The sequence below is a fragment of the Arthrobacter koreensis genome (assembly GCF_035792275.1).
GTDB lineage: Bacteria > Actinomycetota > Actinomycetes > Actinomycetales > Micrococcaceae > Arthrobacter_B > Arthrobacter_B koreensis_A.
Genome location: NZ_JAMWKK010000004.1, coordinates 56,408 through 170,266, shown reverse-complemented (window position 1 = coordinate 170,266; position 113,859 = coordinate 56,408). Strand labels below are relative to the sequence as shown.

General features: G+C 66.8%; 100 protein-coding genes, 1 tRNA gene, 1 pseudogene and 2 riboswitches. Of the genes and pseudogenes, 43 read left to right on the top strand and 59 right to left on the bottom strand.

The features are described 5' to 3' along the window. Window positions 1-998: 998 nt before the first annotated feature. Window positions 999-1,349 (top strand): HNH endonuclease signature motif containing protein, encoded by a 351-nt coding sequence (locus NGB94_RS05710; RefSeq protein ID WP_325789767.1) that lies wholly within the window; start codon window positions 999-1,001, stop codon window positions 1,347-1,349. Between the two features lie 56 nt (window positions 1,350-1,405). Here the strand turns inward: NGB94_RS05710 and NGB94_RS05705 are convergent, their stop codons facing one another. From NGB94_RS05705 to NGB94_RS05690, 4 genes are all read right to left on the bottom strand, one after another. Next, window positions 1,406-2,446 (bottom strand): L-idonate 5-dehydrogenase, encoded by a 1,041-nt coding sequence (locus tag NGB94_RS05705; protein ID WP_325789644.1) that lies wholly within the window; start codon window positions 2,444-2,446, stop codon window positions 1,406-1,408. A 6-nt stretch (window positions 2,447-2,452) separates the two neighbouring features. Continuing rightward, the gene (locus NGB94_RS05700; RefSeq protein WP_325789766.1) at window positions 2,453-3,214 is read right to left on the bottom strand and encodes an SDR family oxidoreductase; all 762 of its coding nucleotides are present in this window, start codon (window positions 3,212-3,214) and stop codon (window positions 2,453-2,455) included. A gap of 96 nt (window positions 3,215-3,310) precedes the next feature. Continuing rightward, window positions 3,311-4,714, bottom strand: coding sequence for a GntP family permease (locus tag NGB94_RS05695; protein WP_325789643.1), 1,404 nt, complete (start codon window positions 4,712-4,714; stop codon window positions 3,311-3,313). A 35-nt stretch (window positions 4,715-4,749) separates the two neighbouring features. Beyond that, complete coding sequence (locus NGB94_RS05690; protein WP_325789642.1) at window positions 4,750-5,277, bottom strand: gluconokinase; 528 nt, start codon at window positions 5,275-5,277, stop codon at window positions 4,750-4,752. A gap of 200 nt (window positions 5,278-5,477) precedes the next feature. Between NGB94_RS05690 and NGB94_RS05685 the strand changes: the two genes are divergently transcribed. Beyond that, entirely contained in the window at window positions 5,478-6,869 is a 1,392-nt protein-coding gene (locus NGB94_RS05685) for an MBL fold metallo-hydrolase (RefSeq protein ID WP_325789641.1), read from the top strand. Window positions 6,870-6,924: 55 nt separating this feature from the next. On the opposite strand, the gene NGB94_RS05680 is transcribed toward NGB94_RS05685, so the two are convergent. Genes NGB94_RS05680 through NGB94_RS05670 form a run of 3 tightly spaced genes read right to left on the bottom strand, consistent with a single transcriptional unit; the run spans window position 6,925 to window position 9,616 of the window. Further along, window positions 6,925-8,220 carry an APC family permease gene (locus tag NGB94_RS05680; RefSeq protein WP_325789640.1) on the bottom strand — a complete coding sequence of 432 codons (1,296 nt, stop codon included), beginning with the start codon at window positions 8,218-8,220 and terminating at the stop codon, window positions 6,925-6,927. 29 nt (window positions 8,221-8,249) lie between these two features. Beyond that, window positions 8,250-9,011, bottom strand: a complete 762-nt coding sequence (locus NGB94_RS05675) for a sulfite exporter TauE/SafE family protein (RefSeq protein ID WP_325789639.1) — start codon at window positions 9,009-9,011, stop codon at window positions 8,250-8,252. After that, a complete protein-coding gene (locus NGB94_RS05670; RefSeq protein ID WP_325789638.1) occupies window positions 9,008-9,616 on the bottom strand; it encodes a rhodanese-like domain-containing protein in 609 nt (202 codons plus the stop codon). Before NGB94_RS05670 ends, NGB94_RS05675 begins: the two co-directional genes overlap by 4 nt. Window positions 9,617-9,749: 133 nt before the next feature. Between NGB94_RS05670 and NGB94_RS05665 the strand changes: the two genes are divergently transcribed. From NGB94_RS05665 to NGB94_RS05640, 6 genes are all read left to right on the top strand, one after another. Continuing rightward, complete coding sequence (locus NGB94_RS05665; RefSeq protein WP_325789637.1) at window positions 9,750-11,306, top strand: sulfite exporter TauE/SafE family protein; 1,557 nt, start codon at window positions 9,750-9,752, stop codon at window positions 11,304-11,306. Window positions 11,307-11,486: 180 nt separating this feature from the next. Further along, window positions 11,487-14,765, top strand: a complete 3,279-nt coding sequence (locus NGB94_RS05660) for an SNF2-related protein (RefSeq protein WP_325789636.1) — start codon at window positions 11,487-11,489, stop codon at window positions 14,763-14,765. A gap of 133 nt (window positions 14,766-14,898) precedes the next feature. Next, window positions 14,899-15,150 (top strand): hypothetical protein, encoded by a 252-nt coding sequence (locus tag NGB94_RS05655; protein WP_325789635.1) that lies wholly within the window; start codon window positions 14,899-14,901, stop codon window positions 15,148-15,150. 41 nt (window positions 15,151-15,191) lie between these two features. Next, window positions 15,192-15,650, top strand: a complete 459-nt coding sequence (locus NGB94_RS05650) for a MarR family winged helix-turn-helix transcriptional regulator (RefSeq protein ID WP_325789634.1) — start codon at window positions 15,192-15,194, stop codon at window positions 15,648-15,650. A 24-nt stretch (window positions 15,651-15,674) separates the two neighbouring features. Continuing rightward, window positions 15,675-16,394, top strand: coding sequence for a hypothetical protein (locus NGB94_RS05645; protein ID WP_325789633.1), 720 nt, complete (start codon window positions 15,675-15,677; stop codon window positions 16,392-16,394). After that, window positions 16,391-17,104, top strand: a complete 714-nt coding sequence (locus tag NGB94_RS05640; protein WP_325789632.1) for a DUF4166 domain-containing protein — start codon at window positions 16,391-16,393, stop codon at window positions 17,102-17,104. Before NGB94_RS05645 ends, NGB94_RS05640 begins: the two co-directional genes overlap by 4 nt. A gap of 21 nt (window positions 17,105-17,125) precedes the next feature. Here the strand turns inward: NGB94_RS05640 and NGB94_RS05635 are convergent, their stop codons facing one another. Beyond that, window positions 17,126-18,097 carry a sugar-binding transcriptional regulator gene (locus tag NGB94_RS05635; RefSeq protein WP_325789631.1) on the bottom strand — a complete coding sequence of 324 codons (972 nt, stop codon included), beginning with the start codon at window positions 18,095-18,097 and terminating at the stop codon, window positions 17,126-17,128. 119 nt (window positions 18,098-18,216) lie between these two features. Here NGB94_RS05635 and NGB94_RS05630 point away from each other — a divergent pair, with 119 nt between their 5' ends. Then, entirely contained in the window at window positions 18,217-19,953 is a 1,737-nt protein-coding gene (locus NGB94_RS05630) for a glycerol-3-phosphate dehydrogenase/oxidase (protein WP_325789630.1), read from the top strand. 12 nt (window positions 19,954-19,965) lie between these two features. Here NGB94_RS05630 and NGB94_RS05625 read toward each other — a convergent pair whose 3' ends face one another. Continuing rightward, entirely contained in the window at window positions 19,966-21,636 is a 1,671-nt protein-coding gene (locus tag NGB94_RS05625) for a thiamine pyrophosphate-binding protein (protein WP_325789765.1), read from the bottom strand. A 176-nt stretch (window positions 21,637-21,812) separates the two neighbouring features. Here NGB94_RS05625 and NGB94_RS05620 point away from each other — a divergent pair, with 176 nt between their 5' ends. Next, window positions 21,813-22,607, top strand: a complete 795-nt coding sequence (locus NGB94_RS05620) for a cyclase family protein (RefSeq protein WP_325789629.1) — start codon at window positions 21,813-21,815, stop codon at window positions 22,605-22,607. On the opposite strand, the gene NGB94_RS05615 is transcribed toward NGB94_RS05620, so the two are convergent. Together NGB94_RS05615 and NGB94_RS05610 are read right to left on the bottom strand one after the other, a co-directional pair. Further along, window positions 22,604-23,527, bottom strand: a complete 924-nt coding sequence (locus NGB94_RS05615; RefSeq protein WP_325789628.1) for an NAD(P)-dependent oxidoreductase — start codon at window positions 23,525-23,527, stop codon at window positions 22,604-22,606. The genes NGB94_RS05620 and NGB94_RS05615 overlap by 4 nt on opposite strands. Before the next feature lie 142 nt (window positions 23,528-23,669). Beyond that, window positions 23,670-24,299 carry an FMN reductase gene (locus NGB94_RS05610; protein ID WP_325789627.1) on the bottom strand — a complete coding sequence of 210 codons (630 nt, stop codon included), beginning with the start codon at window positions 24,297-24,299 and terminating at the stop codon, window positions 23,670-23,672. A 101-nt stretch (window positions 24,300-24,400) separates the two neighbouring features. Here NGB94_RS05610 and NGB94_RS05605 point away from each other — a divergent pair, with 101 nt between their 5' ends. Continuing rightward, window positions 24,401-25,000, top strand: a complete 600-nt coding sequence (locus tag NGB94_RS05605) for a GNAT family protein (RefSeq protein WP_325789626.1) — start codon at window positions 24,401-24,403, stop codon at window positions 24,998-25,000. On the opposite strand, the gene NGB94_RS05600 is transcribed toward NGB94_RS05605, so the two are convergent. Continuing rightward, window positions 24,997-25,518, bottom strand: coding sequence for a class F sortase (locus NGB94_RS05600; RefSeq protein WP_325789625.1), 522 nt, complete (start codon window positions 25,516-25,518; stop codon window positions 24,997-24,999). The genes NGB94_RS05605 and NGB94_RS05600 overlap by 4 nt on opposite strands. Before the next feature lie 171 nt (window positions 25,519-25,689). Beyond that, a complete protein-coding gene (locus tag NGB94_RS05595; protein ID WP_325789624.1) occupies window positions 25,690-26,472 on the bottom strand; it encodes a hypothetical protein in 783 nt (260 codons plus the stop codon). 227 nt (window positions 26,473-26,699) lie between these two features. On the opposite strand from NGB94_RS05595, the gene NGB94_RS05590 reads away from it, so the two are divergent. The 3 genes from NGB94_RS05590 to NGB94_RS05580 all read left to right on the top strand — a co-directional run bounded on the left by NGB94_RS05590 (window position 26,700) and on the right by NGB94_RS05580 (window position 28,821). Beyond that, window positions 26,700-27,305 carry a sigma-70 family RNA polymerase sigma factor gene (locus NGB94_RS05590; protein ID WP_325789623.1) on the top strand — a complete coding sequence of 202 codons (606 nt, stop codon included), beginning with the start codon at window positions 26,700-26,702 and terminating at the stop codon, window positions 27,303-27,305. Further along, a complete protein-coding gene (locus tag NGB94_RS05585) occupies window positions 27,302-28,087 on the top strand; it encodes an anti-sigma factor (RefSeq protein ID WP_325789622.1) in 786 nt (261 codons plus the stop codon). Before NGB94_RS05590 ends, NGB94_RS05585 begins: the two co-directional genes overlap by 4 nt. Window positions 28,088-28,263: 176 nt before the next feature. After that, window positions 28,264-28,821, top strand: a complete 558-nt coding sequence (locus NGB94_RS05580) for a hypothetical protein (RefSeq protein WP_325789621.1) — start codon at window positions 28,264-28,266, stop codon at window positions 28,819-28,821. 64 nt (window positions 28,822-28,885) lie between these two features. On the opposite strand, the gene NGB94_RS05575 is transcribed toward NGB94_RS05580, so the two are convergent. Continuing rightward, entirely contained in the window at window positions 28,886-30,553 is a 1,668-nt protein-coding gene (locus NGB94_RS05575) for an FAD-binding dehydrogenase (protein WP_325789620.1), read from the bottom strand. Window positions 30,554-30,682: 129 nt separating this feature from the next. On the opposite strand from NGB94_RS05575, the gene NGB94_RS05570 reads away from it, so the two are divergent. After that, on the top strand, window positions 30,683-30,814 hold the full coding sequence (locus NGB94_RS05570) for a hypothetical protein (protein ID WP_325789619.1): 132 nt from the start codon (window positions 30,683-30,685) through the stop codon (window positions 30,812-30,814). 76 nt (window positions 30,815-30,890) lie between these two features. Here the strand turns inward: NGB94_RS05570 and NGB94_RS05565 are convergent, their stop codons facing one another. Continuing rightward, window positions 30,891-31,127, bottom strand: coding sequence for a YegP family protein (locus tag NGB94_RS05565; protein ID WP_325789618.1), 237 nt, complete (start codon window positions 31,125-31,127; stop codon window positions 30,891-30,893). A 123-nt stretch (window positions 31,128-31,250) separates the two neighbouring features. After that, window positions 31,251-32,228 (bottom strand): asparaginase, encoded by a 978-nt coding sequence (locus NGB94_RS05560; RefSeq protein WP_325789617.1) that lies wholly within the window; start codon window positions 32,226-32,228, stop codon window positions 31,251-31,253. Window positions 32,229-32,352: 124 nt separating this feature from the next. On the opposite strand from NGB94_RS05560, the gene NGB94_RS05555 reads away from it, so the two are divergent. Genes NGB94_RS05555 through NGB94_RS05540 form a run of 4 tightly spaced genes read left to right on the top strand, consistent with a single transcriptional unit; the run spans window position 32,353 to window position 34,613 of the window. Beyond that, a complete protein-coding gene (locus tag NGB94_RS05555; protein WP_325789616.1) occupies window positions 32,353-32,817 on the top strand; it encodes a very short patch repair endonuclease in 465 nt (154 codons plus the stop codon). Window positions 32,818-32,857: 40 nt separating this feature from the next. Further along, the gene (locus tag NGB94_RS05550) at window positions 32,858-33,538 is read left to right on the top strand and encodes an HAD family hydrolase (protein WP_325789615.1); all 681 of its coding nucleotides are present in this window, start codon (window positions 32,858-32,860) and stop codon (window positions 33,536-33,538) included. Window positions 33,539-33,561: 23 nt separating this feature from the next. Beyond that, on the top strand, window positions 33,562-33,822 hold the full coding sequence (locus NGB94_RS05545; RefSeq protein ID WP_325789614.1) for a hypothetical protein: 261 nt from the start codon (window positions 33,562-33,564) through the stop codon (window positions 33,820-33,822). A 5-nt stretch (window positions 33,823-33,827) separates the two neighbouring features. Next, on the top strand, window positions 33,828-34,613 hold the full coding sequence (locus NGB94_RS05540; RefSeq protein ID WP_325789613.1) for an alpha/beta fold hydrolase: 786 nt from the start codon (window positions 33,828-33,830) through the stop codon (window positions 34,611-34,613). 54 nt (window positions 34,614-34,667) lie between these two features. Here the strand turns inward: NGB94_RS05540 and NGB94_RS05535 are convergent, their stop codons facing one another. Next, window positions 34,668-37,061, bottom strand: a complete 2,394-nt coding sequence (locus NGB94_RS05535; protein ID WP_325789764.1) for a Tex family protein — start codon at window positions 37,059-37,061, stop codon at window positions 34,668-34,670. A 236-nt stretch (window positions 37,062-37,297) separates the two neighbouring features. Between NGB94_RS05535 and NGB94_RS05530 the strand changes: the two genes are divergently transcribed. Further along, complete coding sequence (locus tag NGB94_RS05530; protein WP_325789612.1) at window positions 37,298-38,974, top strand: thiamine pyrophosphate-dependent enzyme; 1,677 nt, start codon at window positions 37,298-37,300, stop codon at window positions 38,972-38,974. A 67-nt stretch (window positions 38,975-39,041) separates the two neighbouring features. On the opposite strand, the gene NGB94_RS05525 is transcribed toward NGB94_RS05530, so the two are convergent. The 4 genes from NGB94_RS05525 to NGB94_RS05510 all read right to left on the bottom strand — a co-directional run bounded on the left by NGB94_RS05525 (window position 39,042) and on the right by NGB94_RS05510 (window position 41,140). After that, window positions 39,042-39,512, bottom strand: a complete 471-nt coding sequence (locus NGB94_RS05525; protein ID WP_325789611.1) for a MarR family winged helix-turn-helix transcriptional regulator — start codon at window positions 39,510-39,512, stop codon at window positions 39,042-39,044. A 2-nt stretch (window positions 39,513-39,514) separates the two neighbouring features. Beyond that, entirely contained in the window at window positions 39,515-40,258 is a 744-nt protein-coding gene (locus NGB94_RS05520; protein ID WP_325789610.1) for an SDR family NAD(P)-dependent oxidoreductase, read from the bottom strand. Between the two features lie 144 nt (window positions 40,259-40,402). Continuing rightward, a complete protein-coding gene (locus NGB94_RS05515) occupies window positions 40,403-40,822 on the bottom strand; it encodes a hypothetical protein (protein WP_325789609.1) in 420 nt (139 codons plus the stop codon). Window positions 40,823-40,843: 21 nt separating this feature from the next. Further along, complete coding sequence (locus NGB94_RS05510) at window positions 40,844-41,140, bottom strand: DUF503 domain-containing protein (RefSeq protein ID WP_325789608.1); 297 nt, start codon at window positions 41,138-41,140, stop codon at window positions 40,844-40,846. A 172-nt stretch (window positions 41,141-41,312) separates the two neighbouring features. Here NGB94_RS05510 and NGB94_RS05505 point away from each other — a divergent pair, with 172 nt between their 5' ends. Next, entirely contained in the window at window positions 41,313-42,065 is a 753-nt protein-coding gene (locus NGB94_RS05505) for a cytochrome c oxidase assembly protein (protein WP_325789607.1), read from the top strand. Window positions 42,066-42,071: 6 nt separating this feature from the next. On the opposite strand, the gene NGB94_RS05500 is transcribed toward NGB94_RS05505, so the two are convergent. Further along, entirely contained in the window at window positions 42,072-43,556 is a 1,485-nt protein-coding gene (locus NGB94_RS05500) for a CoA-acylating methylmalonate-semialdehyde dehydrogenase (RefSeq protein ID WP_325789606.1), read from the bottom strand. A gap of 25 nt (window positions 43,557-43,581) precedes the next feature. Then, window positions 43,582-44,589: a 3-hydroxyisobutyrate dehydrogenase gene (mmsB, locus tag NGB94_RS05495; RefSeq protein ID WP_325789763.1), complete on the bottom strand. Its 1,008-nt coding sequence runs from the start codon at window positions 44,587-44,589 to the stop codon at window positions 43,582-43,584. 85 nt (window positions 44,590-44,674) lie between these two features. On the opposite strand from mmsB, the gene NGB94_RS05490 reads away from it, so the two are divergent. Next, window positions 44,675-45,583 carry a LysR family transcriptional regulator gene (locus NGB94_RS05490; RefSeq protein ID WP_325789605.1) on the top strand — a complete coding sequence of 303 codons (909 nt, stop codon included), beginning with the start codon at window positions 44,675-44,677 and terminating at the stop codon, window positions 45,581-45,583. A 38-nt stretch (window positions 45,584-45,621) separates the two neighbouring features. Here the strand turns inward: NGB94_RS05490 and NGB94_RS05485 are convergent, their stop codons facing one another. After that, the gene (locus NGB94_RS05485) at window positions 45,622-47,031 is read right to left on the bottom strand and encodes an MFS transporter (RefSeq protein ID WP_325789604.1); all 1,410 of its coding nucleotides are present in this window, start codon (window positions 47,029-47,031) and stop codon (window positions 45,622-45,624) included. Window positions 47,032-47,280: 249 nt separating this feature from the next. On the opposite strand from NGB94_RS05485, the gene NGB94_RS05480 reads away from it, so the two are divergent. The 3 genes from NGB94_RS05480 to NGB94_RS05470 are packed head-to-tail and all read left to right on the top strand — an operon-like array spanning window position 47,281 to window position 50,367. Further along, window positions 47,281-48,471: a type III polyketide synthase gene (locus NGB94_RS05480; protein WP_325789603.1), complete on the top strand. Its 1,191-nt coding sequence runs from the start codon at window positions 47,281-47,283 to the stop codon at window positions 48,469-48,471. Between the two features lie 4 nt (window positions 48,472-48,475). Then, window positions 48,476-49,225: a methyltransferase domain-containing protein gene (locus NGB94_RS05475; protein WP_325789602.1), complete on the top strand. Its 750-nt coding sequence runs from the start codon at window positions 48,476-48,478 to the stop codon at window positions 49,223-49,225. Then, entirely contained in the window at window positions 49,222-50,367 is a 1,146-nt protein-coding gene (locus NGB94_RS05470) for an NAD(P)/FAD-dependent oxidoreductase (RefSeq protein ID WP_325789601.1), read from the top strand. Before NGB94_RS05475 ends, NGB94_RS05470 begins: the two co-directional genes overlap by 4 nt. Before the next feature lie 5 nt (window positions 50,368-50,372). On the opposite strand, the gene NGB94_RS05465 is transcribed toward NGB94_RS05470, so the two are convergent. The 3 genes from NGB94_RS05465 to speB all read right to left on the bottom strand — a co-directional run bounded on the left by NGB94_RS05465 (window position 50,373) and on the right by speB (window position 54,684). Beyond that, window positions 50,373-51,953 carry a Na+/H+ antiporter gene (locus tag NGB94_RS05465; RefSeq protein ID WP_325789600.1) on the bottom strand — a complete coding sequence of 527 codons (1,581 nt, stop codon included), beginning with the start codon at window positions 51,951-51,953 and terminating at the stop codon, window positions 50,373-50,375. A gap of 110 nt (window positions 51,954-52,063) precedes the next feature. Further along, complete coding sequence (locus NGB94_RS05460; protein WP_325789599.1) at window positions 52,064-53,716, bottom strand: thiamine pyrophosphate-binding protein; 1,653 nt, start codon at window positions 53,714-53,716, stop codon at window positions 52,064-52,066. Beyond that, window positions 53,713-54,684 (bottom strand): agmatinase, encoded by a 972-nt coding sequence (speB, locus tag NGB94_RS05455; protein WP_325789598.1) that lies wholly within the window; start codon window positions 54,682-54,684, stop codon window positions 53,713-53,715. Before speB ends, NGB94_RS05460 begins: the two co-directional genes overlap by 4 nt. Before the next feature lie 187 nt (window positions 54,685-54,871). Here speB and NGB94_RS05450 point away from each other — a divergent pair, with 187 nt between their 5' ends. Then, entirely contained in the window at window positions 54,872-56,536 is a 1,665-nt protein-coding gene (locus tag NGB94_RS05450; RefSeq protein WP_325789597.1) for an FAD-dependent monooxygenase, read from the top strand. Here NGB94_RS05450 and NGB94_RS05445 read toward each other — a convergent pair. From NGB94_RS05445 to NGB94_RS05430, 4 genes are all read right to left on the bottom strand, one after another. Further along, the gene (locus tag NGB94_RS05445) at window positions 56,496-59,498 is read right to left on the bottom strand and encodes an alpha-mannosidase (protein ID WP_325789596.1); all 3,003 of its coding nucleotides are present in this window, start codon (window positions 59,496-59,498) and stop codon (window positions 56,496-56,498) included. The two genes, NGB94_RS05450 and NGB94_RS05445, sit on opposite strands and share 41 nt — an antisense overlap. 41 nt (window positions 59,499-59,539) lie before the next feature. Continuing rightward, window positions 59,540-60,118 (bottom strand): helix-turn-helix domain-containing protein, encoded by a 579-nt coding sequence (locus NGB94_RS05440; RefSeq protein ID WP_325789595.1) that lies wholly within the window; start codon window positions 60,116-60,118, stop codon window positions 59,540-59,542. Window positions 60,119-60,332: 214 nt separating this feature from the next. Beyond that, a complete protein-coding gene (locus NGB94_RS05435; protein ID WP_325789594.1) occupies window positions 60,333-61,517 on the bottom strand; it encodes an AI-2E family transporter in 1,185 nt (394 codons plus the stop codon). A gap of 14 nt (window positions 61,518-61,531) precedes the next feature. Beyond that, window positions 61,532-63,283 carry a long-chain-fatty-acid--CoA ligase gene (locus NGB94_RS05430; RefSeq protein ID WP_325789593.1) on the bottom strand — a complete coding sequence of 584 codons (1,752 nt, stop codon included), beginning with the start codon at window positions 63,281-63,283 and terminating at the stop codon, window positions 61,532-61,534. Between the two features lie 335 nt (window positions 63,284-63,618). Here NGB94_RS05430 and NGB94_RS05425 point away from each other — a divergent pair, with 335 nt between their 5' ends. Next, window positions 63,619-64,749, top strand: a complete 1,131-nt coding sequence (locus tag NGB94_RS05425; RefSeq protein WP_325789592.1) for a VIT1/CCC1 transporter family protein — start codon at window positions 63,619-63,621, stop codon at window positions 64,747-64,749. Window positions 64,750-64,829: 80 nt separating this feature from the next. Here NGB94_RS05425 and NGB94_RS05420 read toward each other — a convergent pair whose 3' ends face one another. The 3 genes from NGB94_RS05420 to NGB94_RS05410 all read right to left on the bottom strand — a co-directional run bounded on the left by NGB94_RS05420 (window position 64,830) and on the right by NGB94_RS05410 (window position 68,241). Beyond that, window positions 64,830-66,467 carry an MDR family MFS transporter gene (locus tag NGB94_RS05420; RefSeq protein WP_325789591.1) on the bottom strand — a complete coding sequence of 546 codons (1,638 nt, stop codon included), beginning with the start codon at window positions 66,465-66,467 and terminating at the stop codon, window positions 64,830-64,832. Continuing rightward, window positions 66,464-67,102: a TetR/AcrR family transcriptional regulator gene (locus NGB94_RS05415; protein WP_325789590.1), complete on the bottom strand. Its 639-nt coding sequence runs from the start codon at window positions 67,100-67,102 to the stop codon at window positions 66,464-66,466. The genes NGB94_RS05420 and NGB94_RS05415 overlap by 4 nt, the downstream gene beginning before the upstream one ends. An 83-nt stretch (window positions 67,103-67,185) precedes the next feature. After that, a complete protein-coding gene (locus tag NGB94_RS05410; protein WP_325789589.1) occupies window positions 67,186-68,241 on the bottom strand; it encodes a zinc-dependent alcohol dehydrogenase family protein in 1,056 nt (351 codons plus the stop codon). Window positions 68,242-68,601: 360 nt separating this feature from the next. Here NGB94_RS05410 and NGB94_RS05405 point away from each other — a divergent pair, with 360 nt between their 5' ends. Next, the gene (locus NGB94_RS05405) at window positions 68,602-69,174 is read left to right on the top strand and encodes a hypothetical protein (protein WP_325789588.1); all 573 of its coding nucleotides are present in this window, start codon (window positions 68,602-68,604) and stop codon (window positions 69,172-69,174) included. 157 nt (window positions 69,175-69,331) lie between these two features. After that, window positions 69,332-70,894: an alpha/beta hydrolase family protein gene (locus NGB94_RS05400; RefSeq protein WP_325789587.1), complete on the top strand. Its 1,563-nt coding sequence runs from the start codon at window positions 69,332-69,334 to the stop codon at window positions 70,892-70,894. A gap of 56 nt (window positions 70,895-70,950) precedes the next feature. Here NGB94_RS05400 and NGB94_RS05395 read toward each other — a convergent pair whose 3' ends face one another. The 5 genes from NGB94_RS05395 to NGB94_RS05375 form a co-directional block, all read right to left on the bottom strand. Next, window positions 70,951-72,333 carry a sugar porter family MFS transporter gene (locus NGB94_RS05395; protein ID WP_325789585.1) on the bottom strand — a complete coding sequence of 461 codons (1,383 nt, stop codon included), beginning with the start codon at window positions 72,331-72,333 and terminating at the stop codon, window positions 70,951-70,953. 83 nt (window positions 72,334-72,416) lie between these two features. Beyond that, window positions 72,417-73,319 carry a succinate--CoA ligase subunit alpha gene (gene sucD / locus NGB94_RS05390; protein WP_325789584.1) on the bottom strand — a complete coding sequence of 301 codons (903 nt, stop codon included), beginning with the start codon at window positions 73,317-73,319 and terminating at the stop codon, window positions 72,417-72,419. A 31-nt stretch (window positions 73,320-73,350) separates the two neighbouring features. After that, window positions 73,351-74,520: an ADP-forming succinate--CoA ligase subunit beta gene (gene sucC, locus NGB94_RS05385; RefSeq protein WP_152229528.1), complete on the bottom strand. Its 1,170-nt coding sequence runs from the start codon at window positions 74,518-74,520 to the stop codon at window positions 73,351-73,353. Window positions 74,521-74,721: 201 nt separating this feature from the next. Continuing rightward, the gene (gene pcrA / locus NGB94_RS05380; protein WP_325789582.1) at window positions 74,722-77,223 is read right to left on the bottom strand and encodes a DNA helicase PcrA; all 2,502 of its coding nucleotides are present in this window, start codon (window positions 77,221-77,223) and stop codon (window positions 74,722-74,724) included. Window positions 77,224-77,295: 72 nt separating this feature from the next. Beyond that, on the bottom strand, window positions 77,296-78,099 hold the full coding sequence (locus NGB94_RS05375) for an inositol monophosphatase family protein (protein WP_325789581.1): 804 nt from the start codon (window positions 78,097-78,099) through the stop codon (window positions 77,296-77,298). Window positions 78,100-78,172: 73 nt separating this feature from the next. Between NGB94_RS05375 and NGB94_RS05370 the strand changes: the two genes are divergently transcribed. Further along, a complete protein-coding gene (locus NGB94_RS05370) occupies window positions 78,173-78,817 on the top strand; it encodes a hypothetical protein (RefSeq protein WP_325789580.1) in 645 nt (214 codons plus the stop codon). Between the two features lie 18 nt (window positions 78,818-78,835). On the opposite strand, the pseudogene NGB94_RS05365 reads toward NGB94_RS05370, so the two are convergent. After that, window positions 78,836-80,803, bottom strand: a pseudogene (locus tag NGB94_RS05365) (MMPL family transporter); the annotation flags it as partial. Window positions 80,804-80,899: 96 nt separating this feature from the next. On the opposite strand from NGB94_RS05365, the gene NGB94_RS05360 reads away from it, so the two are divergent. Then, window positions 80,900-81,409 (top strand): MarR family winged helix-turn-helix transcriptional regulator, encoded by a 510-nt coding sequence (locus NGB94_RS05360; protein ID WP_325789579.1) that lies wholly within the window; start codon window positions 80,900-80,902, stop codon window positions 81,407-81,409. Between the two features lie 80 nt (window positions 81,410-81,489). Beyond that, a tRNA-Arg gene (locus tag NGB94_RS05355) sits at window positions 81,490-81,563 on the top strand. Between the two features lie 21 nt (window positions 81,564-81,584). Here NGB94_RS05355 and NGB94_RS05350 read toward each other — a convergent pair. The 3 genes from NGB94_RS05350 to NGB94_RS05340 all read right to left on the bottom strand — a co-directional run bounded on the left by NGB94_RS05350 (window position 81,585) and on the right by NGB94_RS05340 (window position 84,730). Then, window positions 81,585-82,505: a carbohydrate ABC transporter permease gene (locus tag NGB94_RS05350; protein ID WP_325789577.1), complete on the bottom strand. Its 921-nt coding sequence runs from the start codon at window positions 82,503-82,505 to the stop codon at window positions 81,585-81,587. Window position 82,506: 1 nt separating this feature from the next. Then, window positions 82,507-83,430, bottom strand: coding sequence for a sugar ABC transporter permease (locus NGB94_RS05345; RefSeq protein ID WP_325789576.1), 924 nt, complete (start codon window positions 83,428-83,430; stop codon window positions 82,507-82,509). A gap of 67 nt (window positions 83,431-83,497) precedes the next feature. After that, the gene (locus NGB94_RS05340; protein ID WP_325789574.1) at window positions 83,498-84,730 is read right to left on the bottom strand and encodes an extracellular solute-binding protein; all 1,233 of its coding nucleotides are present in this window, start codon (window positions 84,728-84,730) and stop codon (window positions 83,498-83,500) included. 309 nt (window positions 84,731-85,039) lie between these two features. Between NGB94_RS05340 and NGB94_RS05335 the strand changes: the two genes are divergently transcribed. Genes NGB94_RS05335 through NGB94_RS05315 form a run of 5 tightly spaced genes read left to right on the top strand, consistent with a single transcriptional unit; the run spans window position 85,040 to window position 89,570 of the window. Next, window positions 85,040-85,984: an SIS domain-containing protein gene (locus NGB94_RS05335; protein ID WP_418910611.1), complete on the top strand. Its 945-nt coding sequence runs from the start codon at window positions 85,040-85,042 to the stop codon at window positions 85,982-85,984. A gap of 3 nt (window positions 85,985-85,987) precedes the next feature. Beyond that, entirely contained in the window at window positions 85,988-86,929 is a 942-nt protein-coding gene (locus NGB94_RS05330; protein ID WP_325789572.1) for an ROK family protein, read from the top strand. Beyond that, the gene (locus NGB94_RS05325) at window positions 86,926-87,903 is read left to right on the top strand and encodes a hexose kinase (RefSeq protein ID WP_325789570.1); all 978 of its coding nucleotides are present in this window, start codon (window positions 86,926-86,928) and stop codon (window positions 87,901-87,903) included. The genes NGB94_RS05330 and NGB94_RS05325 overlap by 4 nt, the downstream gene beginning before the upstream one ends. Further along, window positions 87,900-88,751, top strand: a complete 852-nt coding sequence (locus NGB94_RS05320) for a class II fructose-bisphosphate aldolase (RefSeq protein ID WP_325789567.1) — start codon at window positions 87,900-87,902, stop codon at window positions 88,749-88,751. Before NGB94_RS05325 ends, NGB94_RS05320 begins: the two co-directional genes overlap by 4 nt. A 6-nt stretch (window positions 88,752-88,757) precedes the next feature. Next, window positions 88,758-89,570, top strand: coding sequence for a DeoR/GlpR family DNA-binding transcription regulator (locus NGB94_RS05315; RefSeq protein WP_325789566.1), 813 nt, complete (start codon window positions 88,758-88,760; stop codon window positions 89,568-89,570). Window positions 89,571-89,576: 6 nt separating this feature from the next. Here NGB94_RS05315 and NGB94_RS05310 read toward each other — a convergent pair whose 3' ends face one another. The 4 genes from NGB94_RS05310 to NGB94_RS05295 all read right to left on the bottom strand — a co-directional run bounded on the left by NGB94_RS05310 (window position 89,577) and on the right by NGB94_RS05295 (window position 93,606). After that, window positions 89,577-90,431, bottom strand: coding sequence for a hypothetical protein (locus tag NGB94_RS05310; RefSeq protein ID WP_325789564.1), 855 nt, complete (start codon window positions 90,429-90,431; stop codon window positions 89,577-89,579). Continuing rightward, window positions 90,428-91,021 (bottom strand): signal peptidase I, encoded by a 594-nt coding sequence (locus NGB94_RS05305; protein WP_325789562.1) that lies wholly within the window; start codon window positions 91,019-91,021, stop codon window positions 90,428-90,430. Before NGB94_RS05305 ends, NGB94_RS05310 begins: the two co-directional genes overlap by 4 nt. A gap of 55 nt (window positions 91,022-91,076) precedes the next feature. Beyond that, a complete protein-coding gene (locus NGB94_RS05300; RefSeq protein ID WP_325789561.1) occupies window positions 91,077-91,508 on the bottom strand; it encodes a hypothetical protein in 432 nt (143 codons plus the stop codon). A 190-nt stretch (window positions 91,509-91,698) separates the two neighbouring features. Then, window positions 91,699-93,606, bottom strand: a complete 1,908-nt coding sequence (locus NGB94_RS05295; protein ID WP_325789560.1) for an ABC transporter ATP-binding protein — start codon at window positions 93,604-93,606, stop codon at window positions 91,699-91,701. Window positions 93,607-93,850: 244 nt separating this feature from the next. Between NGB94_RS05295 and NGB94_RS05290 the strand changes: the two genes are divergently transcribed. Next, window positions 93,851-95,506 (top strand): sensor histidine kinase, encoded by a 1,656-nt coding sequence (locus NGB94_RS05290; protein WP_325789559.1) that lies wholly within the window; start codon window positions 93,851-93,853, stop codon window positions 95,504-95,506. Here NGB94_RS05290 and fdhD read toward each other — a convergent pair. Continuing rightward, complete coding sequence (gene fdhD / locus NGB94_RS05285; protein ID WP_325789558.1) at window positions 95,503-96,360, bottom strand: formate dehydrogenase accessory sulfurtransferase FdhD; 858 nt, start codon at window positions 96,358-96,360, stop codon at window positions 95,503-95,505. The two genes, NGB94_RS05290 and fdhD, sit on opposite strands and share 4 nt — an antisense overlap. Window positions 96,361-96,435: 75 nt before the next feature. Here fdhD and NGB94_RS05280 point away from each other — a divergent pair, with 75 nt between their 5' ends. After that, complete coding sequence (locus tag NGB94_RS05280) at window positions 96,436-98,787, top strand: FdhF/YdeP family oxidoreductase (RefSeq protein ID WP_325789557.1); 2,352 nt, start codon at window positions 96,436-96,438, stop codon at window positions 98,785-98,787. On the opposite strand, the gene NGB94_RS05275 is transcribed toward NGB94_RS05280, so the two are convergent. The 8 genes from NGB94_RS05275 to NGB94_RS05240 form a co-directional block, all read right to left on the bottom strand. Further along, window positions 98,738-100,027, bottom strand: coding sequence for a molybdopterin molybdotransferase MoeA (locus NGB94_RS05275; protein ID WP_325789556.1), 1,290 nt, complete (start codon window positions 100,025-100,027; stop codon window positions 98,738-98,740). The genes NGB94_RS05280 and NGB94_RS05275 overlap by 50 nt on opposite strands. Next, window positions 100,024-100,308: a DUF6457 domain-containing protein gene (locus NGB94_RS05270; RefSeq protein ID WP_325789555.1), complete on the bottom strand. Its 285-nt coding sequence runs from the start codon at window positions 100,306-100,308 to the stop codon at window positions 100,024-100,026. The genes NGB94_RS05275 and NGB94_RS05270 overlap by 4 nt, the downstream gene beginning before the upstream one ends. Before the next feature lie 9 nt (window positions 100,309-100,317). Next, window positions 100,318-100,998: a molybdenum cofactor guanylyltransferase gene (gene mobA, locus NGB94_RS05265; RefSeq protein WP_325789553.1), complete on the bottom strand. Its 681-nt coding sequence runs from the start codon at window positions 100,996-100,998 to the stop codon at window positions 100,318-100,320. After that, complete coding sequence (locus NGB94_RS05260; protein WP_325789551.1) at window positions 100,995-101,492, bottom strand: HNH endonuclease; 498 nt, start codon at window positions 101,490-101,492, stop codon at window positions 100,995-100,997. Before NGB94_RS05260 ends, mobA begins: the two co-directional genes overlap by 4 nt. Window positions 101,493-101,733: 241 nt before the next feature. Further along, complete coding sequence (locus NGB94_RS05255) at window positions 101,734-102,501, bottom strand: NlpC/P60 family protein (RefSeq protein ID WP_325789549.1); 768 nt, start codon at window positions 102,499-102,501, stop codon at window positions 101,734-101,736. A gap of 36 nt (window positions 102,502-102,537) precedes the next feature. After that, window positions 102,538-103,335, bottom strand: a complete 798-nt coding sequence (locus tag NGB94_RS05250; RefSeq protein WP_325789547.1) for an NlpC/P60 family protein — start codon at window positions 103,333-103,335, stop codon at window positions 102,538-102,540. A 3-nt stretch (window positions 103,336-103,338) separates the two neighbouring features. Beyond that, window positions 103,339-103,526, bottom strand: a riboswitch (cyclic di-AMP (ydaO/yuaA leader). Window positions 103,527-103,620: 94 nt separating this feature from the next. Further along, window positions 103,621-104,385 (bottom strand): M23 family metallopeptidase, encoded by a 765-nt coding sequence (locus NGB94_RS05245; protein ID WP_325789546.1) that lies wholly within the window; start codon window positions 104,383-104,385, stop codon window positions 103,621-103,623. Window positions 104,386-104,388: 3 nt separating this feature from the next. Beyond that, window positions 104,389-104,598, bottom strand: a riboswitch (cyclic di-AMP (ydaO/yuaA leader). Between the two features lie 85 nt (window positions 104,599-104,683). After that, on the bottom strand, window positions 104,684-105,382 hold the full coding sequence (locus tag NGB94_RS05240; RefSeq protein ID WP_325789545.1) for a metal-dependent transcriptional regulator: 699 nt from the start codon (window positions 105,380-105,382) through the stop codon (window positions 104,684-104,686). A 225-nt stretch (window positions 105,383-105,607) separates the two neighbouring features. Between NGB94_RS05240 and serC the strand changes: the two genes are divergently transcribed. Beyond that, on the top strand, window positions 105,608-106,732 hold the full coding sequence (gene serC / locus NGB94_RS05235; RefSeq protein ID WP_325789544.1) for a phosphoserine transaminase: 1,125 nt from the start codon (window positions 105,608-105,610) through the stop codon (window positions 106,730-106,732). 57 nt (window positions 106,733-106,789) lie between these two features. Here serC and NGB94_RS05230 read toward each other — a convergent pair whose 3' ends face one another. The 3 genes from NGB94_RS05230 to NGB94_RS05220 are packed head-to-tail and all read right to left on the bottom strand — an operon-like array spanning window position 106,790 to window position 109,018. Next, window positions 106,790-108,088 carry an MFS transporter gene (locus NGB94_RS05230; RefSeq protein ID WP_325789543.1) on the bottom strand — a complete coding sequence of 433 codons (1,299 nt, stop codon included), beginning with the start codon at window positions 108,086-108,088 and terminating at the stop codon, window positions 106,790-106,792. A gap of 54 nt (window positions 108,089-108,142) precedes the next feature. After that, window positions 108,143-108,619, bottom strand: a complete 477-nt coding sequence (locus NGB94_RS05225) for a DUF3027 domain-containing protein (RefSeq protein ID WP_325789541.1) — start codon at window positions 108,617-108,619, stop codon at window positions 108,143-108,145. A 15-nt stretch (window positions 108,620-108,634) separates the two neighbouring features. Further along, a complete protein-coding gene (locus NGB94_RS05220) occupies window positions 108,635-109,018 on the bottom strand; it encodes a cold-shock protein (RefSeq protein WP_091607783.1) in 384 nt (127 codons plus the stop codon). Between the two features lie 224 nt (window positions 109,019-109,242). On the opposite strand from NGB94_RS05220, the gene NGB94_RS05215 reads away from it, so the two are divergent. From NGB94_RS05215 to NGB94_RS05205, 3 genes are read left to right on the top strand one after another with little or no spacing between them, the layout of a single operon-like run. After that, window positions 109,243-109,566, top strand: coding sequence for a hypothetical protein (locus NGB94_RS05215; protein ID WP_325789539.1), 324 nt, complete (start codon window positions 109,243-109,245; stop codon window positions 109,564-109,566). A gap of 40 nt (window positions 109,567-109,606) precedes the next feature. Continuing rightward, entirely contained in the window at window positions 109,607-112,042 is a 2,436-nt protein-coding gene (locus NGB94_RS05210) for a helicase-associated domain-containing protein (RefSeq protein WP_325789537.1), read from the top strand. Next, a complete protein-coding gene (locus NGB94_RS05205) occupies window positions 112,035-113,681 on the top strand; it encodes a DNA repair helicase XPB (RefSeq protein ID WP_325789536.1) in 1,647 nt (548 codons plus the stop codon). Before NGB94_RS05210 ends, NGB94_RS05205 begins: the two co-directional genes overlap by 8 nt. Window positions 113,682-113,859 lie beyond the last annotated feature (178 nt).

Here is a 113,859-nt window from a genome sequence, read left to right as displayed (position 1 = left end):
CGACCCTCATGGTCCGGGAAACTGCGTGCCTGGATGTGGAGGATCGGCGGCGGGTCGATGAACTGATCTGCTCAGACCCCTCCACTTTGGAAGGAGTCGGGGACCGGAAGCTCATCGCCCGGATCCGGTCGATCACCCAGGCCATCGACCCTGCCTCCCAGGTCCGGCGCAACTCCGAAGCCGTGTCGAACCGGTATGTCTCCTGCCGTCCGGCCCCGGACACCATGTCCTACGTGACCGGACTGCTCCCGGTAGCCCAGGGAGTTGCCGTGTACGCGGCACTGTCCCGGGCCGCGGACTCCCTGCGCGCTACCGGAGATGAACGCGGCCGTGGCCAGATCATGGCCGACACCCTCGTCGAACGCGTCACCGGCCAAGCAACCGCAGACCGGATTCCGGTTGAAGTGCAGCTTGTCATCACGGACCGGACCCTGTTCGCCGGCCTGCCCGCGGAAACGGGGACCGGCTCGGGTGCGTCTTCCGGAACATCGGGAGTGCCGCTAGTACCGGGCGCTTCCGCAGCGCAAGAAAGATACGCGGCTCATGGAAGACCCGGAGCGATGGGAAGACCCGGGGCGACGAGAAGAGCGGCCGAACCCGGAGCGACAGGCTCTGTGAGCAAACGCGGCGCGCCGGGAAAGCACTGGGATGCGCCCGCGTACTTCCCCGGATATGGGATTGTGCCCGGCGCATGGGCACGGGACCTGGTCCGCTCAGCACTGGGTGCTAGTGATGGCCCTGCGGCCGCCCAGCCACATGCAGTCCGGCAACCTCTCCCGCCAGGCGAAGGCTTACCCGGCCCACCCGGCTCACCATCTCCCGTCCCACCCGGCCCACCCAGCCCACCCCGCCCACCGTCCAAGGACACATCGGGGTTGCCAGCGTCAGGGCCCACCGACCGGGCAACTTCTCCAGATCCGGGACCGGAACAGGAGGAACTGTCCTTGGTGAGCCTGCGCCGGCTATACGTGGATCCCGCTTCCAGGGAGCTAACCGCGATGGAGTCCAAAGCCCGGGCGTTCCCGGCCGGACTGGCCCGCATGATCCGCACCCGGGATCAAGCCTGCCGCACACCGTGGTGCGACGCACCGATCCGGAACATCGACCACATCCACCCCCACGCCGACGGAGGACCCACCAGCTACACCAACGGGCAAGGACTCTGCGAAGCCTGCAACCACGCCAAGGAAGCCCCGGGGTGGACCGCAGCAGCAATTCGGTCAGGACCTCCCGCCCCTCCGCCCGGAGACAGAGACAGAGACAGGCACACCGTCCGGATCACCACGCCCACCGGGCACACGTACATCTCGACGGCGCCGCTCCTGCCGGGCAACCATGCGATGAGCTGAATGCGGTCGGCCGATGTAATCCCCGGCAGAGAATTACATCGGCCGCACCGCGTGACTCAGTCGCCGAAACGCAGAAGAACCTTGCTGCTAACCGACGCATCCCTGGCCGTTTCGAACGCCTCCAGCGCGTCCTCCACGGCATACTCATGGGTGATCACCGGGTCGGCCTGCAGGCTCCCGTCGGCGAGGGCGGCTATGACGTCATCAATCTCGTCGTTGAACCGGAATGACCCCACCAGTTCCAGCTCACGAGTGATCGCCACGGAGATCAGCGCAGGCTGCTCGCCCGAGGGCAGAAGGCCCACCATGACAACCCGCCCGCCGCGGGTCGCACCCTGCATGGCAGACATCAGTCCGCGGTAACTGCCCGAAGATTCAAAGCAGATGTCGGCATCCACGGCAGCAATAGCCTCGGCATCCGTTGCCAGCAGGCTGCGGTCAGCTCCAACGGCACGCGCGGTCTCCAGCGGGAACTCATGCATGTCAGTAGTGATGATTTGGCCGGCACCCCGGGCCCGAAGCACCGCGGTGATGAGCGCACCAATCGGACCCGAACCCGTGACCAGCACACGCTTGCCCCGCACATCCCCGGCACGCGAAACTGCGTGCCAGGCAACGGCGGCCGGCTCAACAAGCGCAGCGCGCCGCGGCGGCAGGTTTTCCGGCAGCACCCGGAGCATCCGCACCGGCAGGTTCACGAACCGGGCAAACGCACCCTCCGTGTGCGGGAACCGGGCAGCACTGCCCAGATACGTGCACCCGGGAGACAGGTTCGGCCGGTCCGCAGGATACCGAGACCCGTCGCCGGGGCCGGGAGTCGCCGGATGCACCGCGACGGCGGTCCCCTCGGCAGGTCCCGTTCCATCCGCCGCAGCACGCGCAACCCGGCCCACAACCTCGTGGCCCAGCAGCATCGGCGCCTTCAGGATCGACTCGCCCGCAGCACCGTGCTGCCAGTAATGCAGGTCGGACCCGCAGACACCGCCGTAGACAATCTCCACCACGGCCTCGTCTGCCGCAGGGTCACCAGGCTCGACGGGTTCAACCCGCAGGTCACCGGCTCCGTGCGCTACTACTCCAAGAACAGAATTCATCATTGCCTTTCACACCACCGTGGTCATGCCGCCGTCAATGAAGACGACCTGACCGTTAACGAAGTTCGACGCGTCCGAAGCCAGCCAGATCGCCGGACCCACGATGTCCTCCACGCTCCCCCAGCGATGCGCCGGAGTCCGGCCCAAGATCCAGGAGTTGAACGCCTCGTCATCGACGAGGTTCTGGGTCATTTCGGTATGGATGTATCCCGGAGCAATCGCATTGATCTGCAGGCCTTCGGCAGCCCACTCAGCGGTCATGGCACGGGTCAGGTTCCGGATTCCGCCCTTGGATGCCGTGTACGGCGCGATGGTCGGCCGGGCAAGATCCGTCTGCACCGAGGCAATGTTGATGATCTTGCCCCGGCCGCGCGGAATCATGTGCCGGGCAGCTTCCCGCCCCACCAGGAACGCACTGGTCAGGTTGGTCCGCATCACGCGGTCCCAGTCCTCGACGTCGAGCTCCAGCATCGGCACGCGGTGCTGGACGCCGGCGTTGTTCACCAGAATCGAAAGCGGTCCCACCTCCCGCTCAACCCAGGCAACGCCGTCGGCCGCCTGAGCAGCATCAGTGACGTCGAAGCGGCGCGCAAAGATACGGTCCTCGCCGAACTCCGCGGCCAGCGCAGCCCGCGCGCGTTCCAGCCGGTCGTCATCCAGCCCGTTCAGGACGACGACGGCGCCGGCACCGGCGAGCCCGCGGGCAATCGCGTTGCCGATGCCCCGGCTGGACCCGGTGACCAGGGCAATCCGCCCGGAAATATCAAACATGCTGGCAGTCAAAACAACAGCTCCTCTCCGGCACCCGGGAAAAATCCGGGTACCACAACGGCCGGGAGCAGGGCTGCTCCCGGCCGGATGGATGTACTAGAACCCTGAGGCGACCAGGTAGATGGCCAGGGCCAGGATGAAGCCGACGACGCCGATCAGCGCCTGGCCAACGGTCCAGGTCTTCAGCGTGGTCTTGGTGTCCATCTGGAAGAACCGGCTGACCAGCCAGAAGCCGGAGTCGTTGACGTGGCCGGCGAACACCGAGCCGGCAGCCAGGGCCAGGACAATCGCCACGGTCTGCACCGCGTTGAAGTCCGGGTTGTCCAGGACCACGGGCTGCACCAGGGCGGCAGCGGTCGTGAGGGCAACGGTGGCCGAACCCTGCGCAACACGCACGATCGCGGCGATCACGAAGCCGGCCACGATGACCGGCAGGCCAATGGCGTCGAGTGAATCAGCGATCGCGTTGCCGATGCCGCTGGCGCGCAGGACGCCGCCGAACATGCCGCCGGCGCCGGTGATGAGGATGATGGAGCAGACCGGGCCGAGCGCGGAGTCAACCACGGTCTCGATCAGGGTGCCCTTCTTGCCCTGGCGGCGGCCAAGCAGCCACATGGCCAGGAACACGGTGACCAGCAGCGCAACCGGCGTTTCGCCGAGCATGCGCAGAACCTGCACCCAGGTGTCATCCAGCGAGACCAGCTCAGCGGTGGCAGCCATGTTGAGGCCGGTGTTGAGGAAGATCAGTACGAACGGGAGCAGCAGCAGGGTGATGATCGTGCCCAGGCTCGGAGAAGAGCGGAACTCGGACTCGGCCGAGCCCTTCGGCGCATCGAGGATGGAGGGCACGGGGATGTTGAACTTGCGGCCCAGGAAGTGGCCGAACAGGTAACCGGCGAGGTACCAGGTGGGGATCGCGACGAGCAGGCCAAAGATCAGGACCAGTCCCACGTCGGCCCCGAGCAGGCCGGTGGCAGCCACGGGGCCGGGGTGCGGAGGCACGAAGATGTGCATCGCGGAGAAGGCAGCGGCAGCGGGGAATGCATAGGTCAGCAGTGAGCCGCCCATGCGGCGGGCAACGGTGAAGATGATCGGCAGCATGACCACAAGGCCGGCATCGAAGAAGATCGGGAAGCCGAACAGCAGCGAAGCGACCGAAAGCGCCAGTGAGGCACGCTTCTGGCCGAACTTGTTGATCAGCGCGTTGGTGAGCACTTCGGCTCCGCCGGAAACTTCCAGCATGCGGCCGAGCATGGCGCCCAGGCCGACGAGCAGCGCCACGCTGCCCAGGGTGGAACTGAAGCCGCTCAGCAGGGTGGGCACAATGTCCCCGGCCTGGACACCGGTGGCAACGGCAGTCAGGAGGCTGACCACGATCAGCGCCAGGAACGCGTGGATACGGAATTTCATGATCATCACGAGCAGCAGGGCAATTGCTGCGACGGCGATCAGCAGGAGGCCGGGGGTACCCAGCGTCCAGTTGAGCTCAAGATCGGTCATCGTTGTCCTATCAGGATGGGATTCAGTGCCGGGGGTTAGGACCCGGCAGGGGGGAAGGCAGCTGCGGCGGTGTTCGCCATTTCGTCCAGGGTCAGGGCGATGCTCAGCCGGATTCCGGCCTCATCCTCGCCGAGGGGTTCAAGGGTGGCAAACTGCGAGTCCAGCAGGGTCGGCGGCATGTACTCGTGGTCGCGCCGGCTCAGCCGTTCAGCAATCAGCTCCCGGGATCCTTCCAGGTGGATGAATTGCGTGTCCGGCGCGTAGGAACGGATCAAGTCACGGTACTGGCGCTTCAGCGCTGAGCACGCCACCACAATGGCGGTTCCTTTTTCCAGTCCGGCGGCAAGCTCACGGCCGATCGCGCGCAGCCAGGGCTCACGGTCCTCGTCCGTCAGGGGATGGCCGGATGCCATCTTCGCCTTGTTGCTCGCCGGGTGGAGGTCATCGCCGTCCAGGAATGGAAGTCCCAGCCGTGCAGCCACGGCCTGGCCGGCAGTGGACTTGCCGGAACCCTGGACTCCCATCACCACAAGCGGGGGATATTGCTTGTTCGCCAACGACATGGCAAAACTCCTCAGACGCGCCATTACATCTGATTTGGTCGTGGCGATGCCAGTAATAAATCAGATTTATCAGGACCAAGATAACACCAACGGCGACGGCGGCAAATCCTTCGCACTCCCGGATACCCCCGCAGGTATTTTGATTTATACCCCAGGGGGTATTACCGTAGTGGTACCCCGATCCCCCCAAAGGAGTACCCATGCTTATCGAACGCATCTACGACGAGGACCTGGCACAGGCCAGCTACTTCATCGGCTGCCAGCGCCTGGGCGAGGCGATCGTCGTCGACGCCCGCCGCGACGTCGCCCCCTACCTTGAACTCGCCGCTGCGAACGGCATGAAGATCACCGCGGTGACCGAGACCCACATCCACGCCGATTACCTCTCCGGTACGCGTGAACTCGCCGCCGCCACCGGCGCGCAGATCTACATCTCCGGTGAAGGCGGAGCCGACTGGCAGTACGGCTTTGAGGGCACCCGGATGTACGACGGCGATGCCATCACGATCGGTAACCTCACCATCAAGGCCCTCCACACTCCGGGCCACACCCCCGAGCACCTCTCCTACCTGGTCACGGACGGTGCGTTCACCGACCAGGCCGGCTACCTGCTCTCCGGCGACTTCGTCTTTGCCGGCGACCTCGGCCGACCCGACCTGCTCGACGAAGCAGCCGGCGGCGTCGACACCCGCTTCGAGGGCGCCAAGCAGATGTTCGCCAGCCTGCGGGACAAGTTCCTCACCCTGCCCGACTACGTCCAGGTGCACCCCGGCCACGGCGCCGGCAGCGCCTGCGGCAAGGCCCTGGGCGCCATCCCCTCCTCCACCGTGGGCTACGAACGCCTCTACGCCTGGTGGGGCAAGTACCTGGCCGCCAACGACGAGCAGGGCTTCATCAACGAACTCCTCGACGGCCAGCCCGAAGCCCACGCCTACTTCGCCCGCATGAAGAAGCAGAACAAGCAGGGCCCGACCGTCATGGGTCCGCGCGAGCCGCTCGCGGAACTCCCCGCCGCGGACGTCGTTTCCCGCCTCGAGACCCGCGACGCCACCTTCGTGGACACCCGCAGCGTCCCGGAGCTCCACAAGGGCACCGTCCCGGGCGCACTGCACATCCCGGCCAACGGCAAGACCGCCAGCTTCGGCGCCTGGGCCGTGGACCCCGAATCCGAGCGCACCCGCCCGCTGGTCCTGCTCACCGCAGACCAGGACCAGGCCCACGCAGTACGGGATTCACTGGCCCGCGTTGGCATTGACGACGTCGCCGGCTTCGTCACCAGCCTGGAAGGCCTCCCGCAGGAAGCCCCGGCAACCATCTCCGCCACGGAGCTGGATTCCTTCGACGCCGCCATGGTGCTGGACGTCCGCGCCCGCACCGAGCACGCCGCCGGCAACATCCCCGGTTCGCACCAGCTGCACGGCGGACGCGCCCTCTGGAACCTCGATGAGCTGCCCTCCGAAGGCAAGATCGTGGCGTACTGCGCGTCCGGCATGCGCAGCTCGATCGTCGGCAACGCCCTGCGCAACGCCGGCTACGACGTCGTCGAACTCGAAGGCGCCTACCCCGCCTGGGCTGCCGCGCACGCGTCGTAATCCCAGCGTCCAGACATAGAACTGCCCCCGGCTGCATCAGCGGCCGGGGGCAGTTCTATGTTCGCTGCATCCACACCCGGACCAGCCGCAGCACAATGCCCGCCGCAAAGACCGCCAGCCCGACCAGCACGGACGTCAGCGGAAGGGTCAGGGCCAGCCCGGCACAGGACACCGCGCCGAGCACCTGCAGCGCCCGGGGATAGCGCCGGTCGGGCGCAGGCTGGGTCAGGGCGGCAAGATTGGCCACGAGGTAGTAGACCAGCACGCCGAAGGATGAAAAACCGATGGCTCCGCGCAGGTCGGCGACCAGGAGAACCAGGCAGATGACGACGGCGAGTGCCACCTCGGCGCGGTGCGGCACCGAATACTTCGGATGGATTCCGCCCAGCCAGGCCGGCAGGTCCCCGCCCCGGGCCATGGCCAGCGTGGTCCGGCCCAGTCCCGCGATCAGTGCCAGCAGGGCACCGAGCGAAGCCGCTGCGGCGCCGATCCGCACGACGGGCCCGGCCCAGGCCAGCGGGCCGGCATCAACAGCAGCGGCGAGCGGGGCAGGCGTGGCGGCAACGCCGTCGGGCCCCAGAGCGGCCAGCAGTGTCACGGCGACCACCGCGTAGACCACCAACGCCAGCCCAAGGGCGAGTGTTATGGCGCGGGGAATGGTGCGCTGCGGGTCACGCACCTCCTCCCCCATGGTCGCTATCCGGGCGTAGCCGGCGAACGCAAAAAAGAGCAGTCCGGCAGACTGCAGGATCCCGTACCACCCGCCGGCCAGCAGCCCCTCGGAGAGGAAACTTCCGGCGCCAGGTCCGGTGCCGGTCCAGGCGGCGGTGATCCCCAGGGCGAGGGCTGAAAGCACCACGGCAACGATGATCCGGGTCAGCAGGGCGGTGCGGGTGATGCCGCGGTAGTTGACGGCGGCCAGGAGCACGACGGCGGCAACCGCCACGGGCCGCTCCCAGCCGGCGGGTGCAGCGTAGGCCGCGAAGGTCATGGCCATGGCGGCCGCGCTGGCGGTCTTGCCAATGACAAAGCCCCAGCCGGCAAGGAAACCGGGCCAGGGCCCCAGGCGTTCGCGCCCGTAAACGTAGGTACCGCCCGAGGCGGGATAAACAGCCGCCAGCTGGGCAGAGGAGGTGGCATTGCAGAAAGCCACCAGCCCGGCAACGGCCAGGCCGATGAGCAGTCCGGATCCGGCAGCAGCCGCAGCGGGAGTAAAGGCGGCAAAAACGCCGGCGCCGACCATGGAACCAAGTCCAATAAGGGTGGCGTCGGCGGTGCCGAGCCGTCGGGCAAGGCCCGGCGGAGCAGAAAGTGCAGGACCGGAGGCCGGCGGCCGGGGTTCGTTGCCCATATGGCAAGTATCCCCCGGCCGCCGCCGGGTTACATGCCCAGGATTTCCTGGACCAGCACGAACGCACCCATGGCCAGCACGAACCAGCCGAACGCCTTGCGCAGGGCGGCCTCGGGAATCCGGCCAACCAGCTTGGCACCGATGAGCGAACCAACAATGGCCATGGCCGTCACGGCCAGGGTCATGCTCCAGTCGATCTGCACGGTGGTCAGGTAACCGGCCAGTCCGGCGAAGGACTTCATGGCAATGACCACCAGCGAGGTGCCCACGGCCATGGCCATCGGCATGCCGCCGAGCAGGGCCAGGGCAGGAACCACCAGGAAGCCGCCGCCGGCGCCAACCAGGCCGGTCACCAGGCCTACGACGGCGCCGTCAGCGAGGATGCGCAGGATCGGCAGATCGGAGTACGCCTTGCCCGGGTCCGCCTTTTTACGGCCGCGGAGCATGGCGACCGACGTCGCGATCATCATGAGCGCAAACGCGATCATCAGGATCACCGAGGGAATGCGGCTGCCGAGCAGGCCGCCGCCAAACGCGCCGGCCATGCCGGCGGCACCGAAGATCAGGCCGGTTTTCCAGCGCACACGGCCGTTGCGGGCATGCCCGATCACGCTGACGGCGGAGGTCACGCCCACCACGAACAGCGAGGACGCGATGGCTTCCTTGGCACCGAACCCGGCCACGTAAACCAGGATCGGCACGGTCAGGATCGAACCGCCGCCGCCCAGCAGGCCAAGCGAAAGCCCGATCAGCAGGGAGAGGCTGAGCACCAGCACCAGGGTGGACGTCATGAGGCCGCGGGTCCGCCCTGCTTGGGCAGCGACTGGATCGCGGACTCACGGGTGGGCTCGGAAGCGGTCTTGTTCCACGGCATCTTGGCCAGTGCCGCGCCCATGGCGCAGGAGTTGGTGGCTGCGGAGAAGGTCAGGCCGGCGCCGATACCGCCGGCGAGCATGCGCAGTTTCGGGGAAACAAAGCGTCCGCCGGCCAGGCCGAGGACGACGGCGGAGCCGGCCACCATGCGGACCTGGCGCTCCAGGTCCCAGCGCTTCTGGCCGCGCACGACGTCGCCGCCCGCAGCTGCGAAGGCCGGAACACCACCGGTGAGGACGTGGGCTGAATCGAGGCCGGCACCGCCAAGGCGCGTGCGGGCCTGCTCGGCACGCGTGCCGGACTGGCACACGAGCACGACGCGCTTGCCGAGGCGCTCAGCCAGCTCATCGGTGTGCTCGGAGAGCAGCGGCAGCGGCACGTTGTAGGAACCGCGAATGTGCATGGCTTCGAACTCGGCGGCAAAACGGACGTCGATGATGATCAGGTCGTCAGGGTCCTTCATCCAGGTGCGCAGCGTCTGGGCATCAACGGAGGTTACGGCCGCGGGGGTGTTCGCAGTCATGGAGGTCCTTTCGAAGGAAATGGGGGAACCTCCACGATCCCATATACCCATGGGGGTATGCAAAACACCCCCGGGGGTATCTAGCGAAGCACTCCCCTTCTCCCTGATCCGCCAATCTGCGAACCTTGGCTCCATGGACACGGTGCTGCTCGGCCTGGCGGTAGGACTGGCGGTGGGCGCCGTCGTGGGGCTGGTTGGTGCCGGCGGCGCGATTATCGCCGTGCCCGCGCTGGTCTACGTGGTGGGCCTGGAGCCGGAAGATGCCGTACCCACGTCCCTGATCGTCGTCGGACTGGCATCACTGGCCGGTGCGGTGCCGCGGCTGCGCCGGGACGTGAGCTGGCCGCTTGTTCTCATGGTCGCCGTGCCGGGCATCCCCGCTTCCTGGGCGGGTACGGCAGTTGGGGAACTCCTGGACCCGGACTGGCTCATGCTCTGCTTCGCCCTGATCATGATCGTGGCGGGCATCCGGATGCTGGCCAGCGCACGCAATTCCGCTCCCGCAGTGCGGTCCGCGGAGCATGGCAGCTGGGGCGGACTGGCGCTGCGCGGCATTCCCGTGGGTCTGGTGGTGGGATTCCTGACCGGACTGCTCGGCGTCGGCGGCGGCTTCCTGATCATCCCGGCACTGACACTGCTGCTGGGCGTTCCGATGCCGCGGGCCATTGGCACCTCGCTGGTGATTATTGCCATTAATTCAGCGTCGGGATTCGCGGCGCATCTGGACGGCCTTTTCATCGACTGGACCCTGGCGCTGAGCTTCGCCGCCATGGCAATGGTCGCTTCCCTTGCTGCCGCTCGGCTGGCCCACCGGCTGAATGAAGCCCTGGTGAGCCGGATCTTCGCGGCCGTGATCTTCACGGTCGCCCTGGGTGTCCTGGTGCAGACGGTACCGAAGCTGCTGCCGGCGGAAACTGCTGCGGCACCGGCAGGGCCGCCCGCTGCCAGCGCCAGCCTCGCGGCGAGCAGGCTGAGCTTCGGGGAGCGCAGCCTCAACGTCCTGGTGGAGAACCACACCGCGGAGGACCTGGTGATCAGCGCAGCCCAGCTGGAGAGCCCGGCCTACGCCGGCCCCGCACCGTGGACACCCGCGGACGGCGACGCCGCCACCCTGCGGCCGGGCGGCAGGGTGGCACTGCCGGTGGAGCTGCCGGAGGCGGCCTGCGGGAATCACGGCCCCGGCTTTGAGGCCGCCGTGCGCCTGGAACTTGGTACGGCGGGTGAACTCGTGGTTCCGGCCGCTGATCCGTACCGGACGGTGGCCGAGGCGCACGGGCGGGACTGCCTGCAGCAGGAGGTCGACGCCGTCGCCTCCTTTGCCCTGGCACCGGAACTGGAGGTGGCGGCGGACGGCCGCAGCGCCGTCGTCCGCGTCCTGCTGACCCCGAGCGGCGGTTCCGGCACGGTCAGCGTGCGGATCGGCACGACGACGCTGCTCAGCGAGGCGCCCGGCCACCCCTGGCCGCGGGAGATCGAGGTGGATGCCGCTGACGAACCGTCGATACTGGAGCTGCAGGCAGTGCCGGCACGCTGCGACGCGCATGGACTGGCTGAAGACAAGGCCGGAACGAGGTTTCCGCTGGAGGTGGGAATCGCCGCCACGCGCAACGGGCAGCTGCGGCTGGAACCGCCGGCGGAGTTCACGGCTGCGGTGTACGGTTTTGTCCGCTCCGCCTGTGCGGCGCAGTAACCGGCGGGCCGGGAACAGGTGCACGCAGATCACGCCATTGTGATCTGCGTTACAGGTGATGTTACCAAGCGGGCGGAGCAAAAGGCCAAACGGCACCGGCTCCCCCGCTGCGACCTGCAGCGACGTCCGCGCGCGGGGAGTGTCGGGGGTGCGTGAGACGATAAAACCATGCCTGCAACCATGCCCTTGATTGATGTCACCGACATCATCCGGGTGGTCGGTGGTTCCGCCTTCCAGCGGGGACAGGGCTACGCCAAGGGCGGGGCCGTGGAGTCCCTGGACTGGGACGCCGCAGGCGGTGTGCTGCGCGCCCGCGTCCGCGGGCATTCGAGCACGCCGTACAACACCATGCTGGTCCTGGAAGCCAAGCGGCAGGGCGACTACCGGCTGGTGGACAACCACTGCAGCTGCCCGGTGGGCTACGACTGCAAGCATGTTGCCGCCGCGGCGCTGCACAGCAACACCGAGCACCTGATTAGCCGGCAGGAACTGCGCCCGGCCTCCTCGCAGCCGGCCGTCCCGGCCTGGCAGGCGTCCCTGCAGGGACTGCTGAACGGCACCGCCGGCGCCGAACCCGTGCACGTCACCCCGCTTGGCCTGCAGTTTGAACTGCGCCGGCGCGACGGCGGTTCCTCCGGCGTGTGGGGGCCTCCGGCCTCCCGGCGGAGCGTCCGCGCACCCCTCTGGCGGCTCGGCGTCCGGCCCGTGGTCCGCAACGCCCGCGGCGCATGGGTGAAGAACAACCTCGCCTGGACCAACCTTGCCTACCAGACCTACGGCCTGAAACTGGACCCGGAGCAGCACCGCTGGTTCTCCCAGTTCCCGGCCCTGCACCGCTCCAACGGCGTGAGCTACTTCGGACAGAACGACTCCTGGCTTTACCTCGACGACTTCGCCAACCCCCTGCTCTGGCAGCTGCTCGCCGAAGCCCGGCGGCTGGGCGTCGAATTCGTGGGAACCAAAAAGGACATCAGCGTGCACGTGGGCACCGAAGCGGTCCTGGCCCTGGACGTGCGCGCGGCCCGGACCGAGGAAGCGGCGCCGCTGCAGCTGCTGCCCAGCCTGGAAATCGACGGACAGCCTTACCCGCTGGATACTGCCGGGATCATCGGCAGCCACGGCCTGTACGTGCAGTCGGCCAGCGGCCTGATCCTGCTGGCGCCCAGCCCGCGGACGCTCACCGAGCAGGACCGCACGCTGCTGGCCGGCAATTCCCCGGTCACTATCCCCGAAGCAGACACGGCCCTCTTCCTGGAGAAGTTCTACCCCCGGCTCCGCCAGGTCATTCCGGTCACCAGCAGCGACGAATCCGTGCAGTTCCCCGAAGTTGAACCGCCCGTCCTGGTGCTCACGGCCGGGTTCCAGCCGGAGGATGAGCTGGCGCTGGAATGGGAGTTCGAGTACCGGCAGGGCACTTCGTCCACCCGCATGCCGCTGGACAGCAGGCCCTCCCCCGCAGATCCTGCTGCGCGCGACGTCGGCGCCGAGACAGAGCTGCTGGACACGGCCCGGCAGGTGCTGGGCAGAGCCCCGCACAACACCGTCCTGCATGAGATCGAGACCGCTGAATTCAGCGAATACCTGCTGCCGAAGCTGCAGAAGGCGGACGGCATCCGGGTGGACATCCTCGGTGAGCGTCCGGACTACCGCGAACTGACGTCCGCGCCCCAGCTGAAGATCACCACTGTTGAAACGGAACGCAGGGACTGGTTCGACCTCGCGGTGATGATCACGGTGGAAGGCCGGCAGGTGGCTTTCGCCGACGTCTTCAAAGCGATCGCCAAGGGCAAGACCAAGATCAAGCTGGTGGACAACACCTACCTGTCGCTGGACCGGCCTGAGTTCGAGCGGCTGCATGCCCTCATCGAGGAAGCCCAGGCGCTGCAGGAATGGGACACCGGGGAACTGGGGATCAGCCGCTACCAGGCCGGGCTCTGGGCTGAACTGGAAGAGCTGGCGGAGGAAACCGAGCAGGCAGCGGCCTGGCGCAGCGCCGTCAGCGGACTGCTGGAACTTGAATCCGTGGAGCCGGCCCCGCTGCCGGCCGGGCTGCAGGCGGAGCTCCGTCCGTACCAGGTTCAGGGCTATAACTGGCTGGCGTTCCTCTGGGAGCACGGACTGGGCGGTGTCCTGGCCGACGACATGGGCCTGGGCAAGACCCTGCAGACACTGGCGCTGATCGCCCGCGCCCGCGAAGTGCAGGCCGGCGGCGGAAAACCCCGCCGTCCGTTCCTGGTGGTGGCCCCGACGTCGGTGGTTCCCAACTGGATCTCCGAGGCCGCGCGCTTCACGCCGGGGCTGCGGACAGTCTCGATTCCCGATACCAGTGCCAAGTCCCGCCGCAGGCTCGGCGACCTGATCGCCGGCGCGGACATCGTCGTCACCTCCTACGCGGTGTTCCGCCTGGATTTCGCTGCCTACCGGGTCCAGGACTGGGACGGACTGATCCTGGACGAAGCGCAGTTCGTGAAGAACCGCACCACCCGCGCTAATCAATGCGCCCGGGACCTGCCGGCGCCGTTCAAACTGGCCATCACCGGCACGCCCATGGAAAACAACCTGATGGAACTCTGGTCCATGTTCGCGATTGTGGCGCCGGGACTCTTCCCCTCCGCGCGGAGGTTCGCCGAGGAGTACCAGCGGCGGATTGAAAAGTCCCAGGACATGACCCAGCTGGGCAAACTGCGCCGCCGGATCAAGCCGCTGATGCTGCGCCGCACCAAGGAAGCCGTGGCTTCGGACCTGCCGGCAAAGCAGGAGCAGGTGCTGGAAGTGGACCTCACCCCCAAGCACCGCAAGATCTACGAAACCCATCTGCAGCGCGAGCGGCAGAAGCTGATGGGCCTGATTGAAGACATGGACCGCAACCGGATGATTGTGTTCCGGTCACTGACCCTGCTGCGGATGCTTAGCCTGGACGCGTCCCTCGTTGATCCGGAGACCACCGGCGTTCCGTCTGCCAAGCTCGACGCCCTGCTGGAGCAGTTGGAGGACGTGACGGCCGAAGGACACCGGGCGCTGGTCTTCAGCCAGTTCACTTCGTTCCTGAAGCTGGCGGCGCAGCGGCTTGATGAGGCCGGAATTGCCTACACCTATCTGGACGGTTCCACCCGCAACCGTGCAGAAGTCATCGCCGCGTTCAAGGACGGACAGGCCCCGGTGTTCCTGATCAGCCTGAAGGCCGGCGGCTTTGGCCTGAACCTGACCGAGGCCGACTACGTGTTCCTGCTGGATCCCTGGTGGAACCCGGCGACGGAAGCCCAGGCCGTGGACCGCACGCACCGGATCGGACAGAAACGCTCCGTCATGGTGTACCGGATGGTCGCCCGCGGAACCATCGAGGAAAAGGTCATGGCGCTCAAGGAACAGAAAGCTGCGCTGTTCTCCTCCGTAATGGACGACGACGCCGTGTTCAGTTCTGCGCTCACCGCGGAAGACATCCGCGAGCTGCTGCAGTAGGCGCGGAGCACGTCCGGCGACACACTGCCGCGTGAAATCGGGCACGGCGCCCTGCCCCGGATCCGCGCCGTTCCGCGCCAGTCAGGGAAGCGGGCCAAATTCTACACCCTGTAGAACTCGGTAGCGTGGAACCATGAGCCTCAAGGAAGCCGTCCGCCCCGTCGAAGCACCTCCGGCGGACAGCGATGAACTGGTGCATGTCTTCTGCACGCCCTGCAAGCGGCGGGCCATGCAGCACGCCCGGCGGCCCAAGCCGTACTGTGGAAAGGTGATGCCGAACCGGCCGCTGCGCAGCGACAACTCACACCTGCCGGTGTGCGTGGTGTGCGTTGAACTGGCCCGCTCCGCTCCCTGCCCTTCCTGCGGAATGCAGGCGCGGCTCTAAAGGCCATTCCCAGCACCGGCGTCGGTTTGTACAGTGGGTGGATGGCTACCGAGGAACGCCCCATAGGATTCTGGCTCAAACTGGTGGATCAGCTGGTCGACGAACAGTTCGGCGCCAGCTTCGAGGAACACGGCCTGACCCGACGGCAGTGGCAAATGATGAACCTCCTGACCAACGGACCGGCTACCGGCCCGGAGCTCTCCGACCAGCTCCGGCCTTTTTTCCCTCCGGTTGAAACCGGCTCCTCCGCCGAGCTGATTGACGAGCTTGTGGACAGCGGCTGGGTGGCAGTGCGCGAGGGCGAATACTCCCTGACCGACCTCGGTTCGCGCAGCCTGGAGAATCTCCGCGGCGCCGTCGAACGGATCCGTGAGCAGCTCACGGAAGAGGTGTCCGAAGAGGAATACACCGCCCTGGTCTCCGTGCTGAAGCGCATGGCCGGAAACCTTGGCTGGCGCGAAACGCCGGAACGCCCAGCCCAGGACACACCCGGCATGTAGGCCGTTTGGCGGTAGTCTCCCTCCATGGGGAAACAGGTTTACGTCGAGATACCAGTCCGCGCGCCAATGGACCGGCTCTGGGACCTGACACAGGATCCGTCCAACCATCCCCGCTGGGACCTCCGGTTTTCCGCCATCATCCCCGCCCCGGGCACGCTTCCGCAGGAATTCCGCTACGAGTTCCGGCTGCCGCTGCACACCATCCACGGAACCGGAACCTCCCTTGGCACCCGGACGGGCAAACAGGAACAGGCCACCTCCGTCCTGAAATTCACCACCTGGGACGTGCTCTCCCCGATCGGTCCCGGGGCCGGATACTGGCGGTATATCCCCGGACCGGAGGGCATTCGGTTCATCACCGGCTACGACTACACTCCGGGCTGGGCAGGCATCGGACCGCGGCTGGATCGACTGCTCATCCGGCCCGCACTGGGCTGGGCCACTGCCTGGAGCTTTGACCGGCTGAGGCTCTGGGCTGAAGAGGATGTTGCTCCCGAACGAGCCCGCAGTGCCTGGCTGGCCGATGCCGGACTCCGTGCCGCCGCCGTGGCAGGAGCCGTTTGCCTGCTGCGCCGCCGTCCCGGTGCCGGCACCCCGGTTGTGGCTGCCCTGGTGGCAGCCGCTGCTTTTCTGCTGCCGCCCGCCCGGAACGTACCCCGTGCCGCGCGGTGCCGCAGACAGGCCCCGGACAGGCATGCGAGCAGCCCGCCGGCCTCGCTCGTGACCCTGCCGGAGCCGGTATGAGCGGGAACCCGGCGCCACCAACATCGATGTTTGCCCGCGCACTCGGCTCCGATTTCGCCCGGCTGCACCCCATGCTGCAGCGCCGCTTCGGCGTGGATCCGGAATCCGGTTACGCCTGCGTAGGACGCGGAGTTTTCACCGAAGTCCGCCGGGGCGCGTTGTGGACGGTTCCGTTCCTGAAGTTCGGCGCGTTCCGCAACATCCTCTTTCCGGAGCACGGCCGCAACGTGCCTTTCACGATCGAGAACTATCCGTACGTGGATGGATTTGGGCGTCCCACGGTGACTTTCACACGCACCCTGGAGGTCCGGCCGGGACGGCCTCGTCGCTTTGACGCCACCATGGTCTTCAGCAAACGGCGGGGAACCGTGGTGGATTACCTCGGCACGCACCAGCACCTGGCCACGGACCTGGAGCTGGCCGTCCGCGAAGACGGTTCGCTGCATCTGCGCACCGGAGCGCTGCGGTTCCATGAGGGACCCGTGAGCTTCACGGTTCCGCGTTTGCTCACCGGCACCGCGGACCTCTACGAGGCGTACGACGACGAGCGGCAGGTCTATACGATCCAGCTGCAGGTGCGGAACCCGGTTTTTGGTTTCCTGTTCGGGTACCGCGGCGAGTTCACCTGCACGTTCCCGCCTGTGACGTCCACCGACGGCCCGGAGGTCCCGGCTGGCCTCAGGCCCGTCCGGGAGGAAATCCGGGACTAGTGCCCGGCCGGCCGGCAGCGGTTAGGATCCGGCCGGGGTGAGGCGGGACAGGTGCCGCATCAGTGTGCGGGCCGTGCCGTCGTCGAGCACCAGGTCCGTGATCACACCGGCCCGCAGGGCCGCAATCAGGCCCGGCACCTTGTGATCCCCCGAAACGACGCAGAGCCGGCGGGGAATCCGCTTCAGTTCCTGCGGGGTGGGCCCGGACGCCCGGCGGTTCAGTCCGATGTCCGCGTAGCTGCCGTCCTCGCGCAGGAACACCGTGCACACATCGCCCACCACCCGGTGCGCGGCGAACTCGCGGAACGCGTCCTCGGTGAGGTAGCCGCCGCTGTACACCTCCGACGGTGAAGGCCCTTCAAAGGCACCCACGCTGAATACCGCCAGATCCGCCTCGGCACGCACCGCCAGCACCCGCCGGACCGTGGATTCCTGCCACATCAGTTCCCGAGTCCGCTCGTCGTCGAAGAAGGCGGGCGCAGGAAACTGGATCAGGGCGGCGTCGAAGGTGGCCGCCATCCGCGGCAGCAGTCCGGGAGACGCGTTCAGCTGAGCCGACCTGGCGCTCACCGCGCCGTTCATCTGCACCACGGTCGCGTCCCGGGTCAGCTTCGGCTGGAGCGCAGCCGCGACGGCCGACGTCGTGGTTCCCCAGGCCACCGCCATGGTCATCCCGTCGGCGAACCAGTCGTGGATCAGCACAGCGGCATGGCGGGCGGCGGCGTCAAGCCGTTTGGCAGTGGTCGCCGTGGCAGGCGCGGCCGCCAGGTAAGCAGTCACACCGAAGGATTTCTGCAGGGTCCGTACCAGCTCGCTGCGGGTGTCCACCGGAGCCGAGAGCGTGATCCGGACAATGCCCCGGTCCCGCGCAGCCTGCAGCATCCGCGAAACGGTGGAGCGGGAGACGTTGAACCGCTCCGCGACCGCCTCCATCGTTGCGCCCTGTACGTAGTAGAGCTCTGCCGCCCGGTACAGATCGGCATCTTCGTGCATGGCATCTCCTTCGACGGTGCACGTCCGTGCATCCACTTTGATCGTACTCCCAAAGGGGACCTAATGTTCGACGAAGACTCCGGGCCCATCCGCCCGGCCCGAAAGCGAAAGGCCGCCACATGTCACCTCGCCTGCCCTCCCCCGCGAACCGCGACGCCGTCCTGGACGAGCTCGCCGATGGTCCCGAACTCGACGTCCTCGTCATCGGAGGCGGGGTGACCGGCGCCGGCATAGCCCTGGACGCCGTCTCCCGCGGTCTGCGCACCGCCATCGTCGAAGCCCAGGACTGGGCCGGCGGCACCTCCCAGTGGTCTTCCAAACTGGTCCACGGCGGCCTGCGCTACCTGCAACAGCTGGACTTCAAGCTGGTGTCTGAGGCCCTGCGTGAGCGCGAGCTGCTGCTCGATTCGCTGGCTCCGCACCTGGTCAAGCCCGTGCCCTTCCTCTACCCCATCACCCACCGCGGCTGGGAGCGTCCCTACGTCGCCGCCGGCATCGGCCTCTACGACACCATGGCGCACCTCGGCGCCAAGAACGCCACCATGCCCATCCAGCGCCACCTGGGCATGAAGGGTGTCAAGGAAGCCTTCCCGGACATCAAGGACGGCTCCATGGTCGGCGCCATCAAGTACTGGGACGGAAAGGTGGACGACGCCCGCCTGGTCCTGACCCTGGTGCGCACCGCTGCGCGCCTGGGTGCCAAGGCCGTGACCCGGGCCAAGGCTGTGTCCTTCCCGCAGGATGCTTCCGGCCGGGTGTCCGGCGCCGTGATCCGCGACCTGGAAACCGGCCGCGAACGGACTGTCCGCGCCAAGGCCGTGATCACTGCCACCGGCGTCTGGACCGAGAAGACCCAGGACCTTGCCGGTGCCGACGGAGGCCTGAAGGTCCTTGCGTCCAAGGGCATCCACATCATCGTTCCGCGCGAGCGGATCGCCGGCGAGTCCGGCCTGATCCTGCAGACGGAGAAGTCCGTGCTGTTCGTGATTCCGTGGGAGCGCTACTGGATCATCGGCACCACTGACACTCCGTACCACCAGGAACTCTCGACGCCGGTGGCCACGAGCGCAGACATCGACTACGTCATCGAGCACGCCAACGTGGTGCTGGACAAGCCGCTGACCCGCGACGACGTGATCGGCACCTACGCCGGCCTGCGCCCGCTGCTGCAGCCCGGCACGAAGGGCGACGAGCAGTCCACCAAGATCTCCCGCGAGCACACCGTCACCGAGGTCCTGCCGGGCCTGGTGGCGATCGCGGGCGGCAAGCTCACCACCTACCGGGTCATGGCCGAGGACGCCGTGGACCTTGCCCTGGGAGCACGCGCCAAGGAGCTGCCCTCGGTCACTGCCAAGACGCCGCTGCTCGGCGCCGACGGCTACCTGCCGCTGACCCGCCAGGCCGCCTCACTGGGCGCGAAGTACGGCTGGACCGAGCAGCAGGTCATCCGGATGCTGGACCGCTACGGCTCCGCCATCACCGAGATCACCGAACTCGTGGACGAACAGCCCGGACTGGCTGCCCCGCTGCAGGGCGCCCCGGCCTACCTGCGTGCGGAAATCGTGCACGGCTGCACCCACGAGGGCGCCCTGCACCTGGAAGATCTGTTCGACGTGCGGACCCGGCTCACCTGGGAGGCCCCGAACCATGGCCTTGCCGCAGTCGAGGAAATCGCCGATCTGGCCGCCGAGGCGCTGGGCTGGGACCAGGCCCGCCGCGACGCCGAGGTGCGGGCGTACCGCGACCGCTGCGAGGCCCAGGACGCAGCCGCAGCAATCGAAGACGAGCCGGCCGCTGCAGCGGTGCGCTCCGGGGTGCCGGACGTCGTCGAGGCAGTGGCGCTCGCTGCCCGCTGACGCTTTCGGGGGCTAGTGTCCCTTGAACGCCTCGGCCAGCCACCAGGCGCCGCCGTCGGAAGCAATCTTGGCGTCGATGACCAGTGGTGCCGTGCGCGGGCCGTCCAGCCAGCCGGTCACGGCGGCCAGGTCGGCTACGGTGCGGACGGTAATTCCGTCCGCACCGTAGCCGCGCGCGATCGCGGCAATGTCCGTGTCCGGGAAGGTGACGGTTTCCATGTCCGCCGCACCGCCGTCGTGCTCCGAACCGGCACCAAAGTGGTGGACCTCCGCACCGTAGGCGGCGTCGTTGTAGACGATCACCACCAGCGGCAGAGCTAGCCGCACGGCAGTCTCGAGTTCGGAGATACCCATCAGGAATCCACCGTCCCCGGTCCCCAGGACGGGCAGCCGGTCCGGACGGGCCAGTGCCGCGCCGATGGCGGTGCCGAGGCCCAGCCCGATCGACTGGAACGCCTGGGTGAAGCAGAAGCCGAATTCGTCCGGGACGGAAAGATGAGTGGATGGGTAGCCCATGAAGTTGCCCGAATCCACGGAAACCAGCCGTTCGGCGGGCAGCAGCGCATCCAGTTCCAGGCTGAGCACGCGGGGATCGATCCGGTCCGGCGTGGACAGCTCCTCCACCGGTACGTCCTGCCAGCGTGCACCGGCAGCGATGCGGGCGGCGGTTTCGGGCGTCCGGTAGTTCACGCGCGGTTCCGGAACCGCGGCCTTCAGCTCGGCGAGCACGTCGGCGGCCGTTGCCGCGCAGTCGCCGATCACACCGAGGTGGATGTCCCGGTTGGCGCCGAGCGCTGAGTCTTCCAGGTCCACCTGGACCACCACGGCGTCCTTATTGATGAGGGACCCGTGACGCATTGTCCACATGTTCAGGGTGCAGCCCCATCCGATGATCAGGTCTGCTTCGCGGATCAGCGCGGCCGTCTCAGGAGTGGAGAAGCCGCCGGAGATTCCGAGGTTGAACTCCTCCCCTTCGAACAGCCCGTTCGCCACCGCGGAGGTAGCCAGCAGCGCTCCGGACTGCGCGGCCAGTGCCTTGAGCTCTTCGCCGGCATATCGTGCTCCGCGGCCGGCGACGAACACCGGGCGCTTCACAGTGGAGAGCAGGTCAGCGAGCCCGCGCGCCAGGCCAGGCGCGGGACGGACGAATCCGGTGGGCGCCACCGGGGGCACCCGACCGGGAGTCCCGGCCGGAACGGGCTGGGACTGAACGTCCAGCGGAACGCTAAGGACCACGGTCCGGCGTTCGTTCTGCGCGGTGCGGAACGCGCGGACGGTGTCAGCCACGGCACTCTGCGCTGAGTGCACGCGTTCAGGCACCGCGCCCAGGCTGCGGGCCAGGCCGTCCTGGTCGATCCGGAAGTTCGACCGCACGGCCGATCCGGCGGCGTCGGCGGTCAGCACAATCAGCGGAGTCCGGGACTTGGCGGCTTCGCCGATCCCGGTGGCAGCGTTGGTGAGCCCGCAGCCCTGGTGGGTGGTCAGGACCGTGACCAGCCCTGACATGCGGGAATAGGCATCGGCCATGGTTGCGGCCCCGCCTTCATGCCGTGCGGCAGTAAACGGCACGCCGTTTTCCCGCAGGGCATTCGTGAGATGGAAGTTTCCGCTGCCCACCACACCGAAGGCATGGGCGGCGCCGAGCTGCGCCAGGGTGCGGCCGACGAGCCCGGCAATGTTCATCTGGTTCATCTGGTGACTCCTGTTGTTGCTCGGGTGCGGTCTATTCAGAATCCTAGGACCGTGCGGCTGCCCCGCCCCAAACGGTGCCGCGTCATGTAGCGACCCAAGTGAGCCGCGTAATCGGGTTCCCCGGTATCCTCAGGCAAACGTTTTTCCACTGTGGACAGGAAACGAACATGTCTCTTCCCAGCACTGAACCCGGCTTGCTCCAGAACCTGATCGGGGCGCTCGACGGCGGCGCCCTGGAGGTCGTGGACCTCACCGCGCCGCTCTCGGCCGGCATTCCCACGCTGAAGCTGCCCGACCCGTTCGTGAACCTCATCGATTTCTCGCTGGAGGAAGTCAGCGCGTTCAACGAGCCGGGACCGTTCTGGAAGCACAACAACATCCACACCGGTGAGCACATCGGCACGCACGTTGACGCGCCGTCGCACTGGATTACCGGACGCGACGGCGACGATGTCTCCCAGATCCCGGTCCGCCGGCTGGTGGGTCCCGCCGTCGTGATGGATTTCAGTGCCGAAGCCGCCACGGACCCGGATTTCCTGGTGGAGCCGGAACACATCCGGGCCTGGGAAGCCCAGCACGGCGCCTTGCCCGACGGCGCGTGGCTGCTGCTGCGCACCGGCTGGGACAAGTTCATTGACGACGCCGATGCCTTCCTGAACTTCGACGACACCGGTTCCCACACGCCCGGCATCTCCGCGGCATGCGCGAAGTGGCTGGCAGAAGAAACTCCCATCGCCGGCCTGGGGGTTGAGACCGTGGGGATCGACGCCGGCAACGCGGGCGCGTTCGACCCGCCCTTCCCGGCGCACTATTACCTGCTGGGCAGCAACAAGTACGGTGTGACGCTGCTGCAGAACCTGGCACAGCTCCCGGCCACCGGTGCCGTGGTGGTGGTGTCTCCGCTGAAGATCGTGGGAGGCACGGCCAGCCCGGCCCGGGTCCTGGCGTTCGTGGAGCGCTAGTACCCCTTCGCGGGGTCCACGAGGCCTGCGGGCGGTTCACCGTTGCGGAAGCGGCGGACGTTCTCGCGGACCCGGTTGGCCAGGAGCGGGCGGATCATCGCCTCGGTTTCAGCGGTATGCGGGGTGATCAGGGCGTGCGGCTCAGTCCACAGCGGGTGCCCGTCCGGCAGCGGCTGCGGGTCGGTGACGTCCAGCGCTGCTCCGGCCAGGCGGCCCTCGGCGAGCGCCGCCGTCAGCGCTTCAGTGTCCACCAGCGGACCGCGGGCAATGTTCACCAGGACCGCGTGCGGAGGCAGCTGCGCCAGGCGCCGTTCGTCAATAAGGTGCCGGGTTGAGGTGGTCATCGCCGCGGCAAGGATCACGACGTCGGTGCCGCCCAGGGCGTCCTCGAGCCCTTCGTCGGTAACCGTGCGCTCGGCGCCGGGCACCGGTTCGTCATGGCTGCGCACCACGGTGATGTGCGGCGTGAAGACGCTGACCAGGCGCAGGATTTCCCGGCCCACGCCGCCGGCCCCCACGATGACCACCCGTTTGCCGTGCAGGGACGTACCCTGCTGCGGGCCCCAGGTCCTGGCCCTGGCGAAGGTGGGCACCGCACGGAGCATGGCCAGTGTCAGGGTCAGCGCGTACTCGCCCACCGGCTGCCCGTATGCTCCTTTGGCGCTGCTCCAGCGGATCTGCGGATACTGGTGCATCAGGGGAACCCACTGGTCTGCCCCGGCCAGGTAGACCTGGATCCAGCGGATGCCGGAGTTCTCCCGCAGGACCGTCTCCAGGTGCTCCAGCGGCTCCCCCGCCAGTACCACCAGCCCCGAGGTCGCCTCCGACAGCGGCGCGGTGACGCCTCCGCCGTCGCGCACGGCGTCAGCCAGGTGGGTGGGCGGTTCCGGAAGGATGGTGATGACCGGTGAAGCGTCCATGGCATCCGCCCCTGCTCGTTTCGGTATTGGCCTTCCAGCAGTCTAGGGCTGGGCCCTGCGACGTGTCAGTGATCCGGGACCGTCTGGCTTCCTGGCACAGGAATTGACCGGCGCACCCTCTCCGCGGTGTCTCTCCGGGAGACTAACCGCGGGGCTGGATCTGGGCCAGCAGCTGCTCGAACGGCAGCGACGCACCCGAATCCCGCCGTGGCCGGGAAACAGGCGCATCCCCCAGCAGGGCCACGAGTTCTGCGGCTGCGCGCTGCACCCGGTCATTCAGTGCGGAGACGCCGTCGCCGCCGGCACCCCAGTCATCAGGTGCCGCGTAGACGGCAGTGGGAGCGACCCGTGCCCGCAGATAGGCGAACAGTGGGCGGAGGGCGAAGTTCAGCACCATCGAGTGCCGCGCGCTGCCGCCGGTAGCGCCGGCGAGGACGGGCTTGGCGTCCAGGGCGTCCTTGTCCATGACGTCAAAGAAGGATTTGAACAGGCCGCTCATGGAGGCACTGAACACGGGGGTCACCGCAATCAGCGCATCAGCGTCGGCCACCTCATTGAGCAGGGCCTCAAGCTTGGGGGCGGCGTAACCGGAGACCATCGCGTTGGCGATATCCACTGCGTATTCCCGGAGTTCGTAGGTGGTGAGCACAGCATGGTGCCCCAGTTCCTGCAACCGGGCCTGGGCGGCAGTTCCCAGCTGGTCCGCCAGCATCCGGCTGGAGGACGGAACTCCCAGTCCGGCGGTTACTGCAACAATCCTGCGTTCGGCCACAACGGCACCTTTCCTCGCATCCAATAGATACATGTTATTGCATCTACTTTGGCAACGGGATGCTCCCCGTAATAATTCCCTCCCCTACCTAGGATGAACCCATGACTGCGAATCCGTACTCCACGCCCGTGATGCTCGAGGGCAGCACCGTCCGCCTGGAGCCACTCTCCGCCGCCCACGTTCCGGAACTGGCGGAGGCAGTAAAGGACGGCGAACTCTGGAACCTCTGGTACACCCGCATCCCCACGCCCGAGTCGATGGCGGCGGAGGTCGAATCCCGTCTGGCGCAGCAGGCGGCAGGCAGCATGGCGCCGTGGGCGGTCCGCCGCCTGGATACCGGCGCACTGTGCGGCATGACCACGTACATGAATATCAAGGCCGAACACCGCCGGGTTGAAATAGGGTCAACCTGGCTGGCAGCCAGCGCCCAGCGGACGCTGATCAACGCAGAGGCCAAGTACCTCCTGCTTACCCGTGCCTTTGAGGAGCTGGACTGCATCGCCGTCGAATTCCGCACGCACTGGCACAACCACGCATCCCGGGCCGCGATTGCCCGCCTTGGCGCGAAGCAGGACGGGGTTCTGCGCTCCAACGAACTCTGGGTGGACGGGTCCCGCCGCGACGTAGTCGTGTTCTCCATCCTGGACAGCGAGTGGTCCTCAGTCCGGCTGGGCCTCACACACCGGCTGGCCCGGAACTAATCCACCAGCACCGCGTACACCACGTAGTTGTCGTCAAAGGTTCCGGTGGCCGGATCGAACCCGTCGCAGGTGATCAGCCGCAGCTCAGCGCCGTCGGTGTTCCCGTAGACCTCAAGGGTGGGAAAGCTGTCCTTCCCGTACTGTTCGGCCCGGTCAACGGCGAACTGCACGGTGCTTCCGTCCTCCCGCCCCACCTCGACCAGGTCTCCCGGCTTCAGGGACCGCAGATCGGCGAAGACGCCGGGACCGCCGCCCGTCGCGTTCACATGCCCCAGCAGAACTGCGGGGCCGGGCTGCCCGGGGGCAGGTGAGCCGGAATACCAGCTGGCCGGAGAACCGGGACCCTCCGGCGGAACTTCCAGCGAACCGTCCGGCCGCAGCCCCAGGTGCAGCAGGGAACTCTCGGTTCCCGTGGAGGGGATGGCGAGGCTCAGCGGGAGCGCAGCCTCCGCAGCCGGAGCAGCGGCCGAAGAAGCCGCCGGAGCGGGTGTCGCTTCAGCCGGTGCCGGCGCTGACATGGCGGCAGACGGTAAGCCGGCAGAACCTGTCCCGGGTTCCGCCGCCGGGGAGCATCCGCCCAGGACCAGGAGAAGGAACGCCGCGCAGGGGAGAAATCCTGCGCGGCGTCCAGTGCTGTTCCCCGTCACTGTAGGCCTGCCGGGAAACAGACGGGCTCCGCAGCCGTGTGCTTAGCCACGGGCACGGCGGCGGGCCAGCATGGCACCGGCAAGGGCCAGCACTCCGGCCCCCATACCGGCGGCGGCGAGGGCGGATCCGTCCACTGCGCTGCCGGCGGGTGTTACCTCGGCTCCGGTGTCGGCACCGCCCTCAGGCATGGCGCCCATCTGCGAGACGGCCAGGGTGCCGCAGGCAGCAGGCAGGGTTGCCGCTGCGGGCAGCGAGGGGTCCAGATCCGACATCTTGGCCGCTGCGGCCTCCGGCATCTTGGCCGGGTCCACACCGTGGACCACAACAACTGCGGTGCCGTTCTCCAGCGACTGGGCGGTTTCCGGGTTCACTTCGAAGGTCCGCTCGTAGGTGTAGGCCGAACCGCCCGGGAACCGCTCCACGGCCAGTCCGGAGTCAGCGCTGGTGTCTCCTTCGGTGGTCAGGGAGGTCCCAATGTGGCCGTAGAACGGGTGGCCTTCGGTGGTGTTGACCACGCCGTCGCCGTCGGTGTCCGCATCCGGGCCGGGGCAGACGCCCTGAGCGGCGATGTGGATGTGCTGGGCGTGCGGGAAGGGCCCGTCCATGAAGGTTTCTGCAGCCCCGGTGACGTCGACGGTCACCTTGGCTTCAGTACCGTGCACTTCGACCATGGCCTGGCCGCTGGTACCGGAGTTGTTCAGGGAATTCAGTGTTGCCTGCCCGGACCAGGAATCCTGTCCGTGGGCAAGGGCCGGCGTCGTGGAAAGGGCCAGGGCGCCCAGGGCGAGGGTGGGAACGGCAAGCAGCCGCAGCTTCGTATTCATGATCGGTTTCCTTCGTCGTGATGAGTCTGCAAATCGGTGTGAATGCGTAAGGAGTTCGGAGCCGGCCGCGATCCGGATGGGTCGGCTGCCGGAAAACTTTTCGCGGACGGAATGCGCTGCGGATCCGGCTGGCATACCGCGGCCCGGATATGGCAGAGTTCACGTCCTGAGAGCGTCCGTGGACATCAGCCGGGCGCCGCCGCGAAAGGGATGAGCAGTGCAAGCCGATGACTGAACCTGGTGCAGCCCCGGGTGAGCAGCACGGTGTTCCTACGCTTGGCCGGACGGTGCCGGATCTTGCGGACCTGGTGCGCCGCAGCGCCGGCGGTGATGAAGCAGCCTTCGCGGCGCTCTACGACGCCACCTCCGCCAGGGTCTACGGTTTAGCCATACGGGTGACCCGTTCGCCTGAGCTGGCCGCCGAGGTGGTGCAGGAGGTTTACCTCATGGCCTGGGAGCAGTCGGACCGTTTCGTGCCGTCCCGCGGATCAGTCCTGGGGTGGCTCTGCACCCTGGCCCACCGCCGGGCCGTGGACCGGGTCCGCCAGGTGGTCAGCGAAAGGGACCGGGAACAGATGTACGAGGATCAGCGGCCCGCATTGGCCGCTGACCAAACTTGGGAGGAGGTGGAGCAGTCGATGGCTGTCCAGGAAGTACGCGACGGACTGGGAACGCTCACCCCGCTCCAGCGCGAGGCCGTGGCCCTCGCCTACTACGAGGGCTGCACCCACCAGGAAGTTGCCAGGGCACTGGACATTCCGCTCGGCACGGCCAAAGCCCGTATCCGGGACGGCCTGAACAGCCTTCGGTCGGCATTGGGGGGACGGCGATGAACCATCACCACGGCGGCACCCTGCACGAGCTGGCTCCGCTTTTCGCCATTGATGCCCTGGACCCGGAAGAACGTGCCAAATTCGAAGAGCACCTTGCCGGCTGCGCCCAGTGCCGGGCCGAGGTGGCAGAGTTCGCGGAGGTCTCGGCCCATCTGGCTGCCGGCTCAGCCCAGGAGCCTCCTGCCGCCCTGCGCTCCTCCGTGCTGTCAGCCATCCACGGCACCCGCCAGGGCTCCGGCCCGCGTTCCCTGGATCGACCTGCCACGGATCCTGCCCCGGCCCCCGTCCGGGAGCCGGCCGGCGAACCCATTCCCCTGCACACCCGCCGCCGGAGGCTGCTGCTGGCCGCGGCGGCAGCAGCGGTGCTGCTCCCGGGCGCGGGCCTGGCGGGGTGGGCACTGGGTGCGCAGTCTGAGCAGCGGCAGCAGAACGAGGCCGCTGACCAGCAGCAGCAGCGCCAGGACCGGCTGCTCGCCGCCGCGGATCTGTCCGTCCAGCGCCTGGACGTGAACGGTCAGCCCACAACCCTCCTGTTCTCCGGGGAGCAGGACGCTGCCCTGTTCGTAGCGCAGAACCTGCCCGATCCGGGCGCGGACCGCGAGTACCAGCTCTGGCTGCTGGAGGACGGCACTCCCATCCCGGATGTGCACTTTTCCGGCGGCGAAGTGCAGGTGTGGCTGGACGGAGATGTCTCACGGGCTGGAACCGTCGCGCTGACCGTAGAACCGTCCGGCGGATCCACAACGCCCACCTTCCCGCTTGTCGCGGCAGCGGACATCTGAGTTCCGAACCGGGTTAGTCCTTCCGGCGCAGGCAACGCATCAAACAATTTCGGCGAATTCCGCCTTATTGGGGAGGTCAGGACCGGATTCACTGGTTAGGCTGGCTTCGTCATGCGCCGGTGGACTCTGCAGCCGCCGGCTCTTACACCGCATCGCAGACATCTATGAGGGGAAATATGTCCGAGCAGCAGCCTCCGGCAAACAACTACAGCTACAACGCATACGCCAGCAACCAGGCAGCGGCAGCGCCGCCCGCTCCGGTGCGTCCCAAGCAGGTTGATATGGGCTTCTGGCTGCTGATCGCAGCGGCCGTCGTCTCCATCATCAGCATTCCAGTGTCGTTCGCCTGGATGAACTCCGTCGAGTTCGAAGAATCGATCGTCCAGAACAGCACCGTGGCCATCAGCGCCTCGGAAATGGATGCCATCATCGCGATCACCGTCGCAACAACCGTCTTCATCGCCGCCATCAGCCTCGCGGTCGCTCTGCTGGTGGCCCTCTTCATCCGCAAGGGCCACAACTGGGCACGCATCGTCGCCACCGTCTTCGCCGCTCTGGGCCTGCTCGGCCTGACGAACCTGGCCACCGGAGGTGCCCTGCTTGCTGTCCTGACGGTCCTCAGCGTGCTGCTCCCCGTGGCAGCTGTGATCATGCTGTGGATGAAGCCCTCGACCGAGTACTTCAACAGCGCCAAGGCCTACCGCCAGTTCAAGAAGTACAACCCGGGAGTCTAGTCTTCCCGCATGCAAAAGGCCGGTACCGCAGCTGCGGTACCGGCCTTTGAACTGTCCAGGCCCGTCAGCGGGCGGCAGCGCGCCCAGCCGCCCGGCCGCTGAACAGGCAGCCGCCCAGGAAGGTTCCTTCCAGCGACCGGTAGCCGTGCATTCCGCCGCCGCCGAATCCTGCAGCCTCCCCGGCCGCAAACAGCCCGGGCACCGGGTTCCCGTCCGCTCCCAGCACCCGGGAATCCAGGTCAGTTTCCAACCCGCCGAGCGTCTTGCGGGTCAGCACTGAAAGCCGGACGGCGATCAGCGGCCCGTCCTTCGGATCAAGGATGGGCCGCGGCACCGCGGTACGGATCAGCCGGTCCCCCAGATAGGAACGGGCACCGCGGATGGCCGTGACCTGCGCATCCTTGCTGAACTTGTTGGTGATCTCGCGGTCCCGTGCCTGCAGTTCGGCGAGCACAGCTTCTGCGGACAGCACCGGTGCCGCACCGTCGGTTGAGGTCTTGGCGAGTTCGTTCATGGCTGCGACCAGTTCCGGAACAGTGCCTGCAGTGAGGAAGTCCTCCCCATGGTCGAGGAACTTCTGCACCGGTCCGGGCACGTCTGCGGTAGCCCGGCCCAGCACCCCGCGGACGGATTTACCGGTCAGGTCAGGGTTTTGTTCCGAACCGGAAAGCGCGAACTCCTTGCGGATGATTGCCTTGTTCAGCACGAACCAGCTGTAGTCATAGCCCGTTCCGCGCAGGTGCTCCAGCGTCCCGAGGGTGTCGAACCCGGGAAACAGCGGACCCGGCAGGCGGTTTCCGGCGGCGTCGAGCCACAGCGATGACGGGCCGGGCAGGATCCTGATGCCGTGGTTCGGCCACACGGGGTTCCAGTTCCGGATTCCCTCCACGTAATGCCACATCCGGTCCGGGTTGATCACCCGTCCGCCCGCGCTTTGGGCGGCCATGATGCCGCGACCGTCCACATGTCCCGGCACACCGCTGAGCATCGTCTTCGGGGGCGTGCCGAGCCGCTCCGGCCAGGCGGCCCGCACCAGGTCATGGTCGCCGCCAATACCGCCGGTGGTTACCACGACGGCGCCCGCGGAGTACTCGAATTCCCCCACCGCAGTGCGTTCGGCGTCCCGGCCGCGCGGCGTCGTCGTCCTCTGGAGGACGGTGCCGCGCACCCCCGTGACGGTGCCGTCCGTGCCGACCAGGGAATCCATCCGGTGGTCGCAGGCCAGCCGCACCAGGCCGCGCTCGACGCCGTCGCGCACCTTGGCCAGGAAGGGTGCCGTAATGCCGGGCCCGGTTCCCCATGTGATGTGGAAGCGCGGCACTGAGTTTCCGGGACCGGTGGCTCCATAGCCGCCGCGTTCCGCCCAGCCAACCACCGGGAAAACCCGGTGGCCCAGCTGGTGCAGCCAGGCCCGTTTCTCGCCGGCGGCGAAGTTGACGTAGGCCTCCGCCCAGCGCCGCGGCCAGTAGTCTTCCCGGCGGTCGAATCCCGCGGTCCCCTGCCAGTCCTGCCAGGCGAGCTCCACTGAGTCCTTCACGCCCAGGCGCCGCTGCTCGGGAGAGTCGACAAAAAAGAGACCCCCGAAGGACCACCAGGCCTGGCCGCCCAGGCCCTGTTCGCCTTCCTGCTCCAGCAGGATCACCGACCGGCCGGCATCCACCAGCTCGGCCGCCGCCACCAGGCCGGCAAGCCCGGCACCCACCACAATGACATCCGCGTCTCTTGGCTGCATCCGGCAAACGCTACCGGCAGGTACGCACTCCTGCCTAGGGATCACGCAGAGAGCCCCAGGCCCTGTCGGGACCGCGCAGAGGTTCCTAGACTGGAAAAGCAGAGGCCGTAACCAGCTATGGAGGCACTCATGAGCACCACACCGAATGACGAAGACCGCACGCACAACGAGGACCCGTCGGAAGGCGAGGAATCAACAGCGCCCGACGCCGGACGGGACCATTCCCAGAACGCAGCAGAAGGCGACGAAGGGCAGTCATAGAAAAGACCTTTCGTTCCCGGCGTCCTGTTCGGCGTCGGGAACGAAAGGCCTTGGAGACCCTGGGGGCGGAGCTACGTCAGGATGCCTTGGCCCTGCCCGTGTTGCGTTTGGCATCTGCCACGACATCGGCATCTTTGCTGTGGTCCACGACCGGCCCGGTTCCGGCGATCTCCCGCATCTGCTCAATGCCCGCTGCTGCCGCTTCCTTTGTGGGGAACATTGCGGACACTGCCATGAGCGCTCCGTCGCCGGAAATGAGCTTGATCCGGAATGCGCCGTCGTGGGCGTCAACCAGCTTAAAGTAGCCCGACATCTCTTACCTCCTTGTAAGGGGTACCTTCAGTGCGATTAATAGTAAGCCGACTTAGTGCTTTTGGGGCCCCTTCCGTGGCAACTGTGGACTGACGATGCAGGATCGAGACCTTGGAGCCTGGCGCTAACGGCTCCGCGATGTGCCGCTGGTCAGGGCCTGGAGAAGTTCTTCCTGCGTTGCGGGCAGTGACGTAAGCAGCGCAGCCAGCATCCTCGCCTGGACCGGAGCGAGGTCCCCGCCGGGAATGGCTCCGGCACGGACCAGGTCCAGCCCGCCGCCGGCACCGTACGCCGGAACCACGGGACCGGCCGGTACCCGGCTGCACAGGATCACCGGACAGCCTCCGCGCACGGCGTCCTGCACCGCTTCGGCAAAACCCTCTCCGGCGTTGCCCACGCCGGTGCCGGCCAGGACGACTGCATTGGCACCGGTATGGACGGCGTGGGTAAAGAGTTCCGGGTCCGTTCCCAGCGCGCAGACAATGATCTCAACGCGGGCATTGTCAAAGTCCTCACCCGGAAGGGGCAGCGGTGCCGGGCGGACCGGAATGGCCGTGACGTGCAGGCTGCCGGCAATAAAGTGCCCCACCTCCACTCCACCGGCGAAGGGGCTGGCGGCCACGGTGTGGACTTTCCTGGCTCCGCGGGCGGACTGGACCTGGCCCGCGAAGGAGATCAGCACGCCGGCGCCGCGCAGCCCGCCTGCGGCAGCCGCGGTGACGGCTTCCTCCAGGTTGGCCGGACCGTCAGCGACAGGGCTGTCGGCCGGACGCTGCGCTCCCGTGAACACGACGGGTTTGGGCGAGTCGTGGACCAGGTCCAGCGCGAACGCCGTCTCCTCCATGGTGTCCGTGCCATGGGTAACAACGACGCCGTCAACGCCTTCCTCCGCCACGGCGGCACGGACAGCTTCCGCAATGAGGCGGACGTCCGAAAAGCGCAGCCTGAAACTGTTGGCATTCGTAACGTCCCGGACGGAATAACTGTGCCGTCCGGAGAGCGAGGCCGTGATGTCTTCTGCCCGTCCGGCGGAAGCTGCGCCGTCGCGCCCGGTGCGTGACGCGATGGTCCCGCCGGTCGCCAAGATTCTGATGTGGGCCATGGAACAGCTGTCCTCTCGCCGGCATCCACAGCCAACATATGCCCGCCGCGGACCCGTTGGCTAGGCAGTGCCGCTTTCCTGCACTGCCCGGCAGCAAACCTGTCCAGGGACCTAGACTGGCGGCATGGCAGATACGGTCTCCGCGGAACAGCGCAGCCGCAATATGTCCCGCATCCGGTCCAAGAACACCAAACCTGAATTGAAGGTCCGGCGCCTGCTGCACCGTGCCGGTTACCGTTTCCGCCTGCACGGAGCCACCGCGGGCGGATCCCTTCCGGGCAAGCCGGACCTGGTTTTTGCGGGACGGCGCAAGGTCATTTTCGTCAACGGCTGTTTTTGGCACACACACTCCTGTCCGGCGGGCACCCACGCACCGGCCACCAACCCCGAGTTCTGGGCAGCCAAGCGTGCCCGGACGGTTGCACGGGACGCGGCTGCACTCCAGGCCCTCGAAACCACCGGCTGGGAAGCACTGGTGGTGTGGGAATGCGAGCTGCGCAATCCCAGCACACTGGAGGCGGAGCTCCTTGCCTTCCTCGGCCCGCCCGGAAAACCGGTGTCCGGCCTGGAGGAAGACGCACCTCGTTAGACTCGTCAGACACACTGCACCCAACCTGAGGGAATCTGCGATGACCGAAACCTCCCGGCCGCTGCGCGGCGTACTCTTCGACGTGGACGGCACCCTGGTGGACTCCAACTACCTGCACACCGTCGCCTGGTGGCAGGCCTTCCGCCGGCTGGACTATGACATTCCCATGGCCAACATCCACCGGGCGATCGGCATGGGCGGAGACAAGCTCATCGGCCATTTGCTCGGCGGCGACCCGGACCCTGACGTGGAAGAGAAGCTCGATTCCAGTCACGGGGCGATCTTCTCCACCACCTGGCCTGCCCTGCGGGCCTTCGACGGCGCCGCCGACCTGCTGCGCGAGTGCGCGTCCCGGGATCTCGCCGTTGTGCTGGCCTCCTCGGCCTCCGAGCCGGAGCTCCAGGCCCTGCGCCAGGCGATCAGCGCCGACGACGCCATTACCAGCGTCACCAGCTCCTCCGACGCCGAGGAAAGCAAACCGGCCCCGGACATCCTCCAGGCGGCCCTCGAATCTGCGGAGCTGGAAGCCGGAGATACCGTCTTCGTTGGCGATTCCGTCTGGGACGTGAAGTCCGCCGCAGCCCTGGGGATCCCGACCATCGGCCTGATGTGCGGAGGTACCAGCGAGGCGGAACTGCGCGAGGCAGGGGCCGAACAGGTCTACGCCTCACCCCGCGAGCTGCTGGACAACCTGAAGGACAGCCTGCTCGGCGCGGGCTGACCCCTATCTGAGAGGACCTGATCATGACCACCGAACCAACCGGACCCGCCAACGACGCCGAGGACCCGCTGGGCCCCAGCGCCCCGCAGCCGGAGCCCACCGGCTCGCCAAGGACTCCCGGCAGGACCGATGAATCCGCCGGGAACATCCGTGAAGAAAAGGGCACCCATGCGCCCGGAACCGTGCCCCCGGCATACTCCGGAGCGGACGACGGCGATGCCCGCGGCCAGGCCGGAGCGCGCCCCGAGGACGCACTCAACGAGTCCGGCTCAGCGGACGGCTAGCCGGCGTGCCCGTTCATGCGCCGGGGACGTCTTATGCTGCCGCGGCCGACGGCACGGCGCTGGCCTGGTCCTCGGCCGGGTCCGGGGAACCCCTGCTGCTCATTTCCGGGCAGGGTGTTGATTCCACTGCCTGGACCTCCGTCCTGCCCGCCTTCAGCGCCCGGCACCGCGTGATCACGTTCGACCACCGCGGCACCGGGGACAGTGAAGCGGGCGGGGAAACCAGCTTCACTACGCGCACCTTCGCGCAGGACGCTGCAGCGGTGCTGGACGCCGCCGGGGTGGAACGGGCCCACGTTTACGGGCATTCAATGGGCGGTCGCGTGGCGCAGTGGATGGCCATCGACACGCCCCGGCGCGTAGGTGCCCTGGTCCTTGGAGCCACCACCGGCGGTGACGAGGGCGGCTTTCCCCGCTCTTCCACCGCCACGGCAGACCTGGCCAGCGGGGATGCCCGGAAGCTGGCGCGGCTTTTCTTCGAGGGCGCGGAGCTGCGGGAGGATGCCACGGCCTTCTTCACCCCGGGTACTACCCGCCGGAACCGGCGGCTGCATTACCAGGCAAGCCGTGCACACGACACCTGGGACCTGCTCCACCGGATCAACGCACCAACACTGGTGCTCCACGGTTCCCGGGACGAACTCACTCCGCCAGCCAACGGCGAACGCCTGGCTGAGCTGATTCCCGGAGCCGAGCTGCAGATCCTTCCCGGTGCGCGCCACGGCTACTATCTTGAACGCCCGGATGCGACGGACGCTGTGCTGGAGTTCCTGGCAGCCCACCGGCTCTGACCGGACGCCTCTGGGCGCCGTCCGGATCCTTATGCCCGGCGCCAGCCAGGGCCGCTAGGCCAGCCCAGCTCGCCGCAGCGCCTCTGCCATCGCACTGTCCGGAGCCGCCGCAGGCCGGCGCGGCGCGCTGCCGGCTTTGCCTCCCTGGGGCTTCGCTGCCCCCTGCGGGCCCCGGCCACTGCCCGGGTTCCTGCCCTGCGGCTTCTTGCCATCCGGACGCGGCCCCCGCGGAGCCTTTCCCGAACCGCCGCCCGGTGCGGCAGTTTCGTCGTCCAGCCGCAGGCTCAGCGAAATCCGCTTCCGGTCAGGGTCCGCTTCCATCACCTTGACCTTGACCACCTGGCCCGACTTCACGACGTCGTGCGGGTCGGAAACGAAGGAAGAAGACATCGCGGAGATGTGGACCAGGCCGTCCTGGTGCACTCCGATGTCCACAAACGCACCGAACGCGGCAACGTTGGTGACGACGCCGTCGAGCACCATGCCCGGCCGCAGGTCCGCGATCTTCTCAATCCCGTCAGAGAAGGCTGCGGTCTTGAACGCCGGCCGCGGATCCCGGCCGGGCTTGCGCAGCTCGGCCATGATGTCCAGAACGGTCGGCAGGCCCGTGGACTCGTCGACGAACGCTGCCGCATCAAGGCCGGTGAGCTCCGCCCCGGCCGGGCTCATCTCGGCCTTGGCCGCGGACAGGATCCGGCGCGCGATTCCATAGGATTCAGGGTGCACGCTGGACGCATCCAGCGGCTCGCTGCCCTCGCTGATCCGCAGGAAGCCGGCGCACTGTTCGAAGGCTTTTGCTCCCAGCCTCGGCACCTTCAGGAGGTCCTTGCGGCGGGTGAACGGCCCGTTGGCGTTGCGGTGGGCCACAATGTTTTCGCTCAGCAGGGGCCCGACGCCGGCAACGCGGCTCAGCAGCGCCGGCGACGCGGTGTTCACGTCCACGCCCACGGCGTTGACACAGTCTTCAACGACGGCGTCCAAGGACCGGTCCAGCTTCGCTGCCGTGACATCGTGCTGGTACTGGCCCACGCCAATGGACTTCGGCTCAATCTTCACCAGTTCGGCCAGCGGATCCTGCAGCCTGCGGGCAATCGACACCGCTCCGCGCAGCGACACGTCCATCCCCGGCAGTTCCGCCGCTGCCAGTGCCGAAGCTGAGTAGACCGAGGCGCCGGCTTCGGAAACCACGAGCTTCTGCAGCTTCGCCTCCGGAACCAGGCGCATCAGTTCGGCGGCCAGTTTGTCAGTCTCCCGGGATGCGGTGCCGTTGCCGATCGCCACCAGCTCCACCCGGTGCTTCTTCACCAGGTCCGCCAGGCGCACCAGGGCCTCGTCCCACTTGCGGGCCGGGGCGTGCGGGTAGACGGTGTCCGTGGCGATGACTTTCCCGGTACCGTCCACCACCGCCACCTTGACGCCGGTGCGCAGGCCCGGGTCCAGTCCGAGGGTGGCACGGTTGCCGGCGGGCGCCGCCAGCAGGACGTCGCGGAGGTTGGCCGCAAAGACGCGGACCGCTTCAGTTTCGGCGTCCTGGAACAGGCGGACGCGCAGGTCAACGGAGAGCTTGGCGAGGATCCGGCGCCAGGCCAGCTGGACGGTCTGCTGCAGCCACGCGGCGGCGGCTCCCCCGGCGTAGGCGGCGCCCAGCCGGAAGGCAACGGAGTTCTCAAAGCGCTGCCGGGCGGCTGCCAGGGCCTCGGCGTCCGCCGGGTCGGCTTCGGCCAGGCCCAGTTCAAGGATGCCTTCCTTTTCGGCCCGGAGCAGGGCCAGCACCCGGTGGGAGGGCATGCCGGACGGTGCCTGTGCGAAGTCGAAGTAGTCTGCGTACTTCTGCCCTTCGGCTTCCTTTCCCGGCCGGACCTGCGAGCGCAGCCGGCCCTGCTTCCACAGTTTTTCCCGGGCTTCGGTCAGCAGGTCAGCGTCCTGGCCTGCGCGTTCAACAAGGATGGCGCGGGCACCTGCCAGCGCTTCCGCAGCGTCCGGCACGGCGTCGTTCAGGTAGCGCGCGGCTTCCGCCTCAGGCACCAGCGCGGGGTTGGCCAGCAGGGCATCGGCCAGGGGCTCCAGCCCGGCTTCGCGGGCAACTGCGGCCTTGGTCCGGCGCTTGGTCTTGTACGGAAGGTAGATGTCCTCCAGCCGGGACTTGGTCTCCGCGGATTCCACCGCGGCACGCAGTTCGCCGGTGAGCTTGCCCTGCGACTCGATTGCCTCCAGGACCGCGCGGCGCCGTTCATGGAGTTCACGCAGGTAGCGCAGGCGTTCGTCCAGTTCGCGCAGCTGGGTGTCATCAAGGGTGCCGGTTACTTCCTTGCGGTACCGGGCAATGAACGGAACCGTTGAACCGCTGTCCAGGAGCTCGACGGCGGCGCGCACCTGCCAGGGCGCCACCCCCAGTTCCGCGGCAATCTGGGCGTAGATACGCCCGGCGGCATCGGTTCCGGCGGACACGGCAGTGGACGGGCGGGAGGGCTGCGGGGCGGTGGTGAGACTCACCCGCCCAATTGTTCCCCATGACCGGACAAAGCGGCCAACCCCGGTTACCGGCCGCGGCCCGGGGACCGGAAGCTTCGCTGACACATTGGCTCATGATCTGCGGAACGGGCGCAGCCATGGGGTACAACATAGGGATGCCGGACGCCCAGGGGCGAACGGCAGTTCAACGTTTCAATGACGAAAGGTCGAAGATGACTCAGCCTGCACCGCTCTCCCCTCCCGCTGCCTCAGGAGCGGAGGTGAAGAGCGCCGGCCATGTCATTGTCGATTCCCTCATTGCCCACGGCGTGAAGCGCACCTATGTGGTGCCCGGAGAGAGCTTCCTGGACGTCCTGGACGGTCTGCACAACAGCCCGATCGAAACCGTGGTCTGCCGCCACGAAGGCGGCGCCGCCTACATGGCTGAAGCCGACGGGAAAATGAACCAGCTTCCCGGCGTCGCCATGGTGACCCGCGGCCCTGGCGCAGCCAACGCGCACGTCGGCCTGCACACCGCCTGGCAGGATTCAACGCCCATGGTGCTCTTCGTGGGACTGATCCCCTTCGAACACCGGGACCGGGAGGCGTTCCAGGAGTTCGACATCAAGGCCTGGTTCGATACCGGTGCCAAGCGCGTGATGGTGCTGGACCATCCGGAACGCGCCTCGGAAATTGTTGCCGAAGCATTCTTCGCCGCGATGAGCGGGCGTCCCGGCCCCGTGGTCATCGGCCTGCCCGAAGACATCATCCGCAGGGAAGTCTCCTCGGCGCTGCACCCGCCCATCCCGGTGGCTCCCGGCGGGATGACCGTTACCGACTGGAAAGCCCTGCAGTCCGCCCTCAAGGAAGCGGAGAAGCCGCTGTTCGTCACCGGCGGCAACGACTGGACCCAGGAGGGCGCAGACACCCTTACCCGCTGGCTTGAGGAACACCATCTCCCGGCGGCCGCCGAGTGGCGCTGCGAGGGCACCATCTCCTTCGACTCGCCCTCCTACGTCGGGCCGATTGGCTATGGACGGCCCAAGCCGACCTATGACCTGCTGGAGGAGACCGACCTGCTGGTCTTCGTTGGCACCGTCCCCGGCGACGTGATCACCGACGGCTTTGTGGTGCGCCAGGACTGGGGAAAGAAGAACTTCCTGGTCACGATCGATCCCTCGCTGCGCGGCCGTTCCGGCCCGGTGTCCTACCAGATCGTGGCCAAGCCGGACGTCTTCGTGCGGGACCTGGTGATGATGGACCTTCCGGTGAAGGAGGAGTGGAAGGCCTGGACTTCCCGCATGCGCGGGGAACAGGAGAAGTTCGCTGCCCTGCCTCCGGCCAAGCCGTCTGCCGGCCAGGCCAGGATGGACACCCTGATGGCCAATCTGGTGCCGACGCTGCCCGAGGACGCCATGATCACCCTAGGCGCCGGCGAGCACACCAACTGGGCGCACCGCTACTTCCCCACCCGCCGCTACGCGTCCATGCTCAGCGCCCGGAACGGTTCCATGGGCTACTCGGTGCCGTCCGCGATCGCTGCGTCACTGGCGCACCCGGGACGCCGGGTGGTCACGATCGCCGGTGACGGTGAGTTCATGATGAACGGGCAGGAGCTGGCCACGGCTGCACAATACGGGGCGACTCCACTGGTGGTGGTGATGGACAACCAGGAGTACGGCACCATCCGCACCCACCAGGAACGCCACTACCCCAAGCGGATCTCCGGCACGCAGCTGAAGAACCCGGACTTTGCGCTGATGGCGCAGGCATTCGGCGGCTTCGGTGTGCGGGTGGAGAACGACGCCGATGTGCCCGCCGCGATCGACGCCGCGCTCAAGGCCATCGATGACGAGGGCAAGTTCGCCCTGATCCACCTGATCGTGGAACAGCGGGTCAAGGCCTACTAAGGGGGATTCAGGCGGCCGGGCCGGGACTTGTTGTCCCGGTCCCGGCACAGCCCGGGTAACGCGCCGGCTAGTTGCCGCTGTCCCGCAGCGTAGCCGCAACCCTTTCGGTCTCTGCCTCAAACCGGATGAGCAGGCGCACCAGTTCTGCCCGGTCCCGGGGGCTCCAGTCCTTCAGCAACTCGTCAACCAGGGTATTTCCGGAACGCCTCAACGCCTGTCCTGCCAGTGCGCCCGCCTCAGTCATATCCAGCAGCGATGCACGTGAGTCATGGGGATCCGGTATCCGCCGGACCAGTCCGGCTTCTTCCAGCCGGGCCGTGATCTTGGAAATGTTGGAAGCGCCGGTGACCATGCGCTCGCTGAGCGCCGAGGGCCGCTGCGCCCCGGAGTTGTTCAGGATCGAGAGCAGCTTCAGCGCCGCGGAGTCCAGCACCACGCCTTCCCGTGCAGCTACCGCCGTCGTGAAGCCAGGCGCTGTCCATTGGGCCAGCAGGCGGTTCAGGAGTTCAATCAGCGCTGCATTCTGCTCAGTTGCCATGGCTAGGCCTCGGTGCCTCCGTCTACCGGCAACACAACGCCGGTAATGAAGGACGCCTGGTCCGAGAGCAGGAATGCGACGGCGTTGGCGATGTCTTCCGGCTGTCCCAGGCGCTTCATGGGGATCTCTGCAGCGTAACCGGCCTTGGCCTCCTCCGGCAGCGATGCCAGGGCAGCGGTTTCGATGGCACCCGGCGCCACGGCGTTGACCCGGATACCCGCCTCCGCGCATTCCTTGGCAACACTGCGGGTCAGGGAGACCACGCCGTGCTTGGCGGCACCGTACGGGGTGAGGTTCGGCGTGGCACTGATTCCCGCGAGCGAGGCGATGTTGACGATCGCGCCGCGGCCCTGGCCGGCGAAGTGGGCCATCTGGCCCTGCAGCGCGAGGAAAGTGCCCCGCAGCGTCACGTTGATGGTCCGGTCCCAGTCCGCCGTGCTGATCTCCTGCACCGGCTTGGGCATGGCTCCCACCCCGGCATTGTTCACGGCCAGGTCCAGCCGCCCGAAGGTTTCCAGGGCAAAGGGGACGAGGGTGCCGACTTCCTCGGGGTTGGACACATCCGCATGGACATACGCGGCAGCGCCGCCTGCGGCCTTGATGAGTGCGACGGTTTCAGCGCCGGCCTCATCATTGACGTCGGATACGACGACGGAGGCTCCATCGGCCGCGAGCCGGAGCGCGATGGCGCGGCCGATTCCGGCTCCTGCGGCGGTGACGAGTGCTGCCTGGTTCTCGAAAAGCATGCCCACTTCTTTCTGGGATCTAATTTACTGTCGTCCGGACAGCATATACCCGGGCTCAGGCTTACTCGTCGTCACCTCCCATGCCACCCTTCCCACGTTTTGTGACGCGTGTTGACTACTGGGACCCCACCTGCCGCACCCGCATCATTGCGCGGGAAATGCGGTCGCGGAGGATGCCCGGGCACGCGGCGGCGGGCGGAGAATCACAAAAAGCGGAACTGCCAGGCAGAGGGCAAACAGAAGGTCCCCTCCTCCCCAGGTGTCCGTGAGCGCTGAATGCGCCAGCGTTAGGCCGAGCATCAGCAGGACCGAAAACGCTGCGTAGAACCGCGTCCGCCGGCGCCGGTTCCACCACCCTGCCAGTCCGCCGCCCTGGCTGCCCCCGGCAGGGACGGCCACGCCCGGCCCGCCGCGGCCCAGGGCAGCAGCAACCGACAGCGCCAGCAGGATTCCGGTCACTATGCCCACCGGGAGCAGCTGACCGGTGATGAGCACCCAAAGCCCGGCGATTACCGGCAGCACCACGAAAAACAGCACCCGTCCGGAACGCTTCCCCAGGTCCATAACCCCCCCCTCCCGATTCCACTATTCGTCGTCGCTGCTCAGCACCCGCCTGCGGGTGCTGAGCAGCTGCACCTCGGGCCGGTAGGCAACCAGCCGTTCAGCGCTGTCCAGGACTTCGACCACGTGCGCACGGTCCGCAGCCACTATGCCAATGCCTACCTCCGCCCGCCGGTGCAGTTCCAGCTGGCCCGTCTCGGCAGCGGAGACGGCAAACTTCCGGGCCAGCTCCGCTACCAGCGGCCGCACCAGTGAGCGCTTCTGCTTGAGCGAATGAACGTCATCAAGCAGCAGGTCGAATTCGAGGGTCCCCGTCCACATGTTTCCCATCCTTGCCGGGGAATGGGATCTGTCAACGTCCGCGTTGGCAGCCGGGGGTTCAGCGGGGACCAGCGTGGTGTTACGTTCGAAAACATGACGCCGTCCCAGACAGTGCGTTTCCTTCGAGTCCCTTCCCAGTCGATAGCGCCACCGATCGAACCGGCGGCACCGCATGCATAACCACGGCGACTTCCCGGCAGAGTCCCTCTTCCTGATTCCCGCCGTCGCAGCGGCCGCGGCGTACTGGGCGGGGACCGTGTCAGGGAAGTCCGGGGCATGGCCCTACCGGCGGCTGGCGTTCTTCCTGGCCGGAGTGCTGGCCGTGCTGCTGACGGTCCTGGAACCGCTTTCGGGCTGGGCGCACCAGGACTTCGGTGCCCTGGCCCTCTCCCACGTCCTGGCCGGGATGGCCGGGCCGGCGCTGCTGGTCCTCGCCCATCCCGTGGAACTGGCGCTGCGGACTTTGGATTCCGTCCCGGCAGCCCGGCTGCGACGGACCGTCAACTCGCCCGGAGCCCGTTTCCTGGTCCACCCGGTAACCGCCACAGTGCTGGTGGCAGCCGGCATGTGGGCCATGTTCCACACCCCGCTGCTTCCGGCGATGCAGCAGTCCATGCCGGTGCACTGGCTGGTGACGGCTTACCTGGTAACAACGGGCTGCCTGTTCACTGCCGCTGTCCTGGATTGTGGGCCGGTGCCGCACAGTTTGCGGCTGCGGGCAGGGGCGCTGGCGGCCGCGGCAGCGGTGCACGCCGGCTCCGCCGCCTGGCTGCTGGTCTTTCCGCCCGCGGGTTCCGGCAGCATCCAGCCCGGAGCGCTGGTACTTCTGGGCTCCGGGCTGGCCGTCCAGACTGTCCTGGCGCTGATCATGCTGGGGCAGCAGCGGGGCACGGCCCGGCTGCTGCCCTCGGCATACGGAGCATAGGAACGCCTAGAGGACCTGCGGGAAACCCAGGTCGATTTCCGACGTCGCAGGGTCCGGCCAGCGGGTGGTCACCACTTTGCCGCGGGTGTAGAAGCGGATCGAATCCGGTCCGTACATATGGGTGTCGCCGAAAAGCGAATCCTTCCAGCCGCCGAAGGAGAAGGACCCGACGGGAACCGGAATGGGCACGTTGACGCCCACCATGCCCGCCTCCACGTCGAACTCGAAGGCCCGGGCGGCACCGCCGTCGCGCGTGAAGATCGCGGTGCCGTTGCCGTACTGGTTCTCGTTGACCAGCTGCACGGCGTCGGCGTAGGTCTCAACCCGGACCACCGAGAGGACGGGGCCAAAGATCTCGTCATCGTAGGCCTTCATGCCCGGCTTCACGTGATCCAGCAGGCTGACGCCCAGGAAGAATCCGTCGCCGTCGAACGCCGTTTCCCGGCCGTCCACCACCACAGTGGCGCCCTCATCGGCAGCACCCGCGACGTAGGAGGCCACCTTGTCCCGATGCTCGGCGGTAATCAGCGGACCCATCTGGGAGGACGGGTCGGTGCCCGGTCCGATCAACAGGCCCGCCATCCGCGAGCGCACGGCCTCAACCAGGTCGTCGGCGATCGAGCCCACGGCCACCAGCACGCTCACGGCCATGCACCGCTCCCCCGCGGACCCGTACGCTGCCGAGACCGCGGCGTCCGCTGCCATGTCCAGATCGGCGTCGGGCAGCACCACCATGTGGTTCTTCGCCCCGCCCAGTGCCTGGACCCGCTTGCCGTGTTCGGCTGCCCGCCGGTAGATGGTGCGGGCAATCGGGGTGGATCCGACGAAGCTGACTGCCTTCACGCCGGGATTCTCCAGCAGCACGTCCACGGCTTCCTTGTCCCCGTGCACCACGTTGAGCACCCCGTCCGGCAGGCCTGCTTCGGCGAACAGCTCAGCGATGAACACCGACGCGGAGGGGTCCTTTTCACTGGGCTTCAGCAGGACGGTATTGCCACAGGCCAGGGCGCTGCCGATCATCCACAGCGGCACCATGGCCGGGAAGTTGAACGGGGTGATGCAGGCGACGACGCCCACCGGCTGGCGGATGGAATGGACGTCGACGCCGGAAGCCACCTGCTCCGAGCGCTCACCCTTCAGGCTCAGGGCAAGGGCAGAGGCGAATTCGATGTTCTCCAGGCCGCGGGTGATCTCTCCCTCCGCGTCGGAGAGGACCTTGCCGTGTTCGCTGGTGAGGATTGCGGCGAGCTCGGCCTTGCGCTCGGTCAGGAGCTCACGGACCTTGAAGAAGATGGCCGTACGGCGTGCCAGCGAGGTGGCCCGCCAGGCGGGAAGTGCTTCCTGCGCTGCCTGGATGGCTTCTTCGACGCGGGCTGCGGAGGCGAGCGCCACTTCTTTCTCCTGGGCGCCGGTCGCGGGGTTGAAGACCGGCCCGTACCGCTCAGCTTCGGGAACCGGCTTGCCGTTGATGATGTGCGGAATGCGCTGCATGGGATCTCGATTCGTTTCGGCGCCGCTACGGCGCGGGGACCTGGTCCTGGGATTCGGCCAGCGAGCCGTCCACCAGTTTCACGATCATGGAGCAGTCCTTGCCGGCGTGGCCGGCGTCGATCAGCCGGGCGAACAGCTGCTGGACGTGCTCGCCGATTTCCAGCGGGGTGCCGGTGTCTGCGGCTGCGGCGATGGCCAGGTTGATGTCCTTGTTCGCCAGCTCGGTGGTGAAGGTCGGTTCAAAGTCATTGTTCGACGCCGCAGTCTGGACCACGCCGGGCACCGGGTACCAGGTGCGCAGGGCCCAGCTGTCCCCGGAGGAGACGGAGGCGATGTCCCAGAACACCTGCTTGTCCAGTCCCAGCCGGTCAGCCAGGACCGCCCCTTCCGCTGTTGCGGCGAGGTTGATGAAGAGCATGAGGTTGTTGCAGATCTTCGCTGCCTGGCCGGTGGTGGGCCCACCCGTGGGAATCACGTTCCCTGCCATGGGCTCAATGAACCCGGCGGCGTCGGCCACGGCATCCGCAGCGCCGCCCACCATGAACGTGAGCGTTCCGGCCTGCGCACCGCTCATCCCGCCCGAGACCGGGGCGTCCACGAACCGGAAGCCGGCGGCAGCGGCGGCGTCGTGCAGTGCCTGCGCGGATTCGACGTCGATCGTGGAGGAGTCGACCAGCAGCGTGCCCGTGGAGGCGCTGGCCAGGACACCGTCCGGTTCAAGGTACACCGCACGCGAATGCTCGCCCTTGGGAAGCATCGTAAACACAACGTCCGCTCCGGCCACCGCCTCGGCGATGCTGCCCACGGCCTGCACCCCTGCTGCTTCCGCCGTGGCCACGGCCCGCGGGCTGAGGTCAAAACCGCGTACGTTGTGACCGGCCTTCACCAGGTTCGCAGCCATGGGCGCCCCCATGTTGCCCAGTCCAATCCATCCCACTTCCGCCATCGCTAAGCTCCTTTGCCTAGTTGTGCTGCCTGAGTTGTGCGTGCTGTTTTGTACTGCGCAGCTGCCGCGAGTCCGCCGCGGAACCAGCGTGGCACCGCGCTAGAGTGCGTTCAAGACCAGAATCCACAGACCCCATGTGCACCCGTGCACAACGCGGAGAGGAGGAACGGCCGTGGACACCGCCAGCCGCCTGCCCAGCCCTGACGACCTGCTGATCCTGCTCACCGTGGCCCGGCTCGGACGTTTCACCGCCGTCGCCGAAACCCTGGGCACCACCCACACGACTATTTCCCGGCGGATCATCGCACTGGAGAAACAGCTCGGCGGCCGGACGCTGGCCCGGACCCCGCGCGGCTGGGAGCTCACGGCCCTGGGAGCCCAGGCGGTCCGGGCAGCCGAATCCATTGAGGAAAGCCTTGGCGCCCTGCGCTGCGCGCTGGCAGAGGACGCTGATCCGCTGGCCGGCGTGGTGCGGATCAGCACCGTGGACGGACTGGGAGCCGAAGTCGTCACGCCGGCACTGGTCAAGCTGCAGGCGTCGCACCCGAACATCAGCGTTGAAATGTTTTCCGCAACCCGCAAGGTCAGCCAGAACCGCTCCGGCGTGGACCTGGAGGTGGTGGTGGGCCACACCGATGTCCGCACCGCCCAGGCGATCCTGCTGGGCCACTACGTGCTGCGCCTGTATGCAGCGGAAGGCTACCTGCGGCGCCACGGCACTCCGAACGTCCCGGCCGACCTCGCCCAGCACTGCTTTGTCTCCTACGTTGAATCCGCCCTGCTGGTCGAGGAACTCGGCCACCGCTCCACCGGGCTCCCGGACCCGCGGTCAAGCTTCCAGGCGACCAGCATTTTCGCCCAGGTGGAAGCGGTCCGGAGGGAGGCCGGCATCGGCCTGCTGCCCAACTTCATGGTGGCCGGACGCGAAGGTTTTGTTCCGGTCCTCGCTGATTCATTTGAACGCCGGCTGCCTATCTGGGCGGTGGCCCGCCCGGAAGCACTGCGTTCTGCCCGCGTCCAGGCCGTCATTGAGGCCATCCACACTGAATCCGCCGCCCGCCGGGAGCACCTGGACTTCTGACGGGCAGCGGCTTCAGCAGTGCCGTTCCTTCCGCCGGGTTAGTTCTCCACGGCGGACTGGCTGCGCTTCTCCCCGGCAGCCTTTGAGGCAGCCAGCAGGTCTGCGGTTCCCTGCGCATCCGCGGCATCGACGTCCTGAAGCGAAATGCCGTTCGTCTCCCGCAGCAGCAGCACCGAGATGGCGGTGATGATGCAGGCGCCCAGCAGGTACAGGGCCACCGGGGTGGACGAATCGAATTCCTCCAGCAGCGACGTCGCAATAATCGGGGCCAGCGAGCCGGCCACGATCGAGGTCACCTGGTAGCCCAGGGAAACCCCGGAGTACCGCATGCGGGTGGGGAACATTTCAGCCATGATGGACGGCTGCCCCGCGTACATCAGTGCGTGGAACAACAGGCCGATCGTCACCGCGGCCAGGATCATCAGGTCATTCGCGGTGTCCATCATCGGGAAGGCGAAGAAGCCCCAGGTTGCGCCAAGGACGGCGCCTGCCATGTACACGGGCCGCCGGCCCAGGGCATCGGAGAGCTTTCCGGCAACCGGAACCGCGCAGAAGTGGATGAAGTGTGCCACGAGCAGCAGGAGCAGTATTCGGGATGTGTCGGTTTCCACCACGATACGCAGGTACGTGATGGAGAACGTGACCACCAGGTAGTACAGGATGTTCTCCGCGAAGCGCAGGCCCATGGCGGTGAAGACGCCGCGCGGGTAGCGGCGGAAAACCTCCGCCACGCCGTAGCCCTTGGCTTCCTGCTCCACCTCTTTCTGCGCCTCCAGGAAGATCGGCGCGTCGGAGACCTTGGTGCGGATGTAGTAGCCCACCAGCACGATCACGGCTGAAAGCCAGAAAGCCACCCGCCAGCCCCAGCCCAGGAACGCGTCCTCGCTGAGCGTGGCGGAGAGGACAAACAGGACGCCGGTCGCCAGCAGGTTGCCCATGGGAACGGCGGACTGCGGCCAGCTGGACCAGAAGCCGCGGGACTTGTTGGGGCTGTGCTCGGCCACCAGCAGCACGGCACCGCCCCATTCACCGCCCACGGCGAAGCCCTGGATGAACCGCAGCGCCACCAGCATGGCCGGAGCCCAGTAGCCGATGGAGTCGAAGCCCGGCAGGCAGCCCATCAGGAAGGTTGAAACACCCACCAGGATGATGCTCAGCTGCAGCAGCTTCTTGCGCCCGAACTTGTCCCCGAAGTGGCCAAAGACGATTCCGCCCACGGGCCGGGCGACAAAGCCGACGGCGTAGGTCACGAAGGCGGCGATGATGCCGTCCAGTTCCGTGTTGGCGTTGGGAAAGAACAGGCGGGCAAAGACCAGTGTCGATGCCGCGGCGTAGAGGAAGAATTCGTACCACTCCACGACCGTGCCGGCCATGGACGCCACAACAACCTTGCGCAGGCCTTCCGGTGCCTTCTGGCGTCCGGCCCGCCTGGGAATATCAGTGCTCATCCACTTCTCCTTTGGTGTCCTCGTTGACACTGCAGCCTCCGCCGGGCGCAGGGCACCTCAGCGGAGTAAGCAAGAGTATGGTGCTCGCCGGGCTGCGTGCTCAACGGCGAATACCGCATGGCGTATCTGCACAAATGCACAGCCCCTTCAGGTCAAGGTGCGGGAAAGGGGTCCCCGGAGGCCGGGGATGCGCGGGGCCCGCCGCGCCGGAGCATTGTGCGCTGAAGGTAGCTCACCTAACAATGGAGGATGACAGTTACGCTCAGATCACTGGAAACTGCTGTCCCTTCTACTGTCCTGGTGCAGGACCAGGTCCGCGATGTTTTTGCCGCACAGCCCGGGCTGACCCGCCTGGGCACCCGGCTTGTGAACACCTGTTTCAATTCAGCCGCCATCGACACCCGGCGCACTGCGCTGGAGGAACTCACGCTCGCCTCCACGGCGGAGAACCCTCAGTTCTTCGACCCGCAGACCGGCCTGCTGCTGATGCCTTCCACCAAGACGCGCAATGACATTTTTGCCACCGAGGCCACCAAGCTCTTTCTTGAAGCAGGCCGGAAAGCGGTGGAGAACTGCCCGGGCATCAGCCCCGAAGACATTACGCACGTCATTACGGTCTCCTGCACCGGGTTCTTCAATCCCGGGCCGGACTACAAACTGGTCCGTGCCCTGGGCCTGAACCCGTCCGTGCAGCGCTATCACCTGGGATTCATGGGCTGCTACGCGGCCTTCCCCGCCATGCGCGCCGCCAAGTCCTTCTGCGACGCCGACCCCGGCGCCGTCGTGCTGGTGGTCAGTGCCGAGCTGTGCTCACTCCACGTCCGTTCCTCCAATGACCCGGACATCATCATGGGGTCCTCGCTCTTCGCTGACGGGGCCGCCGCAGCAGTGATCACCGCGCGCGCTCTCCCCGGGGACAGTCCGGCGATCGTGCTGGACCACTTCGAAACCACGCTCACCCCGGTCGGCGAGGAGTCGATGGCCTGGAACATCGGAGACCACGGGTTCGAAATGGTGCTGGGCACCTACGTCCCGCACATCATCGACGACCACATCGTCGGTGCCCTGGAACCGCTGCTCGCCCGGGATCCGTCCCTGGCCGGGCTGGCATACAACGACATTGAGCACTGGGCCATCCATCCCGGCGGGCGCAGCATCCTGGACAAGGTGGAAGCCAAACTGGAGCTCAGCGAAGAGCAGCTGGTTCCCGCCCGCGAAACCCTGCGCAACTTCGGCAACATGAGCTCGGCCACGGTGATGTTCGTGCTGAAGAACATCCTGGAACAGCCCTTCTCCGGCGGCAACGAGCGGATCTGCTCCATGGCGTTCGGACCCGGGCTGACCGTTGAAACCGGGCTGTTCACCCGGGTTCCCGCAACCGGCGCCGCCGCAGCGGCAGATGCGCTGGCGGCGGAACCGGTTCCTGCCGCCGTCGGATAGCGCGGTGAGCCTGCTGGATACAGACGCTCCCCCGTTCCTGCCCCCGGACCTCAGCCGGCGTGCAGTGGACGCGGTGGAACAGATGGACCGCCCGGACTGCGACCCCGTCCTCCTGGAACGAACCTACGCGCAGTTCCCGCTGATCAACGCCGTGGTCTCCGGCTGGCGCCGGAACTACCGGCAGTTCGTGCGGCCGGTCCTGGCCGCGCAGGGCGGCGGAACGGTACTGGACATCGGAGCCGGCGGCGGGGACCTGGCCCGTGCCCTGGCGCGCTGGGCCCGCCGGGACGGCCTGGCCGTCCAGGTCACCGGCATCGATCCCGATCCGCGGGCCCATGCCTATGCTTCCGGCCGTCCGGCTCCCGCGGGATGCAGCTTCCGGGCGGCGCTGAGCTCGGAGCTGGTGGCCGAAGGCGCGGTGTTCGACGTGGTGGTCTCCAACCATGTGCTGCACCATCTGGACGCGGCTGCGTTCCGGGGCATCCTGGCGGACTCGGAAAAGCTGGCCGGATCACTTGCCCTGCACAGCGATATTGAGCGCAGCCCGTGGGCCTACGGGCTTTTCTCCGCCGGCACGCTGCCCTTCTTCCATGGGTCCTTCATCCGCCGGGACGGTCTGACGTCGATCCGGCGCAGCTACACCGCGGCGGAGTTCAGGGCTGCGGCGCCGGCCGGCTGGGAAGCGCTGCGCCGGCACCCGTGGCAGAACCTGCTGCTGTACCGGGCACCCGGGACGCCCCGGAGTGCACGATGAACCCTGCCGACGTCGACGTCGCGGTGGTGGGCGGCGGCCCCGTGGGCCTGGCCCTGGCGATCCTGGCGCTGCAGGACGGCCTGCGGGTGCGGGTCCTGGAAGCCCGGACGGAGCGCAGCTCCCACTCCCGGGCCATCGGAATCCATCCGCCGGGCATGGCCGCCCTGGAGGCGGCCGGAGTCAGTGGGCAGCTTGCTGCCGAGGGCGTGCAGATCCGCACCGGATCCGCCCGCACCCGGGACACCGAGCTGGTTTCCATCAGCTTCGCCAAAACCTCCACCGCCTACCCGTACGTGCTGGCGCTTCCGCAGGAACGCACCGAAACCGTGCTCGAGGCGCGCCTGCGCGAACTCGACCCGTCCGCGCTGCAGCGCGGACACCGGATTACCTCGCTGCACGACGACGGCACCGGAGTGTCCCTCGCCGGGACGCACGCCGGCGGTGACTTCTCCCTCCGAGCTTCCTGGGTGGTGGCAGCCGACGGCGCCCGCTCAGCCGTCCGGAACCTGCTGGGTATCCGGGCCGCCGGCACACTCCTGCGCGATTCGTATCTGATGGGCGACTTTCCGGACAACACCGGGGACGGCCCCGTAGGGGTGCTGTACCTGGAACCCGAAGGAATCGTTGAGTCCTTTCCGCTGCCCGGCGGCAAGCGCCGCTGGGTAGCGCACACCCGGACACTGCATGCCGACGCCGATGCCAAGGACCTGGCGCGGATCGTGGCTGCACGCACCGGCCGGACCCCGGACGCCGCTGCCAGCACCATGCTCAGCGCCTTTCCGGTCCGCACGACTGCCTTGAAGCAGCTGGTCCATGGACGCACCGTGCTGATCGGCGACGCCGCGCATGAGGTCAGCCCGATCGGCGGCCAGGGCATGACGCTGGGCTGGGTCGACGCCGCTGAGCTGGCCCCGCTGCTGGCCGCCGCAGTGCGCGGAGCGGACGTGGGGCCGCAGCTGGCTGCCTTCGACCGCCGCCGCCGGCGTGCCGCCGTCGTGGCCTCCGCCCAGGCCCGGCTGAACATGGTCCTGGGGCGTCCGCTGCCGGGCCCGGCAATGCGGGTCCGGAACACGGTGCTGGCCCGGCTTTTCCGCTGGCGCACGCTCAGCGACGGCGTGGCCCGCCGGTTCACCATGCAGTAGCGGAATCAGCGCGTGTTCTGGTCCAGGGTCACGGTGCGCAGGTCCAGGCGGCGCAGCACCCGGTCCACCGCCTCCGGGTCCATGCCCGACTGCCTCCGGGCCGCCAGGACTTCCTTCCGCGCTGCCGCCAGGGCCTCGCGCTGGACCGTGTCCATGACTTCCAGGGTGGCCTTGAGCTGCAGCATCTTCTGCGGATCGGACTCCGAGTCACGTTCCAGGATGGAGTGCAGGGAGGACATCCGGCGGGCCAGTGCCGCCCGCCGTTCCGGCGGCAGCTTCTCGGCCGCACGGGACCGTTTCATGGTTTCCATGGCCACCCGTTCGGCACGTCGTGCCAGTTCACGCTCCTGCTTGGCGACGGCGCCGTGGTCGCTGGGCAGCTTGAGCCGGCGCATCAGCGACGGCAGGGTCAGGCCCGGCAGCACCAGCGTGACCAGCAGGACTGCTCCTGCACAGACGATCATGAAGTTCCGGCCCGGAAGCTCGTCCCCGGCCAGCGTCGTGGCGGGCAAGGCGAGGGCGAGGGCCAGGGTGGCCAGGCCGCGCATGCCGCACCAGGTCAGGACCAGGACTTCCTTCAGGGAGCCGGGTACGCGGTTGCGCCGTTCGGTGCCGCCGAACCGGTACAGTCCGTACATCCACAGGAAGCGCACCAGGACCACGGCGGCGCAGACCGCGGCAACACCGGGAATGAAGCTGAAGATCTCGCGGCCCTCGTCCTCTATGACGTACCGCATTTCAATGCCGACCAGGCCAAAGGCGACGCCGGTGGTGAGCAGCTCCACCACCTCCCAGAACGCGGTGCGCGTCAGGCGCTCCTCGGAGTCCTGCGGGCGCGCCCGGCGGCCAAGTTCCAGGGCGGTCACCACGACGGCGACAACACCGGAGAAGTGCACCTCTTCCGCGAGGATATACACGGCATAGGGAGCCACCAGGGTGACGGCCGAACGGGCCACGAGGTTCGGGACGAAGCGGTTCAGGGTACCCACCAGCCAGCCCATGGCCAGGCCCAGCACCACGGCTCCGGCAGCTCCAATCAGGAAACTCGGGACGATTGACCAGCCGACCTCCCCTCCGCTGACGGCGGCGCCCACGGCAGCCTGGAAGATCACGATGGCGATCGCGTCGTTGAACAGGCCTTCGGTCTGCAGCACGGTAATCAGCCGGCGGGGCATGTTGACCTTGCCGGCCACCGCTTCCACGGCCACGGGGTCCGGCGGTGCAACGATGGCGCCCAGGGCTATCGCCGCGGGCAGGCCCAGCGCCGGAACGATCGCCCAGGCTACGCCGGCCACTACCCCAACGGTGACCGCGACCAGCGCCACCGCCAGCAGCACCAGCGAGCGCCAGCGGAGCCGGAAGACGGACCACGAGCTGCGCTGGGCCGCGGCGTAGAGCAGCGGCGGCAGGAACAGCGGAAGGATGAGCTCCGGATCAATGTGGATTTCCGGGATCATCGGCAGGAAGGCGAAGAGCGCCGAGAAGATGAGCATCAGCACCGGATACGGGAGCCGCACCCGCTCGCCGATCCCCACCACCAGAACCGTGCCGAACAGCAGGCCGATCAGCAGAATCAGGAAATCCATTGGTTCCGCCCTCTTTCCGCGGCACCGCAGCTTTCAGTAGCCTCCACCGATGACCTCCCTTAGTTGCCTGAGGTAACTTTACCGCCGGCAACTGGGAGGTTTCCGGACGTTTAGCTATCCAGGTGTGTTGGCGCGAACAGCCTCAGCAGCGTCTGGACCACCACGACATTCGGCCCTTCCTGTGCAAACGATTCTTCCAGTGCCTGCCGCACGCCGTCAGGATCAGTGCGCCGGGCCGGAACACCGAAGGATTCGGCGAGCTTCACGAAGTCGGGTCCGGCAAGCTCCGTGGCCGTAGCCTTGCCGAAAGCATCCACCATGTATTCGCGCAGGATTCCATAGCCGCCGTCGTCCACGATCAGCCAGGTAACCGGCAGGTCATGCTGGCGCGCGGTTGCAAGTTCGGCGATCGAGTACATCGCCGACCCGTCACCCGAGACAGCCAGGACACGTTCCCGGGTTCCCACCGCTCCGCCGAGGGCGCCGGGGTAGCCGTAGCCCAGCCCGCCTGCGCCCTGCGCAGAGTGGAACTGGCCGGACCTGGCGTCCCAGCAGCTCCAGGCCCAGTAGGCGGCGATGGTCATGTCCCAGTAGGTCTGCATGCCGGACGGCACGGCGGCCCGGATGTCTGCCATGAACTTCCGTTCCAGGCCGAGGTCCTGGTCATCCAGCCGTGCGGTGATCCGGGCCAGGGTAGCTGCCGTGACTTCCTCGGCAGTCTTCCCGCGCCAGTCCGGGACCCTTTCCGGCACGGGCAGTGCGGCGTCGAGCGCGGCCAGGGCCTGGCCGGCGTCGGCACGAATGCCCAGTGCCGGCCCGTTGGATTCAAGCACCCGGGGTTCGGCGTCGATCTGGATGATCCGCCCGCGCGGAGCGAAGGTGAAGTAGTTGGAAGTCACTTCGCCCAGTGACGAGCCAATGACCAGCAGGACGTCGGCGTCTTCCAGCAGGTCCGTTGCGTACCGGTCTTCCACCCAGGACTGCAGGGACAGCGGGTGCTCCCAGGGGAAGGCACCCTTGCCGCCGGGGGTGCAGATCACCGGCGCGTGGAGCTTTTCCGCGAGCGACAGCAGCGATTCTTCGGCCCGGCCGCGCCGGGTTCCGCCGCCGGCAATGACTGCCGGCCGCCTCGCCGCACCCAGCCACTTCACGGCTTCGGTGACGAGTTCGCTGCGCGGCGGGTTGTCGAACGGCTCGGCAAGCGCGTCTTCGACGGCCGGAACCATCACGGGAGCCAGCAGCACGTTCTGCGGCACCTCGACCCACACCGGCCCCATGGGCGCCGAGATCGCTTCGGTCCAGGCATCCTGGATGGCTGAAGGAATTCCGGACGCGTGCTGGATCAGGCGCTGGCTCTTGGTGACGTTGGCCGCGGACGCCTTCTGGTCATCGAGCTGGTGCAGCATTCCGCGCCGCCGGGCACCCAGACCCTCGATGGGGATCTGGCTGGCCACCACCACCATGGGTACTCCGGTGGCATAGGCCTCCTGCAGCCCGGCCAGCGCCGTCAGGGCGCCCGGCCCGGTGGAAAGGAACAGGACGCCGACCTTTCCGGTGGCGCGGGTAAAGCCGTCAGCCGCGAACGCCGCATTGTTCTCCACCCGGGAGGAAACGAACTCGAGTGTGGAACGGGAGAGCGCGTCGAACAGCCCCAGGGCGTGCTGCCCGGGGATGCCGAAGACCGTGGTGGCGCCCAGCGCTTCCAGGGTTTCGATTACCAGGTCCCCGCCGTTGCGCACTGCGGCCCCGGGTTCGGTGCTCATGCGTCCATTCCCATGAGCGTGATGAGGTCGTAGGCCACGTGGGAAGCAGCAACGGCGGTGATGTCCGCGTGGTCGTAGGCCGGGGCCACTTCCACCACGTCCGCGCCGATGAGGTTCATGCCGCGCATGCCGCGCAGGATCTCCAGCAGCTCGCGGCTGGTGATGCCGCCGGCTTCCGGGGTTCCGGTGCCCGGGGCGTGCGCGGGATCCAGCACGTCGATGTCCACGGAAATGTACAGCGGCCGGTTTCCGATCCGGTCCCGCAGCTTCGCGACGACTTCATCAACACCCTGCCGGAACACATCCGAGCTGGTCACGATGCCGAACCCGAAGCGGCGGTCATCTTCCAGGTCCTTCTTGCCGTACAGCGGCCCGCGGGTACCCACATGGGAAATGGCCTCTGTGTCCAGGATTCCTTCCTCCACCGCACGGCGGAACGGCGTGCCGTGGGTGTACTCGGCACCGAAGTAGGTGTCCCAGGTATCCAGGTGCGCATCGAAGTGCAGCATCGCCACCGGTTCGCCGGCACGCTCAGCGGCAGCACGCAGCAGCGGCAGGGCGATGGTGTGGTCCCCGCCCAGGGTCAGCAGCCGGGTTCCGCCTTCGGTCAGGTCCAGCGCACCGGCCTGGATGGTCTCAATGGCCTCGTTGATGTTGAACGGGTTCACCGCCAGGTCGCCTGCATCGGCGACCTGCAGGTTCGCGAACGGGGAGGTGTCCTGCGCCGGGTTGTACGGGCGCAGCAGCCGGGATGCCTCACGGATGTGGTTGCCGCCGAAGCGGGCGCCGGGACGGTAGGAGACGCCGGTGTCAAAGGGAACACCCACCACGGCGACGTCGGCACGCTCCACCTGGTCCAGCCGGGGAAGGCGCGCATAGGTGGCAGCCCCTGCGTAACGCGGAACCTGCGCGGCGTCGATCGGCCCTACTTTGCCGTTGGTGTTGATGCGCGGCTGGTTCTGGGACATATCCACTGTTGTGTTTCTCCGGTTTCGCTAGGGTCTGGCGCCTGAATTCCGAGCCTACCCGCAGGGAGGCCGAAAGTTATCCAATAGGCATCAAATGTTTATCGGAAGGCTAAAGTGGAACAGCCGTCGGCGTCAAGACTAGGCTGTGACTATGGCGGACCGGGTTTCCTATGCGAACAATGATGGAATGAACTACGACGTCGATGTCCTGATTGTGGGTGCCGGACCCACCGGGCTGGCCCTTGCAGCCCAGCTCGCCGGTTACGGAACGAGCTTTAGGATCATCGACCGCCGGCAGGGTCCCTCGACCCAGTCCCGGGCACTGGCTGTGCAGCCGCGCACCCTGGAGGCGCTGCGGCCCTTCGGCATCAGCGCGGAGATGGCCCGGGGCGGAACCCCCGCACACCAGCTGCATCTGCACCTGCCCGACGAGACGGTCCAGATTGGCCTCTTCGACATCGGCATTGAAGACTCCGCCCACCAGCAGCTGCTTTTCCTGCCCCAGTCCGAAACCGAACGCATCCTGCTTGCCTACCTTGGTGCCCGCGGAGTGCGCGTTGAGCGCGGTGCCGAGCTGCTGGAGCTTGAGCGCCTGGACCCGGAGGATCCCTTTGCCGGCGTGGAGGCACGGGTCCAGCGCCAGGACCGGGGCATCGACAGGATCCGGGCACGTTACGTCGTGGGTGCGGACGGCGCCGAGAGCACCGTGCGCCGCCGGGCCGGCATGGACTTCCGCGGTTCCGGTTACGCAGACACCTTCGTCCTGGCAGACCTTGAAGTTGACGGCGTTGAACCCGGCGCCGTGCACGCCTACCCGACCGACGACGGCTTTATGGTGCTCTTCCCGCTGGGACAGCCGGCATCCTGGCGCATGATCAGCTTCAAGGAGCGCGGGGACAACAGCGCCGCCACCCTCGAATACCTGCAGGGCATCGCGGACAAGTTCTCCGGCGGCGGCCTGACGCTGCACGACCCCAAGTGGATCAGCAGCTTCCGGCTTTCACACCAGATGGCGGAGTTCTTCCAGTCCGGTTCCGTGTTCCTGGCCGGCGACGCCGCGCACGTCCACTCCCCCGTGGGCGGCCAGGGCATGAACACCGGCATCCAGGATGCGCTGAACCTGGGCTGGAAGCTCGCACTGGGTGCACAGGGGCTGGCTGCCGACGAGCTGATCGACAGCTACGACGCCGAACGCCGGCCGGTTGCCCGCGGCATCGTCGGGTTCACGGACCGGCTCTTCAAGCTGGCCACCAGCCGCAGCGCCCTGGCGAAGCTCCCCCGCACCAAGCTGCTGCCCGCGCTGGCTCCGTCGCTGGCCGCCAGCGAGCGCCTGCGCAGCCGTGCCTTCCGCACCATGTCCCAGCTGGGCATCCATTACCGCGGCAGCACCATGACTGCCTCTGCTGCCAACCGCCTTCCCGCCGTGCTGGCCTCCGGGCCGCGCCCGGGCGACCGGCTGCCGGACGCCGTCGTACATTACCAGCAGAAGGAACGCCGGCTGCAGGACCTGGTGTCCGCTCCCGGTTTCCACATCCTGCTCACCGGCCCCGGCTGGCCGGAGGATACTCCGCAGCAGCTGCACGCCGCGCTGGCCGGCCTCGGCCGGCTGCTCAGTGTGCAGCGCCTGGTGGTGGGAAGCACGCTCACCGCCTCCGGTCCCGGCATCATCGAAGACGTCAGTGGTCTGGCCTTTGAACGGCTGGGCCTCTCGCCGCGGCGGCCGGAGGTACTGGTGATCCGCCCCGACGGGTACATCGGCTACCGGTCCAACGGAACGGACATCAACGGCGCGGTGGACTATCTGGAGCGGCTCACCGGGCCAGGCGCACGGTCTTCACTTCAAAGGGCCTGAAGCCCAGCTCCCAGCGGCCGTCGCCGCGCCGCGGCAGTTCCGCTGCCCCGTCCACCGGCCGTTCCAGCAGGTCTGTCTGCACCGCCGTGCGGGCCGGAAAACCTGCGGTAAGGACGGCATTGGTGTGCCCGCCGAGCGCTTCGTAGAGGCGCAGGACCACGTCCCCGGAGCGGTCGTCGGCGAGCTTGGCCGTTTCCACCAGAACGCTCCCCGGGGTGAGGACCGCCAGCGGAGGCACACTGCCGGCGCCGGCAGCGCTGACCGTCCGCAGGGGCAGGTTCAGGCGGTATCCGTCCTGCACGGCTTCTGCCACGGTGGCATCCGGACGCAGCGAGAACCGGAACGTGTGCCGGCCCTGGTCCGCTCCGGGATCCGGGAAAAGCGGCGCCCGCAGCAGGGAGGCGCGCAGCAGGGTCCCGGTGCCGGCATCCCTGGATCCGGTCCGTGAGATGTCATAGCCGTAGGTTGAATCGTTGGCCAGGGCTACGCCCCTGCCATGCTCCCCCGCATGCACCCAGCGGTGGGCGGGAACTTCGAAGCGCGCGTGGTCCCAGGAAGTGTTGGCGTGAGTGGGGCGCTGGATGTGCCCAAACTGGATTTCAGCCGAGGCCCGGTCAGCGAGCACGGCTACCGGGAAGGCGAGCTTCAGCAGCTTCTGCTCTTCATGCCAGTCCACGTCCATCTGCAGGTCCAGGGCGCGCCCGTCGGGGCTGAGCGTGATTTCCTCCCGCAGGGACGAACCGCCGAACGTGCATTCCAGGATCAGGCTGTCCCCTCCGTCATGCGTGAGTCCGCCGCGGAGCACGGTCGCACCGGCCCGGTCCGCCGCATCGATATCCCAGGCATCCCACTGCGCCGGGGTGTCGCGGAAGAGCTGGAACTGGTTCGCTTCCCCGCCGGGAACTACAAGCTCACGCCCGCTCCCACCTCGAAGCGACACCAGGGCACCCGTGGGCGAGAAGCGGGCCGTGAGGTGGCCGGAGGAGAGCTGCCAGCCGCCGTCGTACGCCTGGATCCGCGCCGCCGCCGGTTCCGCCGGTTCGGCGGCCGCTCCCATGGCCGGAATGCCCTGCTGGGCCACGGGCGCGGCGTTGAAGACCAGGGAACCGGCACCGTCACCGGCCAGCGGCCGCTGGGAGCGTTCGATGATCTGTTCAAGCTGGGCTGCGGTTTCCGCGTACGCCCGTTCCGCGTCGCGGTACACCCAGGCGATGGAAGAACCGGGCAGGATGTCATGGAACTGGCCCAGCAGCACGGTCTTCCAGGCGGCTTCAAGTTCCGTGTAGGGATAGTCCGTGCCCGAGCGGACAGCGGCCGTGCAGGCCCACAGTTCCGCTTCCCGGAGCAGTGCCTCACTGCGGCGGTTGCCGCGTTTGGTCCGGGCCTGCGAGGTGTAGGTGCCGCGGTGGAACTGGAGGTACATTTCGCCGGACCACACGGGCGGGTCGGCGTAGTCGGCTTCCGCCGCGGTGAAGAATGCCTGCGGGCTGGAGAGCTCCACCCGCGGCGAACCCTCCAGTGACGCGGTGCGGTGCGCGGCGGCGAGCATCTCCCGGGTAGGTCCGCCGCCGCCGTCGCCCCAGCCGAAGGGAACCAGCGAGAGGTTCGTGGCACCTTTTTCCCGGAACTGCCGCTGGGCCCGGGCCAGCTCCTGTCCGGTCAGGGCGGAGTTGTAGGTGTCAACCGGCGGGAAGTGGGTGAAGACCCGGGTCCCGTCGATCCCTTCCCACAGGAACGTGTGGTGCGGCATGACGTCGGATTCGTTCCAGCTCAGCTTCTGCGTCAGGAACCAGCGCGAGCCGGCCGCACGGATGAGCTGGGGCAGGGCGCCGGAGTAGCCGAAGGAATCCGGCAGCCACACGTCCAGCGGCTCAACACCGAACGCTTCCATGAAGAAGCGCTTGCCGAAGGTGAACTGCCGGACCAGCGACTCTCCGGAGGGAAGGTTGGTGTCCGCCTCGACCCACATCCCGCCGGCAGGGACGAACCGTCCTTCCGCAACCCGGGCGGCAACGCGGGCGAACAGCGCCGGGTGGTCTTCCTGGAGCCAGGCGTACTGCTGGGCTGAGGAGGCAGTGAAGACAAACTCCGGGTCCTTGTCCATCAGCGCCAGCACATTGGCGAAGGTGCGGGCCACCTTACGCCTGGTCTCGCGCACCGGCCACAGCCAGGCGCTGTCAATGTGCGCGTGCCCGACGGCGTGGATCCGGTGGGCGCTGGCTGCAGCGGGTGCGCTGAGCGCGGGTTCGAGCAGGGCGCGGGCGGCGCCTGCCGTGCCGGACACGTCCTGGGGGTCCACGGCGGCCGCAGCGCGTTCCATGGCCCTGAGCAGTTCGTGGCGGCGCGGGGAGTCCATGGGGAGTTCATGCATCAGGCCCCACAGCACGGCAAAGTCCTGGGCGAGGGCCCAGACCTGCTCATCCAGCAGCGCGGTATCTGCGCGGCGGAAGACGTACAGGGGTTCGCTGCCCGCCGATTCGGGGTCACCCAGCGGTGTTGGCAGGAAACTGAAGTTCCCAATGACGTTTGGGGTGGCCGCGGCCTCCACCCAGAGCAGCAGGCTGCTTCCCGGCTCCGCGTCCAGCGGTACGGCCATGTTCGTGGACTCAAGGGCTTTGAGAACATTGCCTTCGGCGTCGTAGACCAGTCCCTCCGCCTGGAAGCCGGGCATGTCCATGCTGAACCCCAGGTCGATCAGCGCCTCAGGCGCAAATCCCGGAGGTGCCTCGGGCACCGTGCCGGTGAGCCGGAACCAGGTGGTGCCCCAGGGCCGGCCCCAGCGGGCACCGGTGGAAACCGGCTGGTAGTCCTGACCAGCGGCTTCGGTGAAGCTGACCGGCTCGGCCGGGGCATCCCAGGCCGCAGCCTGGAGGGGAGCGGACGAGGTCCAAAGGTAAGGGGGCAGCCGCTGGGCGAGGAAGCGGGCAAGGCGGCGTTCGGTGAGCTCACGGTCCGGATGCATGCGCCCACTCTGCTCGCCGCACCGCCCGGTTGGGAAGGGAACTAGGCGGAGCCGGGGCTGACCAGCGTCCAGATCACCACGGCGGAGGCGTCCTGGTCCGGGTTGCGCCAGGAGTGCGGTTCCTTGCCGGGGAAGGTGACGGTGTCCCCCGCAGTGAGGTTCATGGTCTCCGCAGTGAAAATCAGTTCCAGCCGGCCCTCGGCGACGTGCAGCACCTCGACGTCGCAGTCCACGGAGTACAGGTCCGCCTCGCCGGCGCCCCCGGGAACAATTTCCGAGCGGATGACCTGGACCCGGCGTTCGGTCCGCGGAGTAACCAGCCGCTCGTTGATGCCGTTGCCGCCCAGGTTGATTCCCGGCGCTTCAGGCCAGCGCACCAGGGTGGTCTGCGGCGGCAGGAACAGGTCGCCGATGGAGATCGAAAGCACCTGGCAGAGGGTCACGAGCGAAGCCACCGACGGAGAGGTGAGGTCCCGTTCCACCCGGCTGAGGAAACCCTTGGTCAGGCCGGTGGAATCCGCTACCTGCTCAATGGTCAGGTGGCGCGCCTGCCGTGCCGCGCGGATCCGGGAACCAATGGCAATCGGGGCGTTGCTCGGTTCAACCGACAGTGCCTTCATGCGCGCAGCCGTCCTTTCGTTCCCACGTCTGAGCCTCCCGGCTGTTTCCGGAAAGCGTTGCCTGCGGCGCGGCTTCAAAAGGATCGAGCCGTTGCTGCACGTTTCACACTAATTGACCCGTGCCTCAGGCGCCCATTAGCGTGGGTAAACAATAGTTTCGTGACTTACAACGCCGGCAGCTGCCGGCCCCCAGTACCGCACCGGGTCCGGACGGTTAATCCCCTGCCCGTCCGGCCCCGGTGCTTCCCTTTTCGGCGGCATCCAGATCCTTGTCCTGCTCCGGCGAGGCGACTTCCGCCACTTCTTCGGGATCACCGGTGTCCTCGCCTATCCAGACCTTGATCACGGCCCAGCCGACGGCGGCAATCGGGACCGAGAGGATCGCGCCGATGATGCCGGCCAGGATCGTTCCGGCAGTGAGGGCGAGCAGGATAACCAGCGCGTGGATGCTCAGCGTCCGGCCCATGACCACTGGCTGCAGGAAGTTGCCCTCAAGCTGGTTCACCGCGATGATCACGATCACAACAATCAGGGCCACGACGGGGCCGTTCGCCACCAGGGCGATCAGCGCAGCCAGGACTCCGGCCGCGGTGGCACCTACCAGCGGAATAAAGGCGCCCACGAAAACGATGACGGCGAGGGGCAGCGCCAGCGGCACGCCGAGGATGAACAGCGCGGCGCCAATGCAGACGGCATCGACGGCGGCGACAATCGCGGTGCCGCGGACGTAGCCGCCCAGGACTTCCATGGTGCGGGCGCCGGCCAGGGCGGCTTTCTCCCGCCGCTCACCGCGGAACCAGCGGAGGATGAAGGACCAGATCTTGTCCCCGTCCTTGAGGAAGAAGAAGAGGACCACTGCCATCAGGACAAACCCGGTGGCGAAGGAACCTGCCGCCGAAATCCCGGCGATGGCTCCGTTGCCCACGCTGGAGGAAGTTGCGAACTCAAGGACAGAGTCCCGGGCGTCGGAGATCACCGAATCGTCAAAGGCGAAGGGGCCGTCCTGGACCATTGAGTACAGTTCGTCAAAGCCTGCCACTGCCTGGTCCACCAGGGTTGACCACTCGCTGCGCACCGCGAAGACGATGCCGGTGACCAGTCCGCCAAAAACGGCCAGCAGCAGCAGGAAGGACGTACCGGTGGCAAGCGCCCCCGGCCAGCCCTTGCGGCGCAGCCAGTTCACGAACGGCGCGATGGCGGCTGCCAGGATCAGGGCCAGCAGCAGCGGAATGACCACCAGGGTCACCTGTGTGAGGGCGTAGACGCCTACGCTCACCAGCAGAAGTACAAGCAGCACCTGCGCGGAACGCAGGGCGGCATGGCCGAGGCCGTCGTTCCAATATCCCTGCAGCCTTCTCGACTCGGGCACGTTCTGTCTGGAGCCGGGCTGGCTGTCCATGGGTTTTCCCCCGTCTAGGTTGTGGGTCCGGCCTCGTGGCCGGATCCTTTGTGCAGCAGAGACTCTTTGACGTGCCGGCGGAGCACCTTGCCGATCAGGGACCGGGGCAGGTCCGGTATCTGCACGATGCGCCGCGGCACTTTGTAGGCCGCCAATTCCGCGCGCACGTAGGAGCGCAGCTCATCGGCGTCGAATTTCATGTCAGGCCGGGCGACGACGGCGGCCACCACTTCTTCTCCCCCGCCGATCCGGGTCAGCCCCACAACAGCGGCCTCGGCTACGGCCGGGTGGCGCTTCAGGGCTTCTTCGACCTCGGAGGGAGAGACGTTGAAGCCTCCGGTGATGATCAGTTCCTTGATCCGGTCCCTGATGGTGACAAAGTCGTCGTCGTCCACCGAGACTATATCCCCGGTCCGGAACCAGCCGCCGTCGAGCAGCGCAGCCCGGGTTTCCACCGGCTTGTTCCAGTAGCCCTGGAAGACCTGCGGACCGCGGATGAGCAGCTCGCCGGCTTCGCCGCGGTGGCGTTCCTTCGTGGGATCCTCGGGATCCACCACCTTGATGTCAGTCAGCGGGAACGGAACGCCCACGGTCCCGGCCTTGCGCGTGGGGCCCATGGGGTTGCCCAGCGCCACCGGCGACGTCTCCGTCAGGCCGTACCCTTCGATCAGGTAGCCGCCGGTTGCCTTCTCCCAGGCGTCCACCGTGGCTGCCGGAAGGTTCATGGCTCCGGAGATGGCGAAGCGGACGCCCTTCAGGGAAAGACCCTGCTCCTCGGCACCGGCCACAATGCGGTCGTAGATCGGCGGCACGGCCGGGAGGAAGGTCGGCGGCGTCTTCCTGGCCGCTTTCAGGACCAGGTCGACGTCGAACTTGGGGAACAGGACCAGCTTGGCACCGATGCTCATGGCAAAGGTGAGGCTCAGGGTCAGCCCGTAGGCATGGAACATCGGCAGGACACCGTAAACGGTTTCCTTGCCCATCCGCAGGCCCGGAATCCAGGCCCGGCCCTGCGCGGCGTTGGCCATGAGGTTGGCGTGGCTGAGCATTGCGCCCTTGGGGTCGGCCGTGGTGCCGGACGTGTACTGGATGGCTGCGAGGTCATCCTCTTTGGGATGCGGATGGCGGCGCGGCAGCGGACGGTTGTCCAGCAGCTCTTTCCACGTCAGGACCCGGCGCCCGGCGCTTCGCGGTTTCTTGTCAGGCGCCAGGGCACTGCGGCTGCGGCGGGCGGCGGGCAGGGGAAGCTTCAGCGCCAGGCGGGTGGTGCGCGGCATGGCGCTGATCAGGTCGACTGACACGATGGTCCGCACGGGGATGTCTGCGGGCAGGGACTGGATCCGGTCCGCAACCTTGTCCCACACAATTGCGACGGTTGCTCCGTGGTCCTCGAACTGGTGGCGGAGTTCGCGGTCGGTGTACAGCGGATTGTGCTCCACCACCACCGCTCCCAGGCGCAGGACGGCGTAGAAGGCCACCACGTGCTGCGGTGCGTTGGGAAGTACCAGGGCCACCCGGTCCCCGGGTCCGACGCCGAGGCGCTTCAGGCCTGCTGCGGCGCGCCGGATCTGCTCACCCATTTCCCGGTAGCTGGTGGTGGCGCCGAAGAACTGCAGGGCCGGCTTGGAACCGTACTTGCTGATGGAGTCCTCCACCATGTCCACCAGCGAACCCTTGGGCAGCTTGAGGTTTTGCGGCACGCCTTCGGCGTAGTGGCGTGTCCACGGCCGGTGAAAGTCAGGGAGTCCCTTGGAAGCTTTACTCACGGTTTGAACTCTATCCGCTGCTGGACCGTGCTCAGGTACCCGGCCCGGGGTAGGTAGACCTGCATAGTCTCGCTCATCCTCCTGGGAGAAGTACGGCTGGTCTGGGCTACACTAAAAAGCTGAAGGGGAGTAGCTCCGGTACACCTCCAATCTTAGTTTCGGCTCCGGCCGCATCGAAATTGGAATTTGAACCGAGGCCTGTCGACATACTGGCTGCGCACGCAGCCCGGCAGTCCACCCGCGGTGCATGGCACCGGGGCGAGCGAGACCTTCGGCCAGTTATCAATTGCTGGCCGGAGCCTCCCCGCTTGCTCCGGCCATGACCAGGAGCGTTTGTGAACAACCAATCAGCCCACGGGGACTCTCCCCCTGAGCGCCCGCAGTCCACTCCCGCGGAACGCCGCCGGTGGCGTCAGTACCTTGCCGATGAACAGGCCGAAGCAGCCACCTACCGCTACCTTGCCGAACGGCGTGAGGGCGAAGAGCGGGACATCCTGCTGGCCCTGGCCGAGGCCGAGGGCCGGCACGAGGCGCACTGGCGCCAGCTGCTGGGCCCCGAAGCGGACAAACCGATGCGCCCGTCCCTGCGCAACCAGCTGCTTGGCCTGCTGGCCCGCCGTTTCGGGTCGGTGTTCGTGCTGGCCCTCGCCCAGCGGGCGGAGGGCCGCTCCCCCTACAGTGATGATCCCAATGCCACCAGCGCGATGGCTGCCGATGAGCAGATCCATGAAGAGGTGGTCCGCGGGCTCGCGACCCGCGGCCGCACCCGCCTGTCCGGCAACTTCCGCGCCGCAGTCTTCGGTGCCAACGACGGCCTGGTGTCCAACCTGGCCCTCGTCATGGGCATTGGCGCCACCGGCGTTTCCAGCACTTTCGTGCTTTTCAGCGGCATCGCAGGCCTGCTTGCCGGAGCCTTGTCCATGGGCGCAGGCGAATATGTTTCCGTCCGGTCCCAGCGCGAACTGCTTGAGGCATCCAAACCCACCCAGGTGACCCTGTCCGCGGCGAAGTCGCTGGATATTGATGCCAATGAACTCGTCCTCGTGTACCGGGCCCGGGGGATGTCCAAGGAAGCCGCCGAACACCGTGCGGCAGAGCGGATGGGCCTGTACTCCTGCGACTGCGACCCGTCCCTGTCCCTGCATCCGGAAAAGATGGAAGAAGCCGGCAAGGACGAACACGAGACGGTCGGCACCGGCCTCGGTGCGGCGGTTTCAAGCTTCTGCTTCTTCGCCTCGGGAGCCATCATCCCCGTCATCCCGTACCTGTTCGGGATGGGCGGACTTGCCGCCGTCGTACTCTCCTGCACCCTGGTGGGCATCGCCCTGGTGCTGACCGGCAGCGTCGTGGGCCTGCTCTCCGGAGCTTCCCCGCTGAAGCGCGGACTGCGCCAGCTGGCCATCGGCCTGGGAGCCGCAGCGGTGACCTACCTGCTGGGGATGGTCTTCGGCACCTCGGTCGCCTAGCCTTCCTCCCCATCGAGATGACAGAAACTGCCCGTATGAGCTCATACGGGCAGTTTCTGTAATCTCGGTCGAAGGCAGGGCTAGCGCGAAGTCGGCGCGCTGACCTGCCGCAGCTCCGTGGTGCTGGGGCCGTTGCCCTCATCCTCGGTGCAGATCAGGACGTTGCCTTCGCCAATGGCTTCGGGCATGACCTCCGGCTCCAGCCGGGTGGCCAGCGGCTTTTCCTTGATGAACAGGCACAGGATCGTCGCTACGACTGCCATCGGAACCATAAAGAGGAACAGCGGGATCAGTGCCTCGTTGTAGGACCGGATGATGATGTCCTGGATTGCCTCGGGCAGCTCGTGCACAAGCTTCGGCGTCAGCGAGTTTCCACCGCCGGTCGCCGAAGCGGCACTGGCCGGCAGCCGTTCGCCCAGCAGGTCGGAGAGCCGGTGCGCGAACAGGCTGCCGACGACGGCGGAGCCCAGGGTTGCGCCGATCTGGCGGAAGTAGTTGTTCGCCGCCGTCGCGGTGCCCACCTGCCGCATCGGGAAGGAGTTCTGCACCACCAGGACCAGGATCTGCATGTTCAGGCCCAGTCCGAGGCCCAGGATGCCGATGTAGACGCAGAGCTGCCAGACCGGGGAATCGGCAGTGATGGAACCCATCAGCAGCAGGGCAAGGATCATGATGGCCGAGCCCGCAATCGGCATCCACTTGTACCGCCCGGTCTTGGAGACCAGCGAACCGGATAGCACCGAGCTGAACAGCAGGGCACCCATCATGGGGATCATCAGCATTCCGGCCTCGGTGGCGCTGGCGCCGGTAGCCATCTGCAGATAGGTGGGCAGGTAGCCGATCGCACCGAACATTGCCACGGAAGTGAGCAGGCCGGAGGCTGTGGCCAAGTTGAAGTTGCGGTCACGGAAGAGTTCCATCGGGATGATGGGCTCAGCAGTGCGCCGTTCGACCATGACGAAGACGACGGCGGAGAGGATCGTTCCGCCGATCAGTCCGAGGATTACCGGGTCGCTCCACTCGTAGGTGCTGCCGCCCCAGCTGCTCACCAGGACCAGGCCCGTGGTGGCCAGGGCGATGAAGACCATGCCCCACAGGTCGATCCTGGGACGGGACGTGACGGCCCGCGGCTTGAGGAAGAACAGGGCGCCGAGCAGTGCCAGCACGCCCACGGGAATGTTGAACCAGAACGTCCAGCGCCAGCCCGGCCCTTCGGTGAGCCAGCCGCCGATCAGCGGTCCCACCACCGATGAGAAGGCGAACACGCCGCCCATCCAGCCCATGTACTTGCCGCGCTCACGTGCCGGCACAACGTCGGCAATGATGGCCTGGGAGAGGATCATCAGGCCGCCGGCGCCGATGCCCTGGATCACGCGGGCAACGATCAGCCAGGTCATGTCCGGGGACAGCGCGCCCACCACTGAGCCGGCCAGGAAGATGATGATCGCAGCGACCAGCAGGTACTTGCGGCCGATCAGATCGCCCAGTTTGCCGTAAATGGGCATCATCACGGTGGAGGCCAGGATGAAGGCCGTGATGACCCACAGCATGAGGTTGGCGCCGTTGAGCTCGCCCACGATGGTGGGAAGCGCGGTGCCCAGGATGGTCTGGTTCAGCGCCGAGAGGAGCATGGCGAGGACCAGGGCGGTGAAGACAAGCACGAGGCTGGGTTTTTTGCCCTGGCTTGCGGGAGCTGCAGCGGCAGCTGATTTCGTCATAGCAGTTCCTTGAAGACGTCTCTGAGAAGTTCCAGTCCCTGGTCGAGGGCCTGGAACTGGGCGGTGGCGGTCGGGTTGGACCAGGTTTTCTGCATCACATGGCGCATGCGGGTGCTGGCGGTGAGGACGATGGTGAAGGCGACGTCGTCGACGTCGTGCCCCTGCCAGGCCGAATTGGCCGGCATTTCCCGCCAGCGGCGGGACTCGGCGAGCTGGCTGGCCACCGTCTCAAGGACTAGCTGCTCGACCTTGAGGATGTACTGGTAGCGCCGGTGGCGCAGCTGTGGGTAGGCCTCGTATATGCGCCCGCGGAGCTCGGCTGAATCATCGCCGCCCTGGATGGAGCGCACGACGGCGAGCATCAGGCGGCTGACTTCCGCCAGGAGGTCGCCCTCAATGTCGAACGCCGCCAGCATTTCGGGCTCGACGGATGGTTTTTTCAGTCCCAGGACGGCGTCTTCCTTGCAGGGGAAGTAGTTGAAGAAGGTCCGGGCGGAAACGCCGGCCTCCTCCGCGACCACTTCGATGTTGACGCCTTCCAGTCCCTCGTCGAGGGCACGGCGTGCCGCGGCAGCGTGCAGCGCTGCCCACGTTTCGGCGCGCTTGCGGTCGCGGAGGGAAAGTAGTTGACTCACCGAACTACTTTGTCATCCGTAACAAGTTTTCACAACTGCAAAATTGCAGTTGTGCAAGGAATCACAGCATGCTGACGGTGCTGCTAGGGCTTGAGCATCACTTTCACTGACTGACGCTGGTCCATGGCAGCGTAGGCCTTGGGAGCGTCATCCAGGGGAAGAACCGAATCGAAGACCTTTCCCGGACGGATCTTTCCCGCCAGCACGTCTTCCAGCAGCTCCGGCAGGTAGGTGCGCACCGGTGCCATGCCGCCGCCCACCGTGATGTTCTTGGCGAACAGGACACCGATCGGCAGTTCCGCTCCCCCGGCAGGGACACCGACAAAACCGACCCGGCCGCCGGGCCGGGTGCAGCGCAGCGCCTGGTCCATCGACTCCGCTGTTCCGACGCACTCCAGCACGGCATCGGCAGGCACCCCGCCGAGCAGTTCGCGGACACGCGCCGCGCCTTCCTTTCCGCGTTCAGCAACGACGTCGGTCGCGCCGAATTCGCGGGCGAGTGCCGCCCTGTCCTCATGCCGGGACATGGCGATGATCCGCCCCGCCCCCAGCCTCGAAGCCGCAAGCACCGCACAGAGCCCGACGGCGCCGTCGCCCACCACCACGACCGTCGCCCCGGGTGAGACTCCGGCACTGACGGCTGCGTGGTGCCCGGTACCCATCACGTCCGAAAGGGTAAGCAGGTCCGCCAGAAGCTCATCCCCGGGATCGGAGACCCCGGGAACCTTCACCAGGGTTGCCTCGGCGTTGGGCACGCGGACAGCTTCGCCCTGCGCACCCTGGACAAAGTCGCCGTGGGTGTCCGTGCTTCCCCAGCCCACCAGTTCCTCGCAGGCAACAGTGACGCCCGAGCGGCAGGGCGGGCACTTGCCGCAGTTGCCGGTGAACGGGGCAATGACAAAGTCTCCGGGTGCCAGGGACGCGACGTCCGCGCCAACGCTCTCCACCACGCCCACGAATTCATGTCCGATGGCGCGGGGTTCAGGGGTTTCCCGGATCCCGCGGTACGGCCACAGGTCCGATCCGCAGACGCACGCCGCACTGACCCGCACCACCGCGTCCGAGCCGCGCAGGACCGTTGGGTATTCCCTTTCCTCAACGCGGATGTCGCCGGGACCGTGAATGATGGTGGCGCGCATGGCAGCCTTCCTGTTTGCGGGCGGTGGTTCCATACCAGCCTAACGCCGTAAGGGAAAGCCGGGGGCATGGGTAGTTCTCCCCATGTCCCCTTTCCGGGTTCCGGTCTAGCGTGGGGTTGAGGGAGAACGAAAGCCGAAGAACGACTCACAGGAAGTCAAAGGACAGGTGAAAGATGCTTAGGCACTGCAAGGGAACGCCCGTCCGGCTGGCTCCGCGTGAGCGGATGCCGCGCACTCTGTGCCGCCGCAACTGGAACCGCATCCCCCGTTGCGTTCGGGCAGCATAGAGCACTCCCACTCTCGACAGATTTTCTTCTCACCGGCACAATGCCGCAGATGAGAAGGCCAGATCCACGCTCCTTGTGCGTCGTAGCCGCCGGGATCGTGCTGGCAGCAGGCTCGGCAGCCCCCCAGCCGCCCGCTGCCCCCGCCGCCGGTCCCCCAGCCGGCGGCGCCGAACTTACCGCCGCTGAAATCGGCGAAGCGCAGCAGACTGTGGCCGAAGCGCTCCTCGGAGCCCTCGGGCCCTCCGGATGGACCGGACCGGAGGGGAGCGTTCCAGCCGCGGACGGGCTCCCCGCCCCGCATGCAGTTCCCTGCTCGCTTCAGGGGCCCTCCGCCGCGCCGCCCAGTCCCGGCGCAGGCGCCCGGAGGCACCTGCTCTCGCTGCAGCTCACCGGCCCGGCCCCGGCGTCCCCGGAACGTGCCAGGGACCAGGCCCAGTCTGTCCTCACGGCCTTGGGCGCCGACATGCTCTCGGCGCTGACTCCCGGGCCGGATGCTCCTCCCGAAACCGAGTTCACCTTTACGGCAGCCCACGACGGCGGAGTAGTCACGTACGCTGCCAGCGGCTACCAGCAGAAGCTGCACATCACCTCACGCTGCTCCGCCGACCCCGCCCTGGCTGCCGGGACAGGCACCCCCGCAACCTGAGGGCTCCTGCTTCCGGGACAGAAAACTTTCGGCTTTCGGCCACCCGCGTGGGCCTCATGCCTTGTCCGCGGATCTTTAGGGAACCTAGTCTCTGGCTAACCTACTGGCCGGTAGAAAATCCGCCGGCCTGACAAAGACGTCACAGAAAAGGTCCTCCATGCGAAAAATCTCCGCCCTGCTTGCCGCGGGCACCCTCCTCGCCGCGTCCTTTGCGGCTGCTCCCCCTGCCTCCGCCCTGACCGGACCCGGCACGGCAGCTGCGCCGCCCCAGGTGCGCACCGACGTCGTTGTCCCCTCCTTTGACGGGACACCAATCCATACCAACTTCTTCCCCGCGCTTGGCCTGCAGGCCGGTGATACTGCGCCAACCGTCATGGTAGGGCCGGGATTCGGGCTGCCGGGAAGCCGCCTTCCGTCCACTACCACCAGCACCCTGATCGGTTCCATCGGAATCGCACCGCTGCGGGAGGCCGGCTACAACGTGGTGACGTGGGATCCGCGCGGCTTCGGCCTCAGCGGCGGGGAAGCATATGTGAACAACCCCGCTTTCGAAGGCCGCGACGGGCAGGTCCTCATCGACTTCATTGCCGAGCAGCCGGAAGCGGAGCTGGACGCACCCGGTGATCCGGTGCTGGGCATGGCCGGAGCGTCCTACGGGGGCGGCATCCAGTTTGTCCTCGCGTCGCTGGATGAGCGGGTAGACGCGATCGCGCCGACCATTGCCTGGAACAACCTGACCAACAGCCTGTACAAGGCAGGGTCGTTCAAGTCCGGCTGGGGCACCCTGCTGTGCCTGGAGGGAACGGTAACCGGGCAGCTCGGTGAACTTGTCGGCAACAGAGGAGCGCTGGCAGCCCCGGTGCGGAAAGCCTGCCGTGAGGGCATTGGGTACCCGAACACTCTCAGCCCGGAGTCGCTGGCCTACTTCGAATCCCTGACGCCGCAGAGCATGTTCACCTCAATCACGGCCCCTACCCTGATCATCCAGGGCACCGTGGACACACTCTTCACCCTCGATGAGGCGACCCGGAACTACAACCTGATCAAGTCCACGGGCACCGAGGTGAAGATGCTGCAGTTCTGCGGCGGCCATGGTCTCTGCTCGTCGGGAGTGGCCGGACCGGACCGCATCACCGGTGCGGTGCTGGACTGGTTCAGCAAATACCTGGACGGCAACGACGTATCAACCGGACCGGGATTCGAGTTCATCGACCAGCTCGGAACCACCCGGGCAGCTGAGGGATATCCCGCCCCCGTGGGGTCGCTGACGGGATCCGGCAAGGGCACCCTGCTGCTCTCCCCCGCCGCTGTCAGCGGCGGCGTCATTGCTGCTGCCTGGGCCCCGGTGGCCGTCAACGCTCCGGTAACGGCCCCGGCGGAGGCCACCCAGGTCTTCGGCGCCCCTGCGCTGACACTGACCTACCGCGGAACCTCCCGGACACCGAACACGCACGTGTATGCGCAGATCATCGACAAGTCCCGGAGCTCGCTGGTAGCCGGGAACCAGGTGACGCCGGTGCCGCTGGTCCTGGACGGCACGGAACGGACCATTACCGTTCCGCTGGAGGAGATCTCCTACCTGGTAACACCGCAGAGCAGGCTGGTGCTGCAGGTGACCCCCAGTTCCACGGTGTACACCCCGCCGAAGGTCACGGCCCTGACCACCTTCACTGCGTCAGTCTCGCTGCCTGTGATCGGCAGCTACCCGGTCGTTCAGTAGCAGCCGCGGATGCCGTCCGGATTTCCGGACGGCATCCGCCTAACCAGCAGTCCCTGCTACGCCTTGCGAAGCTTCAGCTCAAGCTCTTCCAGGGACAGGCCCCGGGTCTCCGGCATGAACCGCCGGACGAACAGCACGGCACAGATGCCCAGGGCCACGAAGATGAAGAACGTGTTGGAGATGCCCAGGGCAGCCATCAGCATGGGGAAGGAGAACCCGACGGCGAAGTTGGCCATCCACTGCACGAACACGGACAGGCCGATGCCCAGCCCCCGGACGCGCAGCGGGAAGATCTCCGCCAGCATCAGCCAGGTCACCGGGGACACCGCACCCTGCTGGAAGGCAAGGAACAGCACGGTCAGGGACAGGACAGTGAAGCCGCGGACGGTGCCCTCGGGCATCAGGATCGACGCGGCGCCGATGAGCGCCAGCGTGGTGGTGGTGCCGAGCAGCCCGGTGATCAGCATGGGCCGGCGCGCCACCTTCCCCAGGAGCCAGATGCCCAGCAGTGCCGCGGCGACGGAGACGACGCCGTTGGCAATGTTGGCGGTCAGCGCCGCTTCCGTGCCGAATCCGGCGTCGGCCAGGATCTGCGTGCCGTAGTAGATGATCGCGTTGACGCCGGTGATCTGCTGAACGATCGAGAGGCCCATGCCGATCAGCAGGACCCGCAGCAGCCACGGCTCGGCGAAGTCCTTCAGCCGGCCGGTGCGTGAAGTGCCGGCCAGTCCCTTGATCTCGTCGTACTCCGCCTGCGCTTCTTCGGCGCTGCGGATCTTCTGCAGTGCCGTGAGCATCTGCGCGTACCGGCCCTTCGAGCCCAGCCAGCGCGGGCTCTCCGGCACGAAATGCATTCCGATCCAGAGCGCGATCGCCGGGAGTGTGGCGACCAGGAGCATCCAGCGCCAGACGTTCCCTTCTTCGCCCCAGATGTTGCCGATGACGGCGTTGCAGACGAAGGCGGCCAGCTGGCCGCTAACGATCATCAGCTGGTCCCGCGTCACCAGCTGCCCGCGGCGCGCCGCGGGGGCGAGCTCGGCCAGGAACATGGGTACGACGGCGGAGGCGCCGCCAACGGCGAGGCCCAGGACCACGCGGGCCAGGACCATGACGCCGACCCCTGGTGCTGCGGCGGTGCCGGCGGCACCGAGCATGAATACGACGGCGAGGATCAGCAGCAGCCGGCGCCTGCCCAACCGGTCGGCGAGCTGTCCGGCACCGACGGCACCGAAGGCTGCACCAAAGAGCAGGCTGGAGGTGATCAGGCCTTCGGTGAAAGGGGTCAGCCCCAGGTCGTCCTGCATGTAGGGCAGCGCCCCGTTGATCACGCCGGTGTCGTAGCCGAAGAGGAAGCCGCCCAGGGTGGCGATCCAGGTGGCCCGGCGCAGTGCGCGCCGGTGGTCGCCGGGAACGGCCGGGGAAGCTGGCTTGGAACTCATGTAGTTGTTTTGTCTTCCTAGAGGTGGACGCACAAAACCCCCGTGCACCGGAGAACCGGGCACGGGGGTATGCGCTGGTGGAACTAGAGCGAAGCGAAAACTTCGCGCAGCAGCTCAGCGGTCTCGGACGGCGTCTTGCCGACCTTCACGCCTGCTGCTTCGAGTGCTTCCTTCTTGGCCTGTGCGGTTCCTGCGGAGCCGGAGACGATGGCGCCGGCGTGGCCCATGGTCTTGCCTTCGGGGGCGGTGAAGCCTGCCACGTAGCCGACAACCGGCTTGGTGACGTTGGCCTTGATGAAGTCGGCTGCACGCTCTTCGGCGTCGCCGCCGATTTCGCCGATCATCACGATCGCCTTGGTCTCGGGGTCAGCTTCGAAGGCTGCGAGGGCGTCGATGTGGGTGGTGCCGATGATCGGGTCGCCGCCGATGCCGATGGCGGTGGAGAAGCCGAGGTCGCGCAGTTCGTACATCATCTGGTAGGTCAGGGTGCCGGACTTCGAGACGAGGCCGATCGGGCCCTTGCCCGTGATGTTGTTCGGGGTGATGCCAACCAGGGCTTCGCCCGGAGTGATGATGCCGGGGCAGTTCGGGCCGATGATGCGGGTGACCTGGTTGCCGTCGGCGTCGACCTTGGACTGGGCGTGGGCCCAGAACTCGGCGGAATCCTGTACGGGAACACCTTCGGTGATGACCACAACGAGGCCGATGCCTGCGTCGATTGCTTCCATCACGGCGTCCTTGGTGAAGGCCGGCGGAACGAAGACGATCGAGACGTCAGCCTCGGTCTTTTCCATGGCCTCGGCCACGGTGCCGAAAACGGGGAGCTCAACATCGCCGTGGGTCACGGTGGTGCCGGCCTTGCGGGCGTTGACGCCGCCAACAACCTGGGTCCCGGCCTTGAGCATCAGGGCGGTGTGCTTGGTGCCTTCGCCGCCGGTGATGCCCTGAACGATGACCTTGGAGTCCTTGTTCAAGAAGATAGACATGTGTGAATTCTCTTTCTGGGGATCGGCTCGGTCAGCGAGCTGCGTTGGCGAGCTCGGCAGCCTTGTCGGCGCCGTTGTCCATGGTGGTTGCGAGGGTAACCAGCGGGTGGTTGGCCTCGGCCAGGATGCGGCGGCCTTCCTCCACGTTGTTGCCGTCCAGGCGGACGACCAGCGGCTTGTTGGCCTCGTCGCCGAGGATCTCCAGGGCCTTGACGATGCCGTTGGCAACTGCGTCACAGGCGGTGATTCCACCGAAGACGTTCACGAAGACGGACTTGACCTGCTCATCGTTGAGGATGACGTCCAGGCCGGCGGCCATGACGGATGCCGAGGCTCCGCCGCCGATGTCCAGGAAGTTGGCGGGCTTCACGTTGCCGTGCTTTTCGCCTGCGTAGGCAACGACGTCGAGCGTGGACATAACCAGGCCTGCACCGTTGCCGATGATGCCAACTTCGCCGTCGAGCTTGACGTAGTTGAGGTCGTTCGCCTTGGCCTTGGCTTCCAGCGGGTCCGCTGCGTCCTTGTCTTCCAGCTCGGCGTGGCCGGGCTGGCGGAAGTCGGCGTTCTCGTCCAGGGAGACCTTGCCGTCGAGGGCAACGATGTCGCCTGCGCCGGTCTTGACCAGCGGGTTGACCTCCACGAGGGTGGCGTCTTCCTTGGTGAAGACGTCCCACAGCTTCAGGATGGCGTTCACGACGCCTTCGCGCAGTTCCGGAGCAAAGCCGGCTGCGTCGACGATTTCTTCGGCCTTGGCCTGGTCGATGCCAACTGCCGGATCCACAGCGACGCGGGCAAGGGCGTCGGGACGCTCAACGGCGAGCTGCTCGATTTCCATGCCGCCTTCGACCGAGCACATGGCCAGGTAGTTGCGGTTGGCGCGGTCCAGCAGGACGGAGAAGTAGAACTCCTCGGCGATGTCCGCACCCTGTGCGATCATGACCTTCTTGACCGTGTGGCCCTTGATGTCCATCCCGAGGATGTTGCTGGCGTGCTCGAAGGCTTCGTCAGCGGTCTTAGCCACCTTGACGCCGCCGGCCTTGCCGCGGCCGCCAACCTTTACCTGGGCCTTGACGACGACGACGCCGCCAATCTTCTCGGCTGCAGCTTTGGCTTCTTCAGGAGTGTGCGCCACGATTCCGGCAAGCACGGGTACTCCGTGCGCCTCAAACAGATCGCGCGCCTGATATTCAAACAGGTCCACGGGCTAGTGTCCTTCTACGTCGAAGTAGGTTTACGTATTGATCAGCTGATCAAGAAGCAGATGCGTCGAGCCGGGCTGCCCCAATGGCACTTTAGTCCCTTAGCGCCGGGGGCCCACCACAGACTACCGCTTTAGTGACGAAGGGCACAGTTCGACGGTTTGTAGAAGAACCGGCCTTTCCGCTATGGGCTTCCGGCTGTGTTATGACTCCTTGGTCAGCGGGGCGTAACGCAGCAGCAGCCGCTTCTCGCCGACGTCGAACTTCACCTTCGCCACGGTCTTGTCCCCCGAGCCTTCGACAGCCAGAACCTGGCCGTGCCCGAAGGAGGTGTGGTTGACCTTGTCCCCGACCGCAACCGAAATGACTTCCTTCTGCGGCTGGACGCGGCCCATGGCCTTGGAGACGGGTGCGGCGGCGATGCTGCCGCCGGTGGACGACGGCGCTCCTGCACCCCAGTGTGATCCGCTGTAGCGGCTGGAGGTGATGCTTCCTCCGCCGCCCCAGGCGGGACGGTCCATGCCCTCGCGCTTCCACTCGATGAGTTCAGCAGGCACTTCCCCCACGAACTGGCTGGCCGGGTTGTACTGGCTCTGGCCCCACATGCTGCGGACCTCGGAACGCGTGAGGTAAAGCCGCTGGCGGGCGCGCGTCAGGCCCACGTAGGCCAGGCGGCGTTCCTCGGCCAGTTCAGCCGGATCAGTGGCAGAACGCTGGTGCGGGAAGATGCCCTGCTCCATGCCGGTCAGGAACACCACCGGGAATTCAAGGCCCTTGGCGGTGTGCAGGGTCATCAGGGTTACTACGCCCTGGCGCCGGGATTCCTCGACGGCGGCGGCCACTTCCTCGGCGGAGCCCTCGGGCGCGTCCGGGATTTGGTCTGCGTCCGCCACCAGGGAGACCTGCTCCAGGAACTGTTCGAGGGTTCCCTCCGGATTGTCGCGTTCGAATTCGCGGACGACGGCGACCAGTTCCGCCAGGTTCTCCACGCGGGACTCGTCCTGCGGGTCGGCGCTGGAACGCAGCTGCGCCAGGTAGCCGGTCTGCTCCAGGACTGCTTCCAGGGCAGCGGACGCCCCGGAGCCGGATGCCACTTCGGACAGGTCGTCGATCAGCTTGACGAAGCCGTTGACGGCGTTCAGCGAGCGCGTTGCCAGTCCGGGAGCATCTTCGGCCCGGCGCAGGGCAGCCATAAAGCTGATGCGCTCACGCTCTGCCAGCGCGGCTACCGAGTATTCCGCACGGTCGCCTATGCCGCGCTTTGGTTCGTTCAGGATGCGGCGCAGGTTCACGACGTCGTCCTGGTTCACCAGCACGCGCAGGTACGCCAGCGCATCCTTGATTTCCTTGCGCTCGTAGAACCGGGTGCCGCCAACCACCTTGTACGGCAGTCCCACGCGCACCAGCACGTCTTCGAGCGAACGTGACTGGGCGTTGGTGCGGTAGAAGATGGCGACGTCGCCGGGCCGCAGGTCCTCTTCATCCTGGAGCCGGTCGATTTCCTCGGCGATGAACCGGGCTTCCTCGTGCTCGTTCTCCCCCACGTAGCCGACGATCTTTGCGCCGTCTCCCTCAGCGGTCCAGAGCTTCTTTTCCGGGCGGTTGGGGTTGCGGGAAATCACGGCGTTGGCTGCGGACAGGATGGTCTGGGTGGACCGGTAGTTCTGCTCCAGCAGGATCGTGCGTGCGGACGGGTAGTCCTTTTCGAAGTCCACGATGTTGCGCACGTCCGCCCCGCGGAACGCGTAGATGGACTGGTCCGAGTCGCCCACCACCGTCAGCTCTGCGGGCGGAATGTCCAGGTGGCCTTCGCCTTCCACGCCCACGAGCTCCCGGACCAGGGCGTACTGGGCGTGGTTGGTGTCCTGGTATTCGTCCACGAGGATGTGCCGGAAGCGGCGCCGGTAGTATTCGGCAACACCCGGGAAGGCCCGGAACATGTAGACCGTCTGGGCGATCAGGTCATCGAAGTCCAGGGCGTTGGCCTGGCGCATCCGCTGCGTGTACCCGGTGTAGACCTGGGCCACGGCCTGCTCGAACGGATCGGAATAGTTGGCACTGGAGGCATAGGACTCATCATCGATGAGTTCGTTCTTCAGCCCGGAGATCTTGTTGGCGATGGCCTTGGGGGCGAACCGCTTGGGGTCCAGGTCCAGTCCCTTGGCCACCAGCGTGATCAGTCGCAGCGTGTCCGCGGAATCGTAGATGGAGAAGTTGGAGTTCATCCCCACGGCCTTGGCCTCCCGGCGCAGGATCCGCACGCAGGAGGAGTGGAAGGTGGAGATCCACATGGTCTTCGCGACGCCGCCCACGAGCGATTCGATGCGTTCACGCATCTCAGCCGCTGCCTTGTTGGTAAAGGTGATGGCCAGGATCTGGCCCGGGTTGGAGCGGCCGGTGGCCAGCAGGTAGGCGATCCGGTGGCTGAGCACCCGGGTCTTGCCTGACCCGGCGCCGGCGACGATCAGCAGCGGGGATCCGGCATGCTTGACCGCCTCCTCCTGCTGCGGGTTCAGGCCGCGCAGCAGATCCGCGGCCCGGGCCTCATCCACGCGGCCGGAGCCGGAACGCGGAGTGCCGGAGCCTGCTGCGGTGTCCGCGCCGGTCTTCCGCGCGGCGTCTTCCCCGGCTTTGCCCGCATCAGGGTCAGCGGAGGCCTTGGTCTTGGCGGGCGTGGAAAAGTACGGATCAAAGAGATAGTCCATGGTGGTTTTAAGTCTAGGTGCTGGCCCCGACATTTTCCCGGACGCAGTTTCCGTCCGGCCGGGCCGGGCCTGCTAGGTTCCCGAAAGCCGGTGCTGGATCTCACGCACCGCCGTCGCGGGGCCGGCAATATGCCAGCGGAACCCATTCACCTCAAGGACCGCAGCCGTGCCTCCGGAAGCCTCCACAATCGCCTTCCCGGGCAGCCAGTCCCATTCCGGGCAGCTGTGCTGGAACCAGGCACCGAGCCGGCCCGCAGCCACCGACCCCAGGTCGCAGGAACCGCTGCCGAGCATCCGCAGAGTTGCCGCCCCGGCGGCTGCCCGGGTCCAGGGGCCAGCTACGTCTTCACGCGTCAGCCAGGTGGGATGCAGGTACGTTCCGGCGCTGAGCCGGTCCAGCCCGGTGTCCTCCACCGGATCCAGCACAGCCCCGTTCAGCGTGGCGGGATGCCCGGGACCGCCAAGCCAGAGCCGGTCCTCCTGGGGCTGGTAGATCGCTCCCAGCAGCACCCCGGGATCCTCGTCTGTGCCGTCCGGGCCGGAATCGGCCCGCAGGGCCAGGGCAGAGCACCAGTAGGTGGACCCGGAGAGGAAGTTGTAAGTGCCGTCCACGGGGTCGATCACCCAGGTGCGCCCCGAGGTTCCCTGGTGGCTGGCACCTTCCTCGCCGAGGATCCCGTCCTCGGGACGCAGCCTGCGCAGGGTTTCCAGGACCAGCTTTTCTGCTGCGTGGTCCGCTGCCGTCACGACGTCGGAGACCGAGGTTTTCTGTTTGCCCGTCAGCCCTTCGCTGCGCATGGCCAGCGCCAGGGCTCCGGCCTCCCGGACCAGGGACCCGGCAAGGGCGAAATCTTCTTCAGTGGCATTCGCGCTCATGGGCCTTAGCCTAAACCGTTCTCCCCGCACCGTCCGCCGGGAAGCCTGCGGCACCCTCCGCCATACTGGAGGCATGGGTAAAACTCCGGCACAGCGCGCCGCAAAGCACGGCGACAAGGCACAGCTTCCGGCAGGGCAGCAGGTCCCCGCCAATCCAACAACACAGCGGACGCCGCAGCAGGCCAAGACCAACGCCAATTTGGTCGTGATTGCCGCGGCGGCCACCGCGCTGTTTATGTTCTGGTACTACCACTTGCTGGTGCTGAACCAGATGACCCAGCTTTCGGGCGGCCTGGCCATGCCGGACTCGCTGATCGGCGGGTACGACATGGAGTACCTGGCCGCCCTGCGCTCGGCAATGGATGCCGATGCGCTGGGCCAGCTCAGCTACGTCCACAAGACGGCGGGTACCCTCTTTCCCCTCATTTTCGGATTCGCCTGGCTGCTGATCATCGGCCTCAACACCCAGCGCCGAACGCTCCGCTGGGTGCTGTGGGCCGCGCCGATCCTCTTCGTCATAGCGGATCTCTGGGAGAACGTCGCCATTGACGGCGTTCTGGGGTCTGCGGAGCTAGCGGCCGGTGACGCTGGCCTGGCCAGCGTCCTCACGGTCTCCCGCTGGGTCCTCCTCGGGCTCAGCCTGGTGGCGTCCGTGCTTGCCGTGTTTAGCTCCCGGACGGCTCGGCCACCAGAACTTGTCGCCGAGGACAAAGACTAGGGCCGGCACGATCACGGTCCGGACGATCAGGGTGTCGAACAGGACACCGATTGCCACGGTGAGTCCAACCTGGGCAAGCGTGACCAGCGGCAGCACACCAAGGACCACGAACACCGCGGCCAGCAGGATGCCGGCGCTGGTGATGACGCCGCCGGTGGAGCGCAGTGCGGCCAACATGCCCTTCCTGGTTCCCATGGTGGCGGCGTTCTCCCGGGCCCGGGTGACCAGGAAGATGTTGTAGTCCACGCCCAGGGCGACCAGGAACAGGAAGCTGTACAGGAGGGTCAGCGTATCCAGGGCCGGGAAGCCCAGGACGTTGACGAACAGCAGCCAGCTGATGCCGCTGGCGGCGAAGAAGGTCAGCAGCACCGAGGCCACAAGCAGGACCGGTGCAACGAGGGACCGGAGCAGGGCGACGAGCACCAGGAACACCAGCAGAATCACCAGGGAGACCACCAGCGTCACGTCGTGCGTATTCGCGTCCAGCTGGTCAACCCGTTCGGCCGCCTCGCCGCCTACCAGGGCTCCATAGTCCGGATTCTCCGCAAGGTCCGAGCGAAGGTCCCGGATGAAGGTGTTGGCTTCATCGGTTCCCGCTTCATAGGTGGTGACCAGGTCGATCCGGGTCAGGCCGTCATGCTCGCTGCTGATGGTGGCGTTGTCCACGCCGTCCACGCTGCCCAGCTCGTCGGCTGCGGCTTCTGCTTCGTCCGAGTTCACCAGCACGATGACAGGGAAGGTCGAGCCGGCGGCGAAGCCCTCTTCGAGGGTCTCTGCCGCAGTTACGGCCTCCGGCTTATCCGTAAACTGCTCGTTCTCGCTCAGGCCGATCTTGGCGCTGAACAGCGCGCTTGCCATAACAAGCAGGACGACGACGGCGATGCCGGCAATCGTCTTCGGCTTGCGGGCGGTCGCGTCGCCCAGCCGGCCCCAGAACCTGCCTTCGCGGGCGGGGTCCCCCACCTTGGGAACGAAGGGCCAGAAGAGCTTCCGGCCCAGCAGCACCAGTGCCAAGGGAAGCAGGAAGAGTGCACTGAGGATCGCGAAGACAATGCCCAGTGCGGCCGAGAATCCGAGTCCGCGGTAGCTCATGGTGTCGGTGAAGAGCAGGGTCAGCAGCGCCAGGATAACCGTGCCGCCCGAGGCGATGATCGCTTCGCGGGTGCGGGTGAGTGCCTTGCCCATGGCTGCGTAGACGCTGTCATGCACACGCAGTTCTTCCCGGTAGCGGGCAATCAGCAGCAGCGCATAGTTCGTTGCGGCGCCAAACACCAGGACGCTGGTGATGCCGACGGCGGAGGGATCCACTTCGATGCCGGCCAGCGGCGCCAGGACGTCCACCATGCGCAGCGAGAGCTGCTCGACGGTGGCCACGATCGCCAGCGGGACGATCCACAGCCACGGAGAGCGGTAGGTGACGATCAGCAGCAGGGCCACGACGGAAGCGGTGACGGCAAGAAGGGTGAAGTTCGCGCCTGCGAAAACGCCGGCCAGGTCCGCGGTGAAGGCTGCGCCGCCGGTGAGTTCGGCCTTCAGCCCCTCCGGGGCGGCGTCGCTGATTGCCCCGCGCAGCGCCTCGACTTCCTCGCCCACGGCATCGCCGTCGTCGCTTGCAGCCTGCAGCGTAACCGGAATAAGGGCAACGACGCCGTTCTCCGACACCAGCGGAGGCACCTGGGCCGGAGGTGCCTCGACGCCGGATTCCGTCGCGGCGGCAGAGATGTCCGCGATGGCCGCGATGTCTGCCTGGCTCATTTCGCCGCCGTCTTCACGCGAAATCACGATCAGTGCGGTGGACTGCTGGGCGTCCGGGAATTCCTTGAGCAGTTCCTGGACCTGGGTGACCTGGTACTTGTCGCTGAGCTGCCCCACCGTCGAGCTCTCGTTCTCAGGGACCGGAATGGCAAAGAGCCCCACGATCACCACCAGGCCAAGGAACAGCGTGACTAACGCAGCCCTCGCCGATTTAACTATCTTCGCGCTCATGGTGATACTCCAGAGGTGTAGGTGTTGCAGCGGTCAAGTAACTAGCGAACAAAGTATCTCTTATTTAGAGATACTTCAACGTGAAGCTACTATGTGATGGTGGAGATGAACGCGCTGCGTCGTGAAATCGTGGAGGCTGTCAGGGGCATGGGCCTGGACGGCCAGCTCGTTGCGGATGCCTTCGCCCACAAACACGGATTGAACTCAACGGATATGCGGGCCCTGACGCTGGTCATGGAAGCCGAAGTGCGCGGCGTTCCGCTCACCGCCGGACGCCTCAGCACACTGCTGGGCACGTCCACGGGGGCGACCACGGCCGTGATCGACCGGCTGGAGCAGATCGGCCACATCCACCGGGCGCGGTCCGAAGCAGACCGCCGGAAAGTGACCCTGCACTTCGAACCCCTGGCCAGGCAGCTGGCCGGCGCCTATTTCGGTCCGCTCGGAGCGCTGACCACCGAAGTCATGGACCGCTACTCGGAGGCCGAGCTGGAAACGGTCCGCAGCTTCCTCGTTGGGATGCGGCAGGCCTACACCACGTATTTGCAGCTCCTGGAGGATTCACCCAAGGGCCCTGAGGCGCCGGGACCGGCGACGAAGCCGTAGCAGCGTGTCCCTGCAGGCCGCGCGGCACCTGGAGCCGAAAACAGGTAAGCTGTTTATCGCTGCCGGACGCCGGCGGCCACGCCTCCGTAGCTCAGTAGGATAGAGCGGCCCTCTCCTAAAGGGCAGGTCGTCGGTTCGATTCCGGCCGGGGGCACTTTTTTGTATCCGGCAGCCGCTATTTGACGGCGCCGGCGGTCAGCCCGCCGATGAGCCGCTTCTCGATCAGGGCAAACAGAATGATGACGGGAACAATCGCCACGATCGAAATCCCGAAGACGTACTGCCAGCTGGTGGAGTACTGCCCGATGAACTTGGTCAGCGCCACTGAAAGCGGCTGGTTCTCAGCCGTGGACATGATGACCAGGCTGGCAGCGAATTCGTTCCAGGCGGAAACGAAGGTGAAGATCACGGCCGTAACAATCCCCGGCCAGACCAGGGGCAGGTTGATGGTGAAGAGCACCCGGAACCGGCCGGCCCCGTCAATCTGTGCGGCCTCATCGATTTCCTTGGGGATGGCGGCGAAAAAGCTGTGCATGATCCAGAGGGCAAAGGAGAGGTTGAACGCGGCGTTGATCAGGATCATCGCCAACCAGGTGTTGTTCAGGTCCAGCCAGAGCATCTGGCGGAACAGGCCGGCGGTCAGGACCGCAGGCTGCAGCATCTGGGTGACGATCACCAGGAAGAGGAAGACCATCCGGCCGGGAAACCGGAAGCGGGCGGTGTAGTAGGCCGCGGGCGTCGCCACGAGGAGGACCAGGATGGTGGCGGACACCGCGATGATGATGGTGGAGCCCAGGTTGAAGGGTAACGGCGTCTCGGGTGTATCCCACATGGTGGCGTAATTGCCGAACTGCAACCCGTCCTGCGGGAAGTAGGCGGGCGGGACACTGAGGATTTCCGCGCGGGTCTTGAGCGAGCCGACCAGCATGATCAGATAGGGCGTCAGGAAGGCCAGGGCGATCAGTGCTCCGGCCACTGTCCTCCCGGCCATCCGGCGGCGGCTGATCCCGTCGACGCGGTAGCCCTTCGTCCGTTTGGGCAGGGGGGCCGGTGGCCGGACCTCGGCCGGGGCGGATACGGGTGCGGTGGCAGCCATCTCAGACCTCCTTCGTGGGCTTGACGACTTTGACGTACACCGCGACGATCACCAGCACCACGGCAAAGTTCACCACGCTGAGGGCACTGGCAATGTCCAGCCTCCGGTCGAATTGGAGGACCTTGAAGATGTAGGTCATCAGGGTGTCCGCACTGTAGCCGGGGATGGATCCGGTCATGATCTTCAGAATGGGCAGGTTGTTGAAGACGTTGATGATGTTGATCAGCACGGACACTGCCAACGCTCCGCGCAGCTGCGGAAGCACTACGCTGAAGAAGGTCCGGGCCGGCCCGGCGCCGTCCATTTTGGCAGCCTCCAGCGCATCGGCGGGAATCGCCTGGAACCCGGCGAGCAGCGTATAGGTGGTGAACGGCAGGGAGACGAAGACGCCCACGACGATTGCCGCGGCCAGTGCGGTGGCCACGTTTTTGGTGAAGCCGTAGGAGGCGTCCAGCAGCCCAATGTCCACCAGGAATTTGTTGATGATTCCGTAATCCCGGTCCAGGCCGTAATAGAAGACGGTGGTGGTCATGACCACGCTGGCCGCCCAGGGCACCACGACCGCCATGCGAACCAGTGTCCGGCCCGGAAAGGGCTTGTTCAGGAAGTTGGCGAGCGCCAGGGAGATCAGGACCGTCAGGGTCACCACCACAACCACCCACACCACCGTGTTCAACAAAATGCGGGGCAGGTTGGGATCACTGAAGACCGTGCCGAAATTGGCCAGACCGACGCCTTCCACGTTGGTGCCGGCCGCGCTGATCCGCCGGGTGGAGCTATACACCATGTAACCGGCCGGAAAAATCACCACACCAAAGATCAGGATCAGCACGGGGCCGATCCATGGCAGTGCTGCCAGGATGCCTTCGCGGCTCCGTGGCCTGCGTTTGCGGGCCAAAAGGCTCGGCTGGGGCAGTGAACTCATAGAGGGATACCGTTCTCGGTGCTGGAGTGGCCGGTCCGGGGACCGGCCACTCCGTGGCGGCTGCGGTCTAGGCGGCGTCGGCCTTGGCCTGGATCTGGTCCAGGACGGTGGCGGCGTCCTGGTCTTCGAGCTGGCCCATCAGTGACTTGAAAGCGCCGTCAGTGGCGTTCCAGGCCGGGTTGGTGGTCGGGTAGAAGTTGGCACTGGGCAGCATGTCCAGGAAGGGCTTCAGGGTTTCATCCGAGGCCATGGCCTCGGATCCACTCTTGGTGGTGGGCAGGAAACCTTCGGTCTGGACCCAGTCCACGTACTGGTCCTCGGCGAAGAAGAAGTCCATGAACTTGGTGATGGCCTCGGCCTTGTCTCCGTCGTTCTTGAAGGCCATCAGCCGGTCGGCGACCCCCAGGGTGGCGGGCTCCCCGGTATTGGTCGGGACGTTGGCGACGGCGTAGTTGAGGTCCGGGTTGGATTCCTCGATCTGTCCCACGGTCTGCGGCAGGGCGTAGACCATGCCGATCTGTCCCTGGGCGAAGACGTTGATCATAGGGGTGCGCTGGGTGGCGCCGGGATCGGGCTGGGTGACGCCGTCGGTGATCATCTTCTTCATGAACTCGGCTGCCTCGATGTTTTCGGGGGTGTTGACGGTGATCGTCGTTTCGTCCCCGTAGCCTCCGCCGTTACCGGCGAACCAGATCAGGCTCTCACCCTGGGCTTCCTCCGAGCCCAGCGGCATGCCGTAGCCCGGGGTGCCCGTGGCGGAGATTTTCTTGGCGGCGTCGTACAGCTCATCCCAGGTGGTGGGTGCGGCCTGGACGCCGGCTGCCTCGAACAGGTCCTTGTTGTAGAACAGTGCCCGCGCGGAGGCGATCAGCGGCAGTCCGTACTGGGTGCCGTCCAGGGCTTCGTTCGCGGCAAAGGATTCCTGGAAGTCGGAGATGGTTGCTTCCGAGGCCACTTCGTCTGCCGGATAGAGCAGTCCTTCGTCGGCGAACGCGGAGAAGGCCCCGCCGTTGTAGATGTCCGGGGCCTCGCCCGCCTGGACCTTGGTCTGCAGGACCGATTCGAGGTTTTCCCAGGATTCCACCTGGAGGTTCACATCGATTCCGTCATTGGCGGCCTCGAAGTCTTCGATGACGCCTTCCCAGAGTGCCTTGGTGCCGTCGGAGTAGGTAGGGACCAGCAGGTTCAGGGTGGTGGCGCCGTCTTCTCCGCCGCCTCCTCCGCCGAAACCGCAGGAGGACACCGCCAAAGTGCCGGCAGCAACCACGGCGACTAGGCCCAGGGGAAGTTTTTTCTTCATTGAATCCTCTTTCAGGTGGTGGTGCCGGCAGCGGTGCCCAGTTATCGGCACGGCTTCGTGATGAAATCTGATTACTAATACCGACTCACGATCATTAGCAAGCAGGCAGTGTCCACATAATTTCCCGCGGAAAGCGGGGAGTCAAGAGTTCTGCGAAAGTTTCTTCTGAACCTAAAGCGGCCTGATACCCACACTTCGGCCCAGACATGATGATTAATTATGATTGCTAGACAAGAGAAGCAATCATCAGCCACCATGTAGCTATTGCGCCCTGAGCGTGGCGTATTCCCGAGAAGGAGCAGATCCCGCATGCCCGAGTCTGAGTCTGAGTTCGCGACCATCCTGCCCTCCGCCGACCTGCCGCCCGGGCGGTGGATGCGCGAAGAGCTTCAGTCCCAGCCGGAGATCTGGGAGCGGGCCATCGCCCAGTCCCGGGGCGAACGCCTGCTGCCACCCGAGGGTGCCCGGGTAGCCGTGGTGGGCTGCGGCACCTCCTGGTTCATGGCGCACGCCTTCGCCGCCGCGCGGGAGTCCTCAGGACAGGGCGTCACCGATGCCTTTGCCGCTTCCGAAGCCGAGGGCCTGCCCGGACGCGGTTACGAGGCCGTCATCGCCATCACCCGTTCCGGGACCACCAGCGAAATCCTGGACCTGCTGGCTACGCTTCGCGGTACCGGCACCCCTACCGTGCTGGTCCTTGGCGCCGTTGACACTCCTGCCGCCCGGCTGGCGGACGCCGTCGTCGCGCTCCCCTACGCCGATGAAACCTCGGTGGTCCAGACCCGCTTCGCCACCACCACTCTCTGTTACCTGCTGGCGTCGCTCGGCTGGGACCTGTCCCGGGCTGTGGCTGAGGCACGGGAAGTCCTGACAGAAAGCACGCCGGCCGCATTGCTCGAAGCGGAGCAGTTCACGTTCCTGGGCCGCGGCTGGACGGTTGGGCTGGCCCACGAGGCTGCACTGAAGCTCCGGGAAGCAGCGCAGGAGTGGACGGAGGCCTACCCCGCCATGGAATACCGGCACGGACCGATTGCCGTTGCCGCTCCCGGCCGGGTAACCTGGCTCCTCGCGCCGGAGCCCCCCGGTCTTGGCAGCGACGTCCGCTCCGCCGGGGCCCGGTTCGAGGCCGTCCCGCGGCATCCCCTCGCTGAACTCGTGCGGATCCACCGGCTCGCCCTGGAGCGGTCCCTGGCCAGAGGACTGAACCCCGACAGTCCGCGCAATCTGGCCCGTTCGGTGATCCTGGCGGAGTAGGCGATGCTCAGCCCCATCCCGCCCGGAGGGGACGGCCTGGTCCTCGCCCTCGATATCGGCGGAACCGACATCAAGGCTGCCCTGCAGGACGCCTCCGGTACCTTCCACGGGCTCCGGAGACTGCCCACGCCGCACGATCCGCACCACCCGGGGGACATCATCGTGGACAAGGTGGCCGGCCTGGTCCGGGGTTACACAGCCCAGGCCGGTGACGTGCCCCTGCGCTCCATCGGCCTGATCGTTCCCGGCCTGGTTGACGAAGACGCCGGCGTGGGAATCCTCTCGGCGAACCTGGGCTGGCGGAACTATCCCTTCTCCCGGATGGTGCAGGAGGCCACCGGCCTGCCAGTCGCCTTCGGGCACGACGTCGGACTGGCCGGTGAGGCCGAAATGCGGCTGGGTGCCGGGCGCGGGCTGCGGGACGTCTTGGTCATTATCATCGGTACCGGAATAGCCGGCGCGCTCTTCTGCGATGGGCGCCGGGTCCACGGCGGCGGATTTGCCGGTGAGATCGGTCATGCGCCCATCCCCGGGGGCATCCCCTGCGCCTGTGGAGCTGCCGGGTGCCTGGAAACGCTCGCTTCAGCCGGCGCTATTGCCCGCCGGTACACAGAACTCACCGGTAATCCCGTGCCCGGTGCGGCGGAGGTTCTGGCCGCCGCCGGTACGGGCGACCCCACCGCGCGCAGGGTCTGGAGCGAGGCCATCGAAGCGCTCGCCGTGGTGCTGAGCCAGATGGTGGCAGTGCTCGGGAGCGAGGCAGTCATCCTGGGCGGAGGCCTGTCCCAGGCCGGGTCCGCCCTGCTGGATCCGTTGGGCGCCCTGATGGATTCCGCGCTCTCCTTCCACCGCCGTCCGCAGCTGCTCCGGGCGGTCCTGGGGCAGGACGCCGGGCTGATGGGCGCCGCCCTGCGCGCGCGTGACTTGTTGGCAGGACCCGCATGACGGGCGTTGCGGGGACGGTGCTGACGTTCACTCCCAACCCGGCCCTGGATGAAACCTATCCGGTGCCGGCCCTGGTGCCCGGCAGCACGCACCGGGTCCCACCCCCTCACACACGGGCCGGAGGCAAGGGCCTCAACACGGCCAGGGTGGTGCACCAGCTGGGCCATTCCGCCCTGGCCGTCACATCCGCCGGCGGTCCGACGGGTGCAGCGTTCACGGCCGAACTCACCGGGTCGGGTGTACCGCACGCCCTACTGGAGGTGTCCGCGCCCACCCGGCGCAGCATGGCCTTCGTCGACGCCGGCACCGGGCTCACCAGCATCTTCAATGAAACCGGCGTCCCGCTTCGCGCCGGCGACTGGGATGAGCTGTTCGCCCTCGTAGAGCAGGCGCTGCCGCACGCCGCCTGCGTCGTCGGCGCCGGAAGCCTGCCGCCGGAGGCGCCGCCGGACTTGTTTGCCCGCCTGGTCCGCCTCAGCGCCGCGGCGGGGCTTCCCTGCATCATCGATACCTCCGGCCCCGGACTGCTGGAGGCGGCCGCCGCAGGTGCGGACGTGCTTAAGCCCAATCGCGAGGAACTCCTGGAGGCAACGGGATGCGACGACGTCACCCGGGGTGCGGACATGCTGATCAGCGCCGGAGCCCGGCAGGTCCTCGTCAGCTCGGGCGCGGACGGCATGTCCTTGTTCAGCGCCGATGCCCCGGGAACCATCCTCACTGCAACCCTGGGACGCACGCTCAGCGGTAACCCGACAGGTGCCGGCGATGCCGCCGTCGCCGCCGTCGCCGTGCTGCTTGCTTCCGGAGACCGGGATCCGTACCGGCTGCTGCGCACCGCGACAGCGTGGTCCGCCGCCGCGGTGCTGATGCCGGCTGCCGGGGAGATCTCCCCCCGCCACACCCAATTCGCCAAGGAGGTGCGGATCCAGCGGGACGGCCGGGTTCCGTCCTCCGCCCGGGAGGAAACCGTATGAGCCTGATCCCTACCCGCACCCTGGTCGAAGCGGCGGCTGCCGCCGGAACCGGAATCGGCGCGTTCAACGTCCTGCATCTGGAGACGGCCGAGGCGATCGTGCAGGGTGCCGAGACCGCCGGGCTGCCCGTGATCCTGCAGATTTCGGAGAACTGCGCCAGTTATCACGGCGCCTTGGAACCGCTGGCACTTGCCTGCCGTTCAGTCGCTGCTGCCGCCTCTGTTCCCGTGGCCCTGCACCTGGACCATGCCGAGGATCCGGCGCTGGTGCACCAGGCGCTGGAACTGGGTTTCGGGTCGGTCATGTACGACGGCTCGCGGCTGCCCTACAGCGAGAACGTCGCGGCAACCGCACGGGTAGTCAAGCACGCAGATGCCTGCGGGGCCTTTGTCGAGGCCGAACTCGGCGAGATCGGAGGCAAGGACGGTGCACACGCCCCGGGGGTCCGCACGGACCCTTTTGAAGCCGTGGACTTCGTCCTGGCTACCGGCGTCGATGCCCTGGCGGTAGCGGTGGGCTCTTCACACGCAATGACGCAGCGCAGCGCCGAACTGGACCTGGAGCTGATCGCCGAGCTGCGCCGGACTCTGCATGTTCCCCTGGTCCTGCACGGGTCCTCAGGTGTCGCTGACGAGGTACTGGTGTCCGCCATCCAGGCCGGAATGACTAAAATCAATGTTTCGACACATTTGAACGGTTATTTCACCCGCGCCGTCCGCGGGGTCCTCGAAAACAACCCGGATCTGGTGGATTCACGCAAATACATCCGCGCCGGCCGGCAGGCGCTCGCACCGGAAGCGGGGAGGCTGTTGGCACTCTTCGCCCACGGCTGCCCGGCACAAGATTAGGAACCAATGGAAAAGACAGAGCGGCTGAACGCAATCCTCGACCTCCTCGCGGCGCAGGGCCACGTGCAGGTCGAGGACATTGTGTCAGGGCTGCGGGTCTCCCCCGCCACCGCCCGGCGGGACCTGGATGCCCTCGCCGCCCAGCGCCTGCTGACCCGGACCCGCGGCGGCGCCACGATGGAGGCTGTCGCGTACGACCTTCCCACCAGGTACACACGTGACGACCACGCTGCCGAAAAGCAGGCCATTGCCCAGGCGGCGAGCGCGCTCGTTCCGCGCGGAGCGGTGATCGGCCTCTGCGGCGGGACCACCAGCACCGCGATCGCCCAGGCCCTCGGCCTGCGCCGGGACCTGATGGAGCCCTCCAATAAGCCGACCCTCACCGTGGTGACCAACGCAATCAACATCGCCGCCCAGCTGGTGGTCCGCCCCAACATCCGTGTCATGGTCACGGGCGGGGTGGTGAACCCCCGCTCCTACGAACTCGTGGGACCGTACACGGACACCATCCTGCAGCGGGTGGCCCTGGACTTCGCCTTCGTGGGGGTCAACGGCCTGGACCCGGAAGTCGGCCCCACGGTCAATGACGAAGCCGAAGCAGCCGTGAATTCCCTAATGTCCCGGCGCGCGTCGGAAACGTACATCGTTGCCGATTCCTCCAAGATCGGGAACCGCAGTTTTGCCACCCTTGGCGGCTTTGTCTTCAGCAACCTCATTACCGACAACGGAATTACTGCCGACGAAAAAGCCGCCTTCGAAGCCGCCGGTATCCAGGTCACCGTCGCAGCCCCCAAACGGGCCGCCGCTGACCGCCGGTGACCTGGGTCAGGAGCAGTTGAAGAGGCCCCCGCCGTCGGTGGGACCGGAGGCAGCTTTGCCCTGCAGCCACACCGTGACCGTCTTGCCGCCGCCCACGAACCGGGTATTCACGTCCGCGTTCCCACGCAGCTCCAGCATTGGCATCGCCGAGCAGGACCAGCCGGGAGCCAGCGTGACGCCGTTGTTGCTGTCGGCAACGTTGGCGTTCACCTTGAAGCCCGGGTCCGCAAGGTTGAGCGTGAGCTGCCACTCAACGTCTTCGGAGTCAGAGGGACTCGTGATCGTGGCGTAGAAGTTGTAATTATCGGGCTCGGGGTAGCCCCAGGCGTCGACCCGCACGTCCGTCGCTTCGCAGGTCTTGGTGCCCGTCGGGTCGTTCAGGACAGTGCAGCTCACCATGGGGGCCGAGACCGGCGGGGTGTAGGTCCAGCTCGCGGGCACACCCCACGTTCCAACCGTGGCCGCTGCGCCGGCAACATCGGCGGGCGTATAGGCGGGCACGGTCACCGTGGTGGAGCCCTGGGCATCGGCGGCCAGGGACAGGGCCGCCGAAGTCAGCGCGTCGCCGTCGTCCCCGTACAGCGTCAGGTCAAGTTCCTGTCCGCCGCAGGCCGCGCCCAGCCCGGTGACCTCCACCGTGGTGGCTTTTCCGCCGGAGACCCCTCCGGCGGCCGCAGCCACGTGCGGGGTACACCGCCCGGCGACACTGGCGTGCGTCAGGCTTGCCGGTTCCAGGGGAAGATGCGCGGCGGAACCGGGACGCAGAGCCAGCGTCAGCAGCACCACGAACAGTGTCAGGATGGCGGCAGCTGTCAATGGTGCCAGCTTCGCAGAACGCGCAACCGGGCGGTGGATATTCACAGCAGCTCTCCTTTCCCTTGGGTGCTGACCAGCGTGGGCTCCTCCATGGGCTCGGGCTCCGCAACGGGCTCGGCCTCGGCCACGGCGCCGTCGGTTTCCGTCTCCGACGCTGTCCCGGAAGTCTCCGGGTCCCGCGGCCAGAGAAAGATTGCTGCGGCGAGGATCAGCAGCGAACCCCAGATCCAGGGATTCGACAGGCTGTACAGGATGCTGCCCAAGCGCGGAATGTGCACCGTGGCAATCCCCGCAACGTGTGAATCGTCCGGGTTCCACGGGTCAAGGAAGTCGTTGTTGTCTCCCTGCAGGACCCATCCTTCCGTGCCGTCTCCGCCAACGATGCGGTGGATGACGTGCGCACCGCCCGTATCCGGCGGCGTATACACAACAATGTCGCCCACGGCCGGTTCACCACAGCGCGACCACACGAAGTCCCCCGTGGAATAGGTGGGTTCCATCGAGTTTCCCGAGACGATGGTGAACGTGCTGCATCCGCCCAGTGACGACGGCCAGAAGAGATAGAGCATCCCGGCAGCGGCGGCCACCAGGAGCAGACTGGCAAACAGGGACCGAAGCCGGCGCGCGTGGGGCACGCATGCGTTCGTCCTGGTCCGGTCAGCCGAACCCCGCGGGCCGGCCGGCTGGGGGCTAGGAGTGGATGACGACCGCAACGTTGGAAACGTCCTTGGCCGGCACATCCGTCAGCGGCACCGTCAGCGAGGTGCCGGAAACCGTTCCGGTTGCCTCCTGGCCCAGCACGGAGCCATCAGCGTCCGTCAGGGTCACCTTGTAGTCGTGACCGTTGCAGGCAGGATCGATGGAGGTGAGGTTCAGGGCAGTTGCCTCATACCCCGGATTGGACCCTCCCGAGAAGGCACTGTCGAAGGCGACGTTGATCGGCGTTTCCTCGGGCTGGCAGCTGGCAATCACGGTTGTGCCGGCGCCAATGCTTCCGGTTCCCAGATTGAGCTGGGCAGCGGAAGCAAGGGACAGTCCCGCTACGCCCAGGACAGCGAGTCCGAGGGCAGCGGCCTTACGGGTTTTGGCAGAGGTGTTCTTTTGGGTATTGGTAGATGTCACGTTGTCACTCCACGTTCGAGGCGTTCCAGGAACGCTCATACAAACTACGACCACGCCAGCACCGCCGACAGGGCCGCCCGGGTTCTGCCACCCGGGACGAGGACCACCGCGGAGGAGTTATCCACAGGTGCGGCGCATTAATATTTATAAGCCAACCGGCGCGGCGCACACAAATCCGCCAGTGACGGTGCTATTCTCCGGCGAGCTGCCCGGCCACCGTGCTGGCACCGTCAGGATCGCCGGCCGCGAACTGGGTCCGGTACAGCTCGGCGTACCGTCCGTCCTGCGCCAGCAGCTGGGTGTGGGTGCCCTGCTCCGCGATCCGCCCGTCCTCGATCACCAGGATCCGGTCCGCGTTGCGGATGGTGGACAGCCGGTGGGCAATGACGACGGCGGTGCGCCCTTCCAGCGCTTCGGTCAGGGCTGCCTGGACCGCAGCCTCCGACGTCGAATCCAGGGCCGCCGTCGCTTCGTCCAGGACCACGATGCGCGGCTGGGCAAGCAGAAGCCGGGCAATGGTCATGCGCTGCCGTTCACCGCCGGAAAGCCGGTAGCCGCGCTCCCCCACCATGGTTTCCAGGCCGTCGGGCAGAGAACTGATCAGCTCCTGGAGCCGGGCACGGCGCAGCGCGTCCCAGATTTCGTCTTCCGAGGCGTCCGGGTTGGCCAGCAGCAGGTTGGAGCGGATGGTTTCGTGGAACAGGTGCCCGTCCTGGGTCACCATGCCCAGCGCGTGGCGCATCCCCTCGAAGCTCAGGTCCCGCACGTCCGTGCCGGAGAAGCGCACGGCGCCGGCATCGACGTCGTACAGGCGCGAAAGCAGCTGGGCGATCGTTGACTTGCCGGCACCGGAGCTGCCCACCAGCGCCACTGTCTGGCCCGGCTCCACCCGGAAGGACACACCGTGCAGCACGTCCTCGCCGCCGCGGCTGTCCAGCACGGCCACGTCCTCGAGGGACGCCAGGGAGACCTTGTCCGCCGTCGGGTAGGCGAAGCTGACGTTGTCGAACTCCACTCCCAGCGGGCCGTCGGGCACCGGTGCCGGATCTTCCTTCTCCTGGATCAGCGGCTTGAGGTCCAGGATCTCGAAGACCCGCTCAAAGCTGACCACCGCGCTCATGATTTCAACGCGGGCGTTGGCCAGGGAGGTAAGCGGTGCGTACAGGCGGGTCAGCAGCAGCGCCAGGGTCACCACGTCACCGGCGTTCAGGGTTCCGTTCATGGCGAACCAGCCGCCCAGCCCGTACACCAGGGCCAGTGCAAGGGCGGAGACCAGGGTCAGGGCGGTGACGAAAACGGACTGCATCATGGCAGTCTTGACGCCGATGTCCCGCACCCTCGCAGCGCGCACGGCGAACTCCGTGGATTCCTGCTCCGGCCGCCCGAACAGCTTGACCAGGGTGGCACCGGGTGCCGAGAACCGCTCGGTCATCTGGGTGCCCATTGATGCGTTGTGGTTCGCAGCCTCGCGCCGAAGCGCTGCCAGGCGGCTTCCCATCCGGCGTGCGGGCAGGAGGAAGACCGGGAGCAGCAGCATGGCCAGGATGGTTACCTGCCAGGACGTGGTCAGCATGACGATCAGCGTCAGGATGAGGGCCACCAGGTTGCTCACCACTCCGGAGAGGGTTCCGCTGAAAGCCTGCTGGGCGCCTATGACGTCGTTGTTCAGCCGGCTCACCAGTGCACCGGTGCGGGTTCGGGTAAAGAAGGCGATGGGCATGCGCTGGACGTGATCGAACACTTTGGTCCGCAGGTCCAGGATCACCTGCTCGCCGATGCGGGAAGAGAACCAGCGGGTGGCCAGCGAAACCGCGGCATCGGCCAGTGCGACCACCGCGATCAGCACCGCAAGCCACACCACTGTCTCCACGGAGGTTCCGGCCACAATGGCGTTGACCACCTCGCCGGCCAGGACCGGCGTGGCTACAGCCAGGAAGGCTCCCGCCGTGGACAGGGCCAGGAACCCAATCAGCTGCCTCCGGTACGGGGACGCGAAGGACAGGATCCGCCGAAGGGTTTCCCTGGAAATCTTCTTGTCTGTGCCCTTGGCTGTGGAGATCTTGTAGAGCGAACTCCACGCCGCACTTTCCATGCTCATACTGTTTTCTTCTTTCACGTAGCCCGGTATCCAGCTTAGGCGCGGTGCCGGCGCTTCCCGAGTCACATAACTGCCATACGGGACACGGAATTCCCGCATTTCCGGTACCCCGCGGGGACACAGAATGCCTGTGCCGCTCACCACAGGTAACAGGGGCCACACTGGGGTACACTGCAAATCGGTCCGACCTGTCCGGACCCAAGAACGAAAGGCCCCTATGCCGACGGCGCCGACTCACGAGGGCTTGTCCAAAGACTCCCTCAGCGAGGACCTGCCGGCTCTCGTAGCCGTCAGTGACCCGCAGCTGCGAAGCGAGGTGGAAGACGCTCTTGGCCTGGCCGGGCTCCGTCCCGTTCCGCACGGAACAACACCGGGCATGCAGCTGCCTGTTCTGGCCGTCGTCGACACCGCCGCAGTCCAGATGGCCGGAACCGACCTGCGCCGCTGGCTCCTGCCTGCCGCAGACGGTTCGGGGCCGCCAGTCATCCTGATCACCCCGGGTGAACTGCTCGACGTCGAAGACATGGTCCGCAGGGGCATCACCGATTTTGTGCTCAGCCCGGTCTCCGGCAGCGACCTTTCCTACCGTGCGGCCCTCATCCGGGCCGAAACACTGGCAGTGCGGCGCCGCCGCGAGGTAAATGCCGTCCTCCGCGGGAAGGCCCGCGTCATCTCCGCCGCCGTGCGCGCCACCAATGACCCCCACATCATGTCCGAGGCAGTGGTCTCCGGGCTGGGCGATGTGTTCGGCGCCGACCATGTAGCCCTCATGACGTTCCCGGACGAAAGGGTTCCGGAGCTGCTCACGTCCTGGAGCCGGCCCGGCGCGGCGGGCGCCATTCCGCCGCCGGATCCAGGGCAGGCCGCTGAAGTGGCCGACATGCTGTGGGACTCGGGAAAGGTGCTTGCGGCACGCGACCACCGGGATCCGGACCCGGACGTCCACCCGATCCTGCATCCCGCCCCGCGGGATGCAGGGCTGCGGACCTCCGTCATTGTTCCGCTGGGCCACGGCGACCGTCCGTTCGGCCTCATCTGGCTCGCGGGTGAGCATGCGGAGCGCACCTGGACACCTACCGAGCTGGCCCTCATCCAGCATGTCAGCGGAAACCTGGCCCACGGCCTGGTGCAGGGGCACCTGATCACTGCCCAGCGCACGGTCCTGGCCAGGCAGCGCGAGCTGGACCGGGAGAAAACGGACTTCGTGGCCACCATCAACCACGAGCTGCGCACGCCGCTGACCTCGATCACCGGCTACCTGGACCTGATCCTGGACGGATCCGGCGGCGGAATCTCGCCCGAAGTCGCCCAAATGCTCGAAATCGTGGGGCGCAACGCCACCCGGCTGAACCATCTGATCGGGGACCTGCTCACCATCTCCCGCGCAGACGCGGATGAAACCAGGATGGACGTCGAGGAACTGGTCCTGAGGGACCTGCTGGAGCAGGTCATCGCCTCGCTGACGCCCGCCGCGAGCAGCCGGAACATCGAGTTAACCCTCGACGAGCTGGACCCGGAGCTGCGCCTGGACCTGCGCCTGGACGGAGACCGGGAGCAGCTGGAACGGGTGTTCATGAACCTGATTTCCAACGCGGTCAAGTTCACTCCCCCGAACGGTTCGGTGCGGCTGACCGCGGAACTCTGCGAACCCGGCGACGGAACCGCGCCCATGATCCGTGTCTGCGTGCAGGACACCGGAATCGGAATCCCGGAAGAAGACCTGCCCAAGCTCTTCAGCCGTTTCTTCCGCGCTTCCAACGCCACTGCGGCAGCCATCCCGGGTACGGGCCTTGGCCTGGCGATCGTTCAGGACATCGTGAACCAGCACGGCGGCAGGCTCTCCATCTCCTCCACGATTGGCGAGGGAACCTGCGTCGAAGTGATGCTGCCCGCGAGCTAGCTCTCCGCAGCCGCCCGGGCAGGCACCTGGGCCTGGATGCGTTCCGGGAAGCAGTAGCAGTTCAGCGAGCTGCCGCGGCTGAAGCCCACCAGCGTCATACCGGCGTCGCGCGCCAGGTCAACTGAGAGGGCCGACGGCGCCGAGACTGCGGCCAGGACCGGAATTCCCGCCAGCTGTGCTTTTTGAACAAGTTCAAAAGATGCCCGTCCCGATACCTGCAGCACCGTTCCGCGGAGCGGCAGCATGCCGGCGCGCAGCGCCCAGCCCACCACCTTGTCCACGGCGTTGTGCCGGCCTACGTCTTCGCGCAGGCAGAGCAGTTCCCCTTCAGCACTGAACAGTCCGGCCGCGTGGACTCCGCCGGTCTTCTCGAACAGGGCCTGGCTTTCGCGCAGCCGTTCGGGAAGCTTCGCCAGGACCTCCAGCGGCACGCGCACGCCGTCGTCCGCTACCTCGAAGTGCGAGGACTTCCGCACCGCTTCGATGGATGCAGTCCCGCAGATCCCGCAGGAGCTGGAGGTGTAGACGTGCCGTTCCATGCCGGCGTCGGGCAGGGCCGTTCCGGGCCGCAGCTGCACGTCCACCACGTTGAAGGTCTGCTGGCCGTCCTCGTCCACGCCCGCGCAGTAGCGCATGGAGATGAGCTGTCCGGCCTCCCAAATGACGCCCTCGGAGACCAGGAAACCAGCCACGAGGTCGAAGTCGTCACCCGGAGTGCGCATGGTGACCGTGAAGGACCGGCCCTGGAAACGGATCTCCAGCGGCTCTTCTCCGGCCAGCACATCATCACGCCGGCTCACCGTGCCGTCAGTGCGGAACCTCGTTATGCGGGCACGCCGTGAAACCCGTCCCATCCCATCGCTCCTCAATAAGTCTTAGACTGGCCTCACTTCAGACTAGGTGATTTCCTACACAAGGACGTGGTGGCTGTGCCAAGCAAGGCTCCGAAAGACGGAATCGACGAATCAGAGCTGAGGGTTTCAGACCCCAAGACCCACGCCGTGGGCCTTCCCGCGGTTATCAACTCGCTGCGCATTTCCTTCGACCAGATGGGTCCGCTGCGCAGTGCCAAGACGCTGCTGAACGTCAACCAGAAAAAGGGTTTCGACTGTCCCGGCTGCGCCTGGCCCGAAGGGGACAAGCGGCACGCTGCCGAGTTCTGCGAAAACGGCGCCAAGGCCGTGGCGGAGGAAGCAACCAAGCGGAAGGTTCCGCCGGAGTTCTTCGCCGAACACTCGATCGCGGACATGCTGGAAAAGGACGACTACTGGCTGGGCCAGCAGGGCCGCCTGACCCACCCCATGGTGCTCGAAGCCGGGGATACGCATTACCGTCCGATCAGCTGGGACGGGGCCTACGACATCATTGTCGAGGAACTCGCCGCGATGGACACCCCCGACCAGGCCGTCTTCTACACCTCCGGACGCACCTCGAACGAAGCTGCCTTCCTCTACCAGCTGATGGTCCGCGGCCTGGGCACCAACAACCTGCCGGACTGCTCCAACATGTGCCACGAATCCTCCGGTTCGGCCCTGACCGAAACCCTCGGAGTCGGCAAGGGCACCGTCAGCCTTGACGACGTCCAGGGATCAGACCTGATCATCGTCGCCGGACAGAATCCCGGAACCAACCATCCGCGCATGCTCACCGCCCTGGAGCGGGCCAAGAAAAACGGTGCCACGATTATCGCCGTGAATCCCCTGCCCGAGGCAGGACTGCTGCGCTTCGACAACCCGCAGACGGCGTCGGGCCTGCTGGGCTCCAAGCTTGGCGGCGGCACCCAGCTGGCCGACGACTTCCTCCAGATCCGCCTGGGCGGTGACCAGGCACTGTTCCAGGGCCTGGGCAAGTACCTGCTGGAGCAGGAAGAGGAACACGGGAACGTGTTCGACCACGCTTTCATCGACTCCTACACCGATGGCCTGGATGCCTATCTCGCGGAGATCCGGAAGACCTCCTGGGAAGAAATCTGCCTCGCCAGCGGGCTGACCCGCGCTCAGATCGAAACCACCGGCGCACGGCTGACCGCTTCAAAGTCGACGGTGGTGTGCTGGGCCATGGGCCTCACGCAGCACAAGCACTCCGTGGCCATGCTGCGCGACATCGTCAACGTGCTGCTGCTGCAGGGCAACGTTGGACGCCCCGGCGCCGGCGTCTGCCCCGTCCGCGGGCACTCCAACGTCCAGGGCGACCGCACCATGGGCATCTTCGAGCGCATGCCGGAGGCGTTCCATGACAAGCTCGACGCCGAATTCGGCTTCGCGTCGCCGCGCCGCCACGGGTTCGACACCGTCAACGCCATCCGGGCCATGCGCGACTCCAAGGTCCGGGTGTTCATGGCCATGGGCGGCAACTTCATCCGCGCCACCCCGGACTCCGCTGTCACCGAGGACGCACTGCGCAACACCGAACTCACGGTCCAGGTGTCCACGAAGCTGAACAAGTCCCACCTGGTCCACGGCCGGCGTGCCCTGATCCTTCCCGCGCTGGGCAGGACGGACCGGGACACCCAGGCCGGCGGTGACCAGCGCGTGACGGTGGAGGATTCGATGAGCGCCGTGCACGCCTCGCAGGGCAGGCTGGATCCTCCGGGACCCGAGGTCCGTTCCGAAGTCGCGATCGTGTGCGAACTGGCCGAACGCCTGTTCACCGGCGACACGGCCCCGTACCGGGCGAACGCCCCGCAGCTGGACTGGATAGCCTGCCGTGCCGACTACTCCCTTATCCGCCGGCATATCGAGAACGTCATTCCAGGCTTTGAGGGGTTCGAGTCCAAGATCAAGTACGGCGGCGGCGGTTTCGTCCTGCCCAACGGACCTCGCGACGGACGCCGGTTCGCCACGGCAACCGGCAAGGCCCGGTTCACCGCAAATGAGCTGGACTACCCCAAGGTGCCCGAGGGGCGGCTGATCCTGCAGACGCTGCGCGCCCACGACCAGTACAACACCACGGTCTATGCCAAGGACGACCGCTACCGCGGGATCTACGGCGGACGCCGCGTGGTGTTCGTGAACGACGCGGACCTCGCTGCGGCCGGGCTGAAGGACGGAGACATGGTGGACATGGTCTCCGAATACGAGGACGGCGTCGAACGCCGCGCCGAGTCCTTCCGCGCAGTCGCCTACAACACCCCCGTTGGGTGCGCTGCGGCGTACTACCCGGAGGCGAACGTACTGGTGCCGCTGGACTCCGTTGCCGAAGTCAGCGGCACCCCCACTTCCAAGTCCGTGATTATCCGGCTGGAGGCTGCTTCACCGGCCACGGCAGAGGCAGCGCGCTGACGGACTGATCCGCGGTGCAGCCCTCTTCGGGCAGCACCATGACGGCGTCGGCCTCGGCCAGCCCGCGGAGCATGCCTGAACGGAAGTACTGCGAGGGAATGGCGCGCCCGTCCTGGATCCGGCACGGAACCAGGCGGGTGCGTCCCGGCAGCGGGGCCACATCCACACCGGCCAGCACATGGTAGTTCCTTCCGGCCGGTGCTCCGCGCAGCCCTTCCAGCAGCGGCTGGAGCACGGTAAAGACGGCCATCATGGCGGCGAGCGGATTGCCGGGCAGCGCCACGACGAACCGGCCATCCTGCAGCCGGGCCATCAGGGTGGGATGACCCGGACGCATGGCTATTCCGTCAATCAGCAGTTCAGCGTCGACTGCATCCAGGGCCCGGCGCAGGTGGTCTGCATCGGAGATGCCTGTACCTCCCGTGGTCACCAAGACGTCTCCTGAGGACATGGCGAGGGAGGTTTCGTCCACGGCGTCGGTACTGAGGGCCGCAATCACCTCGTCCAGCCGGTCCGGCAGCCGGCGGACCACGTCCGCGCGGCCGCCCAGCATTTCAACCAGCTGCGGCAGCTGGGGTCCGAAGGTGTCACGCACCTGCCCTGATTCAGGCAGGCCCGATTCAATAACCTCGTCACCGGTGAAAAGCATCGAGACGCGGGGTGCGCGCAGCACCGGCAAGGTGTCATGGCCGCAGACGGCGGCAAGGGCGATGTGCGCCGGGTTCAGGACAGTGCCGGCAGCAATCGTGGTCTCTCCGGCAGCGGCTTCTTCGCCAGCGGGACGGATGTGCTCCCCGAGCCGCGGTTCGTCTTCCCTCGCCGTGGGCGCCCGGCGCAGGGTGGCAGGTTCGCCGGGGGTCAGCACTCCGTTTTCCGTCCGGAGGACCGCTTCCGCCCCGGCGGGAACCAGTCCGCCGGTCAGGATGGACACTGCCTCGCCGGACTGCAGCGGCCGCCGGCCGGATTCCTTGTGGATCTGCCAGGGTTCCGGTTCAGGCTCAGGCACAACGATTGTCCACGGTTCCGGACCCGCCACTGCCCATCCGTCCATGGCGGACGATGCGTAGTGCGGCACCGGATGGAGCGCGACGGCGTCGGAGGCCAGGGTGTGCCCAAGTGCCTCGGCGAGGGGGACCGTTTCAAACGGAAGCGGACGTGCTGCGGCGTACGCTGCCTTCCTCGCCTCCTGCCAGGAGGTATTGGGCTGCAGAGGCAGGATCAGGGGTGCGGGACCGTTCACTTTGACTCCTTCCGGTCTGCTTCAGCGTCGCATTCGCGCTGGGCAGCCCTGATAGCTGCACGCATGGCAACGTTTTCGTCTGCCTGCCCGCTCCCTGCGGCGAGGCCTGCCGCAAGTCCGGCAACAAAGGTGGTGAGGGGCGCCGCGGGGCGCACCACGCTGTGGGCTGCTGCGGCCGCCAGGTCCAGCACGGCGTCGATGTCCACCTGCGTTCCGTCAAGCTCAAAGGCCTGCAGCAACCGCTGCGTCCACTTCTCGAGTTCCTTCTGCTGGGTACCCATCTTGGCTCCTTAGTCCTTGGCGGCGGCTGCGGATCCGGGTGGTGGAGCATCGGTGCGTGTCCCCGGCTGGATGCCCCACTTGCCGGCATCGGCCCAGGTGTCCACGTCCGCAGTGCTTCCCTCCGGAACGGCAACCTCTCTCCACTGCACCCTAGCAAGCATGCTGAACATTGAGAGATTTGCCAGTCCATCCGGCCCTGCTGCCGCGGCGTCGAGGAGGGAGCCGGTGCGGTACAGACCGGCCAGCGGCTGGACCTTTCCGGCTGTATCCACCGCCAGCACTGATCGGCTGGGGTCCGCCGCCGCTGCGGCCAGCAGCACCGGAACAGCGCGCTGAATCTCAGGCATGTCGCATGCCAGGACAAGGGTCCACGGGCTTCGGGCCCTGCCGTCCCGGTCCGCAGAGCTCGCAATCGCAGTCAGCGCAGCCCCGACGGCTGCTGCCGGCCCGGCAAAGGGCGGATCCTCACGAACCAGGAGGGCAGTTTCTCCGGACACAGGAAGCAGTCCGGCCAGGGACGGCGGCCCGGCTACGGCCACGTACGCGGCACCGTGTGCGGCCTTCAGCGTACGCACCAGCAGGGCCTCTCCCCCAACTTCCAGTTCAGCCTTGGGTTCCCCGTTCAGGCGGGAAGACCGGCCGCCGGCCAGGATCACGGCGTCGTAACCCGCCGGCACCGGTCCGCTCATGCAGCCGTGTCTCCCAGGAAAGGACTCCACTGTGCAGCGGGCTGCTCCAGCTCACGGATCTGCCACCGCGTGCCGTGCGGCGCGCGCGGCGTGAAACGCAGCTTCCAGCCCAGCTGGTTCAGCGTTCTGTCCCCCTTCTTGTTATTGCAGCGAAGGCAGCAGGCCACCAGGTTCTCCCAGCTGTCCTGCCCGCCGCGCGATTTCGGCACCACATGGTCCACGGTTGCTGCGGCCTTGCCGCAGTACGCGCAGCAGTGGCTGTCCCGCCGGAGCACACCCCGCCGGGTCGCTACGCTCGAATCCCGGTAGGGGATGTTCACGTACCTGTTAAGGAGAATCACCGACGGGCGGCCGAAAACGTCGCCGGGGCCCACCACGGGATCACCGCTCTCGGCCAGGACACTGGCCTTTCCGGTCAGGACGAGCACCAGCGCACGCCGGAAGGTAACCACCGCCAGCGGCTCATAGCCCGCGTTGAGAACCAGGGTTCGCATGCACGTTCCTCTTCGCCTGCCCGCCGCCGGGAAGAAAAACAACGTCCACCGGCCGCGCGGTACTTCGAATGTTCACTGCAAGGGTAAGCCGCGCAGCCCGATCCCGCCATTTAACCGCACCGGGAACGCCCCATCCCGGTGCGGAGCCGCCTGCCCCGCCGAGGTGCCCGCAACCGTCCGGAAACGGCAGAAGGGCCCTGCCGTTTCCGGCAGGGCCCTTCACTGTGTCATTCGGTACTGCTTAGCCGCCTACGCGGATGTAAACGCCGCCGGAGCCCAGCTCAGCCGGTGCAACCACGGTCTGGTTTCCGAAGAAACCGCCATGAACGGCCTGGCCGTTGCCAACGTAGACAGCGATGTGGGCCATGCCCATGCCGCCGTCGGCGTAGTAGATCAGGTCGCCCGGAATTGCTTCCGAGGCGCTGACGGTCCGGCCGAGGGAGAGGTATCCGGCAGGCCATCCGTGGTAGTTGATGCCTGCTGCTGCCAGAGCGTTGGTGGCAAGCATGGTGCAGTCCTGCATGACGCCCAGCTGGGCGTAGGCTGCGGCCGCGATGGTTGCCGCCACGCCGGAGGACGCCACGGCCGGAGCCGGTGCAGCCTGCGCTGCGGCCGGTGCCGCCGCCGTGGTGGTGGTGCCGGCAGCATTCCCCGCAACGGCTTCCTGCACAGCAGGAGCGGTCACTTCCTGGGACTGCACGGTAACCTCGGGGGCCACAGTTACGCCCGGAACGGGAGTCAGGCTGAGGTCCGGTCCGACGGCGTCGGCGGGAACCTGGAGCGGAATGGAGGACAGATCCAGCTTGCTGGTCTGCACATCGCGGGCAATCTCAGGACCGGCTGCATTTGCAGCTACACCGGTGCTGAGGACAAGGCCGGACGCAGCTGCGATAACGGCTGCCTGGCGGCCGACGGTGCCTGCGCTGCTGACAGCGTCGGCAAGGGCAGTCAGGGAAGCATTGCGCTGCACGGGCGCGCGGTGGCGCGCACGCTCAGTTGACGTGGTCATTTGCGGTTTTTCTCCGTGATTTCTGGCAACTGGGCGTCAGCTGACGCGGACGAAGCTTGCGCCGGGAAGATCGGACAGCGAGTGCAGGCCGGTGTTCATGCCGTTGAGGCCACCGCTGATGACCTGGCCGTTGCCGACGTAGATGGCAACGTGGCCGCCGGTGATGACAAGGTCGCCGGCCTGCGGGCTGCCAACAACCGTGCCGTAGGCGAAGAACTGGCCGGGAGCCAGGTCGCCGACGGACTTGCCAACCGAGCGCAGGGCCTTCTCGACCATTGCGGTGCAGTCCTGCGCAACGCCGATCTGGGAGTAGGCGGAGGCAACCAGGCCGGCGGCTACGCCGCTGGCTGCTGCCGGTGCGGGGGCGGGAGCGGGAGTGGAGGATGCGGTGGTGATGCCTGCAGCCGGTGCCGGAGCGGGAGCGGCGGCCTGCTGGGCGGCAGCGGCTTCCTGCTGCACGGCCAGGGCAGCTGCAGCGGCTTCCTCGGCTGCGGCCTGCTCAGCGGCGGCGATCTGTGCGCGGGTCTCAGCCCCGGACAGGGAGCCGGCGAGCGGCTGGACCGGAAGTTCGAAGGGTGCCTGCTCGGAGACCGTGACGGTCCCGTTGGAGGTCACAACGTTCAGGGGGGTGGCCTCGAGGGCCTGGCGGTCGGTGGAGACCGGAGCAGCCTGTGCCGGCATGCCTGCGGCCAGGACGAGGCCGGAAGCTGCGACGACCACGGCGGCCTGGCGGCCCACGGATCCTGCGTTGGCGGTTACTGCTTTGGACAGCGCGGTAAGCGGGCTTACAGGCGCGGAGGCTGCACGATGGCGGCCGGAATTGACTGATGACACAGTTTTGCCTCTCCCAATGCCTGCGAGGTGAGCTGTCGGATTCGGATGGGAGTCACCCGGTTGCTGGACCGCTAAGTCCGGCAACTTAACCCCTAGGGCTTCTTGCGAAACCCGAAATTGGTTCCCCCGCCTCTGCCATGCGATTTTGCGAACGGATCTCAAACAGTGGCAGAGCTCGGCGATCTGTTCGAGAGTGCCTGATCTTTGGCGAATCAGGCACGGTGACGAGAATATAACAACATCAGGGAAATGTCACGCTCAGGTCACGAAAGCGCGTTGGAGCGGTCACAACCAGCCCAGGGGGTCGACGGGAGTGCCGTTAACGAGTACTTCGAAGTGCAAATGGCAGCCGGTCGAGGCGCCCGTGGTTCCGCTGGCACCGACCAGGTGTCCCCGCTCCACCGTGTCACCAACGGACACGCTGATGGCGGAGAGATGGTTGTACGTGGTTTCAACGCCGTTGCCGTGATCGACCACCACACGGTTGCCGCCGCCCAGGGCGTGCCAGCCTGCAGACTTCACAGTTCCGGCGGCTGCCGCGGTCACTTCAGTGCCGCAGGCTGCGGCGAAGTCCTGGCCCGTATGCAGCTCACCTGCGGAACCGGTGATGGGGCTGACCCGGTAACCGAAGGAAGAAGTCTGAACCAGGTCGGACTTCAGCGGAGTGGCCAGCGTGCCCTTGGCAGCGGCCGGGGTGACGTCGTTGCCTGCGACGCTGAGGCCGCGGAGCTTGGCATCGGGATCGAACTTGGCGGTCAGCGCGGCCCGCTCAAAGTCAAGGACGGCATCCGGGTTGGCGTATACCGGTTCGGCAGCCACCGGCTGCGGTTCCATGGCCGGATCCGTGGCGGCCGCCGTCGTCGGCACCGCTACTGTCAGGACCAGCCCGGAGGCAGCGGCGGCAATGGCGAATTTCTGGGCGGTCCCGCCAACGGGGCGGTGGACAGGCTCTGCACGGCGCCTTCCGGCGGACCGGGCAGCGGTGCGCGGGCGCAGTTCGACGGCAGGAGTTTCAGCCCTGCGCCTGCCCGAAGCAGCATGCTTCGACAAGTGGTTCCCTCTCTAACAAGCCTGCGAAGTTAGCTGTCGGATTCGAGTAGAGAAACTCGGCCTGCGACACACAGTGACATCCCATGTGGATAGTCCTGTGCTGCTCGAAGGCTTCACCCCAAGGCAGCAGTGCTGCCGGTTGGTGGGTCCTCCGCCCCTGCCCGCGAACGGTTGCACCTGCGGTCCAGTGGCAGGGTTAGGCTGTTGGACCGGTGAACGGTGTTGTTGCTGTAGTCAGAAGCCACTATAGGGGAAAATGGCCAAAAGATACCATTCCGTTACCTGGCGCGGCGGGAGGTCACGAAGCGGGCGCGGAAACGAATACGTGCGAAGCCACTTCGGCAGGCAGTTCAAGGGCCCCTTCAATGCCGGGCACCCGGACGGAGATATAGCCGCCCACCACCTCGGCCGTGATCGTGGCGCCCGGCCGCAGTCCGGCTTCGTCGAGCTGGGTCAGCAGTTCGGGGTCCACCTGGATCGGTTCTGCCAGGCGTTCCAGCAGCATCGGCTGCCCGGCGGTCTCGGCTACGGCTGAAAGCAGGTCCCGGTACGGGGTGGGGGGCTGCACCACGGCTTCGCCGCCGAGGGCTTCCAGGCCCGGGATCGGGTTCCCGTACGGCGATTCCGTGGGCTTGCCCAGCAGGTCATAGAGCCGGCGCTCCACGCGTTCGCTCATCACGTGTTCCCACCGGCAGGCCTCGTCATGGACGTAGGCCCAGTCCAGGCCGATCACGTCTGCCAGCAGCCGCTCGGCAAGCCGGTGCTTGCGCATGACTTCGGTGGCGCGGCGCCGGCCGAGGTCAGTGAGCTCCAGCTGGCGGGTTCCGGACACAACCACCAGTCCGTCCCGCTCCATCCGTCCGATGGTCTGGGAGACGGTGGGGCCGGAATGGCGCAGGCGCTCAGCGATCCGGGCCCGCAGGGCCACGATGTTCTCTTCTTCCAATTCAAGGATCGTCCGAAGATACATCTCAGTTGTGTCGATGAGGTCCGTCATGACCAGCCGCTCCTAGCAATCGTGCAAAAGAGAATCACCACAGCGGCGCAGAACGCGCCGGCGGTTTTGTCTCCCACGTTAGCCCATCGCCGCAACCCGGGGAGAATTCGCACACCCGCTCACGCCGCCGCAGGGGACGGTCACAAATAGGAGCGGCACGGGCGCGGGGTGTTGAATAGAGGAGTACGTGAAGCACCCTGCCAACCCGCTTGGAGCATACAGAAAATGGGCGATACCGCCGTTACGATTCCCGCAGAACTTCTCCCCAGGGACGGGCGCTTCGGAGCCGGTCCTTCCAAGGTCCGTCCCGAGCAGATCCAGGCACTGTCCGACGCCGGAGCCAAGCTGCTGGGCACCTCCCACCGTCAGGCTCCCGTGCGGAACCTGGTGGGCAGCGTCCGCGATGGCCTTTCCTCCCTCTTCTCCGCACCCGATGGATACGAAGTGGTCCTCGGTGTGGGCGGGTCCACTGCATTCTGGGACATCGCTTCCTTCGGCCTGGTGGAAAACAAGGCCCAGCACCTCTCCTTCGGGGAGTTTGGCTCCAAGTTCGCTGCGGCCACCAATAAGGCACCGTTCCTCTCTGCCTCCAGCATCATCAAGGCCGAGCCCGGCACGCGTCCGGAGGCGGCAGCCGAAGAGGGCGTTGACGTCTATGCCTGGCCGCAGAACGAGACTTCCACCGGTGTAGCTGCTCCGGTCCGCCGGGTGGCCGGGGCCGATGCAGGCTCGCTCGTGCTTATTGATGCCACCTCAGCGGCCGGCGGCCTGGCCGTGGACCTGGCTGAGTCCGATGTCTACTACTTCGCCCCGCAAAAGAACTTTGCTTCCGACGGCGGCCTGTGGCTTGGCATGTTCTCCCCCGCGGCCCTTGAGCGTGCGGCCCGGATCAACGCCTCGGACCGCTGGATCCCGGACTTCCTGAACCTGCAGACCGCGGTGGACAACTCGCGGCTGAACCAGACGTACAACACGCCGTCGCTCTCTACGCTGGTCACCCTGGATGCACAGATCCAGTGGCTGAACTCCAACGGCGGCCTGGACTTCGCCGCCGCCCGCACCGCTGACTCGGCCGGACGGATCTACTCCTGGGCTGAGAAGTCCGGCGTCGCTTCCCCGTTCGTGGCCCGGGCGGAGGACCGCTCGAACGTCATTGCCACCATCGACTTCGACGATTCGATCGACGCAGCGGCCATCGCCAAGACACTGCGGGCCAACGGCATCGTGGATGTGGAGCCGTACCGGAAGCTCGGCCGCAACCAGCTGCGCATTGCCACGTTCGTGGCAATCGAACCTGATGATGTCAGCGCGCTGCTGGAGTGCATCGACTACGTGATCGAACACTCCTAACCAGCCAAACAGCCGGGTTCCGACCGGCTGGGTTGACCAACGAGGGCCCCGGTTCCGCTAGCGCGGGCCGGGGTCCTCGTTGGATAAGTCCGCGGCGGTGCCCTCGCTGGCGCTGCTGGTCAGGTAGAGGCGGCGCCGGACCGTACGGTCGTAGTGCAGCCGCAGGTGGTGTGAACGCCAGGCCCAGACCAGGCCGATGACGGCGGTGACCAGCCCGGAAGCCGCGGCGACGCCCAGGCTCCAGCGGGGGCCGAACGCATTTGACACCCAGCCCACGATGGGCGCTCCCAGCGGGGTGCCGCCCAGGAAGATCGCAAAGTAGAGGGCCATGACCCGGCCCCGCATCACCGGCGTCGTAGTGGTTTGGACATAGGCATTGGCGCTGGTCATCAGCGTCAGCGCGAACAACCCCACCGGGATCAGGGACAGCGCAAAAATCCAGAGGTTTGGAGACAGCGCAGCAATCATGCACGCCACGCCAAAGGCCCCGGCTGCCCCGAAGATGAACCTCAGCCGCGGCTTGTCCCGGCGGGCGGAAAGCAGCGCACCCGCAACCGATCCGATGGCCATGATCGAGTTGAGCAGCCCGAAGATTCCCGCGTCCTGGCCAAACTCGGTGCGCGCCATGGCTGCTATATACACGGCAAAGTTCAGCCCGAACGTACCCACGATAAAAATGGCCACCAGCACCATGATCAGGTCCGGCCGGTACCGCACGTATTTCAGGCCTGCCCGGATCCTGCCCTTGCCGGGCGGTGCCTTCGGCAGTACGCGCAGTTCGGACGAACGCATCTTCAGCAGCGCCAACACCATGGCCGCGAAGGTCACGGTATTAATAAGGAAGACCCACCCTGGCCCAACGGCCACCGTCAGCAGTCCGGCAGCGGCAGGGCCGATCATGCGCGCACCGTTAAAGGAGGCGCTGTTGAGCGCGACGGCGTTGGGCAGGTTCTCCTCGCTGACCACCTCGGAGACAAAGCTCTGCCGGGCCGGGGCATCAATGGCGGAGACCACGCCGAGCGCCAGCGCGAAAGCGTACACGTGCCACAGATGCGCGTGGCCTGAGAGCACCAGCAGGCCCAGCCCTGCGCCCAGCGCTGCCATGGCCACCTGGGTGGAGAGCAGGACCTTGCGCCGGTCGTAGGTGTCCGCGATCAGTCCCGCCCACGGAGCAAGCAGCAGCTGCGGACCGAGCTGGAGGGCCATGACGATGCCCATCGCGGCGGCGTCCTGGTTCGTCAGGATGTCATAGACCAGCCAGTCCTGGGCGGTGCGCTGCATCCAGGTTCCGATGTTGGAAACCAGTGCTCCAAGGAACCAGATGCGGTAGTTGAATATTCGAAGCGAACGGAACATTTGGGTTCACTTCTCCCTTCCGGGATAGTGAACCGCGTTCCGTGCACTCACCGCTTATTCGTCCTCCGTGGCCGCAGGCGTACCTGCGGTTTCTTCCTCAGTCGCAGTATCGGCCGCCGCAGCGTCCTGTTCCTTCAGGCTTTCCTGCGCAGCAACGTCCTCGGGACGGATGCGCATGGACCACGGGACCCACTCGGGTGCCAGGACGGCGTCGGCAGAGGGCAGCAGCCCCACCTCGCAGACGGTCGCGGCCTTGCCTCGGGGAACCCGCGCCACCGTGGCATACCATTCCCAGCCGCGATAGCCGGGACGGTTGGCCCGGAACCGGTGGGTGACCAGCCGGTCCGCTTCGGGAACAGCGCTCAGCCATTCCCCTATCTGCTCTTCCGGCACGACCTCCAGCAGCCCGGCCCGGGCAGTCTCGACGGCAGCGGCCAGCACCGCGTCCGGCTTGGACGGCTTGCGCGGAGGTTTCCGCGCGGCAGCGGGCTTCGTCGCTTCTTGGGTTTCTGTCGCGTCGGTAGTTTTCACTCGGTGGTTCTGCCCCTATGCATCAAGGTCATCAGCAACGGCCCGCAGCACCGCAGCCACCTTGGTTGCATGCTTCTTCTCGGGGTACCTGCCCCGACGCAGTCCGTTGGAGATTCCATCCAACAGTTTAATGAGGTCTTCGGTAATGACGGCCATGTCGTCCGCCGGCTTCCGGGTGGCCTTCGCCACCGACGGCGGTGCCTCCAGGATCCGGGCAGAGAGCGCCTGCGGGCCGCGGCGTCCGTCGGCCACGCCGAACTCCATCCGGGTCCCGGGCTTCACTTCACTCACGCCGGCGGGAAGCGCAGAAGCATGCAGGAAGACTTCCTGGCCGTCGTCAGTGGCCAGGAATCCGAATCCCTTGCCAGTGTCGAACCACTTGACCTTGCCGATGGGCACTTCGCTTACCTCGTTCTTAGCTGTCGGGTGCGGACTTTCGACCGCGTCATGAAAGGGGTGGTACGTCCGCGTGTATCCGTCTTCCGGTGTCCGGTCGGACCGGCGGCGGATGCCTGTTGAGATACTACGGGGAAGAGTCTTCCCTTTAGAATATCCCGAGCCCCCTAATCCTCAGCCTGTCCCGCTTTGGGTGCCCTGATTTTTAGCTGTTAGCGTTAAATACCATGGAGCATCAGGGCCCGGCCCCCGCAGACAAAACCCACGGCAGCACCGGTGCCGTCCCCCGTCAGGGAACTGACTTCAGCGGCAGCGCTGCACAACTTCCGGTACAGCGGAAGCGCTCTCCCCTTCGCCTGGCGGCCACCGCACTGGCTGCAGTACTTGCCGTGGCCGGCGTTGCGAGCCTCGCAGCCCTGCTGCTGGAGGCACTCCGCGGCGAGGTTATCTGGCCCGGTTTCGCAGCCGGAGCGTTCTATGCCCTGCCCCTGGCCTTCCTGATCATGGCGGGGCTGGTAATTGACTCAATCGTGCGGCGGCGCCGCGGCTGACCCGTTTGTTTTCGGTCCCACTCGGGTAACGTATTGGACGATGTCCGCGATCCGAGCATTGGCCGAAGACCTTGCAGCGCGCAGTGACGAACAACTGCGTGAGCTCCTACTCGCCCGGCCGGACCTGGCGCTTCCTCCGGTTCCGGATTTCCAGGCACTGGCTGCCCGTGCGTCTACGCGCATCAGCGTACAGCGGGCCCTTGAAAAACTCACGGCCCCGCAGCTGCAGGTGCTGGAGGCGCTCGACCTGACCACCAATGAAGACTCCCACCTGAGCACTACGGCGTCCTGGCTGAAGTCATCCATTTCCGGGTCCACCATCAAGGCACTGGATGCCATCCTGGGGTACCTCCACAGCCTCGCCCTGCTGCGGCGGGCAACTCCCCACCCCGGTGCCCCAAAGGCCGACGCCGGACGCAGGTTCTACCTTCCGGTCTCAGTCCTGGGCGAAGCGCTGGGCGCGTACCCCGCCGGACTCGGCCGGCCTTACTCAACGCTGGCTGCCCAGCAGCCGGAGTTCGGACAGCGGCTGGTGGGAATCGTCGAAGGGCTGCGCCAGCGCGGGCTGCCCATCGAGAAGGCGGACACTCCGGCCACGGCAGCTCATTCGCTGCACCACCTGGTCTCGGATCCGGCAGGCTGGGAGGCTCTCCTGGCCGATGCGCCGCCGCAGACCCACGACCTCCTCCGCCGGTTCAAGTACTCCCCGGTGGGAACGATTCCGCGCAAAGCCGCCATCAGCCGGGCGGTGCTGGACAACCCCTCCCCCACGCCCGTGGAATGGCTGGTAGCCCACGGCCTGCTGGTGCCGCTGGACGCGCTGCACGTTGAGCTGCCGCGTCCCGTGGGGCAGGCTTCCCGCGGACATGTGATCGTCTCGGACTTCCAGCTGGATCCGGTTCCGCCGGTACCGCGCCCGGTGCCGCACGCCCTGCGGGACAACGCCGCCTTCGGGGCCGTCGCGGAGACGCTGCGCCTGGTGACGGAACTGCTGGCCGTCGCAGCCGACGCCCCGATCGGAACCCTGCGCTCCGGCGGTGTTGGTGTGCGCGAGGTCCGCCGGATGTCCGAAGCGCTGCGGCTGGACGGGCTGGCCACCGCATGGCTGCTCGAACTCGCGGCTCTTTCGGGACTCCTGGTGCTGGATGCTGCGACGTCCCGCTGGGGTACGGCGGAAAGCGAATGGCACACGATGGACCGGGAGCTGCAGTGGCAGCACCTTGTCCGGGCCTGGCTCGAAGCTGAGCGCGCGCCGTCGCTGGTTGGCGGTCCGCTGCCGGGCGGGGGCTCCGTCAATGCCCTGGCCGCGGAACTTTCGCGGCCCGATGCACCACTGGTGCGTCGCCGCATGCTTGAGATGTTCTCTTCCCTGTCCGCGGCCGAAAGCCTGGAAGAAGGGCACTCGGGCGCCTACGACGCCGAAGACCTGATCAGCGCCCTGACCTGGTACCAGCCGCGGCTTCAGCGACGCTTCGCCCGGCTGGTACCCGGCATCCTGAAGGAAGCTGCCCAGCTGGGGCTGGTCGGATCCGGCGCCCTGACGGAGCTTGGCCGCGCGGTGGCCGCAGGGGACCTGGACGGGGCCGCAAACCGGCTCCGCGAGGCCCTGCCTGAGCCGCTGAGTTCCTTCCTGCTGCAGGCAGACCTCACTGCCGTGGCACCGGGATACCTTGATCCCAAGGTTGCCCGGCAGCTGGCGCTGGTAGCCGACGCCGAAGGGCAGGGGCCGGCCACGATCTACCGTTTCTCTGCAAATTCGGTCCGCCGGGCCCTCGACGCCGACCTTGATGCCGCTTCCATCCTTGAGTTTCTTTCGCACTACTCCGCCACCGAAGTTCCGCAGCCGCTGCGTTACCTGGTGGAAGACACCGCGGCACGGCACGGTCGCCTGCGCATCGGAGCAGCGTGGTCCTATCTGCGCAGCGACGATGAGCCCGGGCTGAACGCTCTGATGGCCGATCCGCGGGCGGCTGTCCTGGGCCTGACCCGGCTCGCGCCTACCGTGATCGCCTCGGCTGCAACACCGCAGGAACTGGCGCAGGCCATCCGCAGCCTGGGTTATGCCCCGGTCATGGAGGGGCGCGCACGCGAAGCGTCCGGTTCCCATGCCCGCCCTCCTGTTCCGGCGCCGTCGTCATCCTCCACCCGCGTGAACCAGTGGGAGCTGACGGAGGATGACCTCGATGCCCAGCTTGCTGCGCTGCGCGGCCGGGGGCCCGCCGTGGCTGCCAAACCCGACGAATCGGTCCCCTTGGTAGGCCTGGAAACCCTGCGGAAGGCCATCCGCACCAAGAGCTCAGTGCGTATGGGAGTAGTGGACAGCCAGGGGAATGAACGCCAGGAGATCTTCGTTCCCCTATCCGTAGGTGACGGCCGGGTACGGGTCTTCGATCCGCGCCGGGACGTTGAGCGCGTAGTGTCGATACATCGGATAATGGATGTGGAAATAGTGGAGGGCAGCCCAGCACATGGTTGACGGACCTTTGATCGTCCAGAGCGACAAGACCATCCTGCTGGAAGTGGACCATCCCTCGGCCGTCGAGGCCAGGCACGCCATTGCAGCGTTCGCTGAGCTTGAGCGCGCTCCCGAACACATCCACAGCTACCGTCTCACCCCGCTGGGACTGTGGAATGCACGCGCCGCCGGTCTGGACGCCGAGCAGGTGCTGAACACACTTCTCACCTACTCCCGTTTCCCGGTACCGCACACCCTTCTGGTGGACATCGAGGAAACCATGTCCCGCTACGGGCGGCTGCGGCTGGAGAAGGACCCGCAGCACGGCCTGGTGCTGCGCACCAATGACTACCCGGTCCTCGAGGAAGTGCTGCACGCCAAGAAGATCCAGCCGCTGCTGGGCCCACGGATCGACGGCGAAACCGTGGTGGTCCAGTCCGCGATGCGCGGCCAGCTCAAGCAGCTCCTGCTGAAGCTGGGCTGGCCCGCGGAAGACCTGGCCGGGTACGTTGACGGCACCCCGCACCCCATCCTGCTGGACGAGGACGGCTGGGCGCTGCGTCCCTACCAGAAGCTGGCAACGGAAAACTTCTGGGCCGGCGGCTCCGGAGTTGTGGTGCTGCCCTGCGGCGCCGGGAAGACCCTAGTGGGTGCTGCGGCCATGGCCACCAGCTCCACCACCACGCTGATCCTGGTCACCAACACGGTTTCGGCACGGCAGTGGAAGGACGAACTGCTGCGACGCACCTCGCTGACCGAAGATGAAATCGGGGAGTACTCCGGTGCGGTCAAGGAAGTCCGCCCGGTCACCATCGCCACCTACCAGGTGCTCACCCTCAAGCGCGGAGGGCTGTATCCGCACCTGGAACTGCTGGATGCCAACGACTGGGGCCTGATCATTTACGACGAGGTCCATCTGCTCCCGGCACCGATCTTCCGCATGACCGCTGACCTGCAGGCCCGCCGCCGGCTGGGACTCACCGCCACGCTGGTCCGCGAAGACGGCCGCGAAGGCGAAGTGTTCTCGCTGATCGGCCCCAAACGCTACGACGCGCCCTGGAAGGACATCGAGGCGCAGGGCTACATTGCCCCGGCAGAGTGCATCGAAGTCCGGGTTGACCTGCCGCGGGACGAACGGGTTGCTTATGCCATGGCGGAGGACGGCGACAAGTACCGGCTGTGTTCCACTTCGGAGACCAAGTCCAAGGTGGTTCAGGACCTGGTCCGCAGGCACGAGGGCGACCAGATCCTGGTGATCGGACAGTACATCGACCAGCTCGATGAGCTCGCTGAGCGGCTGGATGCCCCGGTCATCAAGGGCGGAACGCCGGTCAAGGAACGCCAGCGGCTCTTCAATGACTTCCGCGAAGGGAAGCTGAAGACCCTGGTTGTTTCCAAGGTAGCCAACTTCTCCATCGACCTGCCCGAAGCATCGGTGGCCATTCAGGTATCCGGTTCCTTCGGTTCCCGCCAGGAAGAGGCCCAGCGGCTGGGCCGCCTGTTGCGTCCAAAGTCGGACGGCCGGGCCGCCCACTTCTACACCGTCGTCGCGCGGGACACCCTTGACCAGGACTTCGCAGCCAAGCGGCAGCGTTTCCTGGCCGAACAGGGCTACGCCTACTCCATCCAGGACGCTGCGGACATCGAAAAGTCCGCCTAGCTTCTTTCAATTCCCGCTTTTCAGGGCACAGTACGGGTTATCCCCATGGGCAGTTCTCCCCATAGCCCCCTTTTCATTCCTGCGTTAGGCTCTTGGCGTCGCACACGCTTCGACACAGGGAACGTATTTGGTTTTGCCGGCAGGAGGAAATGCCGGTGGTCGGGACCCTCGTGGGAGC

Coding starts and splice junctions, on each gene's coding strand:
- NGB94_RS05710 (WP_325789767.1), top strand. CDS start 999: ATGGAGTCCAAAGCCCGGGCGTTCCCGGCCGGACTGGCCCGCATGATC.
- NGB94_RS05705 (WP_325789644.1), bottom strand. CDS start 2,446: ATGATGAATTCTGTTCTTGGAGTAGTAGCGCACGGAGCCGGTGACCTG.
- NGB94_RS05700 (WP_325789766.1), bottom strand. CDS start 3,214: ATGTTTGATATTTCCGGGCGGATTGCCCTGGTCACCGGGTCCAGCCGG.
- NGB94_RS05695 (WP_325789643.1), bottom strand. CDS start 4,714: ATGACCGATCTTGAGCTCAACTGGACGCTGGGTACCCCCGGCCTCCTG.
- NGB94_RS05690 (WP_325789642.1), bottom strand. CDS start 5,277: ATGTCGTTGGCGAACAAGCAATATCCCCCGCTTGTGGTGATGGGAGTC.
- NGB94_RS05685 (WP_325789641.1), top strand. CDS start 5,478: ATGCTTATCGAACGCATCTACGACGAGGACCTGGCACAGGCCAGCTAC.
- NGB94_RS05680 (WP_325789640.1), bottom strand. CDS start 8,220: ATGGGCAACGAACCCCGGCCGCCGGCCTCCGGTCCTGCACTTTCTGCT.
- NGB94_RS05675 (WP_325789639.1), bottom strand. CDS start 9,011: ATGACGTCCACCCTGGTGCTGGTGCTCAGCCTCTCCCTGCTGATCGGG.
- NGB94_RS05670 (WP_325789638.1), bottom strand. CDS start 9,616: ATGACTGCGAACACCCCCGCGGCCGTAACCTCCGTTGATGCCCAGACG.
- NGB94_RS05665 (WP_325789637.1), top strand. CDS start 9,750: ATGGACACGGTGCTGCTCGGCCTGGCGGTAGGACTGGCGGTGGGCGCC.
- NGB94_RS05660 (WP_325789636.1), top strand. CDS start 11,487: ATGCCCTTGATTGATGTCACCGACATCATCCGGGTGGTCGGTGGTTCC.
- NGB94_RS05655 (WP_325789635.1), top strand. CDS start 14,899: ATGAGCCTCAAGGAAGCCGTCCGCCCCGTCGAAGCACCTCCGGCGGAC.
- NGB94_RS05650 (WP_325789634.1), top strand. CDS start 15,192: ATGGCTACCGAGGAACGCCCCATAGGATTCTGGCTCAAACTGGTGGAT.
- NGB94_RS05645 (WP_325789633.1), top strand. CDS start 15,675: ATGGGGAAACAGGTTTACGTCGAGATACCAGTCCGCGCGCCAATGGAC.
- NGB94_RS05640 (WP_325789632.1), top strand. CDS start 16,391: ATGAGCGGGAACCCGGCGCCACCAACATCGATGTTTGCCCGCGCACTC.
- NGB94_RS05635 (WP_325789631.1), bottom strand. CDS start 18,097: ATGCACGAAGATGCCGATCTGTACCGGGCGGCAGAGCTCTACTACGTA.
- NGB94_RS05630 (WP_325789630.1), top strand. CDS start 18,217: ATGTCACCTCGCCTGCCCTCCCCCGCGAACCGCGACGCCGTCCTGGAC.
- NGB94_RS05625 (WP_325789765.1), bottom strand. CDS start 21,636: ATGAACATTGCCGGGCTCGTCGGCCGCACCCTGGCGCAGCTCGGCGCC.
- NGB94_RS05620 (WP_325789629.1), top strand. CDS start 21,813: ATGTCTCTTCCCAGCACTGAACCCGGCTTGCTCCAGAACCTGATCGGG.
- NGB94_RS05615 (WP_325789628.1), bottom strand. CDS start 23,527: ATGGACGCTTCACCGGTCATCACCATCCTTCCGGAACCGCCCACCCAC.
- NGB94_RS05605 (WP_325789626.1), top strand. CDS start 24,401: ATGACTGCGAATCCGTACTCCACGCCCGTGATGCTCGAGGGCAGCACC.
- NGB94_RS05600 (WP_325789625.1), bottom strand. CDS start 25,518: ATGTCAGCGCCGGCACCGGCTGAAGCGACACCCGCTCCGGCGGCTTCT.
- NGB94_RS05595 (WP_325789624.1), bottom strand. CDS start 26,472: ATGAATACGAAGCTGCGGCTGCTTGCCGTTCCCACCCTCGCCCTGGGC.
- NGB94_RS05590 (WP_325789623.1), top strand. CDS start 26,700: ATGACTGAACCTGGTGCAGCCCCGGGTGAGCAGCACGGTGTTCCTACG.
- NGB94_RS05585 (WP_325789622.1), top strand. CDS start 27,302: ATGAACCATCACCACGGCGGCACCCTGCACGAGCTGGCTCCGCTTTTC.
- NGB94_RS05580 (WP_325789621.1), top strand. CDS start 28,264: ATGTCCGAGCAGCAGCCTCCGGCAAACAACTACAGCTACAACGCATAC.
- NGB94_RS05575 (WP_325789620.1), bottom strand. CDS start 30,553: ATGCAGCCAAGAGACGCGGATGTCATTGTGGTGGGTGCCGGGCTTGCC.
- NGB94_RS05570 (WP_325789619.1), top strand. CDS start 30,683: ATGAGCACCACACCGAATGACGAAGACCGCACGCACAACGAGGACCCG.
- NGB94_RS05565 (WP_325789618.1), bottom strand. CDS start 31,127: ATGTCGGGCTACTTTAAGCTGGTTGACGCCCACGACGGCGCATTCCGG.
- NGB94_RS05560 (WP_325789617.1), bottom strand. CDS start 32,228: ATGGCCCACATCAGAATCTTGGCGACCGGCGGGACCATCGCGTCACGC.
- NGB94_RS05555 (WP_325789616.1), top strand. CDS start 32,353: ATGGCAGATACGGTCTCCGCGGAACAGCGCAGCCGCAATATGTCCCGC.
- NGB94_RS05550 (WP_325789615.1), top strand. CDS start 32,858: ATGACCGAAACCTCCCGGCCGCTGCGCGGCGTACTCTTCGACGTGGAC.
- NGB94_RS05545 (WP_325789614.1), top strand. CDS start 33,562: ATGACCACCGAACCAACCGGACCCGCCAACGACGCCGAGGACCCGCTG.
- NGB94_RS05530 (WP_325789612.1), top strand. CDS start 37,298: ATGACTCAGCCTGCACCGCTCTCCCCTCCCGCTGCCTCAGGAGCGGAG.
- NGB94_RS05525 (WP_325789611.1), bottom strand. CDS start 39,512: ATGGCAACTGAGCAGAATGCAGCGCTGATTGAACTCCTGAACCGCCTG.
- NGB94_RS05520 (WP_325789610.1), bottom strand. CDS start 40,258: ATGCTTTTCGAGAACCAGGCAGCACTCGTCACCGCCGCAGGAGCCGGA.
- NGB94_RS05515 (WP_325789609.1), bottom strand. CDS start 40,822: ATGGACCTGGGGAAGCGTTCCGGACGGGTGCTGTTTTTCGTGGTGCTG.
- NGB94_RS05510 (WP_325789608.1), bottom strand. CDS start 41,140: ATGTGGACGGGGACCCTCGAATTCGACCTGCTGCTTGATGACGTTCAT.
- NGB94_RS05505 (WP_325789607.1), top strand. CDS start 41,313: ATGCATAACCACGGCGACTTCCCGGCAGAGTCCCTCTTCCTGATTCCC.
- NGB94_RS05500 (WP_325789606.1), bottom strand. CDS start 43,556: ATGCAGCGCATTCCGCACATCATCAACGGCAAGCCGGTTCCCGAAGCT.
- NGB94_RS05485 (WP_325789604.1), bottom strand. CDS start 47,031: ATGAGCACTGATATTCCCAGGCGGGCCGGACGCCAGAAGGCACCGGAA.
- NGB94_RS05480 (WP_325789603.1), top strand. CDS start 47,281: ATGACAGTTACGCTCAGATCACTGGAAACTGCTGTCCCTTCTACTGTC.
- NGB94_RS05470 (WP_325789601.1), top strand. CDS start 49,222: ATGAACCCTGCCGACGTCGACGTCGCGGTGGTGGGCGGCGGCCCCGTG.
- NGB94_RS05465 (WP_325789600.1), bottom strand. CDS start 51,953: ATGGATTTCCTGATTCTGCTGATCGGCCTGCTGTTCGGCACGGTTCTG.
- NGB94_RS05460 (WP_325789599.1), bottom strand. CDS start 53,716: ATGAGCACCGAACCCGGGGCCGCAGTGCGCAACGGCGGGGACCTGGTA.
- speB (WP_325789598.1), bottom strand. CDS start 54,684: ATGTCCCAGAACCAGCCGCGCATCAACACCAACGGCAAAGTAGGGCCG.
- NGB94_RS05450 (WP_325789597.1), top strand. CDS start 54,872: ATGAACTACGACGTCGATGTCCTGATTGTGGGTGCCGGACCCACCGGG.
- NGB94_RS05445 (WP_325789596.1), bottom strand. CDS start 59,498: ATGCATCCGGACCGTGAGCTCACCGAACGCCGCCTTGCCCGCTTCCTC.
- NGB94_RS05440 (WP_325789595.1), bottom strand. CDS start 60,118: ATGAAGGCACTGTCGGTTGAACCGAGCAACGCCCCGATTGCCATTGGT.
- NGB94_RS05435 (WP_325789594.1), bottom strand. CDS start 61,517: ATGGACAGCCAGCCCGGCTCCAGACAGAACGTGCCCGAGTCGAGAAGG.
- NGB94_RS05420 (WP_325789591.1), bottom strand. CDS start 66,467: ATGACGAAATCAGCTGCCGCTGCAGCTCCCGCAAGCCAGGGCAAAAAA.
- NGB94_RS05410 (WP_325789589.1), bottom strand. CDS start 68,241: ATGCGCGCCACCATCATTCACGGTCCCGGCGACATCCGCGTTGAGGAA.
- NGB94_RS05400 (WP_325789587.1), top strand. CDS start 69,332: ATGCGAAAAATCTCCGCCCTGCTTGCCGCGGGCACCCTCCTCGCCGCG.
- NGB94_RS05395 (WP_325789585.1), bottom strand. CDS start 72,333: ATGAGTTCCAAGCCAGCTTCCCCGGCCGTTCCCGGCGACCACCGGCGC.
- sucD (WP_325789584.1), bottom strand. CDS start 73,319: ATGTCTATCTTCTTGAACAAGGACTCCAAGGTCATCGTTCAGGGCATC.
- pcrA (WP_325789582.1), bottom strand. CDS start 77,223: ATGGACTATCTCTTTGATCCGTACTTTTCCACGCCCGCCAAGACCAAG.
- NGB94_RS05375 (WP_325789581.1), bottom strand. CDS start 78,099: ATGAGCGCGAATGCCACTGAAGAAGATTTCGCCCTTGCCGGGTCCCTG.
- NGB94_RS05370 (WP_325789580.1), top strand. CDS start 78,173: ATGGGTAAAACTCCGGCACAGCGCGCCGCAAAGCACGGCGACAAGGCA.
- NGB94_RS05360 (WP_325789579.1), top strand. CDS start 80,900: ATGGTGGAGATGAACGCGCTGCGTCGTGAAATCGTGGAGGCTGTCAGG.
- NGB94_RS05350 (WP_325789577.1), bottom strand. CDS start 82,505: ATGGCTGCCACCGCACCCGTATCCGCCCCGGCCGAGGTCCGGCCACCG.
- NGB94_RS05345 (WP_325789576.1), bottom strand. CDS start 83,430: ATGAGTTCACTGCCCCAGCCGAGCCTTTTGGCCCGCAAACGCAGGCCA.
- NGB94_RS05340 (WP_325789574.1), bottom strand. CDS start 84,730: ATGAAGAAAAAACTTCCCCTGGGCCTAGTCGCCGTGGTTGCTGCCGGC.
- NGB94_RS05335 (WP_418910611.1), top strand. CDS start 85,040: ATGCCCGAGTCTGAGTCTGAGTTCGCGACCATCCTGCCCTCCGCCGAC.
- NGB94_RS05330 (WP_325789572.1), top strand. CDS start 85,988: ATGCTCAGCCCCATCCCGCCCGGAGGGGACGGCCTGGTCCTCGCCCTC.
- NGB94_RS05325 (WP_325789570.1), top strand. CDS start 86,926: ATGACGGGCGTTGCGGGGACGGTGCTGACGTTCACTCCCAACCCGGCC.
- NGB94_RS05320 (WP_325789567.1), top strand. CDS start 87,900: ATGAGCCTGATCCCTACCCGCACCCTGGTCGAAGCGGCGGCTGCCGCC.
- NGB94_RS05315 (WP_325789566.1), top strand. CDS start 88,758: ATGGAAAAGACAGAGCGGCTGAACGCAATCCTCGACCTCCTCGCGGCG.
- NGB94_RS05295 (WP_325789560.1), bottom strand. CDS start 93,606: ATGAGCATGGAAAGTGCGGCGTGGAGTTCGCTCTACAAGATCTCCACA.
- fdhD (WP_325789558.1), bottom strand. CDS start 96,360: ATGGGACGGGTTTCACGGCGTGCCCGCATAACGAGGTTCCGCACTGAC.
- NGB94_RS05270 (WP_325789555.1), bottom strand. CDS start 100,308: ATGGGTACCCAGCAGAAGGAACTCGAGAAGTGGACGCAGCGGTTGCTG.
- mobA (WP_325789553.1), bottom strand. CDS start 100,998: ATGAGCGGACCGGTGCCGGCGGGTTACGACGCCGTGATCCTGGCCGGC.
- NGB94_RS05260 (WP_325789551.1), bottom strand. CDS start 101,492: ATGCGAACCCTGGTTCTCAACGCGGGCTATGAGCCGCTGGCGGTGGTT.
- NGB94_RS05255 (WP_325789549.1), bottom strand. CDS start 102,501: ATGACCACGTCAACTGAGCGTGCGCGCCACCGCGCGCCCGTGCAGCGC.
- NGB94_RS05240 (WP_325789545.1), bottom strand. CDS start 105,382: ATGACGGACCTCATCGACACAACTGAGATGTATCTTCGGACGATCCTT.
- serC (WP_325789544.1), top strand. CDS start 105,608: ATGGGCGATACCGCCGTTACGATTCCCGCAGAACTTCTCCCCAGGGAC.
- NGB94_RS05230 (WP_325789543.1), bottom strand. CDS start 108,088: ATGTTCCGTTCGCTTCGAATATTCAACTACCGCATCTGGTTCCTTGGA.
- NGB94_RS05215 (WP_325789539.1), top strand. CDS start 109,243: ATGGAGCATCAGGGCCCGGCCCCCGCAGACAAAACCCACGGCAGCACC.
- NGB94_RS05210 (WP_325789537.1), top strand. CDS start 109,607: ATGTCCGCGATCCGAGCATTGGCCGAAGACCTTGCAGCGCGCAGTGAC.
- NGB94_RS05205 (WP_325789536.1), top strand. CDS start 112,035: ATGGTTGACGGACCTTTGATCGTCCAGAGCGACAAGACCATCCTGCTG.